103 protein-coding genes and 3 pseudogenes (1 of these 106 running past the window's edge) are annotated in these 115,343 nt (G+C 61.5%); 68 read left to right on the plus strand and 38 right to left on the minus strand.

Going from position 1 to position 115,343, the window contains the following annotated elements:
• Both P3C39_RS29890 and hemN read right to left on the minus strand, forming a co-directional pair.
• On the minus strand, nt 1-274 hold a 274-nt coding region (locus P3C39_RS29890), incomplete at its 3' end, for a pilus assembly protein TadG-related protein (RefSeq protein ID WP_275954902.1).
• A gap of 63 nt (nt 275-337) precedes the next feature.
• Nucleotides 338-1,687: an oxygen-independent coproporphyrinogen III oxidase gene (gene hemN / locus P3C39_RS29895; RefSeq protein WP_275954900.1), complete on the minus strand. Its 1,350-nt coding sequence runs from the start codon at nt 1,685-1,687 to the stop codon at nt 338-340.
• Nucleotides 1,688-1,844: 157 nt separating this feature from the next.
• On the opposite strand from hemN, the gene P3C39_RS29900 reads away from it, so the two are divergent.
• Nucleotides 1,845-2,573 (plus strand): Crp/Fnr family transcriptional regulator, encoded by a 729-nt coding sequence (locus P3C39_RS29900; RefSeq protein ID WP_275954899.1) that lies wholly within the window; start codon nt 1,845-1,847, stop codon nt 2,571-2,573.
• A 52-nt stretch (nt 2,574-2,625) separates the two neighbouring features.
• Here P3C39_RS29900 and P3C39_RS29905 read toward each other — a convergent pair whose 3' ends face one another.
• Nucleotides 2,626-3,042, minus strand: coding sequence for a hemerythrin domain-containing protein (locus P3C39_RS29905; protein ID WP_275954898.1), 417 nt, complete (start codon nt 3,040-3,042; stop codon nt 2,626-2,628).
• A gap of 246 nt (nt 3,043-3,288) precedes the next feature.
• On the opposite strand from P3C39_RS29905, the gene ccoN reads away from it, so the two are divergent.
• The 10 genes from ccoN to P3C39_RS29955 all read left to right on the plus strand — a co-directional run bounded on the left by ccoN (nt 3,289) and on the right by P3C39_RS29955 (nt 13,560).
• Nucleotides 3,289-4,899 (plus strand): cytochrome-c oxidase, cbb3-type subunit I, encoded by a 1,611-nt coding sequence (gene ccoN, locus P3C39_RS29910; RefSeq protein ID WP_013525002.1) that lies wholly within the window; start codon nt 3,289-3,291, stop codon nt 4,897-4,899.
• An 11-nt stretch (nt 4,900-4,910) separates the two neighbouring features.
• Nucleotides 4,911-5,642: a cytochrome-c oxidase, cbb3-type subunit II gene (ccoO, locus tag P3C39_RS29915; protein WP_013525001.1), complete on the plus strand. Its 732-nt coding sequence runs from the start codon at nt 4,911-4,913 to the stop codon at nt 5,640-5,642.
• 13 nt (nt 5,643-5,655) lie between these two features.
• On the plus strand, nt 5,656-5,805 hold the full coding sequence (locus tag P3C39_RS29920; protein WP_013525000.1) for a CcoQ/FixQ family Cbb3-type cytochrome c oxidase assembly chaperone: 150 nt from the start codon (nt 5,656-5,658) through the stop codon (nt 5,803-5,805).
• A gap of 2 nt (nt 5,806-5,807) precedes the next feature.
• Nucleotides 5,808-6,671 carry a cytochrome-c oxidase, cbb3-type subunit III gene (gene ccoP, locus P3C39_RS29925; protein WP_275954897.1) on the plus strand — a complete coding sequence of 288 codons (864 nt, stop codon included), beginning with the start codon at nt 5,808-5,810 and terminating at the stop codon, nt 6,669-6,671.
• A 186-nt stretch (nt 6,672-6,857) separates the two neighbouring features.
• Nucleotides 6,858-8,417 carry a cytochrome c oxidase accessory protein CcoG gene (gene ccoG / locus P3C39_RS29930; protein ID WP_275954896.1) on the plus strand — a complete coding sequence of 520 codons (1,560 nt, stop codon included), beginning with the start codon at nt 6,858-6,860 and terminating at the stop codon, nt 8,415-8,417.
• A complete protein-coding gene (locus P3C39_RS29935; RefSeq protein WP_013524997.1) occupies nt 8,414-8,911 on the plus strand; it encodes a FixH family protein in 498 nt (165 codons plus the stop codon). The genes ccoG and P3C39_RS29935 overlap by 4 nt, the downstream gene beginning before the upstream one ends.
• Nucleotides 8,908-11,196, plus strand: coding sequence for a cation-translocating P-type ATPase (locus P3C39_RS29940; RefSeq protein ID WP_024505306.1), 2,289 nt, complete (start codon nt 8,908-8,910; stop codon nt 11,194-11,196). Before P3C39_RS29935 ends, P3C39_RS29940 begins: the two co-directional genes overlap by 4 nt.
• Nucleotides 11,193-11,348: a cbb3-type cytochrome oxidase assembly protein CcoS gene (ccoS, locus tag P3C39_RS29945; RefSeq protein ID WP_013524995.1), complete on the plus strand. Its 156-nt coding sequence runs from the start codon at nt 11,193-11,195 to the stop codon at nt 11,346-11,348. The genes P3C39_RS29940 and ccoS overlap by 4 nt, the downstream gene beginning before the upstream one ends.
• Nucleotides 11,349-11,531: 183 nt before the next feature.
• Nucleotides 11,532-12,638, plus strand: coding sequence for a copper-containing nitrite reductase (gene nirK / locus P3C39_RS29950; protein WP_013524994.1), 1,107 nt, complete (start codon nt 11,532-11,534; stop codon nt 12,636-12,638).
• Between the two features lie 52 nt (nt 12,639-12,690).
• Nucleotides 12,691-13,560 carry an SUMF1/EgtB/PvdO family nonheme iron enzyme gene (locus P3C39_RS29955; RefSeq protein WP_013524993.1) on the plus strand — a complete coding sequence of 290 codons (870 nt, stop codon included), beginning with the start codon at nt 12,691-12,693 and terminating at the stop codon, nt 13,558-13,560.
• 56 nt (nt 13,561-13,616) lie between these two features.
• On the opposite strand, the gene P3C39_RS29960 is transcribed toward P3C39_RS29955, so the two are convergent.
• The 3 genes from P3C39_RS29960 to P3C39_RS29970 all read right to left on the minus strand — a co-directional run bounded on the left by P3C39_RS29960 (nt 13,617) and on the right by P3C39_RS29970 (nt 16,083).
• Complete coding sequence (locus tag P3C39_RS29960) at nt 13,617-14,114, minus strand: cytochrome b (protein WP_275954895.1); 498 nt, start codon at nt 14,112-14,114, stop codon at nt 13,617-13,619.
• 253 nt (nt 14,115-14,367) lie between these two features.
• Nucleotides 14,368-15,543 carry an NnrS family protein gene (locus P3C39_RS29965; RefSeq protein ID WP_013525384.1) on the minus strand — a complete coding sequence of 392 codons (1,176 nt, stop codon included), beginning with the start codon at nt 15,541-15,543 and terminating at the stop codon, nt 14,368-14,370.
• Nucleotides 15,544-15,645: 102 nt separating this feature from the next.
• Entirely contained in the window at nt 15,646-16,083 is a 438-nt protein-coding gene (locus tag P3C39_RS29970) for a pseudoazurin (protein WP_013525383.1), read from the minus strand.
• A 150-nt stretch (nt 16,084-16,233) separates the two neighbouring features.
• Between P3C39_RS29970 and P3C39_RS29975 the strand changes: the two genes are divergently transcribed.
• The gene (locus P3C39_RS29975) at nt 16,234-16,935 is read left to right on the plus strand and encodes a Crp/Fnr family transcriptional regulator (protein WP_024505309.1); all 702 of its coding nucleotides are present in this window, start codon (nt 16,234-16,236) and stop codon (nt 16,933-16,935) included.
• Between the two features lie 2 nt (nt 16,936-16,937).
• Here the strand turns inward: P3C39_RS29975 and P3C39_RS29980 are convergent, their stop codons facing one another.
• Nucleotides 16,938-17,153, minus strand: coding sequence for a DUF1858 domain-containing protein (locus P3C39_RS29980; protein WP_013525381.1), 216 nt, complete (start codon nt 17,151-17,153; stop codon nt 16,938-16,940).
• A 148-nt stretch (nt 17,154-17,301) separates the two neighbouring features.
• On the opposite strand from P3C39_RS29980, the gene P3C39_RS29985 reads away from it, so the two are divergent.
• The gene (locus P3C39_RS29985; RefSeq protein ID WP_013525380.1) at nt 17,302-18,000 is read left to right on the plus strand and encodes a CBS domain-containing protein; all 699 of its coding nucleotides are present in this window, start codon (nt 17,302-17,304) and stop codon (nt 17,998-18,000) included.
• Between the two features lie 57 nt (nt 18,001-18,057).
• On the opposite strand, the gene P3C39_RS29990 is transcribed toward P3C39_RS29985, so the two are convergent.
• Both P3C39_RS29990 and P3C39_RS29995 read right to left on the minus strand, forming a co-directional pair.
• The gene (locus P3C39_RS29990; protein ID WP_013525379.1) at nt 18,058-18,327 is read right to left on the minus strand and encodes a DUF6455 family protein; all 270 of its coding nucleotides are present in this window, start codon (nt 18,325-18,327) and stop codon (nt 18,058-18,060) included.
• A gap of 157 nt (nt 18,328-18,484) precedes the next feature.
• Complete coding sequence (locus P3C39_RS29995; protein ID WP_024505310.1) at nt 18,485-19,297, minus strand: universal stress protein; 813 nt, start codon at nt 19,295-19,297, stop codon at nt 18,485-18,487.
• 185 nt (nt 19,298-19,482) lie between these two features.
• On the opposite strand from P3C39_RS29995, the gene P3C39_RS30000 reads away from it, so the two are divergent.
• Together P3C39_RS30000 and fixJ are read left to right on the plus strand one after the other, a co-directional pair.
• On the plus strand, nt 19,483-21,039 hold the full coding sequence (locus tag P3C39_RS30000) for a PAS domain S-box protein (RefSeq protein ID WP_013525377.1): 1,557 nt from the start codon (nt 19,483-19,485) through the stop codon (nt 21,037-21,039).
• Entirely contained in the window at nt 21,026-21,640 is a 615-nt protein-coding gene (fixJ, locus tag P3C39_RS30005; RefSeq protein ID WP_013525376.1) for a response regulator FixJ, read from the plus strand. The genes P3C39_RS30000 and fixJ overlap by 14 nt, the downstream gene beginning before the upstream one ends.
• Here fixJ and P3C39_RS30010 read toward each other — a convergent pair.
• A complete protein-coding gene (locus tag P3C39_RS30010; RefSeq protein WP_013525375.1) occupies nt 21,637-21,846 on the minus strand; it encodes a hypothetical protein in 210 nt (69 codons plus the stop codon). The genes fixJ and P3C39_RS30010 overlap by 4 nt on opposite strands.
• 185 nt (nt 21,847-22,031) lie before the next feature.
• On the opposite strand from P3C39_RS30010, the gene P3C39_RS30015 reads away from it, so the two are divergent.
• The 12 genes and pseudogenes from P3C39_RS30015 to P3C39_RS30070 all read left to right on the plus strand — a co-directional run bounded on the left by P3C39_RS30015 (nt 22,032) and on the right by P3C39_RS30070 (nt 33,499).
• A complete protein-coding gene (locus P3C39_RS30015) occupies nt 22,032-22,478 on the plus strand; it encodes a pyridoxamine 5'-phosphate oxidase family protein (protein ID WP_013525374.1) in 447 nt (148 codons plus the stop codon).
• A gap of 138 nt (nt 22,479-22,616) precedes the next feature.
• Nucleotides 22,617-23,264 carry a helix-turn-helix domain-containing protein gene (locus P3C39_RS30020; protein WP_013525373.1) on the plus strand — a complete coding sequence of 216 codons (648 nt, stop codon included), beginning with the start codon at nt 22,617-22,619 and terminating at the stop codon, nt 23,262-23,264.
• Nucleotides 23,265-23,419: 155 nt separating this feature from the next.
• Nucleotides 23,420-23,721, plus strand: a pseudogene (locus P3C39_RS30025) (hypothetical protein); the annotation flags it as partial.
• 171 nt (nt 23,722-23,892) lie between these two features.
• The gene (locus P3C39_RS30030) at nt 23,893-24,144 is read left to right on the plus strand and encodes a type II toxin-antitoxin system prevent-host-death family antitoxin (protein WP_024505312.1); all 252 of its coding nucleotides are present in this window, start codon (nt 23,893-23,895) and stop codon (nt 24,142-24,144) included.
• 11 nt (nt 24,145-24,155) lie between these two features.
• Complete coding sequence (locus P3C39_RS30035; protein ID WP_338101684.1) at nt 24,156-24,590, plus strand: type II toxin-antitoxin system VapC family toxin; 435 nt, start codon at nt 24,156-24,158, stop codon at nt 24,588-24,590.
• 517 nt (nt 24,591-25,107) lie between these two features.
• Complete coding sequence (locus P3C39_RS30040) at nt 25,108-26,745, plus strand: methyl-accepting chemotaxis protein (protein ID WP_275954894.1); 1,638 nt, start codon at nt 25,108-25,110, stop codon at nt 26,743-26,745.
• 23 nt (nt 26,746-26,768) lie between these two features.
• A complete protein-coding gene (locus tag P3C39_RS30045) occupies nt 26,769-27,236 on the plus strand; it encodes a chemotaxis protein CheW (protein WP_275954893.1) in 468 nt (155 codons plus the stop codon).
• The gene (locus P3C39_RS30050) at nt 27,233-28,474 is read left to right on the plus strand and encodes a CheR family methyltransferase (RefSeq protein ID WP_275954892.1); all 1,242 of its coding nucleotides are present in this window, start codon (nt 27,233-27,235) and stop codon (nt 28,472-28,474) included. The genes P3C39_RS30045 and P3C39_RS30050 overlap by 4 nt, the downstream gene beginning before the upstream one ends.
• Nucleotides 28,474-29,169, plus strand: a complete 696-nt coding sequence (locus tag P3C39_RS30055; RefSeq protein WP_275954891.1) for a chemotaxis protein CheW — start codon at nt 28,474-28,476, stop codon at nt 29,167-29,169. The genes P3C39_RS30050 and P3C39_RS30055 overlap by 1 nt, the downstream gene beginning before the upstream one ends.
• A complete protein-coding gene (locus P3C39_RS30060; RefSeq protein ID WP_275954890.1) occupies nt 29,166-31,439 on the plus strand; it encodes a hybrid sensor histidine kinase/response regulator in 2,274 nt (757 codons plus the stop codon). Before P3C39_RS30055 ends, P3C39_RS30060 begins: the two co-directional genes overlap by 4 nt.
• 22 nt (nt 31,440-31,461) lie before the next feature.
• Nucleotides 31,462-32,481, plus strand: a complete 1,020-nt coding sequence (locus P3C39_RS30065) for a chemotaxis response regulator protein-glutamate methylesterase (RefSeq protein ID WP_275954889.1) — start codon at nt 31,462-31,464, stop codon at nt 32,479-32,481.
• A gap of 64 nt (nt 32,482-32,545) precedes the next feature.
• The gene (locus P3C39_RS30070; protein WP_275954888.1) at nt 32,546-33,499 is read left to right on the plus strand and encodes a PleD family two-component system response regulator; all 954 of its coding nucleotides are present in this window, start codon (nt 32,546-32,548) and stop codon (nt 33,497-33,499) included.
• 286 nt (nt 33,500-33,785) lie between these two features.
• On the opposite strand, the gene P3C39_RS30075 is transcribed toward P3C39_RS30070, so the two are convergent.
• Nucleotides 33,786-34,817 (minus strand): helix-turn-helix domain-containing protein, encoded by a 1,032-nt coding sequence (locus P3C39_RS30075; protein ID WP_024505318.1) that lies wholly within the window; start codon nt 34,815-34,817, stop codon nt 33,786-33,788.
• Between the two features lie 86 nt (nt 34,818-34,903).
• Between P3C39_RS30075 and P3C39_RS30080 the strand changes: the two genes are divergently transcribed.
• Both P3C39_RS30080 and P3C39_RS30085 read left to right on the plus strand, forming a co-directional pair.
• Nucleotides 34,904-36,310: an FAD-binding oxidoreductase gene (locus P3C39_RS30080; RefSeq protein WP_275954887.1), complete on the plus strand. Its 1,407-nt coding sequence runs from the start codon at nt 34,904-34,906 to the stop codon at nt 36,308-36,310.
• A 244-nt stretch (nt 36,311-36,554) separates the two neighbouring features.
• Nucleotides 36,555-36,821: a winged helix-turn-helix domain-containing protein gene (locus P3C39_RS30085; protein ID WP_245467552.1), complete on the plus strand. Its 267-nt coding sequence runs from the start codon at nt 36,555-36,557 to the stop codon at nt 36,819-36,821.
• Nucleotides 36,822-37,029: 208 nt separating this feature from the next.
• On the opposite strand, the gene P3C39_RS30090 is transcribed toward P3C39_RS30085, so the two are convergent.
• A complete protein-coding gene (locus P3C39_RS30090) occupies nt 37,030-37,287 on the minus strand; it encodes a hypothetical protein (RefSeq protein ID WP_013525360.1) in 258 nt (85 codons plus the stop codon).
• A gap of 122 nt (nt 37,288-37,409) precedes the next feature.
• Between P3C39_RS30090 and P3C39_RS30095 the strand changes: the two genes are divergently transcribed.
• Nucleotides 37,410-38,909, plus strand: a complete 1,500-nt coding sequence (locus tag P3C39_RS30095) for a winged helix-turn-helix domain-containing tetratricopeptide repeat protein (protein ID WP_275954886.1) — start codon at nt 37,410-37,412, stop codon at nt 38,907-38,909.
• 736 nt (nt 38,910-39,645) lie between these two features.
• Here P3C39_RS30095 and P3C39_RS30100 read toward each other — a convergent pair.
• Nucleotides 39,646-40,044: a M24 family metallopeptidase gene (locus P3C39_RS30100; protein ID WP_024505323.1), complete on the minus strand. Its 399-nt coding sequence runs from the start codon at nt 40,042-40,044 to the stop codon at nt 39,646-39,648.
• Between the two features lie 186 nt (nt 40,045-40,230).
• Here P3C39_RS30100 and asnB point away from each other — a divergent pair, with 186 nt between their 5' ends.
• Genes asnB through nadE form a run of 4 tightly spaced genes read left to right on the plus strand, consistent with a single transcriptional unit; the run spans nt 40,231 to nt 45,033 of the window.
• Nucleotides 40,231-42,168 (plus strand): asparagine synthase (glutamine-hydrolyzing), encoded by a 1,938-nt coding sequence (gene asnB, locus P3C39_RS30105; RefSeq protein WP_275954885.1) that lies wholly within the window; start codon nt 40,231-40,233, stop codon nt 42,166-42,168.
• A 23-nt stretch (nt 42,169-42,191) separates the two neighbouring features.
• Entirely contained in the window at nt 42,192-42,458 is a 267-nt protein-coding gene (locus P3C39_RS30110; RefSeq protein ID WP_013525356.1) for an acyl carrier protein, read from the plus strand.
• A 26-nt stretch (nt 42,459-42,484) separates the two neighbouring features.
• Nucleotides 42,485-44,029: a class I adenylate-forming enzyme family protein gene (locus P3C39_RS30115; protein ID WP_275954884.1), complete on the plus strand. Its 1,545-nt coding sequence runs from the start codon at nt 42,485-42,487 to the stop codon at nt 44,027-44,029.
• Entirely contained in the window at nt 44,026-45,033 is a 1,008-nt protein-coding gene (gene nadE, locus P3C39_RS30120) for an NAD(+) synthase (RefSeq protein ID WP_127413019.1), read from the plus strand. Before P3C39_RS30115 ends, nadE begins: the two co-directional genes overlap by 4 nt.
• Nucleotides 45,034-45,081: 48 nt before the next feature.
• On the opposite strand, the gene P3C39_RS30125 is transcribed toward nadE, so the two are convergent.
• Together P3C39_RS30125 and P3C39_RS30130 are read right to left on the minus strand one after the other, a co-directional pair.
• Nucleotides 45,082-46,197, minus strand: coding sequence for a hypothetical protein (locus P3C39_RS30125; RefSeq protein WP_275954883.1), 1,116 nt, complete (start codon nt 46,195-46,197; stop codon nt 45,082-45,084).
• A complete protein-coding gene (locus P3C39_RS30130; RefSeq protein ID WP_275954882.1) occupies nt 46,194-46,862 on the minus strand; it encodes a HemK/PrmC family methyltransferase in 669 nt (222 codons plus the stop codon). Before P3C39_RS30130 ends, P3C39_RS30125 begins: the two co-directional genes overlap by 4 nt.
• Nucleotides 46,863-47,312: 450 nt before the next feature.
• On the opposite strand from P3C39_RS30130, the pseudogene P3C39_RS30135 reads away from it, so the two are divergent.
• Together P3C39_RS30135 and P3C39_RS30140 are read left to right on the plus strand one after the other, a co-directional pair.
• Nucleotides 47,313-47,618 (plus strand): annotated as a pseudogene (locus tag P3C39_RS30135) (nucleotidyltransferase); the annotation flags it as partial.
• Between the two features lie 205 nt (nt 47,619-47,823).
• Entirely contained in the window at nt 47,824-48,108 is a 285-nt protein-coding gene (locus P3C39_RS30140) for an Hpt domain-containing protein (RefSeq protein ID WP_013525351.1), read from the plus strand.
• Nucleotides 48,109-48,123: 15 nt separating this feature from the next.
• On the opposite strand, the gene P3C39_RS30145 is transcribed toward P3C39_RS30140, so the two are convergent.
• From P3C39_RS30145 to P3C39_RS30180, 8 genes are all read right to left on the minus strand, one after another.
• A complete protein-coding gene (locus tag P3C39_RS30145; RefSeq protein WP_013525350.1) occupies nt 48,124-49,548 on the minus strand; it encodes a glycosyltransferase family 2 protein in 1,425 nt (474 codons plus the stop codon).
• Complete coding sequence (locus tag P3C39_RS32950) at nt 49,548-50,585, minus strand: HEAT repeat domain-containing protein (protein ID WP_013525349.1); 1,038 nt, start codon at nt 50,583-50,585, stop codon at nt 49,548-49,550. Before P3C39_RS32950 ends, P3C39_RS30145 begins: the two co-directional genes overlap by 1 nt.
• Before the next feature lie 2 nt (nt 50,586-50,587).
• Nucleotides 50,588-52,330: a YaiO family outer membrane beta-barrel protein gene (locus tag P3C39_RS30155; RefSeq protein ID WP_013525348.1), complete on the minus strand. Its 1,743-nt coding sequence runs from the start codon at nt 52,328-52,330 to the stop codon at nt 50,588-50,590.
• Nucleotides 52,330-52,722, minus strand: a complete 393-nt coding sequence (locus P3C39_RS30160; protein ID WP_013525347.1) for a response regulator — start codon at nt 52,720-52,722, stop codon at nt 52,330-52,332. Before P3C39_RS30160 ends, P3C39_RS30155 begins: the two co-directional genes overlap by 1 nt.
• 263 nt (nt 52,723-52,985) lie before the next feature.
• Complete coding sequence (locus P3C39_RS30165; protein WP_174299098.1) at nt 52,986-53,369, minus strand: response regulator; 384 nt, start codon at nt 53,367-53,369, stop codon at nt 52,986-52,988.
• Nucleotides 53,369-55,804, minus strand: a complete 2,436-nt coding sequence (locus tag P3C39_RS30170; protein ID WP_013525345.1) for an ATP-binding protein — start codon at nt 55,802-55,804, stop codon at nt 53,369-53,371. Before P3C39_RS30170 ends, P3C39_RS30165 begins: the two co-directional genes overlap by 1 nt.
• An 825-nt stretch (nt 55,805-56,629) precedes the next feature.
• Entirely contained in the window at nt 56,630-57,301 is a 672-nt protein-coding gene (locus tag P3C39_RS30175; protein ID WP_013525344.1) for a hypothetical protein, read from the minus strand.
• A gap of 10 nt (nt 57,302-57,311) precedes the next feature.
• Entirely contained in the window at nt 57,312-58,319 is a 1,008-nt protein-coding gene (locus P3C39_RS30180) for a YadA-like family protein (RefSeq protein WP_275954880.1), read from the minus strand.
• 640 nt (nt 58,320-58,959) lie between these two features.
• Between P3C39_RS30180 and P3C39_RS30185 the strand changes: the two genes are divergently transcribed.
• The 3 genes from P3C39_RS30185 (at nt 58,960) to P3C39_RS30195 (ending at nt 62,044) form a co-directional block, all read left to right on the plus strand.
• Nucleotides 58,960-60,102 carry a helix-turn-helix transcriptional regulator gene (locus tag P3C39_RS30185; RefSeq protein ID WP_013525342.1) on the plus strand — a complete coding sequence of 381 codons (1,143 nt, stop codon included), beginning with the start codon at nt 58,960-58,962 and terminating at the stop codon, nt 60,100-60,102.
• Between the two features lie 74 nt (nt 60,103-60,176).
• Nucleotides 60,177-61,286, plus strand: a complete 1,110-nt coding sequence (locus tag P3C39_RS30190; protein ID WP_275954879.1) for a helix-turn-helix transcriptional regulator — start codon at nt 60,177-60,179, stop codon at nt 61,284-61,286.
• Between the two features lie 131 nt (nt 61,287-61,417).
• A complete protein-coding gene (locus P3C39_RS30195) occupies nt 61,418-62,044 on the plus strand; it encodes a LysE family transporter (RefSeq protein ID WP_164778385.1) in 627 nt (208 codons plus the stop codon).
• A 150-nt stretch (nt 62,045-62,194) separates the two neighbouring features.
• Here P3C39_RS30195 and P3C39_RS30200 read toward each other — a convergent pair whose 3' ends face one another.
• Nucleotides 62,195-63,241 carry a hypothetical protein gene (locus tag P3C39_RS30200; RefSeq protein ID WP_275954878.1) on the minus strand — a complete coding sequence of 349 codons (1,047 nt, stop codon included), beginning with the start codon at nt 63,239-63,241 and terminating at the stop codon, nt 62,195-62,197.
• Nucleotides 63,242-63,315: 74 nt separating this feature from the next.
• Nucleotides 63,316-68,499 carry an autotransporter domain-containing protein gene (locus P3C39_RS30205; protein WP_275954877.1) on the minus strand — a complete coding sequence of 1,728 codons (5,184 nt, stop codon included), beginning with the start codon at nt 68,497-68,499 and terminating at the stop codon, nt 63,316-63,318.
• A gap of 455 nt (nt 68,500-68,954) precedes the next feature.
• Here P3C39_RS30205 and P3C39_RS30210 point away from each other — a divergent pair, with 455 nt between their 5' ends.
• The 4 genes from P3C39_RS30210 (at nt 68,955) to P3C39_RS30225 (ending at nt 71,016) form a co-directional block, all read left to right on the plus strand.
• Complete coding sequence (locus P3C39_RS30210) at nt 68,955-69,203, plus strand: N-6 DNA methylase (protein ID WP_198032133.1); 249 nt, start codon at nt 68,955-68,957, stop codon at nt 69,201-69,203.
• Between the two features lie 4 nt (nt 69,204-69,207).
• Nucleotides 69,208-69,705, plus strand: a complete 498-nt coding sequence (locus P3C39_RS30215) for an N-6 DNA methylase (RefSeq protein WP_275954876.1) — start codon at nt 69,208-69,210, stop codon at nt 69,703-69,705.
• A 403-nt stretch (nt 69,706-70,108) separates the two neighbouring features.
• On the plus strand, nt 70,109-70,495 hold the full coding sequence (locus P3C39_RS30220) for a hypothetical protein (protein ID WP_013525337.1): 387 nt from the start codon (nt 70,109-70,111) through the stop codon (nt 70,493-70,495).
• Nucleotides 70,492-71,016: an RES domain-containing protein gene (locus P3C39_RS30225; protein ID WP_275954875.1), complete on the plus strand. Its 525-nt coding sequence runs from the start codon at nt 70,492-70,494 to the stop codon at nt 71,014-71,016. The genes P3C39_RS30220 and P3C39_RS30225 overlap by 4 nt, the downstream gene beginning before the upstream one ends.
• Nucleotides 71,017-71,054: 38 nt before the next feature.
• Here the strand turns inward: P3C39_RS30225 and P3C39_RS30230 are convergent, their stop codons facing one another.
• Nucleotides 71,055-71,777 (minus strand): SMC-Scp complex subunit ScpB, encoded by a 723-nt coding sequence (locus P3C39_RS30230; RefSeq protein ID WP_013525335.1) that lies wholly within the window; start codon nt 71,775-71,777, stop codon nt 71,055-71,057.
• A 2-nt stretch (nt 71,778-71,779) separates the two neighbouring features.
• The gene (locus tag P3C39_RS30235; protein WP_338048548.1) at nt 71,780-72,943 is read right to left on the minus strand and encodes a DUF1403 family protein; all 1,164 of its coding nucleotides are present in this window, start codon (nt 72,941-72,943) and stop codon (nt 71,780-71,782) included.
• On the opposite strand from P3C39_RS30235, the gene P3C39_RS30240 reads away from it, so the two are divergent.
• Nucleotides 72,858-74,021, plus strand: a complete 1,164-nt coding sequence (locus tag P3C39_RS30240) for a site-specific integrase (RefSeq protein ID WP_275954874.1) — start codon at nt 72,858-72,860, stop codon at nt 74,019-74,021. The two genes, P3C39_RS30235 and P3C39_RS30240, sit on opposite strands and share 86 nt — an antisense overlap.
• A gap of 23 nt (nt 74,022-74,044) precedes the next feature.
• On the opposite strand, the gene P3C39_RS30245 is transcribed toward P3C39_RS30240, so the two are convergent.
• From P3C39_RS30245 to P3C39_RS30270, 6 genes are all read right to left on the minus strand, one after another.
• On the minus strand, nt 74,045-74,563 hold the full coding sequence (locus tag P3C39_RS30245; protein ID WP_013525332.1) for an RES family NAD+ phosphorylase: 519 nt from the start codon (nt 74,561-74,563) through the stop codon (nt 74,045-74,047).
• Nucleotides 74,560-74,949 carry an MbcA/ParS/Xre antitoxin family protein gene (locus P3C39_RS30250; protein WP_013525331.1) on the minus strand — a complete coding sequence of 130 codons (390 nt, stop codon included), beginning with the start codon at nt 74,947-74,949 and terminating at the stop codon, nt 74,560-74,562. The genes P3C39_RS30245 and P3C39_RS30250 overlap by 4 nt, the downstream gene beginning before the upstream one ends.
• A gap of 186 nt (nt 74,950-75,135) precedes the next feature.
• Complete coding sequence (gene repC, locus P3C39_RS30255) at nt 75,136-76,341, minus strand: plasmid replication protein RepC (RefSeq protein ID WP_013525330.1); 1,206 nt, start codon at nt 76,339-76,341, stop codon at nt 75,136-75,138.
• 153 nt (nt 76,342-76,494) lie between these two features.
• Complete coding sequence (gene repB, locus P3C39_RS30260) at nt 76,495-77,460, minus strand: plasmid partitioning protein RepB (protein ID WP_275954873.1); 966 nt, start codon at nt 77,458-77,460, stop codon at nt 76,495-76,497.
• A gap of 77 nt (nt 77,461-77,537) precedes the next feature.
• Complete coding sequence (gene repA, locus P3C39_RS30265; protein WP_013525328.1) at nt 77,538-78,740, minus strand: plasmid partitioning protein RepA; 1,203 nt, start codon at nt 78,738-78,740, stop codon at nt 77,538-77,540.
• Between the two features lie 937 nt (nt 78,741-79,677).
• Complete coding sequence (locus P3C39_RS30270; protein ID WP_346016459.1) at nt 79,678-80,040, minus strand: type IV secretory system conjugative DNA transfer family protein; 363 nt, start codon at nt 80,038-80,040, stop codon at nt 79,678-79,680.
• A 354-nt stretch (nt 80,041-80,394) separates the two neighbouring features.
• On the opposite strand from P3C39_RS30270, the gene P3C39_RS30275 reads away from it, so the two are divergent.
• The 10 genes from P3C39_RS30275 (at nt 80,395) to P3C39_RS30320 (ending at nt 90,391) form a co-directional block, all read left to right on the plus strand.
• Complete coding sequence (locus tag P3C39_RS30275) at nt 80,395-80,685, plus strand: hypothetical protein (protein ID WP_275954872.1); 291 nt, start codon at nt 80,395-80,397, stop codon at nt 80,683-80,685.
• A gap of 52 nt (nt 80,686-80,737) precedes the next feature.
• A complete protein-coding gene (gene nanR, locus P3C39_RS30280) occupies nt 80,738-81,448 on the plus strand; it encodes a transcriptional regulator NanR (RefSeq protein ID WP_027163180.1) in 711 nt (236 codons plus the stop codon).
• Nucleotides 81,445-81,750, plus strand: coding sequence for a putative quinol monooxygenase (locus P3C39_RS30285; RefSeq protein ID WP_050596334.1), 306 nt, complete (start codon nt 81,445-81,447; stop codon nt 81,748-81,750). The genes nanR and P3C39_RS30285 overlap by 4 nt, the downstream gene beginning before the upstream one ends.
• 50 nt (nt 81,751-81,800) lie before the next feature.
• On the plus strand, nt 81,801-82,577 hold the full coding sequence (locus P3C39_RS30290; RefSeq protein WP_050596335.1) for an aldolase/citrate lyase family protein: 777 nt from the start codon (nt 81,801-81,803) through the stop codon (nt 82,575-82,577).
• A 59-nt stretch (nt 82,578-82,636) separates the two neighbouring features.
• Entirely contained in the window at nt 82,637-83,644 is a 1,008-nt protein-coding gene (locus tag P3C39_RS30295; protein ID WP_224673562.1) for an NAD(P)-dependent oxidoreductase, read from the plus strand.
• A 114-nt stretch (nt 83,645-83,758) separates the two neighbouring features.
• Complete coding sequence (locus P3C39_RS30300; RefSeq protein WP_024504468.1) at nt 83,759-85,414, plus strand: extracellular solute-binding protein; 1,656 nt, start codon at nt 83,759-83,761, stop codon at nt 85,412-85,414.
• Between the two features lie 104 nt (nt 85,415-85,518).
• Nucleotides 85,519-86,460 carry a sugar ABC transporter permease gene (locus P3C39_RS30305; protein ID WP_013525322.1) on the plus strand — a complete coding sequence of 314 codons (942 nt, stop codon included), beginning with the start codon at nt 85,519-85,521 and terminating at the stop codon, nt 86,458-86,460.
• Nucleotides 86,460-87,308, plus strand: coding sequence for a carbohydrate ABC transporter permease (locus P3C39_RS30310; protein WP_013525321.1), 849 nt, complete (start codon nt 86,460-86,462; stop codon nt 87,306-87,308). Before P3C39_RS30305 ends, P3C39_RS30310 begins: the two co-directional genes overlap by 1 nt.
• Nucleotides 87,309-87,320: 12 nt before the next feature.
• Entirely contained in the window at nt 87,321-88,415 is a 1,095-nt protein-coding gene (gene ugpC / locus P3C39_RS30315) for a sn-glycerol-3-phosphate ABC transporter ATP-binding protein UgpC (RefSeq protein ID WP_013525320.1), read from the plus strand.
• A gap of 56 nt (nt 88,416-88,471) precedes the next feature.
• On the plus strand, nt 88,472-90,391 hold the full coding sequence (locus P3C39_RS30320; RefSeq protein ID WP_245267627.1) for a hypothetical protein: 1,920 nt from the start codon (nt 88,472-88,474) through the stop codon (nt 90,389-90,391).
• 202 nt (nt 90,392-90,593) lie between these two features.
• On the opposite strand, the gene P3C39_RS30325 is transcribed toward P3C39_RS30320, so the two are convergent.
• The gene (locus P3C39_RS30325) at nt 90,594-92,807 is read right to left on the minus strand and encodes an EAL domain-containing protein (RefSeq protein WP_275954871.1); all 2,214 of its coding nucleotides are present in this window, start codon (nt 92,805-92,807) and stop codon (nt 90,594-90,596) included.
• A gap of 236 nt (nt 92,808-93,043) precedes the next feature.
• Here P3C39_RS30325 and P3C39_RS30330 point away from each other — a divergent pair, with 236 nt between their 5' ends.
• Entirely contained in the window at nt 93,044-93,250 is a 207-nt protein-coding gene (locus tag P3C39_RS30330) for a hypothetical protein (protein ID WP_245265372.1), read from the plus strand.
• Nucleotides 93,251-93,511: 261 nt separating this feature from the next.
• Here P3C39_RS30330 and P3C39_RS30335 read toward each other — a convergent pair whose 3' ends face one another.
• Nucleotides 93,512-96,148: an EAL domain-containing protein gene (locus tag P3C39_RS30335; RefSeq protein ID WP_275954870.1), complete on the minus strand. Its 2,637-nt coding sequence runs from the start codon at nt 96,146-96,148 to the stop codon at nt 93,512-93,514.
• Between the two features lie 410 nt (nt 96,149-96,558).
• A complete protein-coding gene (locus P3C39_RS30340) occupies nt 96,559-96,759 on the minus strand; it encodes a hypothetical protein (RefSeq protein WP_013525315.1) in 201 nt (66 codons plus the stop codon).
• A 459-nt stretch (nt 96,760-97,218) separates the two neighbouring features.
• On the opposite strand from P3C39_RS30340, the pseudogene P3C39_RS30345 reads away from it, so the two are divergent.
• A pseudogene (locus P3C39_RS30345) lies at nt 97,219-97,401 on the plus strand (helix-turn-helix domain-containing protein); the annotation flags it as partial.
• 487 nt (nt 97,402-97,888) lie between these two features.
• Here the strand turns inward: P3C39_RS30345 and P3C39_RS30355 are convergent.
• Together P3C39_RS30355 and tssH are read right to left on the minus strand one after the other, a co-directional pair.
• Nucleotides 97,889-98,140: a hypothetical protein gene (locus P3C39_RS30355; RefSeq protein ID WP_164753151.1), complete on the minus strand. Its 252-nt coding sequence runs from the start codon at nt 98,138-98,140 to the stop codon at nt 97,889-97,891.
• 427 nt (nt 98,141-98,567) lie between these two features.
• Nucleotides 98,568-101,333 carry a type VI secretion system ATPase TssH gene (gene tssH / locus P3C39_RS30360; protein WP_013525311.1) on the minus strand — a complete coding sequence of 922 codons (2,766 nt, stop codon included), beginning with the start codon at nt 101,331-101,333 and terminating at the stop codon, nt 98,568-98,570.
• 327 nt (nt 101,334-101,660) lie between these two features.
• Here tssH and tssA point away from each other — a divergent pair, with 327 nt between their 5' ends.
• The 12 genes in view from tssA to tssM are tightly spaced (at most 46 nt apart) and all read left to right on the plus strand, a layout consistent with a single transcriptional unit that may run on beyond the window.
• On the plus strand, nt 101,661-102,833 hold the full coding sequence (tssA, locus tag P3C39_RS30365; protein WP_013525310.1) for a type VI secretion system protein TssA: 1,173 nt from the start codon (nt 101,661-101,663) through the stop codon (nt 102,831-102,833).
• 6 nt (nt 102,834-102,839) lie between these two features.
• A complete protein-coding gene (gene tssB, locus P3C39_RS30370) occupies nt 102,840-103,379 on the plus strand; it encodes a type VI secretion system contractile sheath small subunit (protein ID WP_013525309.1) in 540 nt (179 codons plus the stop codon).
• Nucleotides 103,380-103,381: 2 nt separating this feature from the next.
• Nucleotides 103,382-104,887, plus strand: a complete 1,506-nt coding sequence (gene tssC, locus P3C39_RS30375) for a type VI secretion system contractile sheath large subunit (RefSeq protein ID WP_024504477.1) — start codon at nt 103,382-103,384, stop codon at nt 104,885-104,887.
• Nucleotides 104,888-104,933: 46 nt separating this feature from the next.
• A complete protein-coding gene (locus P3C39_RS30380) occupies nt 104,934-105,392 on the plus strand; it encodes an Hcp family type VI secretion system effector (protein WP_013525307.1) in 459 nt (152 codons plus the stop codon).
• Complete coding sequence (tssE, locus tag P3C39_RS30385; protein WP_013525306.1) at nt 105,379-106,134, plus strand: type VI secretion system baseplate subunit TssE; 756 nt, start codon at nt 105,379-105,381, stop codon at nt 106,132-106,134. Before P3C39_RS30380 ends, tssE begins: the two co-directional genes overlap by 14 nt.
• Nucleotide 106,135: 1 nt before the next feature.
• The gene (gene tssF, locus P3C39_RS30390; protein ID WP_275954869.1) at nt 106,136-108,010 is read left to right on the plus strand and encodes a type VI secretion system baseplate subunit TssF; all 1,875 of its coding nucleotides are present in this window, start codon (nt 106,136-106,138) and stop codon (nt 108,008-108,010) included.
• Nucleotides 107,974-109,041 carry a type VI secretion system baseplate subunit TssG gene (tssG, locus tag P3C39_RS30395; protein WP_013525304.1) on the plus strand — a complete coding sequence of 356 codons (1,068 nt, stop codon included), beginning with the start codon at nt 107,974-107,976 and terminating at the stop codon, nt 109,039-109,041. The genes tssF and tssG overlap by 37 nt, the downstream gene beginning before the upstream one ends.
• A complete protein-coding gene (tagH, locus tag P3C39_RS30400; RefSeq protein WP_027163186.1) occupies nt 109,038-110,510 on the plus strand; it encodes a type VI secretion system-associated FHA domain protein TagH in 1,473 nt (490 codons plus the stop codon). Before tssG ends, tagH begins: the two co-directional genes overlap by 4 nt.
• A 3-nt stretch (nt 110,511-110,513) precedes the next feature.
• Nucleotides 110,514-110,966, plus strand: a complete 453-nt coding sequence (gene tssJ / locus P3C39_RS30405) for a type VI secretion system lipoprotein TssJ (RefSeq protein WP_024504481.1) — start codon at nt 110,514-110,516, stop codon at nt 110,964-110,966.
• Between the two features lie 40 nt (nt 110,967-111,006).
• On the plus strand, nt 111,007-112,341 hold the full coding sequence (gene tssK, locus P3C39_RS30410) for a type VI secretion system baseplate subunit TssK (protein ID WP_013525301.1): 1,335 nt from the start codon (nt 111,007-111,009) through the stop codon (nt 112,339-112,341).
• A 4-nt stretch (nt 112,342-112,345) separates the two neighbouring features.
• Nucleotides 112,346-113,668, plus strand: a complete 1,323-nt coding sequence (icmH, locus tag P3C39_RS30415; RefSeq protein WP_275954868.1) for a type IVB secretion system protein IcmH/DotU — start codon at nt 112,346-112,348, stop codon at nt 113,666-113,668.
• Nucleotide 113,669: 1 nt separating this feature from the next.
• A protein-coding gene (tssM, locus tag P3C39_RS30420; RefSeq protein ID WP_275954867.1) for a type VI secretion system membrane subunit TssM crosses the window boundary here: on the plus strand, nt 113,670-115,343 show its 5' portion. It continues 1,866 nt past the right edge of the window; only the first 1,674 of its 3,540 coding nucleotides appear in the window; it begins with the start codon at nt 113,670-113,672; its stop codon lies beyond the right edge, outside the window.

The raw sequence follows: 115,343 nt of genomic DNA on the forward strand, positions 1-115,343 counted from the left end.
TTGCCATGGCCTGCGCGGTGGCGGTGCCATTGGCGGAAACCACAAAGCTGTTCAGTGTCGGGGTACCCAGGCCATGGTTGGCGATGAAGGTATTCTGCAGCATAGTCTGGCGCTGCGCCAACGTTGAGGTTGTGTCCATACCGGTGATCGATAGGACCGCGGCATCCAGCGCCTGCTGCTCGTTGGACCGGGTCTGGACCGCCCTGGTATAGTCGACCGAGAACCCGATGGCGGTGATGATGGGCGCCAGCATGAAAACAAACAACGGGGCCATCGAACCGTCATGGGAACGCGCGAACCGGTGTACAATTCAGACGTGGGAGCATTTCTGAGCGGCTCAGACCGCCACCGAGTGCCTGGCTTTGCCGGTTTCAAGATATTTGTCGAACTTCGCTGCGACGCTTCTGACAAAGGGCCGGCTTTCCGCCGGCACGACGAAGCGGTCACCATCAAGTTCAAGCAACCGCGCCGGATCATGAAGGGCCGTGGAACTTGCCTTCAGCAGAAGCCTCTGGCCGGCTTTGCCAAAACGCTCCACCAGCTCGATGGCTGAGAAGGCGAAATCACACATCAGCCTCTCGATGATCCAGCCGCGGACGCGGTCGTCGTCGGAAAGCGCGATGCCGCGGACAGCCGCCAGCCCACCGTCTGAGACCATGCGTCCATACTCCGTGTTCGATGGCATATTCTGCACATAGCCTTGGCGAAATTGACTGATGGACGATGGGCCGAGGCCGATCAAGGTTTCGCAGCGATCCTCGGTATAGCCTTGGAAATTCCGGCGCAAGCAGCCGGTTCGGGCCGCTACAGCCAACGCATCGTTGGGCTTGGCGAAATGGTCGAAGCCGACGGGCTCATACCCCGCGTTCAGCATAAGACACGCGGCCAGTTGTGATTGAGCAAGGCGCTGTGCCGGACCAGGCAACCATGCCTCGTCGATCATCGTCTGATGCTTCTTGAACCAGGGTACATGCGCGTAGCCAAACAACGCCATCCGATCCGGTTCCAGGGTCAGTGCCTGCGCGACGGTTGAGGAGACGCTCTCCCTGGTCTGGTGCGGCAAGCCGTAGAGCAGGTCCAGATTGACCGATTCGACGCCGCGCGAACGAACGCCATCGATGACCGCTTTGGTCTGCAAAAAGCTTTGCTCGCGGTTAATTGCCTTTTGTACCTTCAGGTCAAAGTCCTGGACGCCGAGGCTCGCCCGGGTCATGCCGATCTCGGCCAGCGCATCAAGACGGGCGTCGTCCATATCATTGGGATCGATTTCGACGCTGATCTTGGCGTCCGGAAGGAAATCGAAGCTGGACCGCAATGCTTTCCCCAGCACCACCATGTCCTCGGACTTCAGCATCGTCGGAGAGCCGCCACCGAAGTGGACGGCGCGCACGCCAGCCTTGCCGCCGACAATACGGGCAACGGTGGCGATCTCGGCGTGCAACGAGCGGAGATAGGCAGTTACCGGCTCATAGTGACGTGTTTGCTTGGTGTGGCAGGCACAGAACCAGCAGAGTCTGTCGCAGTAGGGAATATGCAGATAGAGTGAAATCTCGTCGCCGTTCTCCAGCGCCTCCAGCCAGCCTCGACAGATAGTGGCATCGACCCCCGGATGGAAATGCGGCGCGGTCGGATAGCTCGTGTAGCGCGGCACGTTCTCGCCAAGTCTGGCAGCTAGTTCCGGTCGCATCTCGCCATTCCTGTGGTTGCATGGCCCGGAAAATGACCGCAACGGCACGCCGATACCTTGATTTCGGTCAAAGCCTTTGCACCGGACAAACTGCCACAAGGCTTTTTCAATGGCCGATGCTTATCTTGCCGATACCCTGGATCCTCGGACGATCGTGATGACAGTGCGTCAGGATGTTCATAGTGCCGGTATTCCCGTGCTTTGCCAATCCTGCGAGGCAAGGCATCGCGGCATTTGCGGTGCCCTTGATCCCGATCAATTGGTCGGGCTCGCCAAGACCTCGTCAACGCACACCGTTGAACCGGGGTCAGAACTGATGGGCGACGCCGAAACCGTCGACAGCTATTCCAACGTGCTTTCCGGCGTCGTGAAGCTGACGAAGAGCCTTTCGGACGGGCGCCAGCAGATTGTCGGGCTTCAGTTTGCCCCCGATTTTCTGGGACGGCCGTTCAAGGTGGAAAGCGTGATCAACGCGGAAGCGGCAACGGCCGTCTCCCTGTGTTCGTTTCCAAGGGCTTCCGTCGAAAGGATGATGAGGGAGTCGCCGGATCTCGAGCACCGCCTGCTCAAGCAGACGCTGAACGAACTCGACGATGCACGCGACTGGATGGTCACGCTGGGACGCAAGACCGCTGCGGAAAAAGTGGCGAGCTTTCTGCTGATGATTGCCAGAAACATCGATCCCACGCTCGATCCAAACACCAATCCGACGAGCTTCGAACTGCCTCTCACACGTGCCGACATCGCCGATTTCCTCGGCCTGACAATCGAGACGGTGAGCCGCCAGTTGACCCGGCTGCGGACAGACGGCGTGATCCGGATCGACAACAACCGCCATGTGACTGTGGACAGCCTTGCCCGGTTGGCGAGCCGCTCCGGAGCCTAGAGTAATTCCAGGAAAAGGCTGAAACAGTTTTCCGTCCGGAATTGCGTCAACTCTAGTCTCGATCGACGATCCCGATCATCGGCAGGACATGCTCGCGTTCAAACACGATGTGCCGGCGCAGATTCTCGAACAGGCCGCGCAACATGAACCCGAGGGCTTCGGGGTTTTCGACCGCCTCGCCATGACCGATGGCCAGCAGAATTTCGGTCACCTCACCGCCAACGCATTCGTCTTCCATATGTTCGGCCCGCAATCGCCGGGTTGAGGCAAGGTTCGCATTGCTGCTGACCACGGCATCCCCGTAGGCGGGAAAGATGACCGTCTCTTCGTATTGATCAATGTTGCGCAGCAGCGGAACGATCGCGTTGGCCGCGCCGAGACACTCCAGGCGATCGACGCCGGGCAAGGCGCCCGCCATTCTTTCCAGGGCGTCGCAGAGCTGCAGCTTTTCCCTGTGCGCGCGCTTCATCACCGCGGCTGGACCACTTCCCTGCTGGATCGATCAGTCGGTGCGGGATTTTCATCGCCTGCTTCGAACAGCGACGATCCCAGCCCCTTCTTCCGGCTCAAGGGCGGCCTCCGAGTGCAAGACCACGCTGCCCACTCAGAAGGGGCTGGGCTTTGACATGGATCAAGGCGGCGACAACGCGACTGCTGAATTGGTGTCTATGCGGATTGGCGTCCGCGCATCGGAATCCGAGGTCGGGGATAGCTCATGAAGTTCGGCACGCAAATCTTCGTTTTGAGCCTTTTCACATTTGCAGCCCTGGTGGCCGCGGGCTTCGGCGTGGACCAGCCCTTTCGACAGCATATGTGGGTGCTGTTTTTTGTGTTGCTTGGTTTTGTCGCCATCCTCATCCGCAACACGAATTTCGAGGTGGCCGCTCCGATTGACCCATCCGCTTACATGGATGGTCCAATCCGCTACGGCGCCATCGCCACCATGTTCTGGGGTGTCGTCGGCATGCTTGTCGGCGTGGTCATCGCGCTGCAGCTTGCCTACCCCGATCTCAACATCCAGCCCTGGTTCAACTTCGGCCGTTTGCGGCCGCTGCATACGTCCGGAGTGGTCTTCGCATTCGGCGGCAACGCATTGCTTTGCACGTCATTGTACGTCGTGCAACGCACCTGTCGCGCGCGCCTGTTCGGCGGCGATCTCGCCTGGTTCGTGTTCTGGGGTTACCAGCTTTTCATTGTCATGGCCGCGACCGGCTATCTGCTCGGCATCACCGAGAGCCGGGAATACGCCGAACCCGAATGGTACGTGGACATCTGGCTGACCATCGTCTGGGTCGCCTATCTCATCTTGTTCCTCGGCACGATCTTCAAGCGCAAGGAACCGCACATCTACGTCGCCAACTGGTTTTACCTCTCCTTCATCGTGACCATCGCGATGCTGCATGTGATCAACAACCTGTCGATGCCGGCCTCGTTCCTGGGCTCAAAGAGTTACTCCGCCTTTTCCGGGGTCCAGGACGCCCTGACGCAATGGTGGTATGGCCACAACGCCGTCGGCTTCTTCCTCACTGCCGGCTTCCTCGGCATGATGTATTACTTCGTGCCCAAGCAGGCGAACCGGCCGGTCTATTCCTATCGGCTGTCGATCATCCATTTCTGGGCGATCATCTTTCTCTACATCTGGGCCGGGCCGCATCACCTGCACTACACCGCCCTGCCCGATTGGGCGCAGACGCTCGGCATGGTGTTCTCGATCATGCTGTGGATGCCGTCATGGGGTGGCATGATCAACGGCCTGATGACGCTGTCCGGCGCCTGGGACAAGCTGCGCACAGACCCCATCATCCGTATGATGGTGATGGCCATCGCCTTCTACGGCATGTCGACCTTCGAAGGTCCGATGATGTCGATCAAGACGGTCAACTCGCTGTCGCATTACACCGACTGGACCATTGGCCACGTGCACTCCGGTGCGCTCGGCTGGGTCGGCATGATCTCGTTCGGCGCAATCTACTTCATGGTGCCGAAGCTCTGGAACCGTGAGCGGCTCTACTCGCTGAGGCTCGTCACCTGGCACTTCTGGCTGGCGACCCTGGGGATCGTCGTCTACGCCGCCGTCATGTGGGTTTCCGGCGTCATGCAGGGCCTGATGTGGCGTGAATACGACGAGCAGGGTTTCCTGGTCTATTCCTTCGCCGAAACCGTGGCCGCCATGCATCCCTACTATCTCATGCGCGCCATTGGCGGGGCAATGTATCTCTCCGGCGCCCTGATCATGGCCTGGAACATCGCCATGACCATCCTCGGATACCAGCGCGAGGAGGAGCCGATGCCCGGCTCTGTTCCCGCCCTTCAGCCTGCCGAATAAGGAGCCAGACAATGGGCTTGATGGACAGACACGCACTCATCGAGAAGAACGCCACGCTTCTTCTCGTTGGCTCTCTTCTTGTGGTGACCGTCGGCGGCATCGTCGAGATCGCACCGCTCTTCTATCTCGACAACACGATCGAGAAGGTGGAAGGCATGCGCCCCTATTCGCCGCTCGAACTTGTCGGGCGCAACATCTATGTGCGCGAGGGCTGCTACCTCTGCCACAGCCAGATGATCAGGCCGTTCCGCGACGAAGTCGAGCGCTACGGTCACTACAGCCTGGCTGCCGAGTCGATGTACGATCATCCTTTCCAGTGGGGATCGAAGCGTACCGGGCCGGACCTCGCCAGAGTTGGCGACCGCTACTCGAATCTGTGGCATGTCGAGCATCTCACGGATCCGCGTTCGGTGGTGCCGGAATCGATCATGCCGAGCTACGCGTTCCTCAAAGACACGCCGATCGAGGTGGAGGACTTCTCGACGCATCTGGTTGCCAACAGGCGTGTCGGTGTCCCCTACAGCGATGACATGATCGCCCGCGCCAATGCCGACCTGATGGCGCAAGCCGATCCCAACGCCGACACGTCCGGCCTCGAAGCCCGCTACCCCAAAGCCAAGATCGGCGACTTCGACGGCAACCCGCAACAGGTCACCGAAATGGATGCCCTTGTCGCTTATCTCCAGATGCTCGGCACGCTGGTCGATTTCAAGAACTACGACGAAGCCGCGGGCTATCGCTGAGGGAGTTCTACCCATGGATTACAATTTGATGCGAGAGTTTGCCGACAGCTGGGGCCTGGTCGCCATGGCGCTTTTCTTTGTCGGCGCGACTGCCTTCGCGCTCCGCCCCGGCAGCCGCAAGCTGGCCGACGAAGCTGCCCGGATTCCCCTTGAGGACGAGTGATCATGAGCGACGAGCATATCGATGAAATCTCCGGCGTCTCGACCACCGGCCACGAATGGGATGGCATCCGGGAACTGAACAACCCGCTTCCCAGATGGTGGGTCATCACGTTTTACATCACCATTGTCTGGGCCATCGGCTACACCATCGCCTATCCGGCATGGCCCCTGCTGCACTCGGCGACGAAGGGTTTGCTCGGCTATTCCAGCCGCAACGAAGTCAGGAACGAGCTGACTGCGGCTGAAGCCGCCAAGGGCAAATACATCTCGGCGGTGGCGTCCAAGAGCGTCTCGGAGATCGCCGCGGACGATGGCCTGCGCGAATTCGCAATCGCGGCCGGTGGTGCCGCCTTCAAGGTCAATTGCGTACAATGCCATGGCTCCGGCGCCCAAGGTTCCAAGGGCTTTCCCAATCTCAACGACGACGACTGGCTGTGGGGCGGCAAGGCCGAGCAGATCCAGCAGACGATTACGCACGGCATCCGCTTCGCGTCCGATCCGGACACGCGCCTGTCGGAAATGCCTGCCTTTGGCGACATCATAACCGCTGACCAGATCGCTCAGGTCGGCACCTATGTCGCCAGCCTGTCGGGAAAGGTCCAGCATGCCGGCCTCGTCGAGCCCGGCGCCAAGGTCTTTGCTGAAAATTGCGTGGCCTGTCATGGCGACAATGCAAAAGGCAACAAGGAGCTCGGGGCGCCCGACCTGACCGATTCGATCTGGCTCTATGGATCCGGTGAGACAGCCATCGCCGCACAGGTCCGTGCGCCAAAACAGGGCGTCATGCCGGCCTGGGGCGCACGCCTGGGCGAGACCAAGGTCAAGGAACTCGCCGTCTATATCCATTCGCTTGGTGGTGGGGAATAGGAAGCGGGGACCTGTTCCCACCCTTCGCCAGCCAAGCGACGAGGCCCGGCCATGCCGGGCCTCGACCTGTATTCGGCACCGGTAATTGACTTGCATCAACGCGCCTGCCCCCGCCCCGCGCCAAGACTTGCCTACGCTGGCAGCCTGGGCATGGGCAGATTGTCGCCTGCGCGAGTGGAGATGCATGTGCTGGACAATACGCAGGTAGAGCGGCTCGAAGCCGAAGCGGCCAATTCCGCCAAGGTGCGCCAGCCGATGTATGCCGCGCGCAAGAAGATATTCCCGAAACGGGCAACAGGGAACTTTCGTCGGTTCAAGTGGCTGGTGATGGCGATCACACTCGGTATCTACTACCTGACACCGTGGTTGCGATGGGACCGTGGCCCGTTCGCCCCGGACCAGGCCGTGCTGCTCGATCTCGCCAACCGGCGCTTCTACTTCTTCTTCATCGAGATCTGGCCGCAGGAATTCTACTATGTGGCCGGCCTTCTGATCATGGCCGGCGTCGGTCTTTTCCTGATCACGTCGACTATCGGTCGCGCCTGGTGCGGCTATACATGTCCGCAGACTGTATGGGTCGATCTGTTTCTGGTCGTCGAGCGCGCCATCGAGGGTGATCGCAACGCACGCATGAAACTCGATGCCGGCCCATGGACCGCCCGCAAGCTTGCGCTGCGGGCATCGAAACACGCCATCTGGCTGGGCATAGGGGCGGCGACGGGCGGCGCCTGGATCTTCTATTTTGCCGATGCGCCGACGCTGGTTGGCGAACTCTTTACCGGCACCGCGGCACCCGTTGCCTACATCACCGTCGCCGTGCTGACGGCCACGACCTATACGTTCGGCGGGCTGATGCGCGAACAGGTCTGCACCTACATGTGCCCATGGCCACGCATCCAGGCGGCCATGCTCGACGAAAGTTCGCTCACCGTCACCTACAATGACTGGCGCGGCGAACCGCGTTCGCGTCATGCCAAGAAGGTGCAAGCCGCGGGACAGTCGGTCGGCGACTGCGTCGACTGCAATGCCTGTGTCGCGGTCTGCCCGATGGGGATCGACATTCGCGACGGCCAGCAGCTCGAATGCATCACCTGCGCGCTTTGCATCGACGCCTGCGACGGCGTCATGGGCAAGCTCGGCAGGGAACGCGGACTGATTTCCTACGCAACGCTCTCCGATTACAACGCCAACATGATGCTGGCGACCGCGGGCGGCTCCAGTTCAGTCAACCCGTCGCTGGTCAGGACCGCTGATGGCCTGTTCTCCGACAAGGTGGCGCATTTCCATGTCAGCAAGATCTTCCGGCCACGCACCTACGTCTACATGGGTCTGTGGTCGCTGATCGGCCTGGGTCTGCTCTATTCGCTGCTGACGCGCGACAGGCTCGAAGTCAATGTGCTGCACGACCGCAATCCGCAATTCGTACCGTTGTCCGACGGCTCGATCCGCAACGGCTACACCGTCAAACTGCTCAACATGATCCCCGAGCCGCGGATCATTGTTGTCACCATGCAGGGCTTGCAAGGAGGCGAAATGAGCGTGGTCGGGGACGACATCAAGGCGGGTCGCTCCTTTGCCATCCCGGTCGAGCCCGATCGCCTGAAAATGCTGAAGGTCTTCGTGCGCCAGCCGGCCGACCAAATCCGTGGCGCAGCGCAAACCTTCACGTTCCGTGTCGAGGACAAGTCGAGCTTCGAGGCGGACGAATACACCGCCACCTTCAACGCGCCGGAGATCGCCAGATGACCGCTAACGCTGAAAAAACCCGCGAATTCACCGGCAGGCACATGCTGTTCACCATCCTTGCCTTCTTCGGCGTGGTCATCGCGGTCAATCTGACGATGGCCACGCTCGCCAACACCAGTTGGACCGGCCTTGTCGTCGAGAACACCTATGTGGCGAGCCAGCAATTCAACAAGAAGGCCGAGGAGGGTCGCGCGCAAGCAGCCCTTGGCTGGACCGGCAGGCTGACCATCGCATGGGGCGAAGTTCGCTATGGCCTCACCGACGCCGCCGGCAAGCCGGTTCCCTTGCATGGCGTCAAGGTGCTGTTTCGCCATCCCGCCTACGAGAAAGAGGACAAGTCGGTCATCCTCGCGCCCGCCTCGGACCAGGAATTCGCAGCCCAGCACATGCCGAAGGACGGCGTCTGGATTGTGGAAGTCGACGCCGACGCCGGTCTGGAAAAGCCGTATCGCGACGTCCGCAGGATCATGATTTCCAATGGAGCGCTGCAATGAGTTGTTGTGCACCGGGCGCCGAAATGGCGCTTGATCTGGTCAACACCGGATCGGTCCTGCCGTCCAGCCAGGAGATCAGGCTGGCGAGCCGATCGCTCGGCGATGATCTCCGCCAGACCGATCTTTCAGTCCCCACGGTTCATTGCGCGGCCTGCATCGAGGCGATCGAGACGGCATTGGGAATGCTCGATCAAGTGGAGAGCACTCGGGTCAACCTGTCGACGAAGCGGGTCGCGGTCCGCTGGCGTGGAAACCAGGTGCCACCGTTCGTCGCCGCGCTGGGACGGCTAGGCTACGAGGCGCATCTGTTCGACCCCGAGGTCGACAACAAGGACAAAACGCTTTCGGAGCTGATCCGCGCCGTTGCTGTCGCCGGCTTTGCGGCGGGCAACATCATGCTGCTTTCAGTGTCGGTCTGGTCTGGCGCCGAAGGCGCAACGCGGGACCTGTTTCATTGGCTCTCGGCGCTGATCGCGATCCCGGCACTTGCCTTCGCGGGCGGCATCTTCTTCCGCTCGGCCTGGAACGCGCTGCGTCACGGCCGCATGAACATGGACGTGCCGATCGCGGTCGGGGTGTCCCTCGCCTACGCCATGAGCCTCTACGAGACGATCAACCATGGCGACCACGCCTATTTCGATGCGTCGGTGTCGCTGCTGTTCTTCCTGTTGATCGGCCGCACGTTGGATCACGTGATGCGCGAACGTGCCCGGACCGCCGTGAAAGGCCTGTCCCAGTTGGCCGTACGTGGCGCCATGGTGCTGCGCGGCGACGGCGCACGCGACTATCTGCCGGTTGGCGAGATCGAACCCGGCATGCTGCTGTTGATCGCAGCCGGTGAAAGGATACCCGTCGACGGCAAGGTCTCTCGAGGGACGTCGGACCTGGACTGTTCGCTTGTCTCGGGCGAGAGCACGCCCCGAAGCGTAGCGCCAGGCGAAGCCGTACAGGCTGGAGTCCTCAACCTGACCGGCCCGCTGACGATTGAGGCGACAGCCGCCGCGAAAGATTCGTTTCTGGCGGAAATGGTTCGGCTCATGGAAGCCGCTGAGGGCGGTCGCGCGCATTATCGCCGGATCGCCGATCGCGTTTCAGCGCTCTATGCTCCGGTGGTTCATCTCACCGCCTTCGTGACTTTCCTTGGCTGGATGGCGGCGACGGGCGACTGGCACCGGGCGACAACCATCGCCATTGCCGTTCTGATCATCACCTGCCCGTGCGCGCTCGGCCTCGCCGTGCCGATCGTGCAGGTGGTCGCCGCGCGGCGCCTGTTCGAGAACGGCATCATGGTCAAGGACGGTTCGGCCATGGAGCGCCTGGCGACGATTGATACAGCAGTGTTCGACAAGACCGGGACCCTCACGCTCGGCCAGCCCCGGCTGGTCAATGCGGGCTCGATGGATCCGGGCATGCTGGCAGTCGCGGGAGACATGGCCGCGCATTCCCGCCATCCGTTTTCAAGGGCCATAGCCGGCTTTGCCGCTCCTGGCGCGCGGCACAAATTCGATACCGTGACCGAGCATCCAGGGTTTGGCATCGAAGCCACCGACGCCGGAAGCACTTGGCGGCTAGGTCGACGCGGATGGGCTGGATGGAAGGCCCGGACCGGTGGTGAAGGCAAACATGGCTATGGCGGAACGGTGCTGACAAAAGACGGGCTCATTGTCGCGACCTTCAATTTCGAGGATGCGCTGCGCGCCGACGCCGGCTTGGCGATCAAGCTATTGAGCGACGCCGGGGTGTCGGTGCAGATGCTGTCGGGCGATACTGCGGGTGCCTGCGGTGAAGCCGCCGAGATGCTGGGTATCGAGGACTTCGTTCCGTGCCTGTTGCCATCCGGCAAGGTCGAGCGCATCGAGACCCTGGCGAAAGACGGACACAAGGTTCTGATGGTTGGTGACGGCCTCAACGACACGCCTGCACTGAGCGCGGCGCATGTCTCGATCGCACCGGCCACCGCCGCCGACATTGGCCGCAATGCGGCCGACTTCGTATTCCTGCGCGAAAGCCTTCTGGCTGTGCCTCTCGCGCTGGATGTCTCGCGCAAGGCGGGACACCTGATCCGCCAGAACATCGCGATTGCGATCGTCTACAATGCCGTCGCCGTGCCGATCGCCATCCTGGGCCACGTCACGCCTCTTATCGCAGCGATCGCCATGTCCGCTTCATCGCTGCTCGTGATCGGAAATGCGCTGCGTCTGCAGAGTTCCAGGCCAAGTTCGCCGGTGAAAAATGTTCGGCGCGACAGGCGTTCCGATATCACCAAATTGGCCCAATCCTCATGACAACCCTTGCCTACCTCATACCTGTGGCCCTCTTTCTTGGCGCGCTTGGCCTGGGGGGGTTCCTGTGGGCTTTGAAGAGTGGCCAGTACGAAGATCTCGACGGCGCCGCCGAGCGGATCCTTATCGATCGGGAAGACAAGATCGGCAGATAGCGAAGTGCTGGCAAAATAACCGGACCACGACCGTCTCCACCTTGACTATGACGCGCCAGATCGGTGTCCGAGAATCTTAGGTCTCCAAAATGAACTCCACCAATTTGCGCCAGCGCAAAGAAACGCTGCGTCAGGTCAGCTAGGTTCTGCTCATCCGCAACGGTTGAGAGATAGGAGACTGACATGATCACGCGACGTGAAGCTCTGTTCGGGGCAGCGATCGGCGCTGCCGCCGTGGCAGCACTACCTGCATTTTCGGCACCTGTGACAAAGGCGGACATTCGAGGGCTCGCCCGCGAAAAGATCAAGCTCGTGGCACCGCCGTTCGTCCATCCGCACGATCAGGTCGCCAAGGGTGGACCCAAGATCGTCGAGTTCACCATCACGATCGAGGAAAAGCCTCTTGTCATCGACGCCGACGGCACGACGCTCAATGCGATGACCTACAACGGCTCGATCCCCGGCCCGCTGATGGTCGTTCATCAGGACGACTATCTCGAGCTGACGCTCATCAATCCCGACACCAACTCACTCGCCCACAACATCGACTTCCACGCCGCGACTGGCGCTCTGGGTGGTGGCGGTCTCACGCTGATCAATCCCGGCGAACAGGTGACCTTGCGCTTCAAGGCGACGCGGACGGGAACGTTCGTCTACCACTGCGCACCTGGCGGCGCGATGATCCCTTGGCATGTCGTCTCCGGCATGAGCGGCGCAATCATGGTGTTGCCGCGCGATGGGCTCAGGAACGACAAGGGCGAGCCGGCCAGATACGACAAGATCTTCTACATCGGCGAGAACGACTTCTATATTCCGCGCGACGAGAAGGGCAATTTCAAGAGCTACGAATCTGCCGGCGACGGTTACGATGACATCGTCAAGGTCATGCGCGGGCTGATCCCGACGCATGTCTTGTTCAACGGCAAGGTAGGTTCCCTGACCGGCGACAACGCCATGAAGGCGAAAGTCGGCGAGACCGTGTTGATCGTCCATTCACAGGCCAACCGCGATACCCGGCCGCATCTGATAGGCGGTCACGGCGACTATGTCTGGGAACAGGGCAAATTCGCCAACCCGCCGGCCAAGGACCTGGAAACCTGGTTCATCCGTGGCGGCTCGGCGGGCTCGGCGCTGTATACGTTCCTGCAGCCAGGTGTCTACGCCTACGTGAATCACAATCTGATTGAGGCCGTGGAACTCGGAGCGACCGCTCACTTCATGGTCGAAGGCGAGTGGGATGCCGACCTGATGACGCAGGTCGAGGCGCCCAAACCCATAGCCACCAACTGACGGCACTCGAAAATGCCCGGACGGCGCCGCTGTCCGGGCAAGGACAAAAGCCATGTCTCTTTTCATCCTGAAGGTCCTGCCGGTCGCCCTGGCCGCCGCTGCTGTTCCGGTAGGGCTCTCGCTAGAGGCGGTCTTTGGAGATCGACAATCCCACCCCATCGCTATGACGGTTGTCTTGCTTTCCGGTTCGATCATCTATCCGACTCCGGGCGAGTTCCTGAAAGAGGGACGCCCGCAAGGCAACCCCCGCCTCGAGCGGCAACTCGACAGACCTCTCGAAATCATGGCCTACCAGGTCGGCGCGGCCGACTATGCGGACTGCGTGTCGGCTGGCGGCTGTCAGCCAGCTCAGGAGACGCGCGCGATCCCAAGCAAAGCTCCCGTCACCGGAGTAAGCTATCTCGATGCGAATGCCTACGCCCGGTGGTATTCGGAAGTGACCGGCGACCAATGGCGACTGCCATCCGACGAAGAGTGGGCCTTTGCCGCTGCTGAGCGGTTCGCAGGCGAATTCGAGGGTGTCGAAAACGACGCCACCAACCCCGCCAGACGATGGCTCACCAGCTACAAGGCCGAGGTGGACCTCAATCGCAAACCGGACCCGATGCCCAAGAGCCGTGGCTCGTTTGGTTTCAATTCCCTGGGCCTTGCCGACTTTTCTGGCAACGTCTGGGAGTGGACTTCGACCTGCTATGTCCGCACCACGTTGGCTGCGGATGGAAGCGGTGTTGCGAGTTCGGTCGACAATTGCGGTGTCCACGTCCTTGAAGGGCTTCACAGAGCCTACATGTCGAACTTCGTCAGTGACGGAAAAAGCGGAGGCTGTGCCGTCGGTACGCCTCCCGACAATCTGGGATTCAGGCTGGTGCGAGACCGCTCTGGCTGGGCGAGCGATCTGCTCTCTCACCTGAGAATAATCTGACCGTCAGCGCCGTCGGATCTTAGTATCGGCGGCGGCTACAAACGTGACGGACCCGCTTATCGACCGGGCGACAGCATCCGCTTCAGTGTGCCATCGCGAAGCCAGTACTGGTGGAACAGTGCCGCCACGGCATGGACCGAAATCAGGACGACAAACACTGGCTTGTTGAGGGAATGGATGTCGCCCCATGGGTCGCCAATGTAGAAAGCGAGCAGTCCCACAATGGGCGTTAAAAGCAAGAGCAGATAGAAAAGGCCGTGTGAACCACGTGCGGCGATCCGCATCCAGCCAGGTCCGCTTTCTGCAGGCTCAGGCGCACCGGAAACTACACGCATTAGCAACCGGATCAGCACGAGTGCCAGGGTCGAAATTCCTATCCAGTAATGGGCAGAGCCCAATGCCTGATCGGCTGACGAGACGGCGGCTCCATCTTCGGCAGCATCGACCACGGTTGTCATGCTCTCGCCAAAGAACAGTTGGAATAACACCAGCGCAGCTATGATCCATTGAAGCGCAATCTGGGAAGTTGAGTAGCCAATTCTGGTTTCCGTCATTTGATTTTTCCTGACGTTTAACAGCTGCGTGATCGCGATACTGAATAGCCAGGGAACATCGACATAATTTGGCTCGAATCCTCCCGGAATTGTGGCTGCAACCTTACGCATTTGTAAGGCGATGGGGACGTCGAACAGCCGTCCGCGGCCCTCGCCTCGTGGAGGCACCGGCCACGTCCCTCGTCCGGATTATAGTTTTAGCCTCACAGTTGTCTGAGCTTGTGGGGCAGCGTCACATCATCCCCTCAGATCGCTACTTGGCCTTCGGCGTCGTCAAGGCCACGCCGTAGGCTAGGAGAAAGCCAGCAAAGGCCAGAACCCATGCAACGCCGGCGACATTGACGATCGCGTCCTTAGGGAGAAAAACCGCAAGGATTCGTGACAAGGCAGCGATCAGGATCGCCGCGAAGACAACAATGGTTTGCAGTCCGGCCCGTAGTTGCCGGCCGGTATGGCCAAGCGTGGCGCGGGCCATCACTGCGACCGTCATTGACCCGACGGCGCCGACGCCGAACGCATGCAGCCCGGCAGCGACCGGTACGATTGCGGGCAAAAGGATCGACGCCGAAACCAACGCAAAACCGACGGGCACGAAAGCATATGCAAGGTGGAGGATGAGCACGAGCGGATCCCGCAATGTGCGTTCGCCAGCCCAGCGCGACAGACGCCACACCTGGCAGATTGCAGCGACGGCCATAAGCATTCCTGAGACGCGGTTGTGGGGGGCGAACGTCCACGCTCCCAGCGCGATAGCTGAGATGGCTATCGATGCGATGTCAAAACGGCCGAACGGTGCAGGCAGCTTGCCAGGATTTTCCCGGGCGAGCCAGTTGCGTGTGAAGCTCGGAATGATACGCCCACCGATCAGCGAGATGAGTACGATCCCCGCAGCCATACCGAGCCTGCGGCTGATGTCGGATGTGCCTTGAAGGTGCGCCTCGATATGGAACATGCCGTTGGCGCACGCCATCACGACAAGCGGCAGCAGCACCTTGAGGTTGCGCCAGTTGCGTCCGGCGATGATTTCGCGGGCGGCGGCGGCAGCCACCACAAACAGAAATGAGCCATCGATCACCGCGGCTGCTTGCCAGCCGATGTCGGTCGAGAAGTAGACAGCGGCGCGCCCGGCAAGCCACAGGACGACCAGCGCCAGCAGTGGCAAGCCTTGTACGGGCAGCCGGCCAGTCCAATTGGGGATGGCGGTCAGCAGGAACCCGGTAACGATCGCCGGCAGATAGCCGAACAGCATCTCGTGAATGTGCCAGTCGACGGCAACGAACGCACTGTGGGCATCGACTTCGCCGGCATATATCGGCAGCCAAAGCAGAATGGAGAGCGCGGCATACAGCGACCCGAGGAAGAAGAAGGGCCTGAATCCGTAGGAAAGAAATGCGGGTCCTGTGTAGGCCCGCAGGCGTGGAATCCCCATGATTTGCGTCTCCAAATGAACAGGGCCGGATGAACCGCCGCCCTCGGTCCGTCCGGCCCTCGCCTGCCCTCATGCGGCAGGCATGGCTGTATCGATTGCCGATCAGTTGACCGGAACCTGGGTGAACAGGTCGGCGAACACCGTCTTTGCCTTCCCGGGATGCTTGACCGCCTTGGCGGCATCGAGATTGACCGGCTTTCCGACAACGATCAGGGCGACCATGCCCATGCCGTAGTGAGGCGCGCATTTGACGCCGTAAACGCCCTCCTTTGTCAGCGTAACGGTGATTTCCTCGCTGGGCTTTCCCTTGAAGGGCTCGGCGCCGTCTGGAAGCATGCCTTTGATTGACTCGGCATCATGGCTCTTGTCGGTCGGCACGAACTTGACGGTGTCGCCAGGGGCTGCCTTGACGAAGGCAGGCTGGAAAACCATGGCGCCCTTTTCGCCCTTGTTGAGCATCTGCACCATATGCTCTTCGGCGCTTGCGCCGCCGGCGAGCGCCAGGATAGAGACTGCGGCGGCGAGGATGGAGAGTTTCATCGATTTGTCCTTTGTTTCGTCTTCGCGGCATTGCGCCGTTCCATGCCATTTAGCCTGACGCGGCTGGGAACAATTTGCGCTGGCGCAAACTCAGGATAAGAAAGGTCTTCCGCACGACTGATGCGGAACCGTAGGGCCGTGAGGAATCGCTTGGCTGCGCTGGACCGATCGCTGATTTCGCGACTGCCGCTCTTCCAGGGTCTGACGCCCGACGAGCAGAGCGAGATCCTGCGGGATGCGCGGTCGTCTCGCTATGCCAAGGAGACTGCGATCTTCGAGCAGGAAGCCGAGGCTCATTCCTTCTTCGTGCTGATCGCCGGGCATATCCGTGTCGTTCGCACCACACCGGACGGACAACAGGTCATCGCCAGATACATCAGCGAAGGCGAGATTTTTGGCGTCGCCGCGGCACTTGGCCGAACGACCTACCCAGCCAGCGCAATTGCGGCGGTGGACTGCGTGGTGCTCGCCTGGCCAAACGCTCTGTGGCCGGACCTGGCGGGATGCTTCCCAGTGTTTGGGGCGGCCACATACAGGACGGTTGGAACCAGGCTGCAGGAGACGCAGACGCGGGTCGTGGAGATGTCCACCGAGCAGGTGGAGCAGCGGGTTGCGCATGCGCTTCTGCGACTGGCAAACCAGACCGGCCGAAAGACCGACAGCGGCATCGAAATCGATTTCCCGATTTCCAGGCAGGACATTGCCGAGATGACGGGAACGACGCTGCACACCGTCAGCCGCTTGCTCAGCAAGTGGGAAGACAATGGGATAATCGTCAGCGGACGCCAGAAGGTCACCGTGAAGGATGCGCACCGCCTTGTAGTTCTGGCCGAGAACCGGGACAAGCGCTGATCTCATTCTCTGCGGCGGACAGTCGCTTCCAGGTCGGCGATGAAACGGCTTTCATCGACGTGGTGTTCAAGGCACGCTTCAGCCACGGTATGGAATGTGCCGATCGGGCAGCCGACGCACAGCATCTTGTATCTCAGCACCACAGCCACCGTTGCCGGCCATTTCCTCATGATTTCGTCAACGACCATGTCGGGGTCAATCGAACTGGGTTGCTTCACGATGAAGTCTCCGCGATTTGCGAAGCCTCTTCATAAATCGCGTTCGGACCGCTCTCGTTGCGCTTTCGCAATCTGAAAATGATTCAGATCAAGACACGGCGCGCGCGACCTCGATAAGCAATGGGATAAAGTATCTGAGGAGGTTGGCATGCAAGCCAAAACCATAATGACCACACCGGTCGTTGCAATTGATCCGTCTGCGTCGATCGCCGATGCAGCCGGATTGATGCTCTCCAGCAAGATCAGCGGGCTTCCCGTCATTCGCCGTGACGGCGCGCTGGTGGGCATTATCAGCGAGGGTGATCTCCTGCGCCGTGAAGAGCTGGGCACTCAGCGCAAGCGCCCACGCTGGCTGGAGTTTCTTGTCAGCCCGGGACGAGTTGCCGAAGAATATGTCCTCGCCAACGGACGACGGATCGAAGAGGTGATGACCGACAGCGTCGTCACGGCATCCCCCAATGCATCGCTTGCCGAGGTCGTCGAGTTGATGACGCATCACCGCATCAAACGCGTCCCGATCGTCGACGGCGATAAAGTTGTCGGAATGATTGCCCGTTCCGATCTTCTTCGTGCGTTACTTGACATGCAGCCAGCCTCAACCCCGATGGCCATTGACAACGAACAGATACGCCAGAGCATCGTCGCGGAGCTTGCAGCGCAGAAATGGGCTCGAAATGAGCTGATCAATGTCACTGTCGACAAAGGGATCGTAAAACTGAACGGCGCCATCTTCGACGAGCGCGAGCGCCGGGCAGCAATCGTCGCGGCCGAAAATGCAGCCGGCGTTAAAGGCGTTGAGGACAATCTGTTTTGCGCCGAGCCGTTGTCCGTCATCCTGGTCTCGTAGCCAAGGGCTAGCACCACCATTTCCCGGGGCGAAATGTGTGCTTGGCCGCCCGACGTTCTAACGCTGTCCGGCCACATGTTGTAGCCGTGCGATCAGGTCGCGGTTGCGGCAATAGTCTGGCGGAGCATCGGCTTGCTCGTTTTGGTCGAGCCAAGTCGAGCATTCGTCCTGATGGCCGCAGGATCGGCAGCGGTTGACCGCACGATCGGTGACGGCTGCATGGTCCGCCACCACTTTCAACTGCCTGTCGACACCCAGCTTGCGCATCATGCGACCCATCAACGCGACCCTGGCGTCGACTGAAATCAGGTAGTCGAGAAAGCTCATCTTGGTCACTCCTGCCTTATGAGACTCATAGCCATGCAGGCAGCCGACGACTTGATCTCGATCAACCGACGGAGCCGTCGCCGGGCCAAGGCGGCGAAAGGGGTAGAGTGAAGTTCCTGGACCCCACCGCGTACTCGGCTGCTGGGGCGTCCACCCATCAATACGACATGAAGCGGTTGATGCCGCTTTCCTCAATCAGCGAGCGGGTTATCCCGCCGAACGCCCATTCCCGCAGACGGCTGTGCCCATAGGCACCCGAGACGATCAGGTCCGCATGGATCGACCGCGCAAATGTCAGCAACCTGTCGCCGTCTGGGTCGCCGGCGATCAGCTCAGTTCCTGCCATGATGCCGTGATGTTCGAGAAAGACCGCGACGTCGGCAAGGCTGTCGCGGATACTCTTGTCGCGGTCGGTATCCATTGTGGCAATAACGACTTCGTTGGCCGTGGCCAGAAGGGGCAACGCATCTGCTATCGCCCGCCGCGCTTCCCTGGTGTCCTTCCAGGCAACAAGAACGGTTTTTGCCATGACAGGCTCGACATTGCTCGCGGCAACCAGGACTGGCCGCCCAATACCAAGTACCAGACTGCCGACGTCCACTGCACGGAAGACATTTCCCCCCTTCTCGCTGCCGGTGACAATAAGATCGGCGGATCGAGCCGAAATGCTCAGGAAACGGGTTGGGCTGCAAACAGCTTGGCCCCATTCGCTAAAGATCGATGCAGGAAGCAGCCTCTCGAACTCGGCGCGTAATTCGGCAAGCCGCTTTTCGATTTCGGTGTGCTGGATCTGCATGACCTCGCCTTCGTAGACCATACCGTCGCCGGTCGCGACCAAGGGCGGAACATCCGCAGCCGCCAGACCGATGAGACGGGCGCCAAACCGTTCCGCGAGCTCGATCCCCAGCTTTACAATAGGTGCGGGAGGCGCATCGATGGCGAGGTTGACGATGATCGACTTGTAAGACATTGCGGGCGCCTTTCGCTGAACGATGGAATGCGGGATGAATTGCATTCGACAGCGTCCAATGCCTTGATGCGCATCAAAGGCCGGCAACTGCATCTGCGTTCGAAAACCTCGGCTCGATCCGTTTTGCGTGTGCGGCGAGAAGTGATAGTTAGCCCCGGTAGCACCGTCGAACCCAGGAACTTCAGGTGATCAAAGACGAAGCACTCAGTTTGTCACCCGGCGGGACGACACTGAAATCATTGTTGTCTCAAATGTTCGATCAGGCACCAGGCTTTATAGCGCTGCTGCGCGAGCCAGGTCACATTTTCGAGCTGACCAATGCCGCCTACCAGCGATTGACTGGCCACAGGCAAGTGATTGGAAAGTCAGTGCGGGACGCCTTTCCCGAGCTCGAAGGGAATGGGTTTTTCGAACATCTGGACCATGTGTACATGACCGGCGAGCCCTACATTGGCCACGGGGTGAAGGTCGGCCTTCGCAACATAGCCGACGGCCCGGTCGAAGAGCGCATCCTTGATTTTGTTTATCAGCCAGTCAAGGCTGACGATGGCCGGATCACCGCGATCTTCATTGAAGGTACTGATGTCAGCGAACTCTCCTTTGCAAATGCAGCACTTCGGCTGCGTGAAGACCATTTGCGGTCGATCCTGGCAACAGTGCCGGACGCGATGGTCGTCATCGACGAGCAGGGTGGGATTCAATCCTTCAGCACCGCTGCCGAAACGCTGTTCGGCTACCAGTCAGGCGAAGTCATCGGTCAAAACGTGAAAATGCTGATGCCCTCGCCCTACCGCGACGAGCATGACGCCTATCTGCTTCGCTACCTGACGACGGGAGAGCGCCGGATCATCGGGCTCGGCCGCACCGTGACCGGGGCACGCAAGGATGGCACGACTTTCCCGATGGAGCTTTCCGTTGGCGAGATGCATCCGGGGACGGGACGTTTCTTTACCGGCTTCTGCCGCGACTTGACCGAACGCCACCGGGCAGAAGCAAGAATCCAGGAGCAGCAGCAGGAACTGCTGCACATGGCGCGGTTCACCGCACTCGGCGAGATGGCCTCAACGCTTGCTCATGAGATCAACCAGCCGCTCACCGCCATCACGAACTACCTCAAAGGCAGTCGTCGGCTGCTTGAGAAGAGCCGGGACGAGAATGCGCCCATGCTTCGGGATGCCGTGGAAAAGGCAGCTGAGCAGGCCTTGCGGGCGGGCGACGTCATCCGTCACCTGAGGGATTTTGTAGCCAGGGGCGAAAGCGAGCGCCAGGTCGAACGACTGCCAATGCTGATCGAGGAAGCCGCCTCCCTAGCCTTGGTTGGTGCAAGAGAGATAAATCTCCTCGTCAGCTACAAGCTTGATCCAGTCGCCGAACTGGTCTTAACCGACCGCATCCAGATTCAGCAGGTTTTGCTCAACCTGATGCGCAATGCGGTTGAGGCTATGCAGGACTCGCCGCGCCGCGAATTGAAAGTCACAACAATTGCCCGGGATGATGGGATGGCCGAGGTAAGCGTGATCGATACTGGCCCGGGTCTCGCGCCGGAAGTCTCGGCTCAACTCTTCCAGCCGTTTGTAACCACCAAGAAGCAAGGCATGGGTGTCGGTCTCTCCATTTGCCGCACCATCGTGGAATCGCACGGTGGTCACATATGGGCCGAGGCGATGCCGACTGGCGGGACCGCCTTCCGATTCACCTTGCGCATTGTGGAGAAGGAAGAGGTCACAAATGGCCGGCAGTGATCTGGTGCACGTGGTTGACGACGACATGGACGTGCGCAAGTCGCTCGGTTTTCTTCTGGCGACTGCAGATTTTGCAGTACGCCTGCACGAATCGGCCACGGCTTTTCTCTCGACGGCAAAGGGCGACCTCGACGGCTGCATCGTCACCGACGTGCGCATGCCGGGCATAGACGGCATCGAATTCCTGCGCCAACTGAGATCCGGCGGGCATACAATTCCAGTTATTGTCATGACGGGCCATGCCGATGTGGCGCTCGCCGTTCAGGCAATGAAGGAAGGCGCTTCCGATTTCATTGAAAAGCCGTTTGATGACGAGATGCTGATCGACGCGATCCGCTCCACGTTGGCCAACCGCAACCAGGCGAATGCAACGCATCCGCAATCCTCCGAAATCCACGGCCGCCTGGCCACACTTTCGGAGCGGGAGCGGCAGGTTCTGGACGGGCTCGTGTCGGGTCTGCCGAACAAGACGATCGCCTATGATCTGGGTATCAGTCCGCGCACTGTCGAGATTCATCGTGCCAATGTGATGAGCAAGATGGCCGCGGGCAGCCTGTCGCATCTCGTGCGCATGGCGTTGATCGTGGAATCCAAACACTAGCAAGCGTCCCCGAGAGACTTGCCGCCGTCTGTCGGCATTGCCTTCGGCTGCCAGTAGCGCCAATGGGTCGGGCGGATATCGACGCGCACGCCAGTCCCGGCGTGCTTCCAACCCTGCCGGCCTTTTATACAGGGAAATACGAGCGCATGTTCGCCCTCCTCGTCGAAGACGGCGAGTTCGAGTTCGCGACCAAACGGAGCACTCATGATCGGCTTCCACATCTCCCCATGATCTGGGGAAGCGGCAAGCAGCGCCTTGATTTAAATCATTTACGAAATTGCCGCCTATGCCGCTGCGGACGAGCGGCAAGCTGCCTTGATTGCGATCAATGACAGCTCCGGCGGCTGGGCCAACAGTCTGTTGGACGACCAATAGACTCAGGAGATCACACATGCTGATCCGCACATTATCCGCCCTGGAATGCACGAAATTGCTGACCGCCAACCGTGTCGGTCATCTGGCATGCGCGAAGGGTGGGCAGCCCTACGTGGTGCCGGTGCACTATGCGCACGCCGACAATCATCTCTACGCGTTTTCCATGCCCGGCAAGAAGATCGACTGGATGCGTGCCAATCCCCTGGTGTCCGTCCAGGTGGGTGAACGCGGCCAGGGCCGAGGCTGGAGAAGCGTCGTCGTCGATGGCCGTTATGAGGAACTGCCGGACCGGATTGGCCACAAGCTCGAGCGTGACCATGCATGGGCGATGTTGAGCAAGCATGCCGCTTGGTGGGAGCCCGGCGCCCTCAAGCCACTCATGCCTGCGGTGTCGGACAGTGCACCCCACGTTTTCTTCCGTATCTTGATCCAGCAGGTGTCGGGCCGCGAAGCAAGTGAATAGCTTTCTTCACTGCGGCGACCAGCGCTGGACCGATTCAGGAGGAGCGGCTCTAGGTAGTTTCCCGTAGGGACATAACCGAATTTCGCGACCCGCGGATTCGCGCGATTGCTGTGTCAAGGATAAACCGGGAAAACAGCCATGCACGCCTACACCTCCTCCAGAATTTCGCTGCCGTCACGGTCTGCCCAGCCCAACCTGCCGGAGGCTTTTGAGCCCGCACTGCTGCAACCACTCAGCTTCTATCCCGCAGGCGCGGAAATCTACGCCCAGGGCGAGAAGGCCGGAGGCTTCTACCAGGTGGAGTTCGGCGCCGTCCGCGTCTACCGCCTGCTTGCTGACGGCCGCCGGCAGATCAGTGCCTTTCATCTCGCCGGAGAGACATTCGGCTTCGAAGCCGACACGACGCACCATTTCTTTGCTGAAGCGGTCAATTCCACCGGTGTCCGCGTCTTCCGCCTCACAGCTGGAGCGGATATGTCCCATCAGTTGCTGCCTCTGGCTCTGAAGGGGTTGACCAGAGCGCAGGAACACCTGCTGGTCCTCGGTCGCCAGAGCGCCATCGAACGCGTCGCCGCGTTCCTGGTCGACCTGTCGGAGCGCCAGGGCGGATTGCGGCAGGTCGAACTTCCGATGTCGCGCATGGATATCGGCGATTATCTTGGCCTCACCATCGAGACGGTATCGCGGATCTTCACCCGGCTGAAGGACAAGGGCGTCATCCGCCTGCTCAGCCTGCGCAGCATCGAAATCATCAGGCATGATGCGCTTCATGCGATGAGCGAATGAGCTGCGCTCCGACTCCTGGATGGTACAAGCACTTCAGACCATTTGACAGCGGGGCAACAAGAGCAAGATAGCAGCGCGGAGGACATCTGTTATGCCGCTGGAAGATTGAGGAAACAGCGGCAAGTCTATCGGCGTTCAGGCTTCGGGAGGAAGGCATGGACCGGCACATGGCCACATTGCGTGCAGACCGTGTTCAAGCATCGATCACGTCGGATGCCGCTGAAAAATCGGCGCTGGTCGATTCGTGGCGGCGCTCGGCCTCGTTGCACAGGCTGGTTCCTGCAGGCCGGAAATCACCCCGGCGGCTAACCGACATCGAATTGAGCGTCGCCGGGCAGAAGGTCGAGCCGCTGCTCGCTGCCGCCCAGTCCAGTCTTGACAGGCTCTATCTGCCGTCGGCGGTGTCGGCTGCTGCGTGTTGCTGGCTAATCGCGATTGTGTCGGGGTCGATCGCCGTACTTTCCAGATCAACGGGGAAGACGCGGTTTTCCGGATTAGACCTGATGTGAGATGTCAGCCTGCCAACTGGCGGCAGATCGAGCGCCGTAGGCGCACCGATCCGTCCTGACTGCTTGCCAAAACTCGCTCCATAATTTATATGACCACTTTAGTCACGGGAGCAATCATGATGAAAGAGATTCAGCTCAAAGACGTCAAGGCTACGTTCTCACATGTGGTCGACGAAGCGGTTGCGGGCACACCGACGGTCGTCACCCGTCACGGCAAAAGAGAGGCTGTCGTAATCAGCTATTCGGAGTACGAACGCCTTTCCCGTGTGCCGTCGCTGGGTTGGCTGCTCACAAACTCGCCCCTGGAGGAAGCTGACCTGCCAGCGCGAAGCCGAAAGCCCGCACGGGCTCTGCGCGATCCGGCGTTCTGACATTGTACCTTTTGGACACGAATGTCGTCAGCTTGCTTGCCCCTTCAAAACGCAGGACGCCCTCCGATGAGAAACTAGCGGCCTGGATAGTCGAGCGATCGTCCGACCTTTGGCTCTCCGTAATCACCTTGGCCGAGATCGAGGACGGCATCGCGAACGCCAAGCGAACCGGTGCCACCAAGAAGGCGGGCGCGCTCGCTGAATGGTGGGGAGAAATCCGTCACTACTACAGTAGCCGCATCCTCCCTCTTGACCTCGAAACGGCAACAATAACTGGGCAACTCATGACAGTCGCTCGGGCCGCTGGCATCTCACCTGGTTTCGAGGACATCGCTATTGCTGCAACAGGCATGCAACACGATCTGATCGTGCTCACGGACAACGAGAAGGATTTCAGGCCGCTCGGCATTCGGCATCAGAATCCGTTCATCGGGCTTCCAGAATAGGCGGACGGCGACCGATGGGCGCCTCCAGCATGACCATGCGATGACGTAGGCGGGGTTATGCGACGCTGGGCGAGTCTGATGGCGGTGCACCGGACTTCCTGGATCGACCAGCGGCCAGCGTATATTTGTGCCCCTTCAAGGTTCATAGGCCTTGTTGCCTATGGGCTGTCCAGGTTGTTTGCTTCAAAGGCCCAACGCTGACAGGGCCTTGGACGTGAGGTGAGAGCTTCATCGTCAGCGAATACCTTTCTCATCGACGTCCAACGAGACGGTAACAATCAGTCATCCACCCACCTTGACGCGGGCGTGCCGCCCAGCGGATGTCGGGCTGATGTGCGCCGACGGAACACGTGTCCTCGACCGTCACTTCTGGCGAGCGGCATCGCCATCATTAGTGATGGAACGGAAAAGAAACCATTCAGCGTCAGACTACCGCTTTTCGACGCACCTTTTTCGAACACGTCGGAACGAGCGCTTGTCGCGCAGCCCACGATGCCCCCATTGGTGAATCGGATCCATGAAGAGTCTGACAATACGCCACCGCATCCTCGTCAGTTTCGCTGCCGTTCTGGTGGTCATGTCCGTGATCGCCGTCATCGCGTACGCCTGGTTTCTTCAGGCGGGGCAGGAGGCGACTGAGGTCGAGAAGGGCATCCTTCCAGACCTCTATCACAGCACCGCGATCATGGTGGGCCAGATGACGGCCCATAGTCTGCTTCAGGAATATGCCCTTCAGGACAACCCATCGGATAGAAGCACGCTTGAAAGCGCGATCACGACCAATCGCGACCAAGTGCAGCGGTCGATGGGCGACTATGAAGCAACAATCGTCTCCGACATCGACAAGCAGAATTATGCAGTCGTCAAGGAACTCGCCAACCAATTTCGTCTGGCTGAAACTGCTGTGCTGGAGACGAGCCGGGCTGCCTTGTCGAAAGGTGAAACTCCCAATGAAAGCCCGGCCATCAAGAACACGGTAGAGCCGATCTTTGCGAAATTGCTGTCCGCTTTGCAGGCCATGGTTGAGGATCACAGAGGCGAGGCAAACAGCGCGACGCAGCGGATCAGCTCGATTGTTAGCACGGCGGAAGTCGGTTTGAGCGTTGGCTTGTTGATAGCCCTCGGGCTAGCCCTTCTTTTGGGCTATCAGCTGTTTCGCGCTATCACAGGTCCGCTCACCCGTTTGATCGACGCGGTTCAATTGATGCGGAAAGGCGACTTCAGCGAACGCCTCGATCTGAGGCGCAGAGACGAATTCAGCGTGCTTGCCGACGGCTTCAACGCGATGGCGGACGATCTCACAACCCTCATTGGCCACGTTCAAAGGTCCAGCATACAGGTCGGCACATCGATAACTGAGATCGCTGCAACCTCCAAGCAACAGCAGGCAACTGCGACTGAAATCGCAGCGACCACAACAGAAATCCGCGCGACAGCCAAGGAAATCTCGGCCACATCAAACGAGCTCGTCCGCACGATGAACGAGGTCTCGACAGTTGCCGAGCAAACGGCTGCCGTCGCCGGCGGAGGGCAAGCGGGGCTGACCCGTATGGAAGAAACCATGCAGCAGGTAATGGACGCGGCGGGGGCGATCAATTCCAAACTCGGGATCCTGAGCGAGAAGGCTGGCAGCATCAATCAGGTGGTGACGACCATCACCAAAGTGGCCGATCAGACGAACCTGTTGTCGCTCAACGCCTCCATCGAGGCTGAGAAGGCCGGCCAATATGGCCGGGGCTTTGCAGTGGTGGCGACAGAAATCCGAAGGCTCGCGGACCAAACGGCCGTCTCGACCTACGATATCGAGCAGATGGTCAAAGACATTCAATCGGCAGTCGCGGCCGGGGTGATGGGCATGGACAAGTTTTCCGAACAGGTCCGCCGGGGTATGCAGGAAATCCAGCAGGTCGGCGGGCAGCTCTTCGAGATCATTCAGCAGGTTCAGGGGCTGGTGCCACGTTTCGAAATCGCCAATGAAGGCATGCAAGCGCAGGCGACCGGCGCGGGGCAGATCAGCGACACGCTAACCCAGCTGAGTGAGGCAGCCCAGCAAACAGTCGAATCCCTTCAGCAATCGACGCTCGCGATCGACGAGCTCAATCAAGTCTCAGGTGGCATGCGAAGTAGCATTTCGAGGTTCAAACTGAGAGCGTAGCGAGCCGGCAGTAGGAGGTGACAATGCTATTTCTCGCCTTCAGCATGGGTCTGGATCGCTACTTGATCGATGTCCACCAAATTGAAGAGGTGCTGCCTCGTCTCGATGTGAAGGTCCTGCCGGGTGCGCCAACTGGTGTGGTGGGTCTGGTCAGCTATAACGGAATACCCACCCCGCTGATCGATGTTACTCTTCTTGCGCTTGGCCGGCCGTCAGAGCGCCTATTGAGCACCCGGATCGTTGTGACGCGCTATCAGGCGCATGATGGCGAGCAGCGCCTGCTGGGACTGATCGCGGAACGGGTGACGGATACGCTTGAGCGAGACCCTGCCGATTTCGCGCCGTTCGGACTTGAACCAGGAACTCCGCCCTATCTTGGGCCGGTGGCTTCCGACAGTTCGGAGATCATTCAGTGGGTCAAAGTGGAAGCGCTGCTTTCGGAAGAGATTCGTACCGCGTTGCTCCGCCAGTCCGCAATGGATGATCAATGACCGGCGCAATAGAAACGCTCCTGACGGATGCCATCGGACTGGACAGTGCCAGCGTTGGTCCGACTGTGGTCCGTCAGGCGGTCAGAGAGCGGATGGCAGCATGCCGGATAACCAACCTTCAGGCCTATTGGCAACACTTGACCGGTTCCTCGCAGGAGCTGCAGGAGCTGGTCGATGCGGTGGTGATCCCGGAGACCTGGTTCTTTCGCGACCGCGAAGCGTTCACGATGCTGGCGCGACATGCGCGCATGCACAAGCGTGCTCAGCCGATAAAAGTCCTGAGCCTGCCATGTTCAACCGGCGAAGAGGCTTATTCGGTCGCCATGGCCATGTTCGATGCCGGCTTTGAGGCGCACGAGTTCAAGATCGATGGCGTGGACGTCAGCAGCCGCAATATCGCGACGGCTGTACGCGCGGTCTATGGGCGCAATTCGTTTCGCGGCAGCCATCTCGAATTCAAGGATCGCTATTTCGAAGCGGCCGAGGGCGGGTTGCGACCTACTGCTGCGGTGCTGAAACAGGTTCGGTTCAGGGTAGGAAACCTGTTCGGCTCTCGCGCGTCTTTCGGGCAAGAAGTCTATGACATCGTGCTTTTCCGCAATCTGCTGATCTATTTCAATCGAGAGCTGCAGGATCGCGCGTTGATCTGCCTGAAGGACCTACTGGCCAAAGACGGACTCCTCCTGGTCGGTCCGGCGGAAGCAGCTCTTCCAAGGTTGCATGGCTTTATTTCCGCTGAATGGCCATTGGCCTTTGCCTTCCTGAAATCGGAGCCCGTGAAGACCACGGCGCCGAAAGTTTCGCCCGCCATCCCGGTGCCGATGCGAACCCCGAAGGTCAACAAGAGCAAGCCTCTTGTTCCGCCCCAACCGACAATTGGAACGGAGGGTCGTACACAGACGCCGGCCAAGCCGCTTTCGCAGGCCTCGGAAAGCCTCATCGCGGTTGAACGGATCGCCAATGCAGGACGGGTAAAGGACGCACAGGAGGTCGCCCTGGCGCATCTCAAGGAATTCGGTCCTTCCGCACAAATCTTCTACTTGCTGGGCCTTGTCCAGGATGCGGATGGCGCTGCACCCCAAGCCGCGCAAAGCTATCGCAAGGCGCTCTATCTGGCGCCAAATCATCGAGAAGCTCTCATCCATCTGGCTTTGCTGCTTCGCAAGCAAGGTGACCATAACGGCGCCGAGGCCCTGGCCGGCCGGCTAGGTCGGGTCCAGAAAAGGAGCGGCAGCTGATGGCGGCTTCGACAGGGATCGCTCAGCCGGAGGAGTTCGACGACTGCTGGCGGCAAATAGGCGTACGGGGTGACAAGTCATGTCCGCTACTGGAGCAGCATCTCCACTGCCGGAATTGCCCGACCTATAAGAAGATTGCACGACACCTCCTCGACCGTGCGGCGCCGTCGGCATATCGCGACCAATGGCCTGGTCACGCTCGTCGAGCAGGGATTGATCCGGCCGACGGCGAGGCGCTGCAGACGGCCGTTCTCTTCCGTTTGGGGGAAGAATGGCTGGCACTTCCGGTCGGCATTTTTCATGAAGTCGCTGAATCTCGCCGCGTTCATTCACTTCCACATCGCAGAAACAGTGCACTGCTCGGGATTGCGAATGTCCGTGGTGAATTGCTCATTTGCCTGTCCCTGGCCGAATTGCTCGGGATAGACGAGCGCAAAGAGGAGGAACAAAGCTCGCGAACCAAGGTATTTCGCCGCCTAGTCGTGGTGGGCGAGCGCGACAAGCGAGTTGCCTTTACGGTTGATGAGATCCACGGCTTACACCGCTACCGGGCACGCGACACTCTCGCTGTGCCAGACACGATCGGAAAGGCGCTGTCGGCCGCTACTGTTGCCGTTCTGCCCTGGCAGGGACGGGCAGTTGGCTGTCTTGACCCAGGACAACTGCTCACGATGCTAGATCGGAGCATGGCATGACAGATGAGGACTTTAGCCAGGTTTCGATGCTCAGCCTCTTCCAGGCCGAACTGGAGACGCAGTCACAAGCGCTAACGGCTGGGCTTCTGGCACTCGAACGCAATCCCGTTGCCGCCGATGCCCTGGAAGCATGCATGCGTGCCGCGCATTCCCTAAAGGGAGCTGCCCGCATCATCGACCTGATGCCCGCGGTCAAAGTCGCAAATGCGATGGAAGATTGCCTGGTGGCCGCGCAACGTGGGAATGTGAGAGTGGGACGAGAGCATATAGATGCGCTCCTGCAAGGCTCTGACCTTCTGAAATTGATCGCATCGGGATCATCGAGCGAGCCCGCCAACTCAGAAGTTGAAACCTTTCTGGCGAAGTTCGAGGAATTATCCCTCCCCGAGGCAAAGCCCAGGCCCCAAGATTCAGCAGCTGATTTCGCAACTTCAGATCATGCCCTGGAGCAGCTGGCGACGACTTCTTCAGCGAACCTCCTCGTTGGGACGGTGCCGCAAGCCCACGCCATCGTCGGCTCTGATAGAATGGTTCGGGTGACGGCAGAAAGCCTGAACCGATTGCTCGGGTTGGCTGGCGAGTCGCTGATGGAAGCTCGGCGGCTCAGGCCATTCGCCGACGGGCTGCTGCGGCTGAAGCGCCTTCAATCGGACCTCGCAAGTGCGTTCGACAATCTTCATGCACTGCTGCCGCCGGGTTCAAACGATGGGGCAGCGGTGGAGGCGCTGGCTTCAGCCCAGCGAAAGCTTCGGTTGAGCCAAGCGTTCCTGGCGGAGCGTCTCGATGAATTGGATTCAGTGGATCGGAAAGCGACCGATCTTGCCAACAGATTGTACGATGAAACGTTGGCGAGCCGGATGCGGCCTTTCGAGGACGGCGTGCGACATTATGCGAGAACGGTCCGAGACCTCGGTCGTACCCTTGGCAAGCGGGTGCGACTGGAGATCGTAGGCGGCTCGACCGGCATCGACCGCGATATCCTCGAGCGGCTCGATGCCCCTTTGGGCCATCTCTTGCGCAACGCTGTAGACCATGGGCTTGAATCGCCTGAGGAGCGCCTCGCGATGGGGAAACCCGAAGAGGGGCTCATCAGGCTCGAAGCGAGGCATAGTGCCGGGCTACTGCAGATAGCCGTGGTGGACGACGGCAAGGGGATCGAGCTCTCGAAGTTGCGCGAGACTGTCATCGCCCGGCAGCTTGCGACCAGGGAAAGTGCTGACACACTCAGCGAAACCGAATTGCTCGCATTCCTGTTTCTGCCAGGCTTTTCGATGAAAGCGGGCCTTACCGACGTGTCCGGCCGTGGTGTGGGCCTCGATGCGGTGCAGGCGATGACGAAGGAGGTCCGCGGAATCACGAGCGTTTCCTCGGAATTTGGTCGTGGAACCCGGTTTCAACTGCAGCTGCCGCTGACGTTGTCAGTCCTGCGCACACTACTCGTCGAAGTCGATGGAGAGCCCTATGCGTTTCCACTCGCCGCCATCTCCAAGACAATGAGATTGCAGCGGATGCAGATCAACCTGCTGCAGGGCCGACCGCATTTTCGCTTGAACGATCGACAGATCGGGCTGGTGACCGCGCGCGAAGTGCTGGATCGAGGAGAGTCCGGATCGGAACCGGACGAACTCTCGGTTGTCGTCGTGGATGCAGGTCGGGGCGATGCATACGGCCTGATCGTTGACCGTTTTCTCGGGGAACGCGAGCTGGTGATCAGACCTCTCGATCCACGGTTTGCCAAGATCAAGGACATCAGCGCAGCGGCCCTGATGGAAGACGGTTCGCCAGTTCTGATCTTCGACGTCGATGATCTGATCCGATCGGTGGAAAAACTTGCATCGTCTAGCGGATTTAGGGCTGTTCGGCGCGCTGCGGGCGGTCCCGAACCGAGCAGACGCAAGCGCGTGCTCGTGATTGACGATTCACTCACGGTCCGCGAACTCCAGCGCAAGATGTTGGGCAATCACGGTTATGATGTCGAAGTGGCGGTCGACGGTATGGACGGATGGAATGCCGTCCGGTCTGGTCCTTTCGATCTTGTCGTCACTGACATAGATATGCCGCGCATGGATGGCATCGAGTTGGTGAGCTTGATCAGAAAGGACGCCCATCTCAAGAACACACCCATAATGATCGTTTCATACAAGGATCGGGAAGAAGATCGCTCGCGCGGGCTTGACGCCGGTGCGGACTATTATCTGACCAAGAGTACCTTTCAGGACGAGGCGCTGATCCATGCGGTCGTGGACATGATTGGCGAGGCGACTGAATGAGATCGAAATTGGAAGCCAACGAATGAGAATCGGCGTAGTCAACGACATGCCGATGGCGGTTGAGCTTCTGCGCCGGCTGGTCTTGGCGACCGGCGAACATCAGGTCGCATGGGTCGCGACCAATGGGCGTGAGGCGGTCGAGGTCTGCAGACGTGATCTGCCGGATCTGATACTCATGGATCTAGCGATGCCAGAGATGGACGGCGTGGAAGCGACGCGCAGAATCATGGCGGAAACCCCGTGCTCAATCTTGCTGGTGACCGCCAGTATCGAAGCCAACCTCGCCGGTGTCTACGAAGCAATGGGTCATGGCGCGCTTGACGCGGTCGATATTCCGTCAGTAGGCATCGAAGGTAACGCGTCCTCGCAATCCGCACGGCTTCTAACGAACAAGATTGCGACGATCGGCAAGCTGATCGGTGATGCGCCGGCCAAGACAAAAAGGCGGATGTCACGTGACGCTGAGCCGACACCTCGACGCTTAATTGCAATCGGCGCCTCCGCGGGCGGGCCGGCCGCCGTTGCCGCAGTCCTGAGTGCGTTTCCCGTTGATTTTGACGGCGCGATCGTGCTCGTCCAGCATCTCGATGCTCAGTTCGTGCCGGGGCTTACTGATTGGCTGGGACAGCATACGCCTCTCCCGATCCGTCCGGCGCGGGAAAAGGATAGTCCTCAAGCGGGCACTGTTCTCGTAGCCAGTTCTGCGGATCATCTGGTTTTCAAATCAGCTCAGCAACTTGGCTATACGCCCAGCCCCAAGGACAATGTTTATCGGCCGTCCGTGGATGTGTTCTTCGAAAGTGCGGCGCAATGGTGGCCTGGCTCGGTGATTGGTGTCCTGCTCACAGGCATGGGCAGAGATGGTGCGCGCGGGCTAAGACAGCTCCGCGACAAGGGGCATCTCACAATCGCGCAGGATAGAGCAACGAGTGCCGTCTATGGCATGCCGAAGGCCGCTGCCGACATCGGCGCGGCTGTTGATATTCTTCCTTTGAGTGCGATCGGCTCACGTATAATCGAAGCCTGCGAACGCTCCACGTGAAAGGGCTCGTCAGATGACGCAAGAACCAGAGCTGGTCCCGCCACTCGCAGATAACTATTCATCCATGGTTCTGCTCATCGATGATCAGATCATGGTTTGCGAGGCGGTCAGGCGTGCTTTAGCCAACGAGCCCGATATTTCCTTACACTTCTGCACCGACCCGTTGAGAGCAATGACAGTCGCGGATGAGGTAAAGCCAACCGTTATCCTGCAGGATCTCGTCATGCCCGGCGTCGATGGGCTGCATCTGGTGCGAGAATACAGGAAGCATGCGTCGACGCGCGCGGTCCCAGTCATTGTGCTGTCGAGCAAGGAAGATCCAGCCACCAAGGGCGAAGCCTTCGCTGCGGGAGCGAACGACTATCTCGTCAAACTGCCGGATCGTATCGAGCTGATTGCACGTATTCGATATCACACGCGGGCTTATCTGGATCACGTCCAGCGAGACGCGGCATACCGAGCGCTGAGGGAAAGCCAGCGACAGCTGATCGGTGCAAATCTCGAGCTTGAACGTCTGACGCGGATCGATGGCCTGACGGGCCTCGGCAACAGGCGCTATTTTGATGAATATCTGGCGGCCGAATGGAAGCGCGCTTTTCGCGCACAGTCCCCATTGTCGCTGTTGATGATTGATGCCGACAACTTCAAACGATACAACGATACCTATGGCCATATGGCCGGCGATGAGGTGCTCAAGCAAATCGCCCGCGTAATCCAGAGCGGTTCCGGCCGCTCCACCGACCTAGCTGCGCGGTACGGAGGCGAAGAGTTCGTGGTCGTGCTGGTCGACACTTTACTGGAACAATCCAGTGCGATCGCAGAGCGGCTCGTCCAGGGCGTGCGGGAGTTGAACATACCCCACGGCCCGGATCGTGTGACCATCAGCGTCGGGGTTGCAACAGCGGTGCCCACCGCGGACGAGACGCCAAATGATTTCGTCAATGCTGCCGATTTGGCCCTATTTCGTGCCAAATCGGAAGGACGAAATCGTGTCGCGGTTCATATGTCCCGCAGCTAGACAAGCTGAACGTACTTCTCAGGCTAAGATGGAACTTTCTGAGCGTACGTTGAACGCGCCTGGGCTCGCCCGGGCCTTCAAGAAGCTCTATGCCGACCAGCTCGCTTACTTTGCGGCTGGAGCTCGAACCCATCGTTAATGACCGCTGGGCGTCCGGTTCTGGGTGGGAACGTGCCGGTTCGCCTGATCGCTCGAATTTCTGCTTTTGGGATTCCGCTGGGGCCAGCTCAACGGCTGACTTGAGGCGCAAAGCGGAATATCAGCATCGCGCCGCGATGGTTGAGATTCAATCGCGGCTCAATGCTCGCCGGAGAGCACCGAAGCGAATGCGATATTGCGCCGGCGTCACCCCGACCTTGCGGCGGAAGAGACGCCCGAAAAAACTCGCATCCTCATAGCCGACTTCACTCGCCACCGCTTCGACCGGGAGATCGCCGGTCTCCAGCATCTGCTTGGCTTGCTCGAGCCTGAGCGCGTGGATGTAGTCGATTGCCTTCATTTCCGTGGCCTTGGCGAAGCGGCGCACGAAGGAGCGCTCGGACAGGCCTGACAACTTGGTCATGGCGGCGACGGGCGAGGGCGTCCGGTAGTTGCCTTCGGCCCATTTCTGGCAGCGGTTGATCACCGCGTCGTCGGTCTGGCGAAAGCGCATCAGCGCGGCGAAGGGCTGTTGGCCCATGTCGTGCCACTGCAGCATGTAGACCTTGGCGACCTGCATCGCCTCCTTGAGGCTGACGAAGCGCGCGATCAGATAGAGGGCGAGATCCTCCCAGCTCGAGCCGCCCCCGGCCATGACGATGCGGTGGGCCTCGCCGGTCAGCACGAGAGACTGGCCCGGCTTCACCTTAACGCCGGGATAGTTGTTCGTGAGCGTCTCGACATAGCCCCAGTGAATGGTGGCATCGCGATTGTCGAGTAGCCCGGCCTCGCCGAGCAGCACCGCGCCCGAACAAGCGCTGGCCAGCATGGCGCCGTCGTCATGCGCTCGCTTCAGCCATGCGGCTTCGGCGTCATACTGCCCGGCGACGCTTTCTCCCGGATTGACGAAGAAATCTGGAATACAGACGATGTCGGGTGGCGGGCAATCGGCAAGGCTGTGATCTGGGCGCATCCAGATGCCGTTTGCAGCGCGAAACGGGCTGCCGTCCCCAGCAACCACATAGGGCCGCATGCGCGGCGTGCCCGCCGCACCGCTGGTTATGAACAGGAAATCCCTGCCGGGCGAGGAAAACAGGTCGAACATGCCGTAGATCGTGGAGGCGGTAGCCTCCGGAACGGCAAGGATCGCCACATTCAATGGGCCGATCTGTTCAACCATGGCAGAAATGACCGCCTTTCAGCATTTTCGACTTTAGCGGCCCTGCCCGCGCCGCGCTAGCGTGTGTGAAACGAGAAGACCGCCACATGGCCGCCACCGCTACCCTTGCAGCATCGAGCATCGAAAGCTTCCGTTCCATCATGCGCGGCGAGCTGCTGGAGCCGTCGAGCCCATCCTATGACACGACGCGGATCGTCTGGAACGGCATGATCGACCGACGTCCCGCTCTCATCGCGCGCTGCCGGAGTTTTGCCGATGTCGAGGCGTCGGTGAATTTCGCGCGCGAAGAGCGGCTGGCGATCGCGATCCGCTCCGGAGGCCACAATGTTGCAGGCTACGCCGTCTGCGACGGCGGCCTGATGATCGACATGTCGCTGATGAATGGCGTGCGGGTCGCGCCCGGCCTCGATCGTGTCTTCGTCGAGGGCGGCGCTATTTGGGCCGATGTCGATGCGGCCACCACCCCGCTTGGTCGCGCCACGCCGGGCGGCCTGATTTCGGCGACGGGCGTTGCCGGCCTGACTCTTTCCGGCGGCATCGGCTGGCTGCGCGGCAGCCACGGCCTCAGCGTCGACAATCTGCTGGCGGCCGATCTGGTGACCGCCGATGGCCGCCTCATCCATGCCGACGCGACCCAGAACCCGGATCTCTTCTGGGCGCTGCGCGGCGGCGGCGGCAATTTCGGCGTGGTGACGAGCTTCGAGTTCAAGCTGCATCCGATCGAGCCGGAGCTGATGTTATGCGGTCCGGCCTATCCCGAAGAGCGCGCCAACGAGATCATTCCACTCTGGCGCGACTTCATGCAGACCGCACCCGATCGCCTGAGCGGCCTAGCGGAATTCTCCACGCTGCCGAACGATCCCTCGATTCCCGAGCGTGCAAGGGGCCGGCGCGTCCTGGCGCTTGCGCATGTCTATGACGGACTGGCCGACGAGGGCGAGCGGGTCGTGGCGCCCTTACGCAGTTTTGGAGCACCGCTTGTCGATTTCAGCGGCCGCATGCCGTATCGCACCATCCAGTCGCTCTATGACGGCCTGTTCCCGAAAGGCCGCGACCGTTGCTACTGGAAATCCACCTACCTCTCGCGCCTCGACGACGAGGTCATCGGGGAGATCACCGCGCGGATGGCGAAGCGGCCCTCCGAAATGACCTTCGCCTCGATCTGGAAGTTCGGCGGTTTCGTCCAGCGCGTTGCAGCCGATGCCACTGCCTTCGGTGACCGGTCCATGCCCTTCATGCTCAGCCTCGATGCCATCTGGCCAGGCGCTGATGAGGACGACGCGAACATCAGCTGGGTTCGCAGCTTCTGGCAGGACGTGCAGCGCTACTCGACCGGGCGCCTCTATCTGAACTTCCCCGGCCATGGCGAAGGAGCGGACCTCGTACGCGACGCCTTGGGAGCCGAAGCCTATGGGAGGCTCGCCAAGATCAAGCACAGATACGATCCGGACAATCTGTTCCGCCTCAACCAGAACATCCTGCCAATGCACTAACGCACAATTCAAGTCGGCGTACGGTAGCGACTCTCGCCTGGGCATTTGCCAAGTCACGAACGGCTTACGATCATTCGCCGAAATCCGAGCTCCCCGCACGCGCTGGATGATGATCAGTCTTCGCAGCGCGAAACCGTGCTAGTATTGGACTGCGGCTTCGTGCTTGAGGGGAACCGGCTTGAATAGCTCGCCGCCTACAACGTTCGTACTCAACGGCGTAACCGCCGACGTGAGTAGGGAGACCTTGCGCGACCAATTCAACAGGACAATCGCAGTTCGCCACCAGACCTTCGCGGTATTTCGCCACCTTCTGGAGAACGCTGATCGCGTCATCACCAAGGACGAGTTGATGACGGCGGTCTGGAACGGGCTAGCCGTCACCGATGACAGCCTGGTCCAATGCATTCACGAGATCCGTGCGGCGCTCACGACAGTCGCCAGGCCGTCGTGCAGACAGTGCCGACGCGCGGTTACAGGTTGGTCCTTCCCTCAAATGCCGGACCAAGAATGATTACAATTCTGGCGGCAGAATTGGCCGCCGAGGTCCGGCCGGCAGGCCAGGATGAGCGGAGCATTGCTGCACCTACCACGGCCTACAGGCAGGTCCTTGATCGGCTACTGATAGAACATGCCGGTCGTGTCTTTGCGGCGTCGATGAGACAGTACTTGCGGAGTTTGCTGGCCCTGTGCAGACAATCGTTCACAGCTATGGATGCAAATCACGCCTTCCAGAACGGCTTTTGAAGTTCCGCCTCGACGGCAGCCAGGGTGAGACCGACGTCGTCGATCCGCTGAGGCCCATCTTCCGCCAGTCGCTTCAGTTCCTCGCGATAGTACTTGCGCTCGCGCCAGACCGCGACCAGGCCGCGCAGGGCGAAGAGTCTCGCCCAGACCGATACCGGTTCAGTCGTCCACGTCGGCTGTTCGCTCCAGAGAGACTGGTAGAGTCTTGAGGTAAGAGAAAGCTGCGTGCTCATTTGGCTCGTCCTTTCTTGGTGCTGCTAAAATCGATAACGCTACTTTGGCGGATGAGCGGACCTGCGTACTAAAGCGCGGCCGAAACTGTTCCGAAAAATTCCGAAACGTTTAATATGGCGGGATGCAACGGGTTCACCTCACCTTTGGTCCGTTCGTGCTCGACCCTGAGAAGGGGACGCTCCTGCGACATGAAATACCGATCTCCATCGGGCATCGCGGCATCACGCTGCTCGCCACGCTTGCGGCCCGGCCCGGCGACACCCTGACCAAGGCCGAGCTGATGGAAGCTGCCTGGCCGGGCCTAGCGGTCGAGGAAAGCAATCTCACCGTCCAGATTGCGACGCTGAGGAAGGCGCTCGGCCCCACCGACCAAGGTGGCGACTGGATCGCCACCGTGCCTCGCGTCGGCTACCGCTTCACCGCGCCTGTCGAGCGCGTGGAAGGTTCAGTGCAGCGACCAATCGCGCCGTCCGGCAAACCCACCATTGCCGTGCTGCCCTTCGCCAATTTGAGCGGCGATCAGGACCAGCATTATCTGAGCGACGGCATCACCGAAGATATCATCACTGAACTGGCGCGTTACCGGTCGCTCGTGGTGATCGCGCGTAATTCATCTTTTCAGTTTCGTGGGCCAGCGCCGGAGGGCGCGGAAGTCCACCGGCAACTCGGCGCGCGCTACCTCGTCGAGGGCAGCGTGCGACGGCTCGGGAGCCGTATCCGGATCACGGCGCAGCTGATCGACGGCGCCAGCGGCTTCCATTTGTGGGCTCAACGCTACGACAGGGCGCTTGAGGACATCTTTTCGGTTCAGGAGGAGGTGGCGGCCCTCGTGGCTTCAACCGTCCAAGGCGCCGCCGAGGCAGATGCGACTAGCCGCTCGCGGCGAACGCCGCCGGCCGATTGGGCCGCCTACGACTACTACTTGCAGGGTCGCGCGCACTACCATCAGTATGAAATGGACAAGGGCGAATCCATGTTTACCCGGAGCGCCGAACTCGATCCGACTTTTGCTCAAGGGCATGCCTATCTAGCGCAGTGCCTGGTTGCGCGATTCTGGTACGACCGCGATCCTCGTACGCTGCAAAGTGCCTTGCGGTCTGCGCGCACAGCGCTCCTGCTCGACCGGAATGACGGCATCTGCAACCAGAGCATGGGTCTCGTGCTTGTACATATGCGCCAGCATGGGGATGCCGGACTGCATTTCCAGCAGGCCCGTACGCTCAATCCGCACGACGTCAACATTGCCGGAGACTATGCAAGCTGGCTCAACTACGGCGGCCAGCCTCAGCAGTCCTTGGCGGTCCTCGAAAGGGCCATACTGCTCGACCCGTTGCCCCCGGTCTGGTTCTGGGAGGTGAAGGGAAGCGCGCTCTTCCTGCTCGGCCGATACGCCGACGCCATCGACGCTTATCGGAAGGCCGGCGACCAGTTCTTCATCCATGCCTTTCTCGCGGCGGCCTACGCCCATCTAGGCGAGATGGAAAACGCGCATGTCGCAGTCGAAGCCACACTGAGGCTGCAACCGGACCTCTCGCTTGGCTACCTTGCCCACCTTCCCTTCGCAGACCCATCTTCCTTCGAACACTTCCTCTCCGGCTTCAGAAAGGCCGGCTTTTTATAGGATCCAGCCGGTCCGACAACTCATCGCCGCAGTTGCGTGCATGTGAGCAGTAAGAAGGACGACGGCAATGATAATCGACAGGACAACCTCCCATACTGTTGGAACCTGACATACGGGGTCATTGCTGGATCAGGCCCGTCGTCCAGCAACGCAGTCATGTTACCTTTGGCAGACCGTCCGCTTTCGGGCGAAGGTAAAGTTTGCCGAACTCCGAGATCAGGCGCATTGCTGCCGCCAGCCGGCAACCGCTGCGAGGGTGAGGAAGGACAATGGGATTGTGCCTGGCGCCAGGTCGCTCGCATCAGAAGAAAGACCCGCCATGTGGAAGCTGCCGGACCCGATCATCACGGTCGGGCGTCACGGCATCCTGTTCGGGACCGCCATACTCCCATGAGTGTCAGCGACGGCTGGTTTCGACCTTCGGCAACAATATCTGGTTCGTCCTCGTGCATGTAAAACTGGAAGAAACGCGCAGTCGCGACGTTCTCTACATTGCGGTACTTGACATGGACTCGATATCGCTCGCGCAGTATCCTCTCGGCTTGACGCGTGTCCACGGTGCCCGGAATGTCAGGCGCACGCGTGAGTTCACCAAGTGGGTTCTCTCGCTACCCGGCAGTGAGGCAGCCTCGCCTGGTCCGCTCGGATTGCTACCAATACCAGCTGTGTTTTGGGCATGCGTTTGAGGGCAAGTCTTCAGAGCCTCGCCGGACAGGTGGAAATGAGCTCGGTGCGATCAGGATGGACAATTGTGCTCGAACTTGACATAGCCGACGTCTTCGCGGCCCGCCATGCACTCGACGGCGATGGCCATCCCGGCTCCAACCTTGAAGCTGTTATCTGGCACTAACCATGGTCCGCCCCAGCCCAGTCCGAAGGAATGGCCATAGATTGGGTAGCCGCAAAAAATTCCGCGGCCGTCAAGAACATCGAGGACTGCCTTGTACAGATCGCTTGCCGTTACGCCAAGGCGGCATGCGGCCACGCCTGCCTCAATTCCGGCAATGGCACCGTCGTAGATTTCATTCTGCCGCGCGGACCACTTTCCCCGACAACGACAGACCTTGAGAAGTCCCAGACCTAGCCCTCGACAGAAGGCGATGAGGGCCTGCCCCTCAGACCCCGTGAACATCATGCGAACACGACGCCAAAAGCTTCATTGCCCTCATCTCGCGGCAGATCCAATGCTCACGCAAGGAATCAGCCGTCGGCGGCCGCTCAAAATTTACCATTCTCATGAATAGTCCCAAATATTTAACACCTACCGATATCTTGGCGGCTATAGTCCGGGCCGCGCTGGTGGACTTGGAAATATCTCGGCATGTGCGGTTTTAGCGGCTATTTCGGCACTGTCCGGGATGGGAGGGCGCTCCTTGAAAGGATGACGGCTGCCATTGCGCATCGCGGCCCCGATGAGCAGGGGTTCTTCACCACAAAGGCGGCCGGCCTCGGCCATGCGCGGCTGTCCATCGTCGGTCTCGGGGACGGCCAGCAGCCGATGTCCGATGCGACGGGCGATCTGGCGATCGCCTTCAACGGCGAGATCTTCAACTATGTGGAATTGCGCGAGCAGCTTCGCGCGAAAGGCCGCCATTTCCGGACAACCAGCGACACCGAAGTGATCCTGCATCTCTATGACGAGATGGGGGAGGATTGCGTCTCCGCGCTCAATGGCGATTTCGCCTTTGCGCTCTGGGACGGCCGCCGCCGCCGCATGGTTCTGACGCGCGACCGCATGGGGGTCCGGCCGCTCTTCTATACAAGGCAGGGCGAACGGCTTTACTTCGCCTCGGAGGTCAAGGCGCTCCTCCAGGCCCCGGGCGTCGCGGCCGAGATTGATCCGGTCGCACTCGACCAGATCTTCACGCTCTGGGCCCCGATCGCGCCGCGCACGCCCTTCCGCAACATCTACGAGATCGAACCCGCAAGCCTGATGATCGTGCAAGAGGGCAGCGTCTCGACCCGGCCCTACTGGAGTCTGGAGTATCCCGACCGGGACGCGCCGCCCCGGCAGGGGGACGAGCGTGCCGCGGCCGAGGAACTGCGCGCCCTCCTGACGGAGGCGACCCGCATGCGCATGCGCGCCGATGTGCCAGTCGGCGCCTATCTGTCTGGCGGCCTCGATTCCTCCATCACATCGGCGCTGGCGGCGGGCATGGCGCCGGGTGGCCTCAGGACCTTCTCGGTCACCTTCGATAGCGCCGAACATGACGAGAGCCCCTTCCAGCTCGAGATGGCCCGTGCGCTCGGCACGCATCACAGCGCCGTCGCCTGCGGGGAAGGCGATATCGCCGCCGTCTTCCCTGACGTTATCCGCTTCACCGAGCGGCCGATCCTGCGCACTGCCCCTGCCCCGCTCTACAAGCTCTCGAGCCTCGTGCGCGAGGCCGGCTTGAAAGTGGTGCTGACGGGCGAAGGCGCCGACGAAGTCTTTGCCGGCTACGATATTTTCAAGGAGGCCAGGGTTCGGCGCTTTTGCGGGAGACAGCCCGGCTCCCGCATCCGGCCGCATCTGTTCCGCAAGCTCTACCCCTATCTTCCGGGCCTAAGGCAGCAATCGGCCGAGTACCTGTTCTCCTTCTTCGGGGCTAGCGGCGCGACGCTTGACGATCCGCTGTTCTCCCATCGGCCGAGGTTCGACGGCACGGCGGCGACGAAGCTGTTCTACTCGGGCGATCTGCGTGCCACATTGTCCGGATATGACGCCGCCGAGGAGCTCGCCGCGCGGCTGCCCGAGGCGTTCGCCCGCTGGCATCCCTTGCATCAGGCGCAATATCTGGAAGCCCGCTTCCTTCTCCCTGGCTATATCCTGTCCAGCCAGGGCGACCGCATGGCGATGGCCCACGGCATCGAGGGCCGCTTTCCCTTCCTCGACCATCATCTGGTCGAGTTTGCCGCCGGCCTTCCTCCCGAGATGAAGCTGAAGGGGCTCGTGGAGAAGCATATTCTGCGGGAGGCGACCAAAGACCTGCTGCCGGCCGCCATCGGCCGGCGGACCAAGCAGCCCTATCGCGCACCGGATAGCCAGTCCTTCGTTGGGCCGGGCACGAGGGACTATGTCCAGTCGGCCCTGGGCGACGCCGCAGTCAGCGCCGGCGGGCTCTTCAATCCGAAGGCAGTGGCAAAACTACATGAGAAATGCAGCCGCCAGCCGGCCTCCGGCTTTCGCGACAACGCGGCCTTTGTCGGCATCCTGTCGACGCAGCTGTGGCTGACGACTTTCACCGGCACAGGCATTTGCAACGCAAAGGCCGCCTGACACCACCAAGGAAAGCGAACGACATGACCGATACGATCCAAGACGCAGTGAAGGCCTTTGTCATCGAGAACTTCCTGTTCGGCGACACCACCCACGCCCTCGCCGATACGGACTCGCTGATCGAGAACGGCATCATCGATTCGACCGGCGTTCTGGAACTGGTGGCCTTTATCGAGGACCATTGCGGAATCACAGTTGCGGACGCCGATATCGTGCCGGCCAACCTCGATTCACTGGCGCGCATCACGGCCTTCATCACAGCGAAGACCGCATCGCTCGTCGCGGCGTGACGGCTGGCAGCGGAAGGCCCGAGCTCATGCGGGTCGAGCAATTCCTCATCACGAACGCGGCCGCGCATGGCGCGAAGACGGCGCTTGTCACCGACCGGGAGCGGTTGCGCTATGACGAGCTCGACGATCTGTCGAACCGGCTTGCGACCGCTCTCGCCGAGAATGGCGTGCAGCGCGGCGACCGCGTTCTCGTCTTCATGGACAATTGCTGGGAAGCCGCCGTCTCGATCTTCGCGGTTCTCAAGGCGGGCGCGACCTTCAGCCCGATCAACGCCTCCACCAAGGCCGACAAGCTCGCTTATGTCATCGACGATTGCGAGGCTGCGGCGATCCTGACTCAGGCCAAGCTGATGCCTGTCGTGATCCAGGCGCGTGCGCTGTCGGACCGGCCGTTCTTCGTCGCGTCGACGCAAGCGCCATCCAGCCATACGCCGGATGGCGCTGCCTCCTTCGAGGATTGTCTCAAGGTCGCGCCCGTGCCCATTCGCCATGGCGGGATCGATATCGACCTCGCCATGCTGATCTACACCTCGGGCTCCACCGGCCGCCCCAAGGGCGTGATGATGACGCATCGCAATATCGATGCCGCGGCCGAATCCATCACGACCTATCTGCGCAACACCCGTGACGACATCATCCTCAATGTCCTGCCCCTGGCTTTCGACTACGGCCTCTATCAACTGCTGATGGCGACGAAGCTCGGCGCGACCCTCGTCCTCGAAAAATCATTCGCCTTTCCGCAGGCCATTTTCGAGCGCATCCGCGCCGAGAAGGTCACCGGTTTCCCGCTGGTGCCGACGATGGCGGCGCTGATCCTGCAGATGCGCGATTTGGCGCCGGGTTTCCTGCCGAGCCTTCGCTATATCTCGAACACCGCCGCCGCCCTGCCGCCGGTGCATATCGCCCGGCTGCGCGAGCTGTTCCCCGGCGTACGGCTCTTTTCCATGTACGGTCTGACGGAATGCAAGCGCTGCACCTACCTGCCCCCGGAGGAGCTGGACCGCCGGCCGGGTTCCGTCGGCATCGCTATTCCCAACACGGAAGCGATCGTCGTCGACGATGAGGGCAACCGCATGCCACCGGGCGTGGCGGGCGAGTTGGTCATCCGCGGCCCGCATGTCATGCAGGGCTATTGGCGCAACGACGTGGCCACGGAGCAGATGCTGCGTCCCGGGCCGCATCCCTGGGAAAGGCGGCTCCACACCGGTGACCTGTTCCGGACGGACGAGGACGGCTTCCTTTATTTCGTTGGCCGCAAGGACGACATCATCAAGACGCGCGGCGAAAAGGTCGCCCCGAAGGAAGTCGAAACTGTGCTGCACGCCCATCCAGGCATCGTGGAAGCCGTGGTGACCGGCGTGCCGGATCCGGTGCTCGGCCACGCCATTGCCGCTCTCGTCGTTCTCTCGGACGAGACCCTGAGCGAGCGGGACATCATTCGCTACTGCGCCGTTCATCTCGAGGATTTCATGGTGCCGAAGCTCATCGAGTTCCGCCGCGAGTTGCCGAAGACCGACACCGGAAAGGTCAGCCGAAGGCTGGCGGCCGAAACGTTGGGGACTGCACAATGAATCTCTCCCTCGCCCCGAGCCGTCCCGCCTTCTCGGCCGACGCGCTGACGCTCGACAACGCAGCGGAAACCGATCGCATCGTCGCCGGGTTGCGCGAGCAGCTACGCGGCATGCGCAAGCGCGGGCTCGTGCTCGGCCTCTCTGGCGGCATCGATTCCAGCGTCTCGGTCGCGCTCGCCGCCCGCGCCGTCGGCGCGAAGAACGTCTTCTGCCTGTTCATGCCGGAAAGCGACTCCGATCCCGACAGCCTCCGCCTCGGCCGGCTGGCCGCCGAAACCTTTGGCGTCGAAGCGATCGTGGAGGATATCGGCCCGACGCTGCACGCGATGGGTTGTTATCAGCGGCGGGATACCTTCATCCGCGAGCTGGTGCCGGAATACGGGCCGGGCTGGGCCTCAAAGATCGTCATCGCCAATTCACTCGCCGGCGAGGGCTACAACATCTCCTCGCTGGTGGTGCAGGACCCCGAAGGCCGGCAGACGAAGCTGCGCATGTCGGCGGCGGTCTATCTCGGCATCGTCGCCGCCACCAACATGAAGCAGCGCACGCGCAAACAGATCGAGTACTATCACGCCGACCGGCTGAATTTCGCCGTGCTCGGCACGCCGAACCGGCTCGAATACGACCAAGGCTTCTTCGTGAAGAATGGCGACGGCGCGGCTGACGTCAAACCGATCGCCCATCTCTACAAGAGCCAAGTCTATGCGCTTGCCGCCCATCTCGGCATTCCCGAGGAAATCTGCCGTAGGGCGCCGACGACCGACACCTATTCCCTCGAGCAGACGCAGGAAGAGTTCTACTTCTCCCTGCCCTATGACCGCATGGATATTTGCCTCTTCGGCCTGAATAACGGCCTTTCAGCCGCGGAGGTCGGCGCCGCCGCGAAGCTGACTGCGGTCGAGGTCGAACGCGTCTGGGCCGATATCGCCGCCAAGCGCCGGGCGACGCGCCATCTGCACCTTGGCCCGCAGCTCGTCCGCCCCGTCGAGGAAATCGCCAGCTGAGATCGGCGCGACCATCGGGATTACGTCGCCGCGCGGGCAAATGACGGCCTATTCGAACTGCTCCCCGGCCAAGCGATTCCAGCGCTCGCCGGCCAGCCCGTTGAAGAAGCCTTGCGAGCTCAGAAACGCGTTCACCAGCTCCTCGTCGCGCGAATGCACCACGGTCGAGGCCGGTTGAGTGAAGGCGACCCGCCGGCCCAGCATCGCTGCGAGCAGAGCGGGTTGCGTCCGGCCGCGCAGGCCGGCGGCGCCGCGCCGCGCCGCATCGCCAATCAAGCAGTCGACGACGGAACCAGCTTGCCCCGGCAGGGCCAGAACTTGCAGCACGCGCGCCATCCTGCCCGGGCGGGTGTGATAGAGGAAGGCGCCGACCAGCGCCCCGCTGGGGGAGGAGACGGACGCGAACACGGCATCACCATAGCCCGGCTTCTGGGAAGCCTCCGCGAGGATATGCGCAAGCTGCTCGGCGCTCCAGTCGGGGCGGAGCGGGAACTGCCGCGTCAACGGGTCCAAAAGAGCCGCAAAACCGGCTTGATCGATTTCGGCTACCTTGAGGCCGCCCTTGCCATTCCAGAGTTCCGGGACCCCGGACCAGCGCATCTCGTTCTCCTGCATCCGTCCGCGAAGATAGCGATCGAGTCCGCGCGCGAGCGGGTCAAGCAAGCGCACGGCGCCGGCTCGCCGCGAGGCTAGATCGAGCAGGAAGGCCGAAGGCCGGATGACCCGGATCCAGTCCAGGCTGTATTGCGGCAGGGCGACCCCGCGCAGTTTCGTCCACATCTGCGTCGAGAGGGCATTTGCGGTTTCGCTGAAGGAGATGTCCTGCGGCCCGGCCAGGAATGTCCTGAGCAGCCTTGCGCCGGCCATCGGGTCGTTCGCCCGCGGTTCGACCATGAGCGAACCACAGATGGCGGCGCGCAGCTTGCACTGGCCATGCCTCATCGGCAGCACATTTACGCCGACAAAGCCTGAAATGTCGCCTTCGCTCGCAATATGGACGAGAGACGCGATCTCCGGATCGCAGACCGGGCCTTCGAGATAGTGCCAGCGCAGATAAGTCTCGAGCGCCGGAGGCGGCGGCTTGCCACCGTCCCGGAAGGTTCTTTGAAAGAGCCCGGCGACGGCCGGAATATCCGCAGCCTGCAGGGGACGAATCTGGCTCATGCCAAACTCGCGGAGGATGAGATCGCGGGCGAACCGTTCCCAAGCTTGCGGAGGAGTGCGACACGCGGCATTCCGACCTCATCCTTGGCGAATGTCACGGGTTCATAGGCCTTGGCTCTGGCTATCAGGGCAGCCACCTGGCGGTCCTGCCCCTGCCCGAACTCGAACAGCAGCCAGCCATCAGGCTTGAGGAAATCGGTTGCGTCCCGGATCAGCCGCTGTTGGATCGAGATGCCGTAAGGCCCCCCGTCGAAGGCCTCGCGCGGCTCGCTCTCAAGCAGATGCGCGCTCTCGCCTTCGAGGCGCGCGGTCGAGATATAGGGCGGATTGCAGACAATCATGTCCGCTGCGCCGATAAGCCCATCGCCCTCCAGCGCACCGAACAGATCCCCTTTCCGGATGGTGACCCGGTCCTGAAGGGCCAAGCGTTCGGCATTGCTCCGGGCGAGCGCGACCGTGCTGTCAGTCACGTCCACCCCCCAGACGCGGGCCGACGGAACTTCCGCGGCGATCGCCAGAGCAAGGTTGCCGGAGCCGCAGCACATGTCGATCACCATCGGGCCGGGCGCGCGATCGCCAAGAATCGCAAGCGCCCTCTGTCCAAGCAACTCCGTTTCCTGACGCGGCACGAGAACGCCCGGAGCCAGTTCGAGCATCACGCTCATGAAACGATGCAGGCGGGGCGTAGAACGGCCGGCTAGGGCTGCTGCTCTGTGCGGCACGGCGGTTCCTTACGTCATCCGACAGTATTGCATACACAGGACCTATCGCGCTCCGGTAAACGGCTGCTAAAGATATCGCCGCCGATACTGCGCAGCGCACCAACTCGGCCATATAGATGCGGCGTTGGTGCGCGGATATGAAATCGAACGCATTTCGGTCTTTGAAGTTGCCGATTGTAGCTGCCGGACTTGATGTCGGACAGACTCCGGGCGTGCGCACGCCAGCATGCGGTTGAGTACCGCTGCAACCGACGGCAACCTCGGTCTGCTGAGCGGCGAACGAATGAGCCAGCAAGCTCCACATACTTCAATTGCGTCTGCCCGGGGAGGCAGTCTGTGGATTCGAGGCGTAGTCTCGGCTAAGCATACCCGATGGACGACAGATCCTCGTTTATGAAATCCAGCATAGACCATCTCCCGCCGCCAAAGCAGCGCGAGCTGACAAGAACGGTGGAGGTGCTGCTTCAGGAGTTCGACGACGCGCTGAAGGCTGGTGATGGTGAACAATCGCAAGCTGACCGATTCCGCCGGCTATTGGCAGTCTGCGGCCGACCGCCTGATGCGTGAATGGAGACACCCGTCAGCGTCACCGTCCACTCCCGCCGGGAGGTGAACACTGCACTCAGGGAAGGTCAGTACTTCTTTGTCGACATCCGCCGTGAGGGAATCGTTCTCTACGAGCTCGACGGGGAGCCGCTCACTATTCCGGTCCCTACAGGCCCCGTGGAGGCCTTTCGGATGGGAGGGGACTATTTTGCGGGCCGCCTGCCCCAAGCAAGAACGTTCGCTGAGGGTGCGGAGTTCTTCGCAGCCAAGGGCAGACTCAAAGGGAGAGCCTTCGTTTCACTCCACCGAATTTTATGCTTGAATGTCTCTGAAACCTGGTCGCGGAGCGCCTCCCACTTTGAACGATCCCTTCGCCCCCCTACGGCAACGTTTCCTGGCCAGGTGCGCCGCTCAACTGGCGGAGTTGAAGGCGGCGCGGCACACAGTCCTTTTCAAGGGTTCCAACGACTCACTGATTGCGACCGCGCACTCGCTCGCCGGAGCCGCGGGAACGTTCGGGTTTGCGGAGATCAGCGTACAGGCATCGGCGCTGGAAACACTGCTGATCGAGCAGCCGGATGACGGGGCCGTGCATGCCGCACTCGACGGGCTTATCGAACAGCTCGAGCATACGTTGAAGTGACTTAACCGAAAGGGCTCACTTCTTAGGTCCAGTCAGGCCGGTCCTGGTCATCTCGCCCCAGCTCTGGTCGGCGCGTAGATACTGCCACCAGCCCTTCACGCGCCATAAATTGTTGAGCTGGCGGTAGCCGAAGTTCTCGATCACTGCCACGGCCGTGAGCACGGCGAGGTCCCGCGCGCGCGGAAAACGCTGAAGCTCGGCTTCTTCGAGGACCAGCGAACACACGCTCACGCAAACGCCGTAGGTGAAAACCAGCGATGTGAACGCCAAGAGATACTCGGTCGAAAGAATGCCGAGCAGCCAAAAGGTCGGAATGAGCACATAGCCCAGGACTTCCGAAATCGGCCCCAGCACATCAACAACCAGTATGTGACCAAAGCCGAGGAAGCCAACACGCCCATAACGGGGGTTGAAGAGCATGGAGCGGTAACGGAAGAAGCATTCGAGCGCACCGCGCTGCCAGCGCGTGCGTTGTCTGGCAAGAACGCGGAGTGACTCGGGCGCTTCGGTCCAGCACACCGGCTCAGGAATGAACTGGATGCGGTATTTGCGTTTGGTGTCCATCATGTGACGGTGCAGCTTGATCACAAGATCGAGGTCCTCACCCATCGACCCACCGGTGAAGCCGCCAACCGCTACCACTTCGGCGCGGCGGAACATGCCGAAGGCGCCGGACACCAGCATCAGCGTGTTGATGCGGCTCCAGGCAAGCCGCGCCATGAGAAAGGCCCGCAGATATTCGACCACCTGAAACAGGGGCAGCAGCCGGTTCGGCAGCCGGACCTCACGCACCCTGCCACCTTCGATCCTGGACCCGTTGGCGATCCGGATCGTGCCGCCCACAGCGATGGTGCGCTCTGGATCGTCGATGAAGGGCTGCGCGGCACGCATTAGCGCATCGGGCTCGAGGATGGAATCGCCGTCGATCACGCAAAACAGCGGCGCGCGGCAGACGTTGACGCCGGCATTCTGGGCATCGGCCTTGCCGCCATTTTCCTTATCAACCACAAACAGCCGTTCGGTCATCGGCGAGGAATAGAGACCGCGGATCGGCTTGTGCGTCAGGGCCTCCTCATAGGGCCGATGGAATTTCACAAGCTTGAAGCCTTCGATAAGGCGCTGCAGAGTCTGGTCCTTCGAGCCGTCGTTTATGACGATCACCTCGAAATTCGGATATTCAAGCGCCAGCATCGAGTGCACGCTCTCGACTACGTTCACTTCCTCATTGTAGGCGGGTACCAGGAGCGCGATTGGCGGCGCGACGTCCCCATAACGGCGCCATAGCAGCGCCGAACGCGCGACTGGCGGGCGCTTGGACAGCGCGTAGGCGGCAATAATAAGCTGCAGCAGGTATACCGCCGTCTGCGCCAGCCCTGCCCCAATGATGAACCAGGACAGGATGGAGGCACCCAGGACGATCTCTTGGCTCCAGTCGAACATCAGGCGGCCGGCCCCTCGGCAAGGATCAGCGAGGCGGTGCGCTGGCGGCGCGAGACCTCGCTGGTGGCGATCTCGCGCAGCACCTGCTCTCCCTTCTGGCCGAACGAGCGGAGCGCGTTGGCGGCGGCATAGCGCACAGTCCATGCCTCGTCGTCCATAAGCTGCGCGAGGGGCGCGGCGAGTTCAGACAGGCCGAGGCGGCCCGCCGCATTGGCAGCGTCTGCACGCACATTCCAGCCGCCAATTTCCATCGCCTTGGTCAGGATGGCCGTCGCATTGGCATGTCCGGTCAGCCCGAGTGCCCGCAATGCGGCTGCGGCAACCTCCGATGACGGATCGCCGGCCGCGCGGGCAAAGAAGTCGCCAAACCGGAACCCGCCGTTGCGGGCAAGTGCATCGATTGCGGCCGCTCTAATGAAAGGCACCGCGCCCTGAAGTCTGGCGTAATCCTCAAGTTCGTCGAGCCGCTTCGGCGGAAAGCGCCTGAAAAGCTCGATCAGGCGTCGCGAGCGCTGTCCCGCCACGCCGATCTTGCGCAGCGTTATGACGAGCGGCGGCAAGGCGCCGAGATCGCAGAGCGCGATCGCGACGGCGATCCTGACCTCGCGTGATCCGTCGCGGTCGAGTGCCGAAAGCAGGCTTGCCACTGCGTTTTCCGAACGCAGCGCCGCCAGCATCTCGGTCGCGTGGATGCGTTCGGCGGCGTTGCCTTTTTCCAGTTGGGTACTGACAAGCGCCGGCAGGCCACATTCGTTGAAGGCTGAGAGGAGCTCGTCGTGCTCCTCGCCGCGCAACAGCGAAATAAACTCGAAACCGGCATCGACCGCCACCCTCGCCGGCACCGCAAGCAGCGCCGTCTTCAATGCCTCGCGATCGCGATTTTCGGTGAAGGCGATCAGCGCCGTCAGAAGAAGGCGCCGCTGATCGGCGCCCGTCGTCCCCCGGCGCTCCTGCAATACCCGACGCACGATCAGTAGAAGCATGATCGCCAGGGAAAGGGCACTGAGCAGGATGGATAAGTGCCAGATGTACAACATGATCAGAACCGCGTGGTTAGGCCGAGCCCGAATGTGGTTCGGTCGAATGTCGGGCGCTGCTCATGGGCGAGGCTGCCGCGCAGCGTCAGCGGATCGGTGACGTCCCAGGAGATGCCGCCAAAGACGGTACGCGTCGGCACCAGCGTGCCGTCGGAGATCTCGGGGGCATCTGCATAACCACCAAAAACGTTGACGGCCGGGGTGACTGCAAGATCGGCCCGCAGCACATAGCCATCGGCGCGTGTGCCGATATCGTCGGCTGCGTGAACCCAACGTGCCGAAAGCCCCAGCCGGCCGTCCAGGACATAGGCCTGCACCCAGGGCGAGATTGTGGTGACCTCGGCGGTGACGAAATTGTCATAGCGAGCATCGATGTTGAGCGAGAACGGACCGAGCGCTTTCGCGGGCGCCATGATCTGCCACGAAGCGCCGGCGCCGATCGAATATCGGGCCAGGAAATCGGCATCCGGCGTCGCCGCTGCCAGCACATAGGCCGAAACCGTCGGCGAAAAGGCCTGGTCGATGCGGCCGTCGATCTGAACATCGGTGCGACCGTAGCGGGTCGCCATCCGGGTGTGGCTTGAAATGGTTGTCTGCGGGGTGAGTTGATAGGCAAGGCCAACCGAACTGTCGGTCCAGTCGCCAAGCCCCTCGGTGAGATCGCTGACTTCGCTGCCCAGATCGAGTCGCCATTTGCGCGGCGGCGGCGCAGCCAGCCTTTGCACGATATCGGCAGAGCCCGGCTCGATGGCGAGCGCTTGGCGGTAGGCTTCCCGCGCGGCGAAGTCGTCGCCACGCGCCCGGCGCAGGTCGCCGATCCCCACCAGCGCCTCGGCATTGTGCGAATCTACCGCCAGCACCCGCTGAAACGACTGCTCGGCCCGCGTGTAATCCTGCTCGAGCAGGGAAATTCGCGCGTCGAGAGCCATCGCCTCGACATTGTCAGGCGCGGTGCCAAGCACATCATCGATCATCGCGCGGGCGCGCGGTACGTCGCCCTGCCAGATCGCCAGGCGCACCTTGCCGAGGCGGGCACCGAGAAGGCGGGGCCTAATGGCCAGCGCCTGGTCGAAGAACTGCCCGGCCTGGTCGAATTTCTGCTGGGAGCCAGCCACCAAACCGATGGCGACCAGGATATCAGTGTTTTTCGGCGCCAGCCGAAGGGCGCGGCGATACGCATTCTCCGCCTCCGGCAATTGTCCCGCAGCCCGCGATCGTCGGCCCTCCTCCATCAGGCCGGCGACGGGATCCGGCCGCGGCGGGCGCGGTATCTTCCTCGCGGTCGCAGGTTTCGCCTTGCTGCTGCCGGCCCGCTGGGCTTTGCGGATGTTGGCAACAAGGGTACTTGCATCGGCATTGTCGGGCTCGGCACGCGACACCTCTTCGGCGAGCGGCAAGGCGGCGTCCGGATTGCCCGAGCGGAACTCGACTTCGGCCATGCCGAAGCTGGCGTCCCGATAGGTTGGGGCAAGGGACAGTGCCTTGGAAAAGGCTTCGCGCGCCGCCGGCAGATTGTTGCGGCCAAGCTCGGCGAAACCGAGTTGCACCAGGGCGTCGGCATTGTCGGGCCTGAGCGCCAGGGCTCGCCGGAAAAGACCCGCCGCCGCCTCGAAACGCTGCGCTTGCCTGGCCTTGACGCCGAACTCGTAAAGTTCATCCACCGTCTGCGCCAACGCCGCGCCCTGGGGCGCAGCGATCGTCAGGACCAGCCATGCGGCAAGGGCTGCGCGCCGGCCGCGCCGCATCAGCGCTTCCCGCTCTTTCGCGCGAGCAGACGCGCAAGCCGGGCCAGCAGCTCCTCGGGAATGAATGGTTTCACAAGATAGTCGTCCGCTCCCTTCTCCAGGGCCGAGACGATATCCCTTTCGCCCTTGCGGGCGGTCAGCATGACGACCGGAGTTTCGGACAAAGCCGGATCGTTTTTGATGCGGGCAAGCACCTCCAGGCCGTCGGCCTTGGGCATCATCGCGTCGAGCACGATGATGTCCGGCGCCTCATGCTCCGCCTTCAAGAGCGCTTCCGCCCCGTCTACTGCCTTGATGACCTCATATCCCTTTGCCCTGAGCCTGAATTCCATCAGCTCGATCAACAAGGGATCGTCGTCGCAAATCAGAACTCTTGCCTTCGATCCGTTCACCAGCCTTGCTCCGGTTCCGTCGCCCCCCGGAGTGATCAACCCATGAACCGACATCCGCCAATGCGGTTCATGCAGACAGAAATATTCTTCTCAGCTCTCTCATCGACGTCCGCCGATGCCACCGCGATTATAGACAACCTGATTCGCTGCGCCTGCACCCTCGGCACAATCAGTAGATGAATAAGGCGACATGGTATAGGAGCCCTGAACGGCATCGCACAGTCTGCAGCCAGAACGCGCTCGGTGGCCAGTCAATCGTCGACTCAGGCGCGCGACAGAAGCAATCTTTTGACTTCACGGGCAAGCGCAAGCGGGTCGAACGGTTTGGCGATCACCCCTACCGCGCCCATTGCCAGATAGCGTTCGACCTCATGCGTCTGGGTGCGCGCGGTGATGAACACCACGGGTATCGAGGCCGTCGCGCCAGCCTCGGCCAGACGCCTCAGCGTCTCCGGCCCATCCATGTCCGGCATCATCACGTCGAGCAGAATGAGGTCGGGTTGCCATTCGGCGGCATCGGCCAGTGCCTGCATGCCCGAAGAACAGGACCGCACCTCGAATTCCGGCTCGAGCTCCAGCGACATCTGGGCGATTTCGCGGATATCGTCCTCGTCATCCACATAGAGGATCCTTGCGCGCATCAGCATCACTCCTTGGCGTTCGCGGCAAGCCGGGTTCGGGACGTAACCAACATGCTCCTGACCAGCTTTGCCACATCGATCTCCGACGCCTTGGTCTTGGTCATGATCGCCTGCACGCGATCGCCGAGTTTCTGGTCGAGCTCCGCCGCCGAAAACACGATGACGCCGGTCTCCAGCGGCAGATCGACGAGGAGATCCAGGCCAGATCCGTCGGGGAGTGCAATGTCCAGGATGATCAGATCGAAGCGATGCTTCGCGACCGCCTGCCGAGCTTCCTGCAGCGTCTTTGCGGATGTGATCGAGACGCCCGAGCCCAGCCCCTCCGACATCACCGCGAGCACGCCCTCGTCGTCTTCGACATGCAGGACCTGTGGCCTCGGCTCGACCCTGCGGCCGACGATCTTGGCGAGAGCGGCGTGAAGCCGTTTCGAGTCCACCGGCTTCTCCAGCCAATCGATGATGCCGACGGCGCTGCCGTTCAGCGAGCGCCTGGCCTCGTCGGCGACGGCGGAGATGACGATGACCGCAATGTCGGAATTCACCGGTGATGCCCTTAAGTCGTGAAAGAGCTTGATGCCGGATTCCCCCGCCAGCTTGATGTCGAGCGTCAGCGCTACGTAGTCGCGGGAGCTCAGGAGCGCCTTGGCGGTGTCGATATCGGGCGCGACGTCGCTGGAAAAGCCTTCCGCATCAAGAAGTGCCGCGATCACCGCAGCGATGTCGGGCTCGTCCTCGCAGATGAGGACACGCAGGCGGCCATCGCGCTTGCGCGCCCGGCGCTCGACCAAAACCGGCTTGTCGGCCTGCCTGTGCGCCTCGGGAAGGTCGACGTGAAACGAGGTTCCCTGGCCTTCCTCGGTTTCGAAGGAAACGGCGCCCCCGAGCTTTTCGGTGATGGACTTGACGATGCTCAAGCCCAGGCCGGTGCCGCCAATTTTACGGGTGCTGGAGGCGTCCGCCTGCTCGAACTTTCCAAATATACGGCTGCGGAAAGCCTCCGGGATGCCGGCGCCCTGGTCCACCACGGAAATGCGCAGCATGTCGCGGTCACGACGCTGGAATTTCACAGTGACGGTCCCATCGGTTTGCGAGAACTTGATCGCATTCGACAGGAGGTTCGCCATCACCTGGTGCAGGCGATCCGGATCGATGTTGGCCTCGGCGCGCGGGGCATCGTCGACCAGAACGATCCTGATCCGACTGTCGGCCATGTAGTTGGAGCTGGCGGCAATGGCCTGCTCCAGGACCTGGCGGACAGGCATCTGCTTGATCTTGAAGGTGATCACGCCCGATTCGATCTTCTCCATGTCCAGAATGTCGTTGATGAGAAGAACCAGCCTTTCGCTATTGGTATGGGCGATGTTGACGAGATTGGCGGCCTTGGGCGGCAGTTCGCCGGCCACGCCGGCCGCGATCAGGCCGAGCGAACCCCGGATAGAGGTCAACGGTGTGCGCAACTCATGGCTGACCGTGGAAATGAAATCGTTCTTGAGCTGGGCGGTGCGTTTCTGCTCGGTGATGTCGCGATTGTAGGTGATGACACCGACGATCTTGCCGGACTCGTCGCGGAACGGTGCCTTGAGCGTGTAGAGCCAGCCTTGCCGGCCATCCGGCAAAAGCGCCGGCTGATCGATCCGCAGCGTCTGCCCTGCCTCCAGCGCGCCCATCTCATCCTGCCGGAACCGCTCCGCGACTTCTTTCGGATAGAAATCGAAATCCGTCTTGCCGATCAGATCGTCGACTGAAGTGGCGCCAACCATTTCGGCGGTGGCCGGATTGGCGGCGATGAAGCGGCCGTCGACATCCTTTATGTTCAGGCAATCGGGCAGTTCGCGAACCATGGCCCGGTAGGTCATGTTGGACATCAAGAGCTCCCGCCGGCGCTGCTGCCGATCGAGCAGGACGCCGATGATGATTGTGCTGAGGAAGCGGAACACGAGCGACGGGAACGTGCTCTGCTGCACCAGGCCGGCGACGGCTTGCGTGGGGATGACCAGAAGCGTGATCAGCCCGGCGAGAGCGACCGTTACGCCCAGACCGAATATGTCGTACATGGTGCGCGAACGGGCCGCGACGATGTGATGCCACGCGATACCGACGATTGCGGTGATGAGGATACCCATCACCCCGGCGCTGGCGCCCTGCCCGCCGAGATGGACGCGATAGGCAATGGAGCCGACCGTGGCGATCAGCATTGCCGGCCATCCGCCGAAGAACGCGGCCGCAGCAATGAAGGCGGCGCGCAGATCGACGACGAAGCCGGAGACGGACAACGCCGTCGCCATCGAAATGATCGCGCCCACGCACATGACCACGCCAAGAAGCAGCGACTGCATCCGCTTCGAAAGGCGCCCGGTGAAGTCCGCCACAAGGTCCCAGGCGACCACGAGGATGGAGACCAGTGCAAGATTGGCGAGGAGTGACTGCCAGATCTCGATCATGACTTCGGCTCCTTTTTTCCGATAGATAGCGCCAAAACCTATCCGAGGTCTAAAGAAGCTACAGCCCGGTCGGCGGTGCGGTCGACCCCGCGATCAGGGCAGCTCGGTGGGGCCACCTTGATTGCTGCTGCATCTATGGCCGACATGAGGCGCAAAGCCGACGGTCCGGTTAGGGCAGTGAAGTCCGCGTTCCGCCAATTTTTGGCAGACAGTCGCCATCCATCCTTTTCACGTGAACAGCCTTGTTCGCCAAAACCCGTCCCCTGCCCCACCAGCCCTTGACGAAAATCGGCACGCCTGTGAGACACAGGGGTGGGAACATTTGCCCCGTGGGTACATCTATAGTCGAAACACGGGATCGCGCGGCAATTTTGGTGGCAAAGCCATACTTCTTATCGGCCGCGTAAAGATCGGCGGACTTCTAGCTCACCAACTCGCGCAGTCCGGGGCAGTTACAGCAGGTGGTCCCCTAGTCCTTGCCGACACTGACGATTTACGCAGGGCAAATCTGGGAAGGCATCTGCTGGGTGTGCCCTACCTCCACTACAATAAGGCGGAAGCCACCGCCGATCGAGCCGTATTGGTTATGACGACCGTTGCGAGCATCGTCCCGCCGTTGCCGCCATTGGGCGAGCCGCCAATGCCGCCCTGGCTTGCCGAGTCATTGCCACCCGAAGCTTGCCTGCGCCGCCGGACCCGCCGCCAAACGAAAGATGGATGTTGCTGGCCACGCCGCCCTTGGCCTCGTTGCCGGAAAGGTCGACATTGCTGATGGTAACGGTTGCGCCTTCATTGATGAACAGCGCTCCGCCTGCATCCACGTTCCTACGGCTTGACCGCTTTGGTTCCCTTCTTCGCTTGCACGGCGATCGAGGGCCCATCCGGCGGCGGGCCTGTAACGGCCCTCTTCGGCGGCTCGGCGGCGGGTGTGTCGGGCGCCTGCGGCCCGCCGGACGTGAGGTTGACCGACACACCGTAGACTTTCCACTGCCGGTTCACCGGTTCGAACAGCAGCTCGAAATTGACCTGCAGCGGTACCGATGGGAAAAACCCCGCTATGTGCAGCATACCGTTCGGCTCGATCTGCGGCAGCAAGGTCAGTTGCGGATCGAGCACCGCGACGGCGCTGAAATCGAGCGCCTGCTTGCGCTGACTGGCGAAGATGTCGCCGAGCCCCGCGGCACTGTTGGCTTGAAAATTCGGTGAGCCGAGATCGCGCAGCACGGTGTAGTTGCCGGTCTTGTTGGCCTGGTCGAGCGCCAGCAGCGTTGTCCTGGTGAGGATCAGCACGCCGTTGCGGTCGATGCTGGCGGGATGGGCTGCCTTTTGCATCACCCGCTTGTCTCTGCTTTGCGCATGCGCGGGCTGCACAGGCACCGAGACGACCATCAGCGCGACGGCCAACGCAGCGAAAAAACCGCGGGCGCCCGGGGTCCGCCAACCGGGCGCCCGCCACTGAAAAGACACGATCTGCTGAAGCCCCAAAACCCCGTTCATGCCGGCCGCGTCAGTTCAGTGTCCATGAGGCTCCGACGCTGACGCCGACATCGCCACGGCTGGTTGTCGCCGACACGGCGGCGTTGAGGCGAAAATCCTCACTGGTGTTGTAGCCAAGTCCCAGCGCCAGGCCCGATTGCCCCTTGAAATGACCAAAGCCGCCAGCGATCGACAGTTTCTCAGGCCTGTCATCGTAACGCAGTCCCGCCGTCGCCAGGGCTAGCGCCGTACCGCCACGGGCTTCCGTGCGGTTTGCGCTGATCTGCTTGCCAATATCCTGGAAGCCGGATTCAAGCGCGCCAACGCGGCCGTCGAGCGCAGCAATATTGGTGGCATTGGTCGTTACCCTGGTGTCGAGATCCGCGATCTGCGTGGTGTGCGTGGTGAGCGTGTTGGTGTTGCTGGTGATGCGCGTCTCGTGATCGGCGAGTTCGGTGGTGTTGGCCGCGATCTGCGTCGTGTTGTTGGTGATGCGCGTCTCATGATCGACGAGCTCGGCGGTGTTAGCGGTGATCTGCGTTGTATGACTGTTTACCGTGGTGCTCAGATTGGTGATGTCGGTGCTGTTCTGGGCGACCTGTGCCGGCAGGCCTTCGAGGGTCGCGACATCGAATGTTGAAGCCGCCAGATTGCCGTCGCCGTCCGTTGTCATCAGATAGGTCGTGGCGCCTTGCGCGTCCTTGCTCGCCTGCGAATTGACGCCGGCCAGCGTGTAGGTGTTTCCGCCCCTGCCGATGGCGACCTGGTTGTCGCGCGTTGTCGATGCGCCTTGGCCGATCGCGGTGGAAGCCAAGAAATTGGCGGTTGCCCCAGCGCCCAGCGCGGTGGCGTTCAAGGCATTGGCGGTTGAGTTGTGACCCAATGCAGTGGCTTCGTTCTGCCCATCAGCCGCTACGCCCGCCTCGGCGCCCATGCCGATGGCCGTGCCACCGCTGCTCAGAAAGCCGATATCAAGTCCCGCTTTTGAATAGGCGCCCAGGGCAGTGCCCTGCGCCCCTGCCTCCGCATTATAACCCACGGCCGAGCCTTCGAGTTCTCCCACATACGCGTGCGGACCGACGGCTGTGGCGAAGGCAGCAGATGTCTGTGCCTGTCCTATAGGGATACTGGTATCATTGCCGCAGGCGAGGCTGTTGGAATGGCCAGTGTCGTGGCCGCCAGCGCACTCACCTGCCAACGCATGCCCTGGAAATACCGAGATGGCCAAAACCATCGCGCCGGCCAAAGCGGTGACGAGGACCGGACCGCCGCGCGAGCTGTCTTGCTCAGTCGCTTTCGCGTCTCTCGATGCGAGACGGAACCGCCTCCCATCCGACGGTGCGGCTGTCTCTAGTTGGCGCGGCGCGCCCGCCTGCTTGATCATTCTTGCCACCACGCCCAAAAACCCCCGATCAAATTGCCGATGTGTCGGGAGAGTGCAGACAAGGCGATGAAGCGAACAGTCGTCATATGCCGACTGTTCCTCGCTTTGTGAGGCCGCTACCTCCTTGTTGGGTCGGGTTGTTGCCGCATGGTCACATATTCATTTTTGCTAATTATCGATGAGGGGAACCCGGTGGCGACATCATCGCCTTCAGCGACAATGCAACTTGCGCGAGAGCTTCCGTGTGTTAGGCTTCTTCACGAAACCTGATGGTCCCAAGGATCGGAAAGTTCCCATGGCTGACGTCACCATCGAAGCGGTCTCCGCCGTGGTCGGCCAGATCTATGAGGCGGCCTACGACCAGGAACGCTGGCTCGGTGCGGTAACCGGCCTGCGCGACCTGTTCAAGGCATCGCGAAGCTGTATCGCGCGGCTTGATCAGCGGGCGTTCAACGCGGTGGGGACTGTCGATGATCCGGGACTGTGTACTCCCGAGGCGGCGGCAGCACACATGCGGGATCCCATCAGCACCGTCGTGGCTGCGCTGCCGGTTGGCAACATCTATGACCGTGCACGGATAGCGGAAGACGGCGCCGACTTCCGCCGCCGTGAGCTTTGGCAGGACTGGATGAGGCCGCGCGACATGCATCATGGGCTCGCCTCGAATCTTCTCGCATCCAACGGCTCCTATTGGTTTTTCGATATTCACCGCGGCTCCAGGCAGGACGCGTTCGGTGCCGACGACATTGACCTGTTGCAGAAGATCGTGCCGCATATGTTGCGCGCCGGGCAGATCGGCCGGCGGCTGGAGAACACCTCGGCGTTGGCATCGGCTTTCTCCCACCTGCCCTTCGGCGTGTTCCTGGTCAACGGCCACCAGCGGATCGTTCAGATGAACGAGGCCGCCGAGGCAATGCTGGCGCGGCCTGACAGCCCGCTGAGGCTGAATGGCGGCACGATCGTCGCCTCCAATCCCCGGGATGCGCAGGAGCTTCAACAATTGGTCGCGGATGCCTGCTCGCTGCCGGACGGAGCCATGCCCGGACCCGGCGGAACGCTGATGGTGCCGTCGGATCACAAGCGCTCCGACCTGACGCCGCTGGTGCTGTCGGTTGCGCCCTTCGTCGACGCCCGCGCCTACGGTTTGGCCTCGGAACGGTGCGCGGTGATCATGGTCACCGAGGTCGCCCGGCGCATCCCCGATGGCTTCGAGACGCATGTCCGCAGCCTGTTCGACCTGACGCCGGCCGAAGCCCGGCTCGCAGCGACATTGGCATCCGGGCGGACGCTGAAGGAAGCCGCGGCAAGCTCGAGCATCACCGTGAAGACCTGCCGCACCTATCTCGAACGTATCTTCTCCAAGACCCGCACCCGGCAGCAGAGCGAACTGGTTGCGCTGCTCAAGAGCACCGAACCGCTTAGCGGGCGCGGCGGGTAGCCGGCTCATGCACAGCGAGCGTGCTAAGGATTTCGAGGCCAATGGCTGACCCAAACCTGGAAGCGGTGTCCGCCGTGGTCGGCCAGATCTACGAGGCTGCCTACGATCAGGAACGCTGGCTCGAGGCAGTGACTGGTCTGCGCGATCTCCTTGGCGGCTCGCGCTCCTGCATTGTGCGGCTCGATCCAACGACGAGCAACGCAGTTTCAACAGTTTATGATCCCGAGTTCGTTTCGTCCGAAGTAACCGCTGCGCACATGCGCGATCCCATCAGCGTAGTCGCGGCCGCCCTGCCTGTGGGCAAAGTCTATGACCGCACGCTGGTAACGGAAGGGGGCGCCGGCTTCCGCCGCCGTGAACTCTGGCAAGACTGGTACAGGCCGCGTGACATGTATCACGGGCTTGCCTGTAATCTTCTGGCCGCCAACGGCTCCTATTGGTTTTTTGATATTCATCGCGGTTTGAGGCAGGAAGCGTTCGGTGGCGACGACGTCCAGCTGTTGCGAAAGATCGTGCCGCACATGCTGCGCGCCGGGCAGATCGGCCGGCGGCTGGAGAATACGTCAGCGCTGGCATCGGCTTTTTCGCATCTGCCCTTCGGCGTGTTTCTGATCAACGGCCATCAGCGGATCGTGCAGATGAACGAGGCCGCCGAGGCGATGCTGGCGCGGCCCGACAGTCCGCTGGCGCTGAAGCACGGTGTGGTAGTCGCCTCCAATGCCGGAGATGCGCAGGAGCTTCAACGGCTGGTTGCCGATGCCTGCTCGTTGCGGAACGGCGCCATGCCAGGCACCGGAGGAACGCTGATCGTGCCATCGGATCACAAGCGATCTGATCTGACGCGGCTGGTGTTGTCAGTCGCACCGTTCGTCGATGCCCGCGCCTATGGCCTGGCGTCGGAGCGCTGCGCGGTGATCATGGTGACGGAGGTCGCCCGGCGCACTCCCGATGGCTTCGAGCTACATGTTCGCAGCCTGTTTGACCTGACACCCGCCGAAGCGAGGCTTGCAACGGCATTGGCATCGGGGCGGTCTCTAAAGGAAGCCGCGGCCCTTTCCCACATTACCGTGAAGACCTGCCGCACCTATCTCGAACGGATTTTCTCCAAGACCCGGACCCGGCAGCAGAGCGAACTGGTCGCGCTGCTCAAAAGTACCGAGCCGCTCAGCGGCCGTGGCCGGTAATTCCCGAACAAAAAATCTAACAGTCGGCATTTGCCGATTGTTCGGGGCCGCGTCTTTCGGCCAGATTTTGGCTAGGTTTGCAGTGGCCAGCCATGAAGTAGGGCAGGTCGTTGATGATGCGGGGCCAATCAATGATGGAAACCGGATACGTTGTCGCGGCCGGATTATTTCCGTTTGCCGTTTCCTATACGCTCGTGGCAATGCTGCCGGGTGCCAATTTTGCCGTCGTTGCGCAGGCCGGGCTGACCGCGTCGCGTGCTACGGCGCTTTCCGCTGCCGCCGGTATCGCCCTTGGCGCAAGTTCGCTGGCGGCCGTCGTCGCGACGGGGGTCGGTTCATTGCCGCACGAGGGCATCGCGCATCAGATAGCCGCCAGCCTCTACGGCGCACTGCTGGTCCTCATTGGATGGAACTCGATGCGGCGAGCTTGGTCGATCAAGACGGGACCGGATGAGCCGAAACCGGTCGCAAACGTTCGGCACTTCCGGCTGGGTTTTGTCACTGCGGTGGCAAATCCCGCAACTGCAATATTTTTCGCCTCTTCAACGCTGAACTTAAATCTCCGCGGGGCGACTTACCTAACCGTGGTCGCATTGGTGTTTGCCATTGCGATCGCCTGGTTTGGTCTTCTTGGCCTTTGCATTTCCCAACCTGTAACACAGCGGTTCTACAGACGTTTCCGAAAGCATGCGGATATCGTCCTGGGAGGTGCCCTGGTGGCGCTCGGCTTCGCCGCGCTTGGGTCGTTGAAGGGCTAAAACATGTAGCGGTGTCTGGACTGGACAGGGTCGCGCTCACTGCAATTTGCTAGGACGGCAAGCGACGACCGGGCCGCACTCGCGCCATCGGCGATTAGCGACGCACTCCCGACGATCTCCAGTCCCCGAAGATCGGCTCGCCTGCGCGGTTTAATAGAACGGCGAATATGGCTCCCGGTCCGCTCGTGTGAAGACGGAGATGGGCTGGTCAATCCGCGCGACAACGCCCGCTCCGAAATTAATCCCAGTTCCGTCGCAGACACCAAATATGTTCGACCGCGTTCCGATCAGCACATTGACCGGTTTCCCGGCTTGGACGGGGTATGTGCTGTTGTGAATGAAAAGGACGCCGGTTGCCTGCAGCGTGTCATGCGCATTGCCGTTGCTGCTCGCTATCTCGACATAGTCGCGCCCTGCGAATGAATTTTGTGTCCAGATGCCGACAACCCCTTCCACCGAGAGCCAACCATTCGCCCAACCGTCCGCGTCGCGCGGAGAGTATTGTGTGAACAGGCGATAGGTAAGTGGGTCCGATAGCCAGAAAAGCGTTACGTAGCCGTCGATATCAGGCACATAGGTGAACCAGACGCCGGTTTCGCTCGCAGCCCACAGGCCATCCGCATCGTATGGGTCCAAATTGTTGGCGCTGACGAAATCCATTGACAGGGGTACCGGATCAGTCACGGCGTGATCGAAGAGTTGGGTGAGCGTCCAGCGCCCATTGTAGTTGAACCACTTGTCGAAGTAGGTTCCTCGAGCCACCGAGCTCAGGTCGATGATCTGTCGCTCCCCCCGTTCGACCGGACCAAAAGGAACGGGGTCGAAGTCCGGCAATTTGAGGCGCGGTATCATGACTGTGCTGGTCGCCAGTCGTGGCGACAACTTGCCCAGATCAAGCATGGATCCTGCTTTGCCAACCGCCGAACGCACGTTCCGCGCGATCAGATCCGTTCGATATTCTCGCCAATAGTGCCCGGACCGGATCTTGTCGAACGCGACCATCTGTTCGATCAGATGGTCGACGTCTTTGGCGGACCGTTTGGGCTTGGAAAGGAAAGCGTTCTGATGGCCAAGCAATTGCTTTCGCGCCTTGGCCTCACCTTCCAGAATGTCCGCGTCGAACGGCAGTTTACACCCCTCTGTTGGCGTAAAGCCGCTTTCATGCTTCGTGTGGAAATCGCCCATCAACTTGACCATGCTGCCTCCATCAGTCTCTGGCTAATCTTGCAACCAAGGTGACGGCGCTTCCTGATGATCGCCACCTCTCGCCGTCAGAATTTCACCGCGAGATCGAGCTTAGCGCCATTGTCGACAGCGCCACCGCCGAACTGTCCGGAATAGGACAGGGCGAGCGTCGCATTGGCCGACATTTTGAGGTCGATGCCGGCCTCGATCACGGCGCTGTCCGTGGCGATCGGCACGCCGGCGATGGTGAAGGCATCGCTGCCGGCAAAGGCGACCGTCGACAGCGGCGTGGTATCGCCGAAAGCGTGCCGCCAGCCGAGCATGCCGCGCGCTGTCGCATTGATGTTGCCGAGCGCAAAACCGGTCGAGCCGCGCAGGCCGAGCGTGGTGAAGGTGGCGTCGGTGGTGGAACCCGCGCTGGTCAACGCTGCCGCGCCGCCCTTTTCGGTAAAGCCGTCGGTGTGCACGCTGACATAGGCGAGATTGACGAAGGGCTCGAACTTGAAGCCCTCGGCATCGGGCCCGCTGCTACCGACCTTGTAGGCAAGTTCGCCGAAGATCTGCGCGGTGCCGGCGTCATAGTCGGCCGAAAGTTGATCGGCAAATCCGTTGAAGGCGACCGAGCGTTTTGTCGACAGGCTGCTCCAGCTGTAGGCCGCACCGGTTCGGAAAGCGATGGCGCCCCAGTTGGTGCCGCCATAGAGACCGAGATGGGAGTTGTCGGCGTCGCCCCTGGAGCTGCGATCATCGGCATCGAAGTTCGCATGGCTGTAACCGCCAAGCAGACCGACACGCCAGCCGCCCACCAGCGTGTCGGCGCCCGCCAGCAGGCCCCCCGTCGAACGATCGAAAGCGGCGGCGTTGCCGTCGCTGTCGGTGTTGCCCCAGGACCCGAAAGCCTGGCCCCAGACGGCAAAGCGATCGGTGTCGGCGGCGACCATCTCGGGGCCACCCTCGCCATAGGCCATGACGGGAAGTGCTGCGGTGCCAACATCGCCGAAGGCGGCGCGGACACGGCTGGTCGCGGCATCGCGGACGAAGCGGCTGTCCTCGACCAGCATGCCCTTGGCCGAGGCATGGATTTCGCCAGACAGCTGGTCGAAGACAGTGCGTGCCTCGGCATCGGTGGCCAACCCGGCGACGGCGCCGAACACAGCCCCGCTAGTCAGCCTGTCCAGCCCTTCGCCCGTGGCGATCTGGTTCGGCGTCAGCCCGGCATCGGCGAAGTCACGCACCTTGGCCACGTCGAGATAGGCGTTGTTGGCGTCGTAGGTGTCGGTCACCGACAGGAATGCGGTATTGGTGACGCCGGTCACCGAACCGAATTCGCCGGTCAAGCCGCCGTCGGCGGTGAGCACCTTGTATTGCGCGCCGACTTGCAGGTTGCCCACCATATGGACTTCAAGAGTGGAACCGGCAGCCAGCGTCGTCGTGCCAGTCGAGACAAACTTGTCCGATTGATTGAGGCCCCCGATATCGACCGCATAGATCGAGCTTCCATCGAACTGCGCATTGCCGCTCGTGTTGAGCACATCGCCGGCGAAGCCGTTGACCACCGTCGTGCGGCCTTGATTCACGAACATCGCCAGGTTGGTGAAGTTGGTTGTCGCGATACCGCCCACTCCGGCAGCATCGACGATGCTCCCGGGACCATTGGTCATCGTGTCGCCGCCGCCGCCGAAATCGCTGGTGCCGCCTGCCGTGCGCCAAGTGCCGTTGTTGTTGAATGTGTCAGCAGCAGCGCCAAAGGTCACCGTACCGGTGATGAAACCTGCGTTGGCAAGGACGAACGGCCCGCCGGTGGCCACGAGCGCTGAGTCGGTCAGCAGCCCGGAGCTGTTGCGGATCGTACCAACCGACGTATTGGTGATGGTGCCGCTGGAACCCGTCACCGTCACACCGCGCGCTACGCCGCTGGCCGTGCCGGCAACATTGACGTTCACCACGCCGGCGCCGGTTGCCTTGATGCCTTCGGCGGCAGTGCCGGTGACCGCGCTGTTGGCAGTCACCGTGACCGTGCCGGTGCCGCTATTAGTCGCTTCGATGCCGGTCAGGCCCGACACCGCGCCGGTGGTCGTCACACCAACTGTGCCGGCGCCCGCCGCGTTGGTCTGACGCGCGATGATCGCCGTATTGCCCGTTGAGGACACCGCGCCGGCGTTCACCAACACACTGCCGCCGGTGGTGCGCGCGTAGACACCATTGCCCGACGTCGCGGTTACCGGACCGACCGTCTTCACCGTCGTCGAGCCGGAGCCTAAGTTCTCCGCGTCGACGCCGAATCGTGCGCCGATGGCACCATTGGCCGTCACGTTGATGTTGCCAGTTGCGGCAGCTGGGAAGATCGCGGTGACGATGCCGGCATTGCCCGACTTAATGTCGCCGTTCGCCAGCGCCGTGACATTGCCGGTCGTCGACTGCGCCTGGATATCGATGGCGTCCTTGCTGCCGGCCAGCGCCGTTACCGCGCCGGTGGTGACAGTGATGGCGCCGCCTGCGGCGGTATCGCGCACCACAATGCCTTTGCCTGCCATCGAGCTGCTGGCGCCTGAGATGTTGACGCTGACCGTGCCGGAACCATTGTTGAGGATGTTGGCTGCATCGCCGCTGCCGCCGGCGAAACCGCCGGCGCCGGTGACCAAGATATCGCCAGCGCCGCCGGTGCCGGCGATCAGCTCCAGGCCATCGGTCGCGCCGGTCACCGTGTTGGCGGCATTCACTGTCACTGCGCCGCCGCCGGCCGCCAGAATGCCCTCGGAGAGGGTGCCGGTGATCATGCCGGCCGTGGTGACGGTGATCGCGCCCGTGCCGCCAGTGGTCGCGGCGATGCCCCTCGTGCCAGAGACATTGCCTGTGGTCACATCGACCGTGGCCGCAGTCGCTGCGAAGACCATTTGGGCGGTGATGCCTGCAAACCCGGTGGCGGTGACGTCGCCCGCAGTCACCTTGATATTGCCGCCACCGCCCTGCGCAAAGATGCCGCCACTGCCGCCGCCAGTCGCGGTGACCGGACCAGCCGCCGTCACCGTGAGCGTGCCCCCGCCCAAGTTTACGGCGGAAATCCCGCTGCGGCCATCGATTGCGCCGTTGGCCGTCACGTCGAGATTGCTGGTCTCCGACCGGGTCTGCACGTCGATTGCGGTTCCGGCCAGCGCGCTCACGGCACCTGTGGTGACGCCAATGTCGCCGCCAAGGGCTGTATCGCGAACGTAGATGCCATGGCCGCCGGTGGAGTTGCTCGCGCCCGCAATGTCGACCGTGAGGGTGCCGGCGCCGTTGTTGAGGATGTTCGCCGCGTCGCCGGTCCCGCCGACGAAGCCGCCGACGCCGGTCACCGAGATGTCGCCGCCGCCGCCGGTCCCGCCGATCAGGGTCAGGCCGTTGGTCGCCCCGGTCACTGCCTCGAGGACGCTTACGCTCACTGCATTGTTACCGGTCGCCACAATACCCTCGGCGAGGGTGCCGGTGATCGTGCCGGTGGCAGTGACGCCAACCGTGCCCGTGCCATTGTTGGTGGCCACGATGCCCGTCGTGCCGGAGACATTGTTCGCGCTCATGTCAACCGCGCCCGCGCCAGCTCCGGCGTGCCAGGCTACGATCGCCGTGTTGCCGGTGGCGGTGACATCGCGCGCTGCCACTATTACATGGCTGCCGACCGATGCGGCAAAGATGCCGTTGCCGGTGGTCGCGGCAATTGGACCCCCTGCGACCACCGTCGTCCTGCCCGTGCCGAGATTCTCGGCGTCGATGCCGAACCGGGCGTCAATCGACCCGTTGGTGGTCACCTCGATATTGCCGGTTGCCGCACCTGGAACGATCACCGCCACCAAACCGGCGTTACCCGCCTGAAGGTCGCCATTGGCGGTCACCGCGATGTTGCCGGTCAGCGACTGGCTCTGCGCATCGATCGCATCTTTGCCGAGCGCCAGTGCGGTCACAGCACCCGTGGTGACGCCAATGTCGCCGCCAAGCGCTGTATCGCGAACGTAAATGCCATGGCCACCGGCGGAGTTGCTCGCGCCCGCAATGTCGACCGTGAGGGTGCCGGCGCCGTTGTTGAGGATGTTCGCCGCGTCGTCGGTCCCGCCAACGAAGCCGCCGACGCCGGTCACCGAGATGTCGCCGCCGCCGCCGGTCCCGCCGATCAGGGTCAGGCCGTTGGTCGCCCCGGTCACTGCCTCGAGGACGCTTACGCTCACTGCATTGTTACCGGTCGCCACAATACCCTCGGCGAGGGTGCCGGTGATCGTGCCGGTGGCAGTGACGCCAACCGTGCCCGTGCCATTGTTGGTGGCCACGATGCCCGTCGTGCCGGAGACATTGTTCGCGCTCATGTCAACCGCGCCCGCGCCAGCTCCGGCGTGCCAGGCTACGATCGCCGTGTTGCCGGTGGCGGTGACATCGCGCGCTGCCACTATTACATGGCTGCCGACCGATGCGGCAAAGATGCCGTTGCCGGTGGTCGCGGCAATTGGACCCCCTGCGACCACCGTCGTCCTGCCCGTGCCGAGATTCTCGGCGTCGATGCCGAACCGGGCGTCAATCGACCCATTGGTGGTCACCTCGATATTGCCGGTTGCCGCACCTGGAACGATCACCGCCACCAAACCGGCGTTACCCGCCTGAAGGTCTCCATTGGCGGTCACCGCGATGTTGCCGGTCAGCGACTGGCTCTGCGCATCGATCGCGTCCTTGCCAAACGCCAGCGCGCTGACATTGTTGGTCTTGACCGAAACGCCGGTGCTGGTCGCTACGTCGCGGACGGTGATGCCTTCGCCTGTTGCCGCAGAGACACTTGCGGCGATGTTGATGTCGACCGAACCGGCACCTCCCGTCTGCGCCGCATCGAAGGCATTGCCGGTGCCGTTGTTGATGATGCTCCCACCCGTGTAGGTGATCACGCCGCCGGCTGCCGAGAGCGAGAGCGCCGCGGTGCCGCCAGCTGTTGGCATGTTGCCGGCATCAATGCTGATCGTGCCATTGTTGGTGACGTTGAGACCACCGGCGCCAGTGTTGGAAACTGCGAGGCCATTGCCGCTTACCGTCGTTCCTGCATCGATGTTGAGGATGATCGGTGTTGCGATGGCACCAGAGTAAGCTCGGTCATTGGGCGGGTTATCAGGATACGTCGTGTCGATGGTGGTGGTATTGTCGCATTGGATCGTGGCGCCAACAACGAAGCAAGCCGACCAGGCCTGTCCCGGTGCCAGCAGGGTCGCGCCCGCAGCTGCGGCAACGCCAACAGCGGATCGCAGTGCAAGCCGGCTCACTTGAGAACGCAGCTTCCACCGCAAAGCCGAATTCGTGGAAGCCTTTCCCGGAATCGAAGGCGAAAGAACAGCCTGCCTGTGCCCGATCATTCTTGCCATCACGCTCAGTTCCCGTCGAATTCTCGAATGCGGCGGAGACTGCGGCCAAGGCCGTGGACCGAACAGTCGTCATATGACGACTGTTCGTCGGTTTGTGGGTAAGCAATAGATTGCTGGCCGGCTTGTTGCCGGCTGGCCACATATTCTGTTGTGCTAATTATCGACCAAGGTGAAAATAGTGGCAGGCAGAGCTGACGCCACCCGTCAGAGCTCTGTCCGCACAATGCCTACGCACCTTCAACAACGCCACGAGCCGGCTCTGCCGGCGGCTTCCGGTTTGGCGAATATTCGCTCCAGAGAGACCGGGTGATCTGCGCCTCGACTTCGCGTGCGGCTCCGGCTCGCTGCTGCTGAACGTGCGCAAGCGCATGGGGCCGCACGGCATCGGCAGAATCTACGGGCAGGAAAAGAACATCACCACCTACAACCTCGCGCGCATGAACATGCTGCTGCATGGCGTGAAGGACACTGAATTCGAGATCTACCACGGCGATACGCTTTCCAATGACTGGGACATCCTGCGCGAATTGAATCCTGCAAAGAAGCCTTCCTTCGATGCCATTTGTGGCCAACCCGCCCTTCAGTTTGCGCTGGGATCCGACTGAGGCGATGGGCGACGATGTGCGGTTCAAGAACTATGGGCTGGCGCCCAAGTCGGCCGCGGACTTTGCCTTCCTGTTGCACGGTTTCCACTACCTGAAGGATGAAGGCGTAATGGCCATCATCCTCCCCCACGGGGTGCTGTTCAGAGGTGGGGCGGAAGAGCGCATTCGAACCAAGCTGCTGAAGGACGGTCACATCGACGCCGTCATCGGACTGCCCGCCAACCTGTTCTATTCGACGGGTATCCCGGTCTGCATCCTTGTTCTGAAGAAGTGTAAGAAGCCCGACGATGTTCTCTTCATCAACGCAGCCGAGCACTTTTTGAAGGACAAGCGTCAGAACAAATTAGGGGATGGCAAGAACGGGACAACGGACCATATCGGCAAGATCATCGAAACCTACAAGTTCCGTAAGGAGGAGGACCTATTCCAAGCGCGTCAGCATCGATCGTATCGCCGACGAGGGTCACAACCTCAATATTTCCCGCTACATCAGAACGGCTGAGGATGAGCTCGAAATCGATCTAATAGCCGCCAATGAAGACTTGGTCGACATCGAGAAGCAGTTTCGCGCAGCGACAGCGAAGCACAACACATTCTTGCGCGAGCTTGGGCTTCCAACCTTGCCGCTTTCAAAAGGATGACGCCGGGCTCGAATCGACCATCAAGCAGCGCGCCGGTGCGCCTTGAGAGCTGCTGATTTCCCACGTCCGCTTTCGGTCTATATCGATGTTGGCTTGTACGGCGGTAATGAGGCGCATTGCTGCCGCTAGCTCACAGCTAGCTATCATCCGCTACGAGGATGGGGAAGCACAAGCAGTGCGCTGGAAATGGCGTCGGGCTCTGTTCACTTGCTATGCCTAGGAATGTGCATATATTGTGCGTAAGAGAGAGATCGGAGATTTGTCATGACCCACGCACAGCTCGCACAATCGAAAGTGGTCTCAGGTTTTGTCGACAGCCTGCAGGAGCCGCGCACGCCTTATATCTCGCCGAAGCGCCTGTCGCAGGCGCTGGGCGTGAAGGTGGCCAACTTGGCGCAGTTGACCGGCGTCCACCGCAACACGCTCCGTAACCCGTCGTCGGAGCGACTGCAGGGTCGGATGCGCGAGATGGTGAAGGTGATTTCGGCCGCAACGGAACTCACCGGCGACGTCGACAAGGCGATCTACTGGTATCGCAATGAGCCGATCGCCGACTATGGCCATCGCACGGCGGCCGAACTCGTCGCGGGCGGCCAGGTCGAAGCAGTGCTGGCCTTCATCCGGGATCTCGAGAACGGGGCGCGCGGGTGAAGGTCACCCGCGTCGGGCCGGACGAGATCTTCCATCGCTATCTGACACCCAAATGGGCCTTCCTGCCCACCAGTGGTGGGGGCGCGGCGATCGATGGCGGGCGCTTCAATCGGCCCGGCGTCGAAGCCGTTTACCTGTCCCGCGCGCCTCAGACAGCGTTGGAGGAATACAAGCAGGGTGCCAGCATCACCCCGCCCGCCACCCTTGCCGCCTACAAGATCACGCTTTCCGAGATCGCCGATCTTTCTCAGGGGTTCGACCCGAATGTTTGGGATAGTGCCTGGAAGGAATGGGATTGTGCCTGGCGCCAGATCGCTCGCATCGACAGCAAGATACCGTCATCGTGGAAGCTTGCGGACCTGGTCGTTACGACCGGGCTTCGCGGTATTCTGTTTCCGTCGCTGCGTCACGCCGGCGGCACCAATCTGGTGATCTTTCCGGCCAATCTTGTCGACGGTGATAAGGTCGCGGTTCACGATCCCGATCACCGGCAACCGACCGATCAGTCATCATGGCCCTGAGTTGCTAGCTGTCGTAAGCAACCCGATTTCCGATCAGTTCAGAGCGCCTCATCCTCAACGACGCCAGTCGTTGGGTCGCCCTCTTCGAAGTCGCCCTCCCCCCGGACAAGACCGGTCGGTATATCCCCGGCCAGCAGCTTCTCCTTCGACAGCAGCCCGGCGTCCTCGAGCGCCTCGAAATCCGGCAGCTGGCGCAGCGTGTCGAGCCCGAATTGCGACAGAAAATTTTTGGTCGTCACATAGGTATAGGGCGCGCCCGGCTGCGGACTGCGCGGCCCCGAGGCGATGAGATCCTGCCCCCGCAGCACACCGATCAGGTCGCGCGACACCTCCTTGCCGAAGAAGGAAGACAGCTCGCCACGCGTGATCGGCTGGAAATAGGCGATGCACATCAAAACCAGCGCCTCCGCCTGCGACAGTTCTTTTGCCCGCTCGCCCGCTGCCGTGCCGAATGCGGCGCGGATGGCGTCGCCAAAGATCTGTCTGGTCCGGTGCTGCCAGCCGCCGGCGACCGCGACCAGCTCGTAGGGGCGGCCGGCGAGCTCGGCGCGAATGTCGTCGATGATCAGCTCGAGATTGCAGTTTTTTCCCACCACCCGCGCGAGGACACCGCGTGTCACCGGTTCGCTGGCCGCAAAAATGACCGCTTCGACGCGGCCCATCCATTCGCGCCAGCGCAGCTCCGGCGGCAGGTGGGCGAGTTCGGTGTCGAGCAGCACAGGCTGTTCGTTCGGCTTGCGGCGGGCGGACGCTTCGCTCATCGCTACAGCCCAAACAGCCGAAAAGTAGTGCGGCCGGAAAGCTCGCGCACGGCATCGAGCTGTTGCAGCCGCTCGAACAGGCGTCGCGCCGCAAAGCGCGACAGGCTTTTGGTCGTCAGCGATCCGGAGACGGCGTCGTCGTCGAGCAGTCTTTGGATCACATCGCCCGCCCCCTTCGCCCTGAGCTTCGGTGCGACGGCGATGAGCCGCTCCGCGCGACGCGACAGCTCGGCCGCCAGCCGGCACGCGTCCGCCGCCGCGTGAACCAGCGCGACGCAGACCGCGCGCTCAAAATTCTTGTCCGCGGGTCGGATGCGCTTGCCGCCGGCCTCGCCGCGAAAAGTCGGCCCAAAGGCTTGCGCCATCAGCAGCGGCACCGGCCGCGGCCAGCGCAGGCCGTGCGCCAGCACCAGGTCGGCCAGCCACCAAGCCAAAAGCTCGCAGTCGGGGCGTACGGCGACGACGTGAGCGGCGATCGCCGCCGCGGCGAACGGCGCCGGCCGCTGCGACCTCACCACTTGTTCGATCTCCGTGCCCAGGTCGGCAAGCGCGGCGCCTTCCCAATGGAGGCCGAGCTGGCCGACGATGTTTTCGAGTCGATCGGCGCTGGCACCGGGCGGCTGCCCGGCCAACTGCCGCCAGGCGCCAAGGATGGCGCCGGCGGGGCCGGGATCGGCGCCGGCCGGGCGCAGGTGCCAGGCGTCGCGCAGGGCGGCCTCGTCTTCGGCGCGCCCAGCCAACCGCATGCTGGCGGCGGCACAGCGAAGCGCCAGCCGCTGCCGCCAGGTCCCGGCCCAACTGGCTTGCGCGCGGGCAAGCGTGTCGAGGGCACCCAGGGCGGCGCCGGCCTGGAAGGCGGCGTCGATCTCGCTGGCGTCACGACCGGACGCGAGCGCCCAGGCCGGTACGGTCGGCGGCGCGGCGAGGCTGGCGGTCGCGGGATCGAGGCGAATCATGATTGGAGCGTAAAGCGCCCGTGCGCTTTGCGCCATCAATTTCGACCCAAAACGCACAGCCTGTCGTGCAGATATAATGAATGATAATGTTGCATTATCGTTCGTTACAAGCCATGCTAGCAGAATGGCCCCTATCGTCGACCTGAGCCGCGAAAATCGTCCTGAGGAGAGCAAAGCGCCGTCCCACAGCACGACCGCGATCGCCAGCACCTCCCCTCCAGCTGACGACTTGCCTGATATTGTCGATATCGTCATGGAAATGGCGCAGGCACCCTGCGAGCCGCAAAACGCCCCTCCCCTGCCGGCGCACCTGGAAGGGCTCGCCGAGCGCGCGCGCGATTACGTCGAGGCAGCAAGCTCGGCGAACACCCGGCGCGCCTACGCCGCCGATTGGAAGCATTTTTGCGCCTGGGCGCGCCGCCAGCATCTCGATGTGTTGCCGCCCGACCCGCAGGTCGTTGGCCTTTACATCACGGCCTGCGCGTCCGGTAAGGTGACGGGCGACAAGAAGCCGAACGCCGTCTCGACCATCGAGCGACGTCTCTCCTCGATGACCTGGAATTTTTCTCAGCGTGGCCAGCCATTGGACAGGAAGGACCGGCATATCGCCACTGTGCTGGCCGGCATTCGCAACACTCACGCCTCCCCTCCCCGGCAAAAGGAAGCCATTCTGACTGAAGACCTGATTGCCATGCTCGAGACCCTTGACCGTGGAACGTTGCGCGGCCTGCGCGACCGCGCCATGCTCCTGTTGGGTTTCGCCGGCGGCCTGCGGCGTTCTGAAATAGTTGGCCTGGACGTTGCCAGGGACCAAACCCAGGACGGCCGCGGCTGGATCGAGGTTTTGGACAAAGGCGTTCTCGTCGCATTGCGCGGAAAGACCGGCTGGCGCGAGGTCGAGATCGGCCGTGGCTCGTCCGATGCCACATGCCCGGTTGTGGCGGTGCAAACCTGGCTGAAACTGGCGAGGGTCGGCCATGGGCCGTTGTTTCGACGCGTCACCGGAAACGGCAAAGCAGTTGCAGCCGAGCGGCTCAACGACCAGGAAGTGGCGCGGCTGGTCAAACGCACCGCCCTCGCAGCCGGGGTTCGTGGCGACCTGTCCGAAGGCGATCGTGCAGAGAAATTTTCCGGTCATTCCTTGCGCGCCGGTCTTGCCTCATCGGCTGAGGTCGACGAGCGTTACGTTCAAAAGCAGCTTGGCCATACGTCGGCCGAAATGACCCGCCGCTACCAGCGGCGCAGGGACCGGTTTCGCGTCAATCTCACCAGGGCCAGTGGACTGTAGGCCCCCTCCCCTGGCGGATCGGTCTATCGCCAAGACAGCTGATCCCTCGGCAGCCGACCACTGGGGTCGAATACGGCCACCTTGTGCGGGAGATCGGGGCCCCAGTTCCAAAGGACCAGATTGCGATCCTCCATCTCGGCCCCCGGCGCGAAGCTCGGAACCACGATGCCGGCAACATTTCGGGGTTGCAACCGCTCATAGATGGACCAGGACGCTGGACGTTCTCCGTTGCTGAGAGCCGTCGCCCAGGCACAGGCCATCTCTTCGAGCGTCACAGAAAACTCTCCTCTCCGCTCTTCCGTTGTCAGATCCGCGATGTCGTCACAATCGATCTCATAGGAGCAAAGCACGCAGGGATCGATCCGCTGTGCGAAGCCCTGGTTGGCTTCCTTGATCGCTGTCATGATGGTCAGCGCCAGATAGAGCGCCGGCACGCCTTTGGGATTGAATCGAGCCCCTCGGATCGCCGCTCCTTCGCCGGAAGTCGGCTTGAATGCCCAACGTGGATCATGTGCGCGGTAGCAGGTTCCGACGAACCTCACGCAAACCCGCCAACGGCCATGTGATCGAGATAATCACGGACCGCTGCTGCCTTGCCGTCCTTCACCAGCGCCTCAGCGGTGCGTCCCCCAAATGCCGGAAGCGGCTGAGCCCGATACCAGGCCATCGCCTGCTCCTTGCCACCCGCCCATTCCGTCACTCGGCTGATGATCTCGAGCATTTCTCGCAGACGCCCCTGGGTCTTTACCGTGGCGCTACGCTCTGACCGATAAAGCGTCTCGCGTGCAAGACCTGCAGTCTGGGCCAACTGGCCTTTGGACATGCCAAAACCGTCCGCGACCTGCCCAATCGCAATCTTCCCATTCCGGTCCATGTAGGACAAGATGAGAGGTCCATTCTGCTCGGCTATCTTGAGTGCCTGGCCCATGGTGTTCATCCTACCATATCGGGAGTCATATTTCGTGTGCAGAAGATATGGCACTTGTAGACTGTTTTCAAGAACGAACCCGTTCAGTGGCCGCGCCGCAAACCCCGCCGACAGGTGGGAATGTGCCAGGCCACCTCAACAGCACCGGTCACATCCTTACGCCGCTGCCCCGCGATATCTTGCCGCTCATCCGGTCATCCGTGCTGACGCGCCATTGGCTTTCAGCGCCGCCATGAGCATAGGTCCAACAGAAAACTCACCCGCTTTTGCCTTTTCGGTCAGCACGCGCAGATAACCGCCAGCCGAGTTGATATGCTGCGCTCTTTGCAGAATGCAGGCGATCACGATCGCGGCAACTTCCTGGCCCATCACATGGCAAGCCTCCTCATAGGCTGAAGGCGACACGCCAAGGTATCCTCGCACCTGGGCGGCGGTCATCATCAAGTCGCGCCAGCTTCCGATCCCGTTGACGGCATAGTCGGCAATATCGGGACAGGCCCGCAGCACCAGTCCAATCGGGTAGCCTTTCGGCTTCTCGGGGGGGTGGGATGTTGGCTCGGCCTCCGCCCTGCTTTTTTCGAAAGCCGGTTCAAATACAAAAGCGGAGTCTGTGTTTGAATCAGATTGCTGCCGCTCATTATGGGACTCATTGCCGCTAGGATTCTTGGCATTTGTGAAGCTTTCCAGCATCTTGTTGACCGCTTCGTGCAGCTCTACCAGCTCGGCGACGACCCCTTCCAGCTCCGACAGGCCTGCCCGGCGTGGAATTGCGTCCACAATGGCCCGGAACCGCTTCCACAGCGTTCCCCAGTCCCCGGGCACATCCTCCTCGACAGCGGCCTCGATCAGCTTATGGATGTCGCGGCGGTGCAGCGTGATGCGCTCCCGCATCAGTCTGAGCGCCCGACCGTCGGCTCGAACCTGGTCGGCCGCCTGCTGAAACTCCGCTGCCCTGGTGATCAACGGGGCCAGGGAGAAGCCGAAGGCCTCCACCACAGCCCCGCCCGGCCCTTTGCGGGCAAATCTTTTGCCGTTGGCGCTGTCCCTGCGGATGATGAGGCCGCAACTTACCAGTTCCGCCAGGTTCCTGCGCAGCGTGGAATCGGCCATGCCGTGCGCCCGCAGCGATAGCTGAGCGTTGGACGGAAAGACCATCAACCCGTTTTCCTCGCTGATCTGGTCGTCTGGATAAAACGTCAAAAGCCCGCTGAGCACCGCCAGGGCGCGATCGCCGACGCCGACAATCGACTTGCCCTCGCACAGCCACCGATAAACCTGCCATTTCTCGACGACAGACCCCTGAGGTATCTGCCTTGACGCCGTGTTGGCTTTCACCAACGCAAGCGTCATCGGCCGCCGCCCGAAGGGCGTCGTCGCAAACCCACTCTCCATTTGCCTCACCTTTCAATCAGGCAAAAGAAATCTGCTCGCCGAAATGGCGCCACGACTCTTGACAGTGATTCGGGGAAGTGCGATTCTCAGCTTGCTACAGACGAGAAGGGCTTCCGCGACGGCGACGTTCGGGGGCCTTTTTCTTTTGCGGTTTCAGTCTCCTGTTTTCTTGGCTGTTTCCGATTGCCGAAAAGCCTCGAAAAGCTCGTCCAGCCGATCGGTTATGAACGCTCCGAACGGCGAGGCTTCCTTGGCCTTCAGGGCAAGCGTAAACACTTTTCCTGTGTCGGTGATCTTGGCTCGCACGGATCTGTCGTTCGGTGCCCAAGCCTTTTCCTGTGTCTTCGATGCTGCTGGCGCGCGTTTTGCCGGCGCGCTCATGAAGTCGAACAGACGCGCAAATCGTGCGTCACTGCCTGACGTGGCGAACTCTGGACTTGCCACATAGTCGGCCGCCCTGCCCGCGCTATCCGGATGCTCCATGAGCTTGGCGAGCTGCCACCATCTGTCCCGACCAACAGTCTTGGCGGCGCCAATGGCCACAATGACTGGCTCTGGAATGTTGCTGGTAACAGAACGCATCTTCGAGAAGGTCGTGTCATCGAGCGCCAAAGCCGACTTCACCGTGTCGGGCGTGTGGCCGCGCTTGAGAATGCGATCGGCAAACAGGGTCCTTTCGATGAAGGACAAATTGGCCCTTGCGGCGTTCTCTTGGCCCTGGGCAATAACATGATCCTCATCGCCCATCTTCTTGACGACCGCGCGTACTGGCCGTCCCAGCTGGCGGGCAACCTTGACGCGCCGATGCCCGAAGACGGTCTGAAAGCGACCGGAGAGCTCAGGATGAGGCCTGACCAGGATCGGAGAATCTTGTCCTCTTTCCCGAATGGCCGCAAGCAACTCCTGATATGCCTCATCGTCTTCGTCCAGGCGATCCGAAACGAAGGAGGTATCCACAAATGCCGGATCGAGATCCACGACCGAGCTCTTGGAGAGCTCCTCGAAGGATTGCATGATGGAGCGCGACGCCCCGCGAACGGCATACCCGGATACGTCCTTCGCATCAGCCACTGCCGTCGCAGGGCCCAACACACTGCCGAAAATGTCCCTGCGTGCCATTTAACCGCCTCCAATCGCGGTTAGCGATTTGATTTCAAAGACAAAATTTCCAGTTTTTACTGCCGTAAACTTCGCCGTCATGACCGTCCCCACGCACGATGGATCAGCGTCGCGATTTCAGCATTGACCGCATCGAGGGATTCCAGTGCACGGTCGTAGGTGGAACGGGTAAAGGCCGACTTCTCCACCTCGTAGAGCGTCTGCTTGGTGAGACCCGCGTCCGAAATCGCCGTCGACTTCAACATCGGGTTCTCCAGGATCTGGCCGGCAAGCATGGACTGCATGAAGCCTACCATCTGCGCCTGCGGGATATCCGTCGGCTCGTAGCGTGTGATCAGATATCTAAACCAATCGAGCTCGATTGCCGCACCGGCGGCCTTGATGGTTTTCAATATGCCGCCGAGCATGAGCAGGAACTGGCTCATAGACATCAGGTCGAGCATCTGCGGATGAACTGTAATGAGAACCGACGTCGCCGCCGACATGGCCGTCAACGTCAGGTAGCCAAGCTGGGGCGGGCAATCAACCACGACAACGTCATAGCGATCGTCGACCTCCGTTAACGCCTTCGCCATGCGCGTGAAGAACTGGCGCCCGGCATTTGACGTCTTATCCTGCATGGCGAGGGGCGTGTCGTATTCGTATTCCTGCAATTCGAGATTGGCGGGGATGATATCGAGACCTGGAAAATTCGTCGGAAGGATTACGTCCGCAATCGAGCGGCGTTCGTCATCGTAACGAATCGCCTCATAGAGCGAGAGGTTGTTATCAAGTTCCGGCTGAAAGCCATGCAGGGCCGACAGTGAGGCTTGAGGATCGAGATCGATTGCAAGAACACGGTGGCCGGTCAAGGCCAGATGCTGGGCGAGGTGGGCGGCAGTCGTTGTCTTGCCACTGCCCCCCTTGAAGTTGACGACAGCAACGACCTGGAGCTTGTCGCCGGACTTGCGGTGCGGGACATACTTCTTGACTTCGGTCCTGCCATGCTGGTCCAGGAAATGGCGCAGCTCAAGCATCTGCTGGGCAGTGTAGGACCGGCGTCCCGATGGGATCTGCTCGGGCAGGGGGCCCTTGCCCTCCAGATGAAGGCGCTTCAGATTGTTCTGCGAGACACCAAGATAGTGAGCGACTTCTGCCATCGAAAACGAACGCAGCGTCTTCGCCGCATCGGGGGGAAATTTCTCCATCCGAAGCTGGTTAAGGCGCCGTGATATCTCAGCACCCTGCTCGAGGATTTTCTCATCGAACTCGAAGCTCGGTAGCCGCATGGCGATATTCATTCTCGTCGAAAACCTGAATTGGCGCTTTTTGCGATGAAATTATTCAACAAGCGCCATTAAGCTCCGATTCGGAAAGCCCGGCAAGAAGTTTTAGGTTAACAGAAGGTGAACAGCACTAGCGGGCTTCCTTGCGGCCGATTCCTGCTGTCGTCGGATAATGGCGGGTTGTCGTTCGACTGGAACTCTCCCGCTCATCTGGCTAAACGCCTGGTTTTTCTGACACAAAGAGCAGTCTTTACGGCAGTAAAAACCGCCCCATCAGCGGAGCGGCTTAGGGGAGGGGAGGGCGCTTCCACCCGCTCAAGGCGGTAGGCGGGCTCGCTTTGCCAGCTGAGGCTTGGTCGAAGGCATCAAAAGCAATGGCCGACCTCCTCCATCATGACGAGACGCAAACGTCCAAAGCTCGGACCGACCCCAATTCGTCTCTAGCGGCCTCAAACGATATTCGCTGACATAGGGTAGGTCAGCGTGCCTCCTGCAGGTGCGTTTGCATGCGGAGGTCAACCGTTACCCGACTGAAAGCCGATCGCTGGAGACCGCAGTTCGCGCACCATCGTTTTGAGCGGTGCGGGCGAGCGCCCGAAACTTCCTTTATCTGCTCGCCAAGGGAGCGTTCGCAACCGACGAGGGTGCCACCCGAGCGTTGATAGCAGACGCTTGGTGATGAAATCCGGCCTGAGGTAGAAACCGAATTTGTCGGCTCGGGAACAACGATGCCAAGACCATCATTCCCGGCTCTATGGTGTCACTCTTGGCCCTTGAGGTCGCTGTCGCCGTAGGCTGCCGCGGACACCGTTGAACAGCTGATCTCGGGAAGGGGAGGGGGGCCCATCTTCAAGCGGGGTCGGAGGCTTGCCAACGCGCTGTTGGGTGGATTTCATCTCCTGAACGAATTTCATGGAAATCAGCTCATCGACAAGATCCGAACTGGCCTGCTTCATTGCGATTGTAGATGGCATTCATCAGTGAGCCAATGATGACCCGGGCGAGGTCCGGATGGTTCTCGAGTGTGTTGAGTCGACGTTGATGAAGATGTCGATTTTGCCCGCTGCAACCTCGTCGGTCGCAAACTTCTGCCCGAGACGAGCGCGGCGTAGCTCTCGTAGGACAGCCAGTGCGTTTCCCTGGATGCGGCCCCATAGATGCCCGAGAATGTCTCCGGTGTCATGTTGATGAAGCGGGCGACGTTTTCGCGGACAAATGCGCTTTGCGACGAGTCGCAATCCTGCAATCGGGTCGCAGTTTTGGTTCCGGAACCCATTGCGTCACGCCGCGCAGCAGTGGTTCGACCACGTCGCATGGAGTGGGTGTCGGCTGAACATGACACCGAGCTATCCGCTTGGCCTTCGGCGAATCGAAGCAATTCAGCACGAGCCCAGAGTCGGTGACATCGCCATATCTGTCCGCCCCGGTCGCAGGCCTCTGACCTTGCGGTTGTGCGCGGCTATCTCCCGCGAGGTCTGTGCGCCCGCGGAACCGGTCCGCTTTGGGAATTCCGAACTTCGCACAATCTATTCCGAGGGTAGGATCATCACAGCCTTGTCGGCGGTGTGGTTCCTCCGGGCGATGGCTTCCTTCACTCCAGATTCCCAGGTTCATATGACTCACGCTGGACGGGTTCAGGTCGACGGCATTCTCGGCCTTGCTCACTTTCATGCTTGAAGCGCTGCATTCGCTTGGTTTCATCACCGGCGGTGTGGCCGCTGGCGCGATCGGCTGGAGCGGAAATCCGCTCGCCCTTTGGCAGCCCTGGCTTGCCTGGGTCGGGCAGCGCAGCGGGGCGAGGGCACATGTCTGTGCCACTCCTGTGGTCGAGGTCGAGGGCGTGAAGGTTGCGCCGCTGATCTGCTACGAGCAGCCCATCGTCGTCCTTGCCATCCAAGAGGCGGGCCGCGCGAGCCTGGGCATCTCTGTTCAGTCTCTATCCAGCCCAATTGATCGTTGACAGAGGCGCTCTGGGAGCCTAGCGTACCTGACTGGTATAACAGGTATGCCACATGATCGGCGTTCTGATCAAACCGCGGAAGCTTTCGGAGGAGGTTGCAGCGCACCTCGAGCGGATGATCCGCAAGGGAGAGCTGGCCGAAGCCGACCGGCTCCCATCCGAGCGGGAACTCATGCGGCAGTTCGGGGTCGGGCGCCCTTCAATCCGCGAGGCCCTGCTGCATCTGAGCAAGATGGGGCTTGTCGAGGTGAAATCCGGTGAGCGCGCCCGCGTCACTCGGCCAACCCCCCAATTCGTGATCGACGCCCTCTCGGGGCCGGCGCGCCACATGATTTCGGCTCCTGGCGGGGTTCATGACTTCCAGAGCGCGCGTTTGTTTTTCGAAGTCGGGCTTGCCCGCAACGCCGCCATCAATGCCACGTCAGAGGATATTGAGGGCCTCAAGGAGGCGCTCGAAATCAACCGGCAGTCGATCGGGGACCTGACGCGCTTCGAGCGCACCGATGTGGACTTCCACTACGTGCTGGCGGTGATCACCCGCAATCGTATCTTCACAGCCATTCACGCGGCGTTGGCCGAATGGCTGCTGGAACAGCGGCGCACAACTTTGGCCAAAGGTGAAGACCGAAAGGCCTACGAGGCTCATCGCGAAATCTTTGATGCCGTCGCCGCGCGCGATCCAGACGCCTCCGAAGCGGCTATGCGCAGGCATCTGGAATATGTCTCCAGACGCTATCTTGAAATTGCGGGTGGCAAGGGATGAGCGGCTTCGTAGTCTGGGTCGATTTCCGCCTCAAGCCGGGTGCCCGGGGCAGATTCCGAGAGCTCGTGGACGCCAACGCGACCGCGTCGGTTCGCAGCGAAGCCGGCTGCCGCCGCTTTGATGTGACGCAGGCGCGCGGCGAGCCCGACCGGGTCCTGCTCTACGAGATTTACGACAGCGAGGCGGCATTCATGCTCCACTGCCGGACAGCCCATTTCGAGGAATTCAATTCGCAGAGCGCGCCGCTCGTCGACACCAAGCTGGTGACGATCTGCGACCTTGTTGTCGAAGCTTCGTCTTGAAGAACGCGTAGGCGCAATGCGCCCCTTGTGGGCGAACGGGAGGGAAGTTCATGTCGGAGCCAAGTCTCAAGGCGCTAGCGTCTCACAGACGCGTCAAGCTCGGGACCCTTGTCGCCGAGTTCGCGACGCCGGGGATAGGCCACATCCTGAAGTCCGCTGGCTGTGACTTCGCCTTTTTCGATATGGAGCATTCGGGCTTCAGCCTGGAAACGGTCAAGAGCGCGATCCGCTATTTCGAGGCGGCCGACCTGCCGGTTATGGTGCGTGTGCCATCGCAGGACTACCATTTCCTCGCCCGCGCCATGGATATGGGGGCCGAAGGATTAATCGCGCCGATGGTGAGTACCGTCGAGCAGGCGCAGCACATCATCAATTCCATGAAATACCATCCGGCTGGCGCTCGCGGCGTGGCGCTGCAGATCGCGCATGACCGTTACCGTCCGGGCTCGGTTGCAGATAAGTTCGAGGCGGCCAACCAGCGCTCGGTGTTCATCTGCCTGATCGAGACCGCCGACGGCGTCAAGAACATCGACGGCATTGCGGGATTGGACGGCGTCGATTGTCTGTGGGTCGGTCACTTTGATCTGTCGGTCTCGCTCGGCATTCCCGGCGACTTCGCGCACCCGACCTTCATCGCCGCGATGGCCAAAATCGTTTCCGCCGCCAAAAGGCACAACAAGTCGCTCGGGCGCCTGGTGCCCAACGTCCAGCAGGGCCACGAGTTCTACGCACAAGGCTTCGACTTCATTTGTTATTCGGGCGACGTCTGGATACTGCACGACGCGATCGCCGACGCGGTCTCCAAAATCCGGGCCGGGTGCCAGTAAGAACGGAGGAGAGAATGGGCGACCTAAAGTTCAAGGTGGCGCTTTCCGGTGATTTCCGCATGCCGGACGGCTCGCTGACCTATCCCGACTTTGACCTGGAGCCTCTGCGCAAGGCGCCAGGCCTCGAGATGACATTCCTGGAATCGAATAACCCGCTTCGCGCCGACCAGCTTGAGGACTTCGATGCGCTGATCCTTCTCACTCATCGCTTCGTTTCCACGAGTGTCCCCAAGAGCGGTCGGCTGGCCGTCGTTGCCCGCTTCGGCGTCGGCTACGATACTGTCGACGTCGAGGCCTGCACTGCCGCCGGCATCGCTCTGGTCATCACGCCCGATGGGGTAAGACGGCCGGTCGCCGTATCCGTCATCACCTTTATGTTGGCACTCACCGGCAAGCTGTTCACGAAGGACGCCCTCACCCGTAAGGGACCTCATGGCTTCCAGGAGCGCTCCCAACATATGGGTGTCGGGCTCGTGGGGCGTACGCTGGGGTCGCTCGGCATCGGCAACATAGGCGCCGAAGTTTTTCGCCTGGCAAAGCCCTTCGATATGAGGTTCATCGCCCATGACCCATTTGCAGACAAGAAGGTCGCTGCCGAACTAGGCGTGGAGCTGGTCGGACTGGAAGATCTGTTTCGTCGCGCCGACGTGCTGTCGGTAAGTTGCCCGCTGACGCCTGACACGCGCCATCTCGTCAATGCCGAGCGGCTCGCCCTGATGAAGCCTACTGCATACCTGATCAATACAGCGCGCGGCCCGATCGTCGACCAGAAGGCATTGGCACAAGCCCTGCGGGAGCGTCGTATCGCCGGCGCCGGTCTCGACGTGCTGGAGCAGGAGCCGCCGGATGCTGACGATGCAATCCTCAAACTCGACAACGTCATCCTTGCGCCGCACGCATTGTGCTGGACCGACCAGTGCTTTGCCGGCAACGGCGCTGCAGACGTCAAAGCGGTAATCGAGGTTCAACATGGTCGCGAGCCGCGCGGTGTGGTCAATCGCGAGGTGCTTTCGAGCGAGCGGTGGAAGGATAGGCTGGCCGTTTTCGCGGGCCGCTTCGGAAGCTAGGAGTGCGAGAATTTGGCGCGCCGCCGCGGCCATTGCGGGGGCCTTACGGGAGGAATGCTCGACCGCCGCGCCTGCGGACGAGTGAGCAAATGAGAAACGGGAGGACCAAGCACTATGAACGATCGTGAAAAACGTGACTTTCAGGCCGGTCTCGAAGCAGAGGTCGACGCCTTCATGCGTGGCGAAACGACCCGCCGGAATTTCATAACCCGCTTCGGCCAGATGACCGGTATGTTGGCAGCGTCTGCACCCATTTTGGGTATGATGACCGATTGGGCGCTGGCGCAGCAGAAGCTCGAACTGGCCGACGCCACGTCGCCGCTGGGACAGGCGCAGGCCGCTGCGCTGAAAGCATCTAAGGAAGGACCGGCGGAGGGCTCCGCCTTCCGCGCGGTCGAGGCGGCCAAGGCGCATGCGGGCGTCACGATCAACATGACCTACGAGGCAGGCCTGCAGGCGCTCGATCCACGCAATTTCAGTGGGCCGATGTGGGAGCAGCTTACGGGCATGAAGTCGAATGTGGTCGAACTGTCGAATCCCGATCAATACTCCAAGGCGGTCGCCGAGCACATTGCCGGCTCAGGCGCCTATGACGTGCTCGACATCTCGCCAGCCTGGACACCGTCGCTCGCCGATGGCGGCGTCATCGCACCTCTCGACGACTATATCGCCAAATATATGAACCCTGCAGACCTCGAGGACTATCATCCTCTCTACAAGGCGCTGCCGACCTACAAGGGAAAGATCTGGGGCTTCTTCGACGACGGCGACATGTTCGCTCTCTACTACCGCAAGGACATCTTCGAGGATCCGAAGATGATGGAGGCCTACCAGACCAAGTTCAACGCGAAGCTCGGACCACCGAAGACCTGGGAGGAATATGCTCAGATCGCCCAATTCATCACCGACCAGATGGCACCGAAGGTTTATGGTGCAGGCCACTTCCGCAAGGCGGGCAGCCCGGGCAATCAGTTCGACTTTCTGCAGCAGTACCGTGCCAACGGCGGGAAACTGTTCGGCGACGACATGAAGGCCGGCTTGGTGTCGGATGCGGGCGTCAAGACGCTGACGAACATGCTCGCGGCCAACAAGGCCTCGATCCCCGGTAACAACGAGCTCGACGCCGTCTCCCTTTGGGCGGCATTCCTGACGGGGAAGGTTGCGATGATCTATTCCTGGCCTCCAAGCGGCCGGATGGCGGCGAACTATTCGCAATCCGCCACGGCGATCAACTTCATTCCCCAGTCGCAGATCGCTGGCAAGGTTGGCTATGCCGTCGTGCCGGGCAATCCGGAACATGCCACCGGCTACAACAAGGCGCTGTCGGCGGATTCGCCCAATCCGGAGGCGGCGTATCTGTTCATGCAGTGGGCCTGCTCGCCTCCCGTCTCACTGGCGCGCTGCATGTTGCCCTATGCGCTGCGCGACCCATACCGCATTTCGCATTTCAAGTCGGAGCTCTATGGAGCACTGTTCCCGAGCGCCAAGGAGTACCTGGCCAACCTCAACAACTCGGCGAATGTCGGCCTGCTCGACCCGATCATGCCAGGTGCGCAGGACTATTTCTTGAGCATCGACCGCATGTGCACCGCAGTGTGGGCTGGTGCGGATCCGAAAGCATCGCTGGAAACGGCGGCCGCCGAGTGGAACGAGACGACCGATCGGCTCGGGATGGAGTCGCAAAAGGCATTCTACACCGAGTTCCTGAAACTGCCCGGCGCCACCGCTGACAACACAGTGGAGAAGCTTGGCATGGCAGTCACCCTCTGAGACTCGCCTGGAGGGGAGCCGGGTTTCTAGCACCAGACCGGTGTTGCGGGCGCTTTGCTCGCAACACCCTGGCTCAACCGCGTGGCGATCTTTGGAATAAATCGATGCCGCACACCACCACGATCAGTCGCATGACGACCACCGGCGCCCCGCCTCGGCTTTCGACCCTCGCACAGTGGGCGGACCGCCACTTCAAATGGCTTCTGGTCGCGCCCGCGGTGCTGTTGATACTGGCGCTGTCGATCTATCCGCTGCTGTTCTCACTGGTCGTGTCCTTCATCAACTACGACTTCCAGGTGCCGGGCCACGCCTTTGTCGGCTTGAAAAACTTCGAGCGGGTGGTGTTCGATCCCGTGGCACGGTGGTCGCTCTTGCTGACGGCCTGCCTGTCGAGCATCAGCGTCGCCATCGAATTCGTGCTGGGCCTTCTGGTGGCGCTCACCATGGTGCGCAGCTTTCCGGGGCGCGGTGTCGTCATGTCGATCCTGATCGTGCCGCTTTTCATCAGCCCGGTGATAGTCGGCCAAGCGTGGACGCTGCTGCTTCAGCGGCCTTTCGGGCCAACCAACTACATCCTGACGCAACTGTTGGGGCAGGAGGTGACGATCGGCTGGATGACCGAGCGCCCATGGCTTTATGTCTCGCTGATCATCGCTGATGTCTGGCAGTGGACTCCGTTCATGTTTGTCGTCCTGCTCGCCGGGCTTACCGCAATCCCTCCGAACCTCTACGAGGCGGCGGAACTCGACGGCGTCAATGCCTGGCAGGCCTTCTGGGCGATCACGCTGCCGCATCTCGGGTCTATGATGCTGCTGGCGTTGACCTTCCGCCTGCTTGACGCCATCCGAATGTTCGATACCATTTTTATCATGACCGGCGGCGGCCCGGGTACGCAAACCTACACGGCTTCCTACTATCTCTACACGGTCGGCTTCACCCAGTTTCATCTGTCGCAGGCGACGGCCGGAAGCTGGCTATTCCTGATTTTCACCGCGCTGGTAGTGACGCTGCTGGTGCGGCGGCTCTTGAAGGTGGAGCCGGTCTGATGGCCGCCGTCGCGCCCGCCCGCCGCAGGAAACGCCGGTCGGTGCCGATCGGTCGCATGCTGCTGCTCGGCTTCTTCCTCGTGTTCGTGCTGTGGCCCCTCTACTGGATGTTCAACACCTCGATCAAGCCGAGCGACGACTACCTCACCGTGCCGCCCGTCTGGTTCCCTGCCGAGCCGACCCTTGTACACTACAAAGCTGCGCTGTTCGCTTATCGCGGCCTCGACGGGCTCATCAACAGTCTGATCATTTCGCTGTCGGCCACCGTGCTTTCAGCGTTGTTGGGCACGCTGATGGCTTATAGTCTGGCGCGCTACAACACGGGCGGCCAGCACCTGTCTTTCTGGGTGCTGTCACAGCGCTTCCTGCCACCGATCGGCATCGTCCTGCCGGTATTCCTTATCTATCGTGGCGTCGGGCTGTACGACACCCATATTGGTCTGATCATCGCCTATACGGTCTTCACGCTGCCGGTGTCGGTGTGGATGATGTTCGCGTATTTCCGCGGCATGCCGAAGTCGATGGAGGAGGCGGCCCTGGTCGATGGCTGCACGCGTTGGGAGGCGTTCTGGCGTGTTGCCGTGCCGCTTGCCGCCCCGGGCATCGTCGCGGCGGCCGTCTTCGCTTTCATCGCTTGCTGGACGGAGTTCTTCTTCGCGCTCATTTTGACCAGTCGAACTGCGTTCACGCTGCCAACCGTATTCCGCTCCTTCATCGGCTTCCAGGGCGCGCAATATGGTGAAGCGGCGGCCCTGGCCATTGTTTCCCTCGTGCCATCCATCGCTCTGGGAGTCCTTGCTCAACGACATCTCGTGCGCGGGCTGACGCTCGGCGCCGTTCGCGGATAGAAAGAGGCAGGCATGGCTGAAGTCAGGATCACCGGCTTGCACAAGCGCTACGGCGCCTTCCATGCGGTGCGCGGCATTGACCTCCACATTCGCGACGGTGAGTTCACCGTTCTGGTCGGCCCCTCCGGATGCGGCAAGAGTACCCTTTTGAGGACGATTGCAGGACTGGAGGAGAGTTCGCAAGGCACGATCGAGATTGGCGGCGAGGTGGTCAATGACTTGCGGCCGCGCGATCGTGACGTGGCGATGGTGTTTCAAGACTATGCGCTCTATCCACATATGAGCGTGGCGAAGAACATCGGCTTCGGTCTCAAGGCGCGCAAGATGCCGAAGCCCGAGGTAGAGGCGCGCGTTGCCGAGGCAGCGCGTATGCTCGGCATCATCCCCTTGCTCGGGCGATTTCCACGCCAGTTATCCGGTGGGCAGCGTCAGCGCGTCGCCATCGGCCGCGCCATAGTCCGCAACCCCCGCATCTTTCTGTTCGACGAGCCGCTGTCCAATCTGGATGCCCAGCTTCGCGACGAAATGCGCGGCGAGATCAAGCGCCTTCACCAGGACATCGCCACGACGATGATCTACGTCACCCATGACCAGATCGAGGCGATGACACTGGCTGACCGCATCGTGCTGATGCGCGACGGGTTGATCGAGCAGCAGGGCGCGCCACTCGAACTGTTCGAGCGCCCCGCCTCGATCTTCGTCGCGGGCTTTCTTGGTTCCCCACGCATGAGCTTCCTGCCGGGCACGCTGGCTTTGGACGGGAGCGCCGCCGCCATCCGGCTGGCCGATGGTCTGCTGCCGATCGCCCCCGGGCGGACTCTAAATGGCGCTATAGATGGGCAGTCGGTGCTGCTCGGGCTGCGCCCGGAACATCTGACACGCGCACACGCTGCTACCCCCGAGCCGGGCACGCTGCGCTATGATGCAACCATCGACCTGCTGCAGCCGACTGGCTCGCGCAGCTATGCGACCTTCCGCCTTGCCGGCGCGCCAGTGGTGGCGGAGCTTCAGGCGCACGACGTCAGCCGTCCCGGCGAGAGACTGCCGATCGACATCAACATGAACCGGGCGTCGATTTTTGACGCTGCGACGGAGCAAGCAATTTGACCTTGGCAGCATCTCGAGCCATCCGCTTGTGTGGAACCGAACAGGTCGAGCCACCCTTGCGCACACTTCGCGCGGGACCGTTGTCGGTCGACTTCGACAATGGGGCGTTACGCTACATCCGCCTTGACGGAATTGAGATTCTGCGCGGAATCTCGTTCCTTGTGCGGGACGAAAATTGGGGAACCGCTACAGCCGTTCTCGATGATCTCCACATCGATGAAAGGCTGGATGTGTTCAGCGTCGCATACCGTGCAACATGTTCCGCAACATCCGGTCGCCTGGTTTATCAGGTACGGATCTCGGGCAGTAGTGATGGTGCGCTGGCTTTTGCGGCCGAGGCAGAGCCCGAGACTGACCTTTTGACGAATCGGACCGGCTTCATCGTCCTTCATCCGATCGAAGCCTTGGCGGGCAAGCCGGTAAAGGTGCTGCATGAGGATGGTCATGATGAGCTATCGCTCTTTCCGGACCACATCGACCCTAAATGTCCGTTCACCGATATCCGGGCGTTGTCGCATGAGATCGCGCCTGGGATCTGGGCCACATGCACCATGGACGGTGATGCCTTCGAGATGGAGGATCAACGCAATTGGTCTGACGCTTCCTATAAAACCTATGTCCGCCCTCTGCGTCGCCCGTGGCCTTACCGACTGCCCAAGGGCCAGAAATTCACCCAGGTCGTCCGGCTACACGTGTCAGGAACGCTTCGTGCCGGGGCGTCTGAAAACCGCAATCCACTCATCGACCTGACGATCGGCAGACCCGTCGGCCAAGTGCCTCGCGTTGGCGTCGGCGTCGCTGGCGACGAGGCAAGGCACGCGCTTGAATCCCCCGAGCTTCTACGACGAATGGCTCCGCAGTGGATGGTCTGCCAAGTCGATCTCCGATTCGGACACGGCCATGATGAACTCGAAAGCTACGCCGCGCTTGCACGGCTGACCGGCGCAGGCGTGGTCCTCGAGATCATCACCAAGGGCACGCTCGACCCATTCGGCGAATTGGCGCCCGTCGCTGATGCGGTCCATACAATCGGCCTCAAACTGGAAGCTGTCTCCGTCTTTCCGGCGCAGGACATGAAATCCGTTCAGCCGGGAGCACCGCGGCCGGTCATGCCCAGCTTCCACGAATGCTACTCCGCCGCTCGCCGGGCTTTCCCGGGGATCGGGCTGGGCGGAGGCATGGCCGCTTACTTCACCGAACTCAATCGCAAGCGTCCGCCAGCCGAAGCGCTCGACTACGTGACCTTCACCACCTGTCCAAGCGTGCACGCGGCGGATGATATTTCGGTGATGGAAACGCTTCAGGCTATCCCTCATCAGATACGCTCGGCACATGCTTTCACGGGCGACCGCGTGCCGCTGCGCATAGGTCCCAGTCAGCTCGGCTGCCGCGAGAACCCCTACGGAAAGGGCACCGCGCCGAACAAAGCGAACGCCCGCATATGTCTGAGCCGCATCGATCCGCGGCAGCGCGGGCTGTTCAATGCGGCATGGACGCTCGGCTATTTCGCGGCCTGCGCTCGCGGAGGGGTCGAGGCCGTCGCGGTAGGGGACTTCACCGGCCCCTTTGGCCATATCCACAGGAAGGCTGATTTCGTCCAGCCATGGTATGACCAGCAGGACGGCCGAACGGTCTATCCCGCTTTCCATGTCATGGCGGGTCTCTCAAGGCTCGGCGGAGCCACCCTGCTGTCCGTAGGAACTTCCGGCGCTGACGCCATTGCGACGATCGCAGCTGAAAAAGATTGGCGCGTGACACTGTGGGTCGCCAACCTCACCTCCAAGGCGCAATCTGTGAAACTTCCGGATGCGCCGAGCAGTGCCCGTATAGCTCTTCTTGGCGCCGAGCAGTTCGAACGGGCGGCAACCGATCCCAACTTCATGGAAAGTACCGCAAGACCGCTGGATGACCAATTCATCTCGCTTGACGCTTACGCCGTCGCGCGAGTTGATCTCGACCTACCATTTTCGACCTAGAGCCCGATGTGCGCTGAGGTTGAGAGTTGAGCCCAACGTCATGCGCAGCCGCATCAATCGCTCTGGCCCGAAGCGGGTGACACAGATCGTCAGGCGTCACTGGCCAGGGGAGTGTCGACGCACCTTGTCCCAGGCCGCCAAGATTCGCTGCTTGCATCCGCGTGCGGCATCGTCGACCGTCGGGAATCACATAGACGCATTCTCATGCGGTCGCCCGCCTTGATCCGCCGTCGAGGAGTTCCTGAAGGTCCTCTTTTGGCACCGGTCTTGAAAGCAAAAAGCCTTGTAGCTGGTCACAGCCGAGCTTGCGCAGATAATTGCACTGGCTCTCGGTCTCGACCCCTTCCGCTGTGGTGCTGAGGCCAGTCGCGCGAGCCAGGTCGATAATCGCCTGAACGATGGCCTCGTCACCGTTCGAGCCGCCAAAGCCCTGCACGAAGCTTCGATCGATCTTGATCCTGTCCACTTCCAGGCTCTGCAGTCGGCCCAATGAGGAAAATCCCGTACCGAAATCGTCAAGCGCAAAGCGCACCCCGACACTGCGCAACGCTGCCATGTTCTGCTGGCATTCGGTGGGGCGCTCGGAGAGCGTGCTTTCCGTAACCTCCAGCTCGAGCCGCCGTGGATCCATTTGCGTTTCCAACAAGATGCTCGTCACTTTCATGGCAAAGCTCGGATTGTTCAGCTGCAACCCCGATACGTTCACTGCCAGGGTCTCGATCGGCCAATGCACCGCGTCAAGGCAGGCCTGGCGCAGAACCAGCTCGCCTAGAACTTCAATGAGCCCCGTTTCCTCTGCCAATGGTACGAACAAGTCAGGGGCGACCCAACCACGCTCTGCGTGCGACCAGCGCGCGAGGGCTTCGACGCCCGTCATCCTGTTGGTGTCGGCGGTGTAAAGCGGCTGATAATGCACCCGGATGTGGCCGGGCGTTTGCAGCGCCTTGCGCAGGTCCTGTTCGAGACCCTTACGCTTTGCCAGCGTCTGGTCCATCTCGGGTTCAAACAGAGCATAGCCGCTGCGACCGCCGGCTTTGGCGTGATACAGGGCGAGGTCGGCTTTCCGCACCAACTCGACCTGGTCCACCCCGTCCCTGGGAGCAAGAGCTACGCCGACGCTCACCCCGACAAAAACCTGAACTCCGGCGACCTCGAACGGCCGGCGCGCGGACTCGATCAAGTGCTCGCACAATGTTTTGACCTCATTCTCGCCTGCGACCGCGCGCTGGATGATAATGAATTCGTCACCGCCCAGGCGCGCCACCGTGTCCACCTCCAGGGTCAGCCGCCTCAGCCGGTCTGCGAACTCCCTGAGCAACTCGTCACCGGCAGGGTGGCCAAAGCTGTCATTGACCTGCTTGAACCGGTCGAGGTCAAGATAGAGGATCGCGAGCTGCTCGCCCGTCGCGGGCAGCAGTGTCAGCGCATCAGCCAAACGACTGTTGAAATGGCCGCGACTGTGCAGCCCTGTAAGCAGGTCGTAGTGGGCCAGGTGATAGATGTGATTCTCGGTCTCAATCAGCCTCAAAGTCCGCCGGCGCAAAGCGGCCAGAGCTACAATAATTCCGCCAAGTACCAGTCCGAACACCGCCACGAGTGTTGGCACCAGTTGAAAAAGGACAAACGCCCCGGGCCGATATGGCTGCCACACAAAGAAGCCGACAGTCGAACCAGAGCGACCGACGAGGGGATAGGACGCCTCTTCAGAGCTAAGCATGTTTGACCAGGAGAAGTGTGCGTCGTCGAGCAGATAGTCTTGGCGCAAGGAGGCAAGCAGACTGCCGTCCAGATAGCGAACGGCAACGTGTAGGAATTCCTGACCTGGTACTTGTGCAATGTGGCCGCTGTCGGAAACGACTGGCTTGATGCTGACAATGGCAGGATGGCCGGAGATGACGACCATGTCGGAAGCACCTATCGTGAGCACCTGCTCGGTGACGCCGTCGGTGTCCCCCTGTTTCAGCCTCGCCCTGAGGTTCTCCACGAGAGGCGCAGTGGTCGGGCGTATGGATTGATAGCTCGCCGGATCCACCGCCGATCCATCGGCGAATGCGTAGACTGGCGCGTCCTTCGGATCGAGAATGTAGACCTCATCGTGGCCGAAATACGTGTGCATCCAGGTGCCGAGATTGGTGTCGACCCATTTGGTATCCTGGCTCCGCAGGGCGCTGACCGCGTCGTCCCAGACGGTGACGCTCTCCTGATCGTGGGCTATTCCGCTCTCCAGCTTGGATATGATCAAGGCGACCAAGCTTTTCTGCCGCGACACGGCAACACCATCGGACTGGGTCGCCGACCACAGCAAAAGGCCTGTGGTGAGGGTCGCAACAAGCAGCGTCACGACAATGATGGGCAAAGCCGTTCGCTTGAAAAAAAGGCGACGTGTTGGTTCGCCGAAATGCCGGAGCAGCGTCATGAGGCTGCTTTACGCTAAGAAAACTGCTGGACCGTTAAAGGCGCGGCATCAGGCAAGCTGCACGTTTGAAAAGGCCAGTTCGATAGCCCGGCGTTGAACTGCCAAGGAACAAATTCGCCGCGCGCGCGTTCGAGAGCGGCCTTTGCGGGGACTGAACACGAATGCTACTCGCTTTGGGGAACGCGCTCTCGACGACGGTTATGGCCGGCAGAAGTGGGGGTGCGGAAATTTTCGGCGTGGTCGATCTCAGCACTAAAGCCGAGGTAAGGATCAACGCGATGAATTTGGGAATGGCAATTCAGTTCGTGGCCAATGCCTCGGTGCTCGGTTACGATGTCCGTTCGGCGATGGTCTTCTACGGCGAACCGGGAACGCCAAGCCTCAGGGCAAATGACTGCGATCGATTGTGGGCGCAATTTGGTGCCGCGCTCCTTCGCCCATAACGCCGGACGCTTTTGGCTATCTTCAGCTGTCTGGAGCTAACAGCCCATGCCGCGCCACCGGACCGTCGGATCATGAGATCTGAGAGACCTGACGAGAAATTTGCTTTCGGTCACTTCACCGGCACGCAGAGCCGGTCGGGCACTTTGGGGACAAGGGTGGCGGTGGGTTTGCCGATGCAAGTGCAGTGTGCTCGAGCCAATTCGCGACTGGGCGCCGGTTGAACCGCTCGGCCTGCCTGCCTTACCGCGCGAGGCATGACCTTACCCCACGGCCAACCATTTGCGCGATTGGGCAAACGCCGTGAAGGCCTTGGCGTCCATTGGGCGGCCAAAAACATAGCCCTGCAGAATATCGCAACCAAGCTCCTTCAGGATGCGCGCGTGATCATTCGTCTCGACACCCTCGGCAATGACTTCGATGCCGAGCGATTTGCCGATCTCAATGATCGACGAGACCAGCTGACGCTGCGGGATCGACTGGGTGACGGGCGTGATCAGTTGGCGGTCGATCTTGAGCCGGCGCGGCTGCAGCTTGAGCAGGGACACGATCGAGGCATGGCCGGTGCCGAAGTCATCGATTTCGATGTCGATGCCGAGTTCCTTAATGTGCTCCAGGTTCCAGGTGACCAGGTCGTCATTCTCATCGAGGAAGATGGACTCAACCAGCTCAAACGACACTGTGCCCTTCCTGATGGCAAGCTTGCGCAAGCCATCGATCAGATCCTTGTCCTCCAACCGCTTGGCGGAGACATTGACCGAGACGTGCGGGATCTTGAGACCGCTGTTCGACCATTGGTCGAAATTCTCAAGCGCCTGTTCCAGGACAGCGCGATCGATGATTGCCACGACGTTGAGTTCTTCGGCCACTTTGAGATAGCTTTGTGGGGCCAGGATGCCGCGTTCGGGATGCTTCCAACGCGACAACGCCTCGACCCCGACGATCTCAAGTGTCCTGGCGTCGAACTGCGGCTGATAGTATGTTGTGAATTCGGCGCGCTCCAACCCGCCCAGGATTTCGTCGGCAATTTGCTTGGTCCGCACGATCTCGCTTTGCAGCTCTTCGTCAAAGAATTCGTGTCGGTTGCGACCGCTTCCTTTCGCCCGGTAAAGAGCGAGGTCGGCGTTGACGAGCAGTTGCTTGGCGTCGGTTCCGGCGGCAATTCCGATGCTCACCCCGAACCGGCACGGGTTGCCCTGAAAATCGACCGGTCGGCGCATCTGCGTGATGATGCGGTCGCCGAGCGCGGAAAGTTGCTTGTCATCACGTCCATGGCTCACCACGACGAACTCATCACCGCCGATGCGTGCAACAAAATCACCGGGACCCGTGTTGACCTTGATGACCTTGGAGGCGTGCACCAGCATGGCGTCACCGGCTGCGTGGCCGAGTGTATCGTTGATCTGCTTGAAGCGGTCGAGGTCCAGATGCAGCAGCGCTGTGCGGGTCCCCGTTACGCTTTTTTCGGCAAGCAACTCATCGAGATAGCGGCGGTTGGGCAGGCCGGTCAGCGGGTCGTGCAGCGCAACATGCTCTACATGCGCCTTTGCGACTTTGAGTTCGGCATTTTTCGATTCCGACAGCTGACGCTCTCGAATGAGCGTCTCATTGAGCAGCACGTCGCTGGTGACGTCCCACTCGGCGCCGATCATCTTCGGCGTGCCGCCGATGTCCTGGAAGAAGGCTGCGCGCGTGCGCACGTGGCGCGTGGTACCGTCCGCTAGCAGGACTCGGTATTGCGAAGAATACGGTCCCTCCCTCTCGGCGGCCGCGTCGAACTCCTGGCGCGCCCTGTCGAAATCTTCGGGATGAATGGCCATCGCCCAGTCTTCATAACCGCGCGGTTTGCCATCGGCTGGCTTGCCGTAGATCTGGTGGACGCGGTCGTCCCATAGCAGTTCTTTTGTGGCCAGGTCGTGCTCCCACACGCCAATTCCAGAAGCTTCCAGGGCCAACTCAAGGCGGCCAGACAGACGTCTGAGCTCGGCATAGTTTTTCTGTCGTTCGCCGAACAGTCGCCCGGCCACCAGGATCGGCAGCACCACCAGCGCGCCGGCAAAGGCTATGAGCCCCCGCAACATCCACGCATTGTTCGGAATGGCCGGCCAGCCTCCCTTCGGTATAGCCGAAATCAGCCAGGAGCCCGAAGGCAGTTGCACATCGGCCGACACCGGCTTGCCGGCGAGGACATTGTCTCCCCCGAAGAATTTTTTGCCGCCACCGCCAAGCGCGTCGGTCCCCGTCAGGGCGACATCAATATCAATCCCGGGGTCATTCAAGCCGCTCGCCGCGTAAAGCTGATCGACATCGATGACAGCGGAGAGGATGCCCCAGAATCGGCTGCCGCCGCCCGCCGTCGGCACAAAGACGGGAATGCGCCCGACAAAGCCTCGCCCTCCCTGGGCCAGGTCGACGGGGCCTGCCAACACAAGAACGCCGAGGTCTCGCGCGCGAAGCGCCGCCGTCCGTTGCGCCTCGCTCTTGCGGTAATCGAGCCCGATCGCCTTCTGGTTGCCTTCCATCGGGTACATCAGCGAGATGACGAGATCGGGCGCACCGGCGATGTTGCGCAGTTGCGATCTCTGTCGGAACAGGTTGCTTGCCAGGGACGCAAATCTCTGCTGTCCCATGTACGGCTCTGTAACTATGGCCGAGACGAGGCCCTGAACAAGCTGGAGATTACCGTTTACATTGCCTTCGAGCTTGGCCCTTATGATGTTGACCTTGGCCTGGACTTCGGCGCGCGCGAGTTGATCGGACACTTTCGTGTTCTGCAAGTCCGCAAGGACCGCGCAGATCACAAGCACGGCCAACGCAATTGCCGCCGGCAAGTTGGCGGTCGAAAAAACCGCCTTTCTTGCACCATCAAAGTCAAAATCCGTTCTGCCCGACCGGCTCAATTGCGTTTCCTTGACAAAAAGCCCATCGGCCAACGTAGGATGAACTGTTTAAATTTGGACTTCCAATCTGCGTAAAAGCTTCTGGTCTGTGCCACCAAGTTTCGAAAGGCTGCGCTTGGGCGCTGCGCGTAGTACCGTTGGGCCTGTGCCGGCCAGTCCTGCTGCGCCGAACAGCAGGGTCGTCCTGCTCGGGCGGAAGAAGGGTAGGGAAAGCGAGACGGACAGCCTGGGAGAGGGGAGGGGCGAGATCGACATCAGGAAGATGGATTAGCCTACTACATGCTGTCATCGCTGGTTCGCACCGGGTCATCCGTCCATCTTCTGCTATGATCCCGACGCCGTGACGTTCGTCACGGCTCTTACCCACAGCCCTGACGCATCCTGGCCAGTGAGCTCTAAATTGGCCGCGCTTAACGATCCGGCTCGAACCAACTTGTCGTGCTGCCGCAAGGGTGCGTTACCCTGATCCATTCGCCGATGTCAGGCTCTTCGGCGTACGGGATGGTTACTGGTCCCCACGTCTTCGCAGCTTCAACAACATTTTCGGCCTGAACCTCGGCACGTTCCACAGCTTTGCCGTCGCGTATCAGCTCGACAGTGAAACTCTGCATAGATCGCACTCCTGTCGCGCAATCATATCCCAACCTCTACCCGAAAGGAAAAATCTGTTTTTTCGAAAGGAAATAGCTTCCCAAGGTCCTCGCGGCACAAAGCAGCTATTCGCAACAAAAGGGGCCCAGGTGGCCCAACGATGAAACGCATTTTGCTTTTCTTGTGCGGCGAAAGCATGATGGAGCGGGTGGCTAACAGCCGATAAATTTTGCCAACACATTGATTTCAAATCATAATTTCATGTTCCATAATGTATGTTATGCGACTTCTGGATGTAGCAGTTATATAGAGATGCGACACTTGAGCAATTTAGAGATGCGACAGTCCCCGACTTTCACAGCTCATGCTCTGGCCAACTCGAAGCTGGAAAGGAAGGCTGACGACTTCACACTGCCTGGCGTGAGACCGGGCGTATTGCGGAGCCGGCATGCCTTTGATCACCTTGTCGCAAAAAAGAGCTGCATCGTCTTGAAGCCATCCAGAAGATCCGCGACCGGCGGCTGAGCGTCCAGGCGGCGGAGCTTCTTCATCTCAGCCGCAGTCAGGTTCACCGGCTGTTGCAAGCCTATGACCAGGACGGCGCCGGCGGGCTGGTGTCGAAGGAGCGCGGCCGACCGAGCAATCGGCGCCATGATGAGGAGCCGCCGCCGCCGGCCGCGCCACCATACAGCGTTTCGGTCGCTTCGGTGTTGTATGCTATCCCCTGCTTGGGATGCAGCTCCAGGTCAAGAACTGCGGACTGTGACATTGACCACGGGGACCAGCGGCAACGGTTCGCCGTCTTTGCCGGTGAGTTCCGATTCGAACTTCTGGGTGCGGATGATTTCCTCGACCTGGCTGGTGAAATCGTCATGGCGCGCATCTTCGCCACGTTCTCTATCTTCACCTCGCCCTGATACGCAAAGGGCTTGGCCTCATAGAGCGGGTGCGCGTCGACCCATTCGAAGTACTCGCAACATGCTGTCCACAGCTTCTCTGGATCGATGATGATCGGGCTGCGGCCGTGTGAGCTACGGGCCTTCCAAAATTGGTTTCCTGCGGGTGCGGGCATTTGCGAAAATTTCGACGCTTTTACAAAGTTAACCAGCGGCCGGATTCGTACGGTTTTGTGACTTGCTGGATTGCCGATCACATGGTTTTTTTCGCACATCGTTGTGTGGGAGTGCGGGCGTGGGCGACGATCAGAAGGACGGTGTTCGGGTAGAACACATAGACGGCCAATGGGCGGTGCAGATCATCGAGGATGGCCTGACCACCCAACAGCTTTTCGACAACGAGGAATTTGCGAGGAGTTTCGCAGCCGGTCAAATCATCCGGCTCAACCTTAACCGGTCCGGCCAAAGCCAAAGCGGCCATGAGGTGGATGGCCCGCGAAACCATTCGTAAACCATGCCAACACGGTAAATATTTTATGTCGAACCGATCCGGTTGCAGGAGGTTTTGGGCGGGTCTGCAACAAAGAGGCCCAGCCAATCCCTGCACCGCTTACCCATCTCGCCCGCCCTGTTGATCTCCTTCGGGATTGCCTGCGGAATTTGCGTCTGGGCGACATCGGATAAGCCAGTGAGCTTCTTTCAAGCCCAGGCGTCCCCGCAGCTGGAAATGCGCGGGACAGTCGGTAACCTTCAATAGATGGACGATCGTCGATGCTACCGGCGGGCCGGTGCTGTCGTGGACGATCCGCTACCGGCTGCGCACGTCGTTCTCGCGCACGGGCAAGACCGCCACCTCTCGAATTGCGGCGCCACGGGGGATCGCGAATAGCGGGCCGGCAGCCGAGGGCGACGAGGTTCTACACGATCAGAACCTACTCGAAGGAATAAGTGAAACCTTCCTTGGAGGCGCCGACGGTGACTTTGGTCATCTTTTCGCCCTCGAGCGACCGGTTAAGCACGCCGCGGCTCAGTTCCGGCAGCAGCGTGTTGGTCAGGATGGCATCGATCATCCGCCCGCCGGATTCGATCTCGGTGCAGCGGGCCTTGACCAGATCCATGACACCGTCGCCGATCACCAGTTCCGCATCGTTGGTTGCCCGCAACCGGCGAGCGATCTTGGCGAACTGGTGGCCAGTGATCGCTTCGATCATCGAATCAGAGAGCGGATAGTAAGGAATGGTCACCACCCGGCCAAGGAAGGCAGCCGGGAAGACCTTCAGCAATGGGCTGCGCAAGGCGGTATCCAGATCGTCGAGCCCGGTCCGCAGCGTGCCATTCCTTGTGCGGTCCATGATAACTTCGGAGCCGACATTCGAGGTGAGCAGGATCAGGGTGTTCTTGAAATCGATCCGGCGGCCCTCGCTGTCGTCCATCATGCCCTTGTCGAAGACCTGGAAGAAGATTTCGTGGACGTCGGGATGCGCCTTCTCGACCTCGTCGAGCAGGATCACCGAATAGGGTTTTCTGCGCACCGCTTCGGTCAGGATGCCGCCCTTGCCGTAGCCGACATAGCCGGGCGGTGCGCCCTTCAGTGTCGAGACGGTGTGCGCCTCCTGGAACTCGGACATGTTGATGGAGATCAGGTTCTGCTCGCCACCGTAAAGCGTTTCGGCCAGCGCCAATGCCGTTTCGGTCTTGCCGACGCCCGAGGGGCCGCAAAGCAGGAAGACCCCGACCGGCTTTTCAGGCGCGCCAAGCCCGGCGCGGCTGGTCTGCACGCGTTTGGCGATCATCTCCATGGCGTGATCCTGGCCGACGACCCGTTCCGAAAGCGTGGCGGCGAGCTTGAGCGCCTTTTCGGTCTGGCTGGACAGCATCCGTCCGGTCGGGATCCCGGTCCAGTCCTGGACCACGGCGGCCACTGCATTGCGGTCAACCGAGGGCAGAATCAGCGGTGTCTCGCCTTGTGCCGCTGCCAATTCGGCCATCAGTGCGCGCAATCGGGCGAGATCGGCGGCAGGATCGGCAGCGGCCTGTGTCTCCGCGTCCGTCTGGGCGGCCTTGGGCGGCTCAGTCTCTGACGACTCCGCTACCTTGGTCTTTTCTGCGTTCGCCGCTGCCGGTTCGGCATCGGCCCCAACGGTGGCCGCATCGAGCGCCACACCCTCGCCGCGCAGCCTGGCGCGCAGTTCGAGTATCTCGGCGACGAGCACCTTTTCACGATCCCAACGCTGCTGCGCCGCAGCCAGGGTGATCTCGCTTTCGGCAAGCCCGGTGTCGACGCGCGCCTGCCGTTCAGCCACCTCGATGCCGATCGCGGCCTCGCGCCCGATGATGCCGCGCTCGACCTCCAGAGCCTGGCGGCGGCGCATGATGTCCTCGACCTCGGCTGGCGTAGCATGCTGCGATATGGCGACACGGGCGCAGGCGGTGTCGAGGAGGCTCACCGCCTTGTCAGGCAGTTGCCGTGCCGGGATGTAGCGATGCGACAGGCCGACTGCTGCCTCGATCGCCTCGTCGAGTATCTGCACCTTGTGGTGTTGCTCCAGAACCCCTGCCACCCCGCGCAACATCAGAACGGCCACAGCCTCCGACGGCTCGTCGATCTTGACCACCTGGAAACGGCGGGTCAGCGCCGGGTCTTTCTCGATGTGCTGCTTATATTCGGCCCAGGTCGTTGCGGCGATGGTGCGAAGTTCGCCCCGTGCCAGCGCCGGCTTCAAGAGATTGGCGGCATCACCGGTTCCGGCAGCACCGCCGGCGCCAATCAAGGTGTGGGCCTCGTCGATGAACAGGATGACCGGCGTTTCGGACGATTGAACCTCGTCGATCACAGCCTTCAGCCGTTTTTCGAATTCGCCCTTCACGCTGGCGCCCGCCTGCATCAATCCGACATCGAGCATGCGCACGCTGACGCCTTGCAGCGTGGGCGGCACATCGCCCTGAGCGATACGCAAGGCAAAGCCCTCAACGACCGCCGTCTTGCCGACCCCGGCCTCGCCGGTCAGGATCGGGTTGTTTTGCCGACGCCGCATCAGGATGTCGACTATCTGCCGGATCTCCGGATCGCGGCCGACGACCGGATCGATCTTGCCCTCGCGGGCGCGTTGGGTCAGATCGGTGGCGAATTTCGCCAAGGCCGAATCTCCGCCCATGGTCCGCTTCGGCGTTTCAGCCGCGGGAACCGCGATGGCTGCGCCGCCTTCGAGCGAACCTTCCACGACATCGGCGAACCGCGCGACAACCGCATCGGCGTCGATCTTGTCGAACTCGCCGCTGATCTTCGACAGCAGGCCTTCCAGAACCGGGGTTTTCAGGCAGGAAAGCAGAATATGGGCGCTGCGGACTTCCTCGACGCCGAACTCCAGCGTCGCGAGGTTCCAGGCTTCCTGGATTGCATGGAAGATATGATCGGAGAATTCCTCGATCGAGGTTGCGCCATAGGGCAACTTGTCGACGGCACGGGTCATATCTGCCGTGAGCCGGCTGGCATCCAGTCCCGCATCGGCGATTATCATTTGCACATCGGAGCGGTCGGAAAGCACCAGCTGCTCGATGAAGTGAACGAGTTCGACGTAAGGATTGCCGCGCAGCTTGGCGCTATCGGCCGCGGCCTTGAAGGCGCGCACCCCGACAGGATCAAGCTTGCCGACCAGTTCCTTACGCTTGAAGCTCTGCGACGACCGGCGCTGTTCCATCGAACGTGCTCCTGCAATCTGCCAGCCGATAAACTGCCACAGATGCCGCCACTTGACAAAGTGCGTTGTGGACGAGGCCTCAATGCCTGGTTCAGCCAGCTTCCTCGTATTGTGGAAGTCTTGCACCACCGGCTGCAAACAACAGCGGAATTGCGCGCCCTGCGCGATGCATTTCTCATACGGATTGACAATTGCGCCACGGAGTTCGGTGCTCATGGCGGTGTTCAGCTTCTGTTAATTTTGGAGCACTCGTTGAATTGTGGTAAAGTGCACCGGTGTGATAACGTAAGGTCACATAAGGTTTGAGGGCCTTCGCTGGGGGTTGGTGTGATTGATCTCGCACTCTGGCTTTCTTCGCTAGACGGTGAGAATCCGTCCGGGGAAGATTTGCGCAACGACCCGGCTTTCCATGAGTTGGAGCGCCTGACCGAAGCCCAACTCAAGGTCGTCCACGACGGCAACAATAAGGCCGGCTCGCAAAGCACGATTCCAGTCGACTGGCCCGCTGTGCTCGCAAAGGCGGAGGAATTGCGCGCGCATGGCAGGGACTTGCGCCTGCTTGTCATCGTCACGCGCGCGCTGGCCAATGAAGACGGGCTGGCCGGATTGGCGCAAGGTCTGACGCTGATCGCGCAGACCTTCGATCAGCATTGGGACACCATGCATCCGGCTATGCGGCCCAACGCTTCGCCGCGCGATGCCGCCTTGCGCCGTATCAACGCGCTGATCGACCTGCAGAATGGTCAGGACGGGTTGTTGGCGAATCTGCGGCAAATGACGTTCTTCGCGCCGCGCGCAATCGGCCCGGTTCAGGGCAAGGACCTGGAGAAGGGTGCGCTCGACGATCGCGTCATGCTCCAGGAAGCCGCCTCGGGGCTGAATGCGGCGGAAAAAGCGCAGCTGGTCAGTGCGCACGGACAACTCTTGAATCGGGTGCGTGCCGCATGTGCGGCACAGATCGATCAGGCCAATGCGGAGATGGTCCAGCTCATCGCCGACGCCCGGGCGACGATCACGGCACTGGATGCGCTCGAGACTGCGCTCAACGCTCGTCTCGAGGGCAGCGGCACTCCCGTTCCGGACTTAAAACGGTTCCTGCAGCGTTTGCTGACGACACTTGAACGGAATTCAGCGGCCGGCGCGGTGACGAATGGCGCAGCCACGCAGGCGGTGCCGACGGAACTGGCAACGCCTGCTCGAAACGGTCATGGAGCCGATGCTATGGCAAGTATGGCAAGCTATGCGGACTCGAGCACGGGACTCCCCGACCGGATCTCCTCGCGCGACGACGTGGTGAAATGCCTCGACCTGGTCGTCGCCTTCTATGACCGTACCGAACCGTCGAGCCCAATTCCGCACCTGGCTCGGCGGGTCCGTCGGATGGTGCACATGGATTTCGTTGAACTGATGGAAGATCTCGCCCCTTCGGGGCTGAAGGAGTTCAGGCTGCTGGCCGGCGTTCCCGATGCCAAGAAGACGGCTCAGAAGGATGAAAGGTAACAACACATGCCAGCCGAAAGCAAAGCCAAGGTCATCGAACGAAATCGCGCGCCGCGGGTGCAGATCGCCTACGATGTGGAAACCTACGGCAGCCCGACGACGATCGAACTGCCGTTTGTCATGGGCGTGATGGCCGACCTTGCCGGTGCTTCGCAAACCAAGGAAGCGTCAAAGTCGGTGCTGGACCGCTCCTTTGTCGAGACCGACGCGAACCGCTTCCCAAAATTCATGGAGGCGCTCGGCCCCCGCGTCAAAGCGCGGGTGAAGAACACGCTGCCGCAGGCCGAGGGCCAGGAGCGTGACGAGGAACTGGCGCTCGATCTTACATTTTCCAAGATGGGTGATTTCGCCCCCGACAAGATTGCCGAGCAAGTTCCGCAACTGGCCGAGATCCTCAAGATGCGTCGACAACTCGAGGAATTGCTCGGCTTCATGGATGGCCGTGTCGATGCTGAAAAGCGCATCGCGCAGCTTCTGAACAACGAACCGCTTCTTGGCAAGATTGCCAGCCAGGCGCTGGCCGACGACGACAAGGTTGGGGAATGATCATGGCCGAACAGCAAAAGACCGCCTCAGTCGCCGCGGAGGCCGAAGCCATAAACCTCGATGAATTCAGCGGACTCCTCGAAAAAGATTTCAAGGTCAAGAAGGACGACAGCGAGAAGCTGCAACAGCTCGTGCGCAATCTCGCGCTCGCGGCGCAGTCCCGTTCCGACACCACGACCATCTCTTCCAATGCCATCAAATCGATCAAGTCGCTGATCGCCGGCATTGACAAGATGCTGACGACACAGGTCAACGAAATCCTGCACGCGCCGGAAGTGCGTGAGATGGAAGGCACATGGCGAGGGCTGTGGTATCTCGTCAACAACACCGAGACGGATCAGAAGCTGAAGATCCGGGTGATGAACATCTCCAAAGAGCAGCTGGCCGATACGCTTGAAGACTATGAAGGTCAGATGTGGGACCAGAGCCCGATCTTCAAGAAAGTCTACACAGACGAGTATTCGATGCTTGGCGGCGAACCAATCGGCTGCGTGATCGGCGCCTACGAGTTCTCCAATCACCCACGTGACGTCGGCCTGCTGCGCAACATCTCCGGCATCTGCGCTTCCGCGCATACGCCGTTTATCGCGGCCGCTTCGCCGCGCCTATTTCGCATGGACAGCTGGCAGGAACTGCCGAACCCGCAAGACCTGCAGCAGATCGTCTCCAACCCCGCCTATGCCTCGTGGCAGTCGTTGCGCGAGAGTGAGGACGCTCGCTACATCGGCCTGACCATGCCCCGCGTCCTGGCGCGGCTGCCCTACGGCACCGATACCGTTCCGGTGAAGGGTTTCACCTTCGAGGAAGAGGTGGAGGGCGATCACAACAAATATGTCTGGATGAACGCCGCCTTCCCGATGGGCGTCAACATCAACCGCAGTCACAAGCTTTTCGGCTGGGGCACGCAGATCCGCGGCGTCGAGAATGGTGGCACGGTGCTCAACCTGCCGGTGCATAGCTTCCCGACCGATGATGGCTCGATCGCGATGAAATGTCCCACGGAAGTCGCCATCGACGACCGGCGCGAGGCGGAACTGGCCAAGCTTGGCTTGATGCCCATCCTGCACCGGAAGAATACCGATCTCGCGGCCTTCATCGGAGCACACTCGCTGCAGGACGACGAAACGCGGGCGGGGCGGCTGGTCGACCCCGATGCACAGTCGAACGAGCGGCTGAGCGCCAACCTGCCCTACCTGTTCCCGGTCTCGCGCTTTGCGCACTACCTCAAGGCGATCGCGCGCGACAAGGTCGGCTCGTTCAAGGAGCGCGCCGACATGCAGATCTGGTTGACCGAGTGGATCAATCGATACGTGCTGGCCAACCCGGCCTTTGCCGACGACAAGGCGCGCGCCAAGCGCCCGCTTGCCGCCGCCGAGGTCCAGGTGGACAGCGTGGAGGGGCGGCCGGGCTATTATAATGCCCGCTTCTATCTGCGCCCGCATTACCAGCTGGAGGGCATCAATGCGTCGCTCCGACTGGTCTCGGAACTACCGTCCGTTAAGACTTGATCGCAGCAACGACAACCTGGTTTTTTGAAAGCGGTGGAGAAACACAATGCCGACTACGAAGATTGATGGCTTCCTGAAGGTTCCCGATATCAAAGGCCCCAGCACCCGCGACGGCCACGATGACGAGATTGAAATCCATGGCGTCGACTACAAGATGGTCGCACCTTATGATCCCAATTCGCTGTCACGCCGTGGCCGCGTCTCCATGGGGATGATCAAATTCACCAAGCACTACGACAAATCATCGCCCTATCTGAAAAAGGCTTTGTTCGAAAACAAGGCCCTTGATGAGGTGGTGTTCTCGGCCCGCCGGACCATCGATGGCGAGACCAAGGATTACCTGGTCGTTACCCTCACCGACGCCTCGATCATGGAATACGACATGTCGCAGGCCGAGGATGAGGAAGACCTGATCCAGGAAGAGGTCAGCTTCGCCTACAAGAAGATCAAATTCGTCTATGACGGCAATGATGAAGCCGAAATGGATGTCTATGTCGGCAAGTGAGGTTCGGCGACCCGGCGCGGGCATGCAGCAGACCACTGGCAGCTTGCGGGCGAAAAGCGAAGCCGTCCAGCCGTCGCTTTGGGATCGTCTCGTCAATGATCTGCCGGGCCTGACCTCGGAAATAGACGGGCTGCGCCATGTCCTGCTCGACGAGCTTGGCGCGGACCGTCTCGACACACTCGTTGCCGGCAGCACGCGTGCCATCGACGCCGATGTGGTACTGACACCGGATCAGAAACGCCGTCTGCATCGGTTGGCCGTTCAGACCCAGCACCGCGTCGAAATCGAAAGCCGTGGCGTGGTGGTATCGGCGCGCGTGCTCAGGGAAGCGGTACGGCGTGACATCGAGGCGCTCTTCAACACAGAGCGCTTCGAGGCGACGCCGCTTCTTTCCGACCTGGAAAATGAACAGGTTGCGGACAATCCCCCTTCGCTTGCCGATTTCCCGGAGGTCCGCCGCAGCGTGGTCAATTACGGCGTGCCCTCCTTCTCGGGCCGCTCGTCGCGCGACTTCGATCGCGAGGTGTTGGCACGTGAGATCCGCATGGTGCTCGCGACCTTCGAGCCCCGCCTGAAGGAAAGCGCAACAAAGGTAACGGTCACGCTTGGCGACAACACCGTCGGCCTGAAGATCGAGATAGACGCCGTTCTGATCATGACCCCGACTCCCGAACGCATGCGCCTGCGCACCACGATCAATCTCGACAACGGTTTGGCGCGGACCGAAATTGGGGAGGCCTGAGATGGATCGGGTCTTCGTCGAATATTACGAGGAGGAACTGAGCCATATCCGCGCTCTTGCATCGGAATTCGCAGACATGCATCCGGCGGTGGCGCGCAACCTTTCCCTCGATACGGTGCCGTGTCCGGACCCATATGTCGAGCGCCTGCTCGATGGCGTAGCCTTCCTGGCCGCGCGCACCCGGCTAAAGGTCGATGCCGAGCGCTCGCGATTTTCCCGCAGTGTGCTCGACGTTCTCTATCCCGATCTGGTCACGCCGGCGCCGGCAACGGCGATGGCGGTGCTGAAACCCGGCCAGCAGGTCCAGACCATGCTGGCCGGCCACGTCGTCAAGCGCAACACACGGCTGGTTTCCAGCCTGCAGCCAGGCCTGTCAACGCGCTGCATTTTCTCAACCGCCCAGGAAATGACTCTATGGCCGATCGCGGTCACTTCGGTCAGCTTTTTTCAGGACCGCAGTGCGATGGCGATGGCTGGCATAGGACCGATCGGCGGTGTCAGCGGCGAGTCGGCGCTCCGCCTCACGCTGGCCAGGACCGGAAAAGGCAAGCTCGACGAACTGGCTCTCGACCGGCTTGACCTCTATTTTGCCGGACGCACCAAGGCGCCGCTACTGTTCGATGCGATTTTCGGCGCCTGCGCGGCCACAGCAGCGCGACCGGAAGGCAAGACCAACCCGCTGTCGCCGTTGCCGGCACCCGAGATGATCGGCATCAGCGACGACGAGGCCTTGATGCCGCGCACCCGCCCGACATTCGAAGGATACCGGTTGCTGCGCGAATACTTCATGATGCCCGAGCGTTTTCACTATGCACGGGTTTTGGGATTGCAGCCTGTCGTGCGCCAATGCGCGGCCGGACTCGAGATCATTTTCCTGTTCAAACGCACGGTTCCCGAGCTGGCCGATCTGACGCCGGCGGACTTCGAACTTTTCGCGACACCGATCATCAATCTGTTCGAACGCGAGTGCAACGTCGTCGAAGTCGATGAACGCAAGACGCGCCAGGTGTTGCATGCGGACCGGACGCGGGCGCGTGACTTCGAAATCTACCGGGTCATCCGCGTCGAGGACGCCGACACGGAAGGCAACGACGCCGAAATCCCCGAGCTCTTCAGCCTGGGTCAGAACCGCGGTAGTGGTTGGGTCTATTCGACCGAAAGGCGCCCTCGCCGCGCGATGGAGGAGGAGCGCCGCGAAGGCCTGACGCGAACGTCCTATACCGGGGATGACGTTTTCCTGGCCGTGTCCCGGCCGCTCGCAAGGCCGGCGACCCGGCCGCTGAAGCGGCTCGACGTGATGGCGCTTTGCACCAATCGTGATCTGCCGATCCTCGATGACAATCCGACGTTGACGTTAGAAGCCGGCGACCCGGTCGAAACCGTGAGGCTTCTTGGCGCCTTGCGTGCGCCGCAGCCAGCTATTCCTGCGGCACTGCCTGCTGGTGCCGACGGGGAATCGCGGGCCGATGATCTCGCCTGGCGGCTGGTGGCGCAGCTCGCGCTCAACTTTCTCAGTCTTGCCAAAGAAGGCCGTGGCATCGATCCCCTGCATGCGCTACTCGACCTTTATGCCGATCGCGGCGATCCAAGCCTTGCCCGAAATGTGCATTCGATCGTGCGTATCGACTCGCAGCCGGTCATCGAACGTCTGCAAATCGATGGACCGATGTGCTTTGGACGCGGTACCGAAGTCACGTTGCATGTTGATCAATCGGTCCTGGCCGGCCAAAGTACCTTGCTGCTTTCGGCCTTGCTGGCGCGGTTGTTTGCTCGTCACGCCGGGATAAACGGCTTCGTGCGAACTCGCACGCGGCTGCTGCAGAAGCAGGAGGATGTGCCATGGCCGATGACGCCCGGCAATCGCTACCTGATCTAGACAAGCCCGGCCCGAACAGGGCCGAAGGCCTATCCGAGACGTTCGACTTTTTCGAACTGCTGCGCCGCCTCGAACAACGGAACGGTCTGTTCGGCCATTCCGGCCGTCCCGACCGTGAGCCGGCACGGCTCGGCCAGCATGTACGCCTCGCCTTTTCCGCACGGGACCTGGTTGTGTTCCGCGAAGCCCGCGATGCGGCACCGGCCCGGGTCACGGTGGCAAATTTTGGTCTGCTGGGACCCGAGGGTCCAATGCCGCTGCATCTGACGCGCTGGGTGCTCGACCGGCTCTCGCAACGCTGGTTCGCCGGCGCCGAGGCACAACTGACCAGCGACACGACGTTCGTCGACTTCGTCAACATTCTGCAGCACCGTATGATCGCCCTCTACTATCGGGCGTGGGCGGATGCGCACCCGGCCGTGCAGGCCGAACGCGCGGTCGGCGGGCGCGTTCGCGCCATGCTTGAAGCCATGGCCGGGATCGGACTTCCCGGCACGCAGGACCCCAATCTCGATACGGTGAAGCTTCGCCAGGCGGCTTCGCTGGCCAATCAGGTCGACGGCCCGGAACGGCTGACGCTGTTCCTGGCGGAAGCGTTCAAGGCGCCGGTACAGATCAAGGAGTTCATCTCCGCCTGGATAACAGTACCAACCGGTCTCCAGACCCGTCTTGCAAAGGCCTTTGCAGGGCTCGGCAAGGGCGCGACGATCGGCCCACGCGTTTTCAGCCGCCAAAGCAGGATCGAACTGCGTGTCGGCCCGCTGGGGTATGAGGAGTTCAAGGCGTTCCTGCCTGGCGGCGAGCGGCTCAAGCTGTTCAAGCAGGCCGTTCGCGACATGGTCGGGGAGTCGCTCGACGTCGATCTGCGCATCGTGCTTGCGCGTGAAGCCGTACCGCCGCCCCAAATCGGAGCGGTTCGGCTCGGGCGGACCGCCTGGCTTGCGCGACCCATCGAAAGGGGCGATGCTGACGACATGCGGCTGCGGACAATCGTCGGATGGCGGCCGGAAATGACGGGGGTCGCGGCATGAGCCTGCTGCTGACACTGGAGCAAGGGCCACGCACCCAGGCGGTGCGGCAAGCCCGGCTTGACGAGGGTGAGCTGGTGATCGGCCGCAGCGCGGACGCGGGTTGGCAGATCAACGATCCCGACATGTTCGTTTCAAGGGCACATTGCAAGATCTCTGGCGGGCGAGATGGATATTTCGTCACCGACACGTCGAGCAGCGGATTGTTCATAAACGACTCCGACAGCCCGCTCGGTGCCGGCAAGTCGACGCGCCTTCAAAGTGGCATGCGGCTGAGATTGGGCGACTACGTCGTCCATGTCGACCTGCAAACGCCAGCCACTCAAGCACCAGCGGCCGGCCAGCCGGTTTCGGAACGCGCGCCGCCAGCATCCCGGGCCCCGGTGAGCATCGGTCGCGATGACTTCTTTTCCGCCAAGGTCGAAGAAGAGCCGCGACGGCCACGTCCGGCCGATCTGCCGAACCCTTTCGAGCAGCCGGTTGCGGGTGCATTCGAACGTGCCAACTCCGACCAGCGCCACTCGGCCGCTTTCGATGACCCGTTCAGCCTCGATCCGGTTTCGACGCCGGTGTCGAAAAATCCCGCCCCTTATCGCGAACCGGGCGGCGCGGCGAGCCAAGCGGACCCGTTCAGCCTCGACGCGGTACCGTCCCCCGACCGCGCAGCCCAAGCCGCCCGTGACAAGCCGTCCGGAACCCATGATGACTTTGCTTTCGGACCAGCCGCCACGCTCAGTTCGGCGAACGGCGCCAGTTCGATCGAACAGCGCGAGCGCATCGCCCAGCGATCCCAATCAGCCAATCCCTGGGATTTGCCGGTGCAGCCCGCAGCTACCCCTGCTTCACCACGTGTGGGTGCTGCTCCCAAAGCCGCCCCGGCGCTGGGTGCGGCGCGGCCGGAGGAGATGGCGCTTCGCGCCGCATTCCTGCATGGCATGGGTGTCGAGGAAGCCGATTTCCCCGGACGCGACAGCATCGCGGAAATGGAGAAGTTCGGTCGCGAATACCGGATGATGATGGAAGGCCTGATGCAGCTTCTGCGCAAGCGGGCCGAGGAAAAGGGAAACGCGCGCGTCGCGCAGACCATGGTCGGGGCCTCCGAAGTCAATCCGCTCAAGTTCCTGCCGACCGTCGACGACGCCATCATAACGCTTATCGCTGAGCGCAGCCCAGGATTTCTCGGCGGTGAAGCGGCAATCACCGATGCGGTGCGCGATCTCGCGCAACATCACGTACGCGCCTGGCGAGGCATACAGACCGCCATGCGGCGGATGATCGACCGTTTTGACCCGGTAGTGATCGAGGAAGAGCTGAAATCGAATTCCGCGATCGGAACCCTTCTCTCTGGGGGGCGGGGCGCCAAGCTGTGGGAACTTTACCAGAAGCGCCATCGTGAAATCGCCGAGAGTGCTGAAAAGAGCTTCCTTGGCGAAATCGGCGCTGATTTTCGAGATGCATATGAGGAGGAGTGAGAGATGATTGATCGACGTGAATTTGTTGTTGCCTTGGGCGCGACAGGGTTGCTTGCGGCTTGCCAGAGTGGTCCGCCGAAACCATCGGTGATCACCGTCAACGTAAACGGCGGTGCTGGCATGAACCCGGGACCAGGCGGCGGGGACCGGCCGGTAACGATCCTGGTGATGCGGCTGAAAAGCACCGGCAAATTCAATTCCGCCGACTATTTCGCGCTGCAGGGGGATGCCGGCACGGCGCTGGCGGGCGATCTCATCGGATCCGACCAGATTTCCGTCGGGCCGGGAAAATCCGCATCCAAAACCATCACGGTCGAGCCGGACGCGACGGCGCTGGGCTTTGTTGCTCTGATCCGCGAGCCCGGCGGCCGGAACTGGCGGACAACCAAGTCGGTGTCGTCGGGATCGAAATTCACGATCAACGTCACGCTTGGCAGCGGCGGCATTTCCGCCTAGCGGCAAAGGGCAAGGGGAGCTCGATGCAGAGAGTAGCGGCATGAGCAATGCAAACAGGGTGCTATGGTCCGAAGGGCTTTTCCTGCGGACCCAGCATTTCCAGCAGCAGGATCGCTTTTTCGAGGCGACGGTGCGCGGCGCGTTGCAGGCCGGGCAATTGCATACGTTCGGTTTCCAACAGCTGACACTGGACCAGGCGTTGCTGGAAGCCGGCCAGATCTCGATCCTGTCCGCGCGGGGCATCTTTCCGGATGGGACACCTTTTTCCATCCCGGACATGATGGACGCGCCGCGACCGCTGCCGGTCACCCCTGACACGGGCGCCGGACCGGTGCTGATCGCCTTGCCGCTGGAGCCTCCGGGCGGTGTCGGCTTCGATCCGGCACACGCTGCCGCCTCGGGTGCGCGATATCATGGGCGGATCGTTTCGGTGCGTGACGCCGTCCAGGGCGGTTCAGACCCTGAAGAAATCGAAATTGCCCGGCCGCAGGCGCTGCTGCTCGCACCCGGCAAGTCGGTCGGTGGCTACACGGCCTTGCCGATAGCCGACCTCAAGGGGATTCGAGCCGATGGCGGCGTCTCCCTGGACGAGACCTTCCTGCCACCGACCTTGGTTACGGGCGCCGTGGCCTGGTACCGGCAATTGCTGCTGGAAGTTGTCACCGGCCTCGACCAGATCGCCGAGGCGCATGGCAAGATGGTCATGGGCGGACCTGGGCGCAGCGTCGAAGATTTGCTGATGCTCAATCTCGCCAATGCGGCACGTCCGCGGCTGGCCCACATGCTGGCTCAGGATGTGTTCCATCCAGCCGAGCTTTACCTGGAACTTGCCGGTCTCGCCGGTTCGATGGCGACCTACGGATCGAGCGCGCGGCGGCTGGGCGAGTTGCCCGCCTACGATCACATGGCGCCTGGCCCCGCCTATTCGGCGCTGGCGGATGCGCTGCGCTCGCTCATCCTCAGCCTGCGTTACATCGAGCCCAAATCGCGTGCGCTGCCTGTCATGCGGCATTCGACCAATGTCTGGAAGATCCGTATCGACAATCCGAAGCTGCTGGTGGCCAGCCGGATCGTCATCCGGGTCGGTTCGGAGTTGTCGGAAGACGCGCTGCGCAAGATATTCGTCAATCAGGCAACCGTCGGCTCGGCCGACCAGTTCGAGGGCCTGTGGAAATCGCGCTTGCCCGGCATTCCGCTGAAACCGCTTCATTCTCAGCCGCGCGAGATTCCTTACGATGGCGATCGGTTATGTCTGGAACTGGACCAGAAAAGTGAGCACTGGGCGTCGCTGCTCGACGCTCCCGGCTTCGTCATCGGCGTTTCGGGCGTGTTGCCAAGCGAGCCGCAGGTGGACTGCTATTCGGTGAACAGGTGAGATCATGAGCCGCGATGATCCGTTCGGACTGTCGGAGGATCGCGAACGCACCCGCATTCGATTGACCGGCGCGCCGATGCCGCGGCCGATGGCGCCACCTTTGCCGAGCGCGTCGGTAAAGCGCTCCCGCACCCATCCGAACGCACTCGTCAACGCATTTGCGCCCTTGCTCGAATTCGCTCCCGAGCTTGAAAGTGCGCTGCCGCCGGACAATCCGGAAGCATTGCGTACCCGATTGCTCGAAGAACTGGTCCGGGCACGCGACACGGCTATGTCGGTCGGATCCTCAATGGAGCGCGCCGACCAGGCGGCCTGGGTGGTGGCGGCGTTGCTCGACGATCTGGCCCTGAACACGCCATGGGGCGGTGCCAGCGCCTGGCCGCGGCAGCCGCTTGTGGTCATGCTGCGCGGCGATGTCGATGCCGGCACGCAGTTCTTCACCCGTCTCGACGAACTCGAGCGCCATCCCAACCGTGATCGCGAATTGCTGGAACTGCAGTATCAATGCATGGCGCTTGGCTTTCGTGGCAAATATCGCGTGTCGGCCCGATCCGGCGACCGCTCGCTCAATGCCGTTCGCGTGGCGGCGGCACGCTTCCTACGCGATGCCGACGCCGAAGGCGCGCCACTGTCGCCAAACTGGAAAGGCGTGATCGCATCTGACGAGCCGCAGCGCTTCATCGTTCCGATCTGGGTCATGGCGCTCGGTGCGGCGGTTGCAGCCATGACAATCCATGTCGGGCTCTCGATGGCACTGAGCAGCCAGGCGGTCGAGCTCTCCGCACTTGTTCGCGCGCTGCCGCCGCCCGCGCGCGGCGACATCACCCGCACGTCGCCCAAAGTCGATGCCCCGCCGCCGGAGAAGGTGGATTTTGCGCTGTTGCCGGAATTTCAGGCCGGGGCGCCCGCCGACCTCAAATCCGCCCTCAGCGGCACCGAAAGCGTTTCGCTGGCCAAGCTGACGATCCAGGCCTCCAATCCCGAACTGTTCCAGTCGTCACGGCCACAACTGACCGAAGGCTTCGAGCCCCTGATCGGGTCGCTCGCCAAGGTGATCCTCGCCAACCAGGAGCTGATCGGAAACATCACCGTCGTCGGTCATACCGACAGCGTTCCCCTGCAAAAGACCAATCCGCTGTCGACCAACCAGCGACTGTCGGAGGCTCGCGCCCAGACGATTGCCGACATGCTGGTCCAGAACGGAGTGCCGCGGGATCGCGTCCATTCCGAGGGCCGCGCGGCCACCGATCCAGTCGCCACCGACAGCACGCGCGAGGGGCGGGCCTTGAACCGCCGCGTCGAGGTGTTTGTCGAAAAGAGGCTGTGAGATGTTCATCCTGCGCTTCCTTTGGGCTGTCCTGACATCACGCTGGCTATGGACGCTGATCGGCCTCACGCTGCTTTCCCTGGTCATCTGGGTGTTCGGTCCGATCGTCAGGGTCGGTCCCTATGAACCGTTCGCCTCTGATAACGTGCGCATCGTCATCATTGCGCTGCTGGTCATCTTCTGGCTGATCTGGCTGATCGTCGCCCAGCGCCGGGCGATCCGCGCCAACCGTATGTTCGTCGCCGAGATTGCCGCGCCGGTGGTGGAAAAGCCGCTCAGACCCGGCGAAGAGAATGTCGCGGCCGTCGGTGCCAAGTTCGCCGAGGTGATGGCCGAACTGAAGCGCCGCAAGCTGGGCGGACGAAAGTTTCTGCGCGAAATGCCATGGTATGTGATCGTCGGGCCGCCGGCCACCGGCAAGACCACGGCCTTGCGGCAGTCCGGGCTGAATTTTCCGATCGACCTCACCGACGACCTACAGGGGGTCGGCGGCACGCGCAACTGCGACTGGTTCTTTTCAGAACATGCGGTTCTGATCGACACGGCCGGCCGTTATGTCCAGCAGGAGAGCCAGCCCGATGTGGACGCGGTTGAATGGCTGGGCTTCCTCGACCTGTTGAAAAAGCACCGCGGACGCCGCGCGCTGAATGGCGTAATCGTCGCGCTTTCGATCGACGTGCTTTGGGAGGGCGATGAAGCCATCAAGGCGCACGGCCGCAAGATCCGCCGCCGGTTGGCCGAACTCAACGACCGGCTCGAAATCCGCCTTCCGGTCTATCTGATGCTGACCAAGGCCGATCTGATCAAGGGTTTCGAGGCTTTCTTCGGCGGCTTGTCCACGGCTTCGCGCGAGCAGGTGTGGGGGACCACCTTCGCGCTGGAAGCGCGTGTCGATGCCAAGACCATTGAACGGGAAATTTCCGCGCTGGCGACGGAACTCGAGCGGAGGCTGGTGCCGCGGCTGGAAGATGAGGACAAACTCGCCGCCCGTGCCGAGATTTTCCGCTTTCCCGCCCAACTGGCAAGCCTGTCCGAACCGATACAGGTGCTGGTCGAGGCAATGTTCGGCGAAAGCCGGTATGAAGAGGTCGCCTGGCTGCGCGGGCTCTATCTGACATCGGCGACGCAGGAAGGAGCGCCCATCGACCGGCTGACCGCGGCGCTGTCTTCGTCCTTCGGCCTGCCGCCGCGACGGGCGCTGCCCGCACCAAGGGTCGAAAAACGCAGCTTCTTCCTGAAGAACCTGCTGACCGAAGTCATCTTCAAGGAAGCGGGCCTCGGCACGTTCGATCCGCTGGCGCAACGGCGCCGCGCCTGGATCTGGCGGGGTGCGGCAGCCGCTTGCGCGGCGGCGGCATTGTTGGCCGGCGGGTTGTTCACCTGGTCCTATTTTGACAACCGCAACGCGATAACGGCCCAGGCAGGCCAGTTCGAAGCGCTGCAGACGCCGCTGACCTCCATCGCTGCAACGCCGGCATCGGTGGAGCAGCCCGCCATGGACGGCGCGCTCGGTGCGATGGACGCGGTCGCAACCGCCCGGACAGCACCGCCTGGCGCCGCACAGGATCTGCTGGGACCATCGGCCTCCGCGGAAATGGTGCGGGCGCAGACCGACACGTACGATCATGCTCTGCGCAATATTCTTGAGCCACGCATGATCGCCTTGCTCGAGGCG

The sequence above is a fragment of the Mesorhizobium sp. XAP4 genome (genome assembly GCF_029269325.1).
Classification (GTDB): Bacteria; Pseudomonadota; Alphaproteobacteria; order Rhizobiales; family Rhizobiaceae; genus Mesorhizobium; species Mesorhizobium ciceri.

Coding starts and splice junctions, on each gene's coding strand:
- hemN (WP_275954900.1), bottom strand. CDS start 1,687: ATGCGACCGGAACTAGCTGCCAGACTTGGCGAGAACGTGCCGCGCTAC.
- P3C39_RS29900 (WP_275954899.1), top strand. CDS start 1,845: ATGACAGTGCGTCAGGATGTTCATAGTGCCGGTATTCCCGTGCTTTGC.
- P3C39_RS29905 (WP_275954898.1), bottom strand. CDS start 3,042: ATGAAGCGCGCGCACAGGGAAAAGCTGCAGCTCTGCGACGCCCTGGAA.
- ccoN (WP_013525002.1), top strand. CDS start 3,289: ATGAAGTTCGGCACGCAAATCTTCGTTTTGAGCCTTTTCACATTTGCA.
- ccoO (WP_013525001.1), top strand. CDS start 4,911: ATGGGCTTGATGGACAGACACGCACTCATCGAGAAGAACGCCACGCTT.
- P3C39_RS29920 (WP_013525000.1), top strand. CDS start 5,656: ATGGATTACAATTTGATGCGAGAGTTTGCCGACAGCTGGGGCCTGGTC.
- ccoP (WP_275954897.1), top strand. CDS start 5,808: ATGAGCGACGAGCATATCGATGAAATCTCCGGCGTCTCGACCACCGGC.
- P3C39_RS29935 (WP_013524997.1), top strand. CDS start 8,414: ATGACCGCTAACGCTGAAAAAACCCGCGAATTCACCGGCAGGCACATG.
- P3C39_RS29940 (WP_024505306.1), top strand. CDS start 8,908: ATGAGTTGTTGTGCACCGGGCGCCGAAATGGCGCTTGATCTGGTCAAC.
- ccoS (WP_013524995.1), top strand. CDS start 11,193: ATGACAACCCTTGCCTACCTCATACCTGTGGCCCTCTTTCTTGGCGCG.
- nirK (WP_013524994.1), top strand. CDS start 11,532: ATGATCACGCGACGTGAAGCTCTGTTCGGGGCAGCGATCGGCGCTGCC.
- P3C39_RS29955 (WP_013524993.1), top strand. CDS start 12,691: ATGTCTCTTTTCATCCTGAAGGTCCTGCCGGTCGCCCTGGCCGCCGCT.
- P3C39_RS29960 (WP_275954895.1), bottom strand. CDS start 14,114: ATGACGGAAACCAGAATTGGCTACTCAACTTCCCAGATTGCGCTTCAA.
- P3C39_RS29965 (WP_013525384.1), bottom strand. CDS start 15,543: ATGGGGATTCCACGCCTGCGGGCCTACACAGGACCCGCATTTCTTTCC.
- P3C39_RS29970 (WP_013525383.1), bottom strand. CDS start 16,083: ATGAAACTCTCCATCCTCGCCGCCGCAGTCTCTATCCTGGCGCTCGCC.
- P3C39_RS29985 (WP_013525380.1), top strand. CDS start 17,302: ATGCAAGCCAAAACCATAATGACCACACCGGTCGTTGCAATTGATCCG.
- P3C39_RS29990 (WP_013525379.1), bottom strand. CDS start 18,327: ATGAGCTTTCTCGACTACCTGATTTCAGTCGACGCCAGGGTCGCGTTG.
- P3C39_RS29995 (WP_024505310.1), bottom strand. CDS start 19,297: ATGTCTTACAAGTCGATCATCGTCAACCTCGCCATCGATGCGCCTCCC.
- fixJ (WP_013525376.1), top strand. CDS start 21,026: ATGGCCGGCAGTGATCTGGTGCACGTGGTTGACGACGACATGGACGTG.
- P3C39_RS30010 (WP_013525375.1), bottom strand. CDS start 21,846: ATGAGTGCTCCGTTTGGTCGCGAACTCGAACTCGCCGTCTTCGACGAG.
- P3C39_RS30015 (WP_013525374.1), top strand. CDS start 22,032: ATGCTGATCCGCACATTATCCGCCCTGGAATGCACGAAATTGCTGACC.
- P3C39_RS30020 (WP_013525373.1), top strand. CDS start 22,617: ATGCACGCCTACACCTCCTCCAGAATTTCGCTGCCGTCACGGTCTGCC.
- P3C39_RS30030 (WP_024505312.1), top strand. CDS start 23,893: ATGAAAGAGATTCAGCTCAAAGACGTCAAGGCTACGTTCTCACATGTG.
- P3C39_RS30040 (WP_275954894.1), top strand. CDS start 25,108: ATGAAGAGTCTGACAATACGCCACCGCATCCTCGTCAGTTTCGCTGCC.
- P3C39_RS30045 (WP_275954893.1), top strand. CDS start 26,769: ATGCTATTTCTCGCCTTCAGCATGGGTCTGGATCGCTACTTGATCGAT.
- P3C39_RS30050 (WP_275954892.1), top strand. CDS start 27,233: ATGACCGGCGCAATAGAAACGCTCCTGACGGATGCCATCGGACTGGAC.
- P3C39_RS30055 (WP_275954891.1), top strand. CDS start 28,474: ATGGCGGCTTCGACAGGGATCGCTCAGCCGGAGGAGTTCGACGACTGC.
- P3C39_RS30060 (WP_275954890.1), top strand. CDS start 29,166: ATGACAGATGAGGACTTTAGCCAGGTTTCGATGCTCAGCCTCTTCCAG.
- P3C39_RS30065 (WP_275954889.1), top strand. CDS start 31,462: ATGAGAATCGGCGTAGTCAACGACATGCCGATGGCGGTTGAGCTTCTG.
- P3C39_RS30070 (WP_275954888.1), top strand. CDS start 32,546: ATGGTTCTGCTCATCGATGATCAGATCATGGTTTGCGAGGCGGTCAGG.
- P3C39_RS30075 (WP_024505318.1), bottom strand. CDS start 34,817: ATGGTTGAACAGATCGGCCCATTGAATGTGGCGATCCTTGCCGTTCCG.
- P3C39_RS30080 (WP_275954887.1), top strand. CDS start 34,904: ATGGCCGCCACCGCTACCCTTGCAGCATCGAGCATCGAAAGCTTCCGT.
- P3C39_RS30090 (WP_013525360.1), bottom strand. CDS start 37,287: ATGAGCACGCAGCTTTCTCTTACCTCAAGACTCTACCAGTCTCTCTGG.
- P3C39_RS30095 (WP_275954886.1), top strand. CDS start 37,410: ATGCAACGGGTTCACCTCACCTTTGGTCCGTTCGTGCTCGACCCTGAG.
- P3C39_RS30100 (WP_024505323.1), bottom strand. CDS start 40,044: ATGATGTTCACGGGGTCTGAGGGGCAGGCCCTCATCGCCTTCTGTCGA.
- asnB (WP_275954885.1), top strand. CDS start 40,231: ATGTGCGGTTTTAGCGGCTATTTCGGCACTGTCCGGGATGGGAGGGCG.
- P3C39_RS30110 (WP_013525356.1), top strand. CDS start 42,192: ATGACCGATACGATCCAAGACGCAGTGAAGGCCTTTGTCATCGAGAAC.
- P3C39_RS30115 (WP_275954884.1), top strand. CDS start 42,485: ATGCGGGTCGAGCAATTCCTCATCACGAACGCGGCCGCGCATGGCGCG.
- nadE (WP_127413019.1), top strand. CDS start 44,026: ATGAATCTCTCCCTCGCCCCGAGCCGTCCCGCCTTCTCGGCCGACGCG.
- P3C39_RS30125 (WP_275954883.1), bottom strand. CDS start 46,197: ATGAGCCAGATTCGTCCCCTGCAGGCTGCGGATATTCCGGCCGTCGCC.
- P3C39_RS30130 (WP_275954882.1), bottom strand. CDS start 46,862: ATGAGCGTGATGCTCGAACTGGCTCCGGGCGTTCTCGTGCCGCGTCAG.
- P3C39_RS30145 (WP_013525350.1), bottom strand. CDS start 49,548: ATGTTCGACTGGAGCCAAGAGATCGTCCTGGGTGCCTCCATCCTGTCC.
- P3C39_RS32950 (WP_013525349.1), bottom strand. CDS start 50,585: ATGTTGTACATCTGGCACTTATCCATCCTGCTCAGTGCCCTTTCCCTG.
- P3C39_RS30155 (WP_013525348.1), bottom strand. CDS start 52,330: ATGCGGCGCGGCCGGCGCGCAGCCCTTGCCGCATGGCTGGTCCTGACG.
- P3C39_RS30165 (WP_174299098.1), bottom strand. CDS start 53,369: ATGCTGATGCGCGCAAGGATCCTCTATGTGGATGACGAGGACGATATC.
- P3C39_RS30170 (WP_013525345.1), bottom strand. CDS start 55,804: ATGATCGAGATCTGGCAGTCACTCCTCGCCAATCTTGCACTGGTCTCC.
- P3C39_RS30175 (WP_013525344.1), bottom strand. CDS start 57,301: ATGAACGGGGTTTTGGGGCTTCAGCAGATCGTGTCTTTTCAGTGGCGG.
- P3C39_RS30185 (WP_013525342.1), top strand. CDS start 58,960: ATGGCTGACGTCACCATCGAAGCGGTCTCCGCCGTGGTCGGCCAGATC.
- P3C39_RS30195 (WP_164778385.1), top strand. CDS start 61,418: ATGATGGAAACCGGATACGTTGTCGCGGCCGGATTATTTCCGTTTGCC.
- P3C39_RS30200 (WP_275954878.1), bottom strand. CDS start 63,241: ATGGTCAAGTTGATGGGCGATTTCCACACGAAGCATGAAAGCGGCTTT.
- P3C39_RS30215 (WP_275954876.1), top strand. CDS start 69,208: ATGGGCGACGATGTGCGGTTCAAGAACTATGGGCTGGCGCCCAAGTCG.
- P3C39_RS30220 (WP_013525337.1), top strand. CDS start 70,109: ATGACCCACGCACAGCTCGCACAATCGAAAGTGGTCTCAGGTTTTGTC.
- P3C39_RS30230 (WP_013525335.1), bottom strand. CDS start 71,777: ATGAGCGAAGCGTCCGCCCGCCGCAAGCCGAACGAACAGCCTGTGCTG.
- P3C39_RS30240 (WP_275954874.1), top strand. CDS start 72,858: ATGGCCCCTATCGTCGACCTGAGCCGCGAAAATCGTCCTGAGGAGAGC.
- P3C39_RS30250 (WP_013525331.1), bottom strand. CDS start 74,949: ATGGGCCAGGCACTCAAGATAGCCGAGCAGAATGGACCTCTCATCTTG.
- repC (WP_013525330.1), bottom strand. CDS start 76,341: ATGGAGAGTGGGTTTGCGACGACGCCCTTCGGGCGGCGGCCGATGACG.
- repB (WP_275954873.1), bottom strand. CDS start 77,460: ATGGCACGCAGGGACATTTTCGGCAGTGTGTTGGGCCCTGCGACGGCA.
- repA (WP_013525328.1), bottom strand. CDS start 78,740: ATGAATATCGCCATGCGGCTACCGAGCTTCGAGTTCGATGAGAAAATC.
- P3C39_RS30270 (WP_346016459.1), bottom strand. CDS start 80,040: ATGCGACGTGGTCGAACCACTGCTGCGCGGCGTGACGCAATGGGTTCC.
- P3C39_RS30275 (WP_275954872.1), top strand. CDS start 80,395: ATGCTTGAAGCGCTGCATTCGCTTGGTTTCATCACCGGCGGTGTGGCC.
- nanR (WP_027163180.1), top strand. CDS start 80,738: ATGATCGGCGTTCTGATCAAACCGCGGAAGCTTTCGGAGGAGGTTGCA.
- P3C39_RS30285 (WP_050596334.1), top strand. CDS start 81,445: ATGAGCGGCTTCGTAGTCTGGGTCGATTTCCGCCTCAAGCCGGGTGCC.
- P3C39_RS30290 (WP_050596335.1), top strand. CDS start 81,801: ATGTCGGAGCCAAGTCTCAAGGCGCTAGCGTCTCACAGACGCGTCAAG.
- P3C39_RS30295 (WP_224673562.1), top strand. CDS start 82,637: ATGCCGGACGGCTCGCTGACCTATCCCGACTTTGACCTGGAGCCTCTG.
- P3C39_RS30300 (WP_024504468.1), top strand. CDS start 83,759: ATGAACGATCGTGAAAAACGTGACTTTCAGGCCGGTCTCGAAGCAGAG.
- P3C39_RS30305 (WP_013525322.1), top strand. CDS start 85,519: ATGCCGCACACCACCACGATCAGTCGCATGACGACCACCGGCGCCCCG.
- P3C39_RS30310 (WP_013525321.1), top strand. CDS start 86,460: ATGGCCGCCGTCGCGCCCGCCCGCCGCAGGAAACGCCGGTCGGTGCCG.
- ugpC (WP_013525320.1), top strand. CDS start 87,321: ATGGCTGAAGTCAGGATCACCGGCTTGCACAAGCGCTACGGCGCCTTC.
- P3C39_RS30325 (WP_275954871.1), bottom strand. CDS start 92,807: ATGACGCTGCTCCGGCATTTCGGCGAACCAACACGTCGCCTTTTTTTC.
- P3C39_RS30340 (WP_013525315.1), bottom strand. CDS start 96,759: ATGCAGAGTTTCACTGTCGAGCTGATACGCGACGGCAAAGCTGTGGAA.
- P3C39_RS30355 (WP_164753151.1), bottom strand. CDS start 98,140: ATGGTTTCGCGGGCCATCCACCTCATGGCCGCTTTGGCTTTGGCCGGA.
- tssH (WP_013525311.1), bottom strand. CDS start 101,333: ATGGAACAGCGCCGGTCGTCGCAGAGCTTCAAGCGTAAGGAACTGGTC.
- tssB (WP_013525309.1), top strand. CDS start 102,840: ATGCCAGCCGAAAGCAAAGCCAAGGTCATCGAACGAAATCGCGCGCCG.
- tssC (WP_024504477.1), top strand. CDS start 103,382: ATGGCCGAACAGCAAAAGACCGCCTCAGTCGCCGCGGAGGCCGAAGCC.
- P3C39_RS30380 (WP_013525307.1), top strand. CDS start 104,934: ATGCCGACTACGAAGATTGATGGCTTCCTGAAGGTTCCCGATATCAAA.
- tssE (WP_013525306.1), top strand. CDS start 105,379: ATGTCGGCAAGTGAGGTTCGGCGACCCGGCGCGGGCATGCAGCAGACC.
- tssF (WP_275954869.1), top strand. CDS start 106,136: ATGGATCGGGTCTTCGTCGAATATTACGAGGAGGAACTGAGCCATATC.
- tssG (WP_013525304.1), top strand. CDS start 107,974: ATGGCCGATGACGCCCGGCAATCGCTACCTGATCTAGACAAGCCCGGC.
- tagH (WP_027163186.1), top strand. CDS start 109,038: ATGAGCCTGCTGCTGACACTGGAGCAAGGGCCACGCACCCAGGCGGTG.
- tssJ (WP_024504481.1), top strand. CDS start 110,514: ATGATTGATCGACGTGAATTTGTTGTTGCCTTGGGCGCGACAGGGTTG.
- tssK (WP_013525301.1), top strand. CDS start 111,007: ATGAGCAATGCAAACAGGGTGCTATGGTCCGAAGGGCTTTTCCTGCGG.
- icmH (WP_275954868.1), top strand. CDS start 112,346: ATGAGCCGCGATGATCCGTTCGGACTGTCGGAGGATCGCGAACGCACC.